Below are 115,343 nucleotides of genomic sequence, written 5' to 3'. Positions count from 1 at the left end.
CAGAATTGGTGGTGTGCTTATTGTAGAAGGAGTTCTTCTGTTCCTTTATTCGATCATTAAAAGAAAAGAAAGTATTAGTAAGATATGGATATGGCCGCTATTGCTACTTGGCTTGAAATCACTCATGCAGATCATTGCTGCCGTTATGCCGGCTGATCTATGGTTATCGGAACATGGTATTCGCATTTTGTATCTACATGTTCTCCTATTAGGCGGTTTTACATTAGGGGTAACAGCCTATATGACGCAGGAAGTAGATCTTAAGCCAAAGTATTTCTACGTGGTTCTCATTTCCGTATTTGTACTATTGATTAGCTTACTATGGATGACGAGCCTGTGGCCACTCTTTTTAAGCGGTGTGTGGATCTACACAGCTATTACCGTTATTGCAATGTTGCCGGTTATTGCTATGTTATGGTATTGGTTAGGGATTCGCAGAGCCATTCAAAAACTGTAGCACTTACTAAAGAATATCATATAAATGCCACTGATAACACGTTTATTTATTAAATCAGGTCTGCTATACTTCCTGATATCCTTAGGTTTCGGGGTTATGATGCAAATTGATTCTTTCCAATTTTCAGGAATGAGCCCCATGTTCTGGCATGCGTTAATGGTAGGATGGATCACACAGATCATCATGGGAGTATCCACCTGGATGTTTCCGGGACGGATCAGGGAAGAAAGTTTTAGAAACCAAAAATGGGAGTGGCTCGCCTTCGCCGGCTTGAATCTTGGCTTGCCAATCAGGTTTTTAGCTGAGCCGTTGGCCTCAGCATTTGAGCCCTCCATCTGGAGTTACCTTCTCATTATTTCTGCATTACTTCAGTTTCTGGGGATCCTGAGTTATGTGATCGGTATCTGGCCGAGAGTTCAATCCAAACAAGAGCGTCGCAGAAAGCGTGCAAAAGACTCATGACAAGATGCCATTTGTAAGCCGCATACTTATAAAATTTTCATTTTTATACCTGCTGTTAGGATTATTGATAGGTGTGTTAATGCTCATTAACAAGGCGATTTTTATATCACCAGTATTTTGGTTTTTGATACCTGCCCATATTGAATTCGTGATCTTCGGATGGATCATACAATTTACCTTAGGTGTGGCTTATTGGATGCTTCCGCGTGTTTTGGAAGACAAGGGAAGAGGTTCAGTGCATGTGGCCGGCTTAATTCCGCTTACGTTAAACCTGGGGATCATTCTTGTGGTGATTTCTGATCTTATATCTTGGGGCAATACTGCTTTAACAGGAAGGTTATTTGAATTGATTGCGGTGCTGGTTTTTGTGAGCCTGCATTGGAAGCGAGTGGTTACCTACAATAAATAAAAAAGCGGACCGACTATATCTCAGTCAGATCCGCTTATGTTGATACCTTTGAGGTCAATCAAAGACGATCAATAGCTTTTTTAAGCATGTCTCGGACGTTAGTGGCAACTTCTGTAAGCTCATCATTTTCAACAGCCTGCATGGATGCTACGGGATCAACAGCAGAGACTTCTACCTTGCCATCCTGATGTTCCTGAACGATCACATTACATGGCAGCATCAGCCCGATATGTCCCTCCGCCTGAAGTGCTTTGTAAGCGTTAGGTGGATTGCAAGCCCCTAAAATTCGGTATTTTCGGAAATCGACATCCAGCTTTTTTTTCAGAGTTTCTTTAATATCGATCTCAGTTAAAACTCCAAACCCTTCCTCCTTAAGTGCAGCGGTTGCTTTATCGATAGCTTCGTCAAAGCCGATATCCAATGTTTTGCTAAAATGGTACGACATAATTTTTCTCCTTATAAGTTGAAATTCTTGTAATGTAAGTGATCAATGCTTGTGAGCGTAAGATGAATACATCCAGACCAGTTTTTCTTGTTCCGTGATATAATCACTCATCATAGCGTTTGTCCCTTCATCGCCTGCGTCATCAGAAAGATCAAGGATCTCGCGCTGTAATGAAATCAACGCTTTAAATGCATCCAGAATTTCATCTACTGCTTTTTCTCCTTTAACCACTTTGTCACTTTCTTTGATCAGCGATTTTGATACGTATTCAGAATATCGATGTTCAGGGGTAAAGCCAAGGGTCAGTATTCTTTCAGCTACATCATCTATCTTGATGAAGAGATCGTTATATAATTCTTCAAATTTTACATGCAGTTCAAAAAAGCTTTTACCTTTAATGTTCCAGTGATATCCTCGCGTATTCTGGTAAAAGACGGTATAACTAGCTAACAATACACCAAGTTTTTCGGATAGTTTTCCTGATTTGTCTTTATCAAGACCAATATTATTTAGATTACTCATGATTTTCTCTCTGTTAATTTAATGCCGCTATGGCAATTGTAGGTTCCAGTTTTACTACAGTTTTAATAGACCGAGTGATCAGGCAGACTTCTTCCGCTTTCTGTAAAATTCTTAAAGCCTTATCTTTTTGGTTCTCATCAGAAATGATAAGTTTCGGACTCAAGGTAATTTCGGTAATTGTGAATTTACCTGTTTCGTTACTCATCACTCCCGTGGCAGGAACACTTAGCTTTTCAAATTTAAGTTTTGAATATTCTGCAATTGCTGTAAATGTAGTCATAAAACAGCTGCTTACAGAAGCCACATAAAGATGCTCAGGACTCCATATTCCTTCAACTCCGCCCGGGAATTCGGGTGGAGTGGCAACTTTAATAATATCGTTGAGCTTGTGGGACGTCATTTCGCCAATACGCCCCTCTTTCCATTCCAGATCTACATCATAAAGGTGTTCTTTCACTTCGCTCATGATTGCTCCAGTTTCTGCTCAATGATCTGTTGAAGTTGTGGCATTCGAACGACACCGGCTTGCTGCCATATCAGTTCTCCGTTTTTGAATAGGATCAGATTTGGTATACCACGAACCTGATACTTTATGGCAACATCAGGATTACGCTCTGTATCAATCTTGATGATGTTCAGTTTATCACCCATGGCACTTTTCAACTGCTGAAGTATGGGGGTCATCATTTTGCAGGGAGCACACCAGTCGGCATAAAAATCTACAAGCACCGGTGTGTCGCCATTGATAATTTCGTTGAATGATTTTGGTTTTGTTTCAGTGCTATCCATGATATTTATTTAACCTCAGTAAAATGAATTTCTGTTTCTTGTTCAGACCTGTTATTTGGGTTTTTATCTTGCGGAACACCACATGCCTGAGAAACCATACAACCTGTATTGGTCACGGCTTGAAAGATAAAAAATCCGCTAAAAAGTCCGGTTACGATATCCTGGTACCATACGGCCATTACAGCCAAGAATATCCCAACGGAGAGGGCTACCCACCGCATAGTATGCCATGTAGAAAAAATGGTTTCTTTATTCATCGATCTCATTGTATTAAATAGTCTTTTTATATGAAGGTTATATTAACCTTTGTTTAATAGAAACTCAGTGACATTTATCACACAGAAGATTCTACATTCAATAACCAACTAGATGAGGTGGATTCTCAAGATAGGGGGTTATGATCGGACTGTCAGAGTAATCCGGTTTCTCCCGAGCTTAACAAGTCCCTCGCTTTCCATTTGTTTTAGCAGTCTTGATATTACCTCCCTAGCAGTACCAAGTTCCTGGCCTAATTGTTCGTGGGTGATCTTAATGTCTGTTGAGCCGGATATTTCTGCTTTCTTTTCCAGAAATTGAAGCAGTCTTTCATCCATTTTTTTGAAAGCAATAGCGTTGACTACATCCAGTAACTCTTCGAAACGTTTATGATAGATCTGAAAAATATAATTAAGCCATTTAGGATCCTTACTCATTAAATCCCGAATTTTGCCAATAGGGATAAAGACAATCTCTGTTTCTTCTTCAGCCACAGCTTTAACCTTACTAGTGTCATTATATAGAGCTGCCAGGAATGACATGACGCAGGTTTCACCGGGTTGTAGATAGTACATCACCATTTCACGGAATTCGTCATCCGATTGCATCACTTTTAAACTTCCTTGCAATACAATTGGAATGGAATGGATCGGAGCGTCTTCACTGACGATCTCATCACCCGCTTTAAATGATTTGGTGATCCCATATTTTTTTAAGGAGGAAGAATCCGGAAGAATTTGGTTCATAGTGGTCTGTGTTTTTTGCTAAACCTACATAAACTTTTGCTATCTATCTCGCCTTAAATGAAGGCTCAATTCATTAACTAGAATCAGTCTAAATACGTGGGGTATGAATAATTATCCCAAAAATTAACATTTGCTTCATATATAAAAGTTAAGTTTGTCTTAAACAATAAAGATAAAAAAGTCTTTTAATTTAAAATCAGGTCAAATCATCATGAAGCTATCACGAATAATGATCGTTGTAAGTTTGTCTCTCGCTTTTATGCTGAGCGGTTGCGGAGGCAACGGAGGCGGCGATAATCAACAACAAACAGAAGCCAAACAAGAAACCGAAAGTGGCCTTTCTGCTTTTGAACAGGAACATGGTATTGGTCCCGTAACGGAGACTATCTCTTTAGGAGATGAAATTGATATGGAAATGGCACAAAAAGGTAAAGAGATCTTTGATCTGAAATGCACTGCCTGCCACAAATTGAACGAGCGCTATATTGGACCTGCTATGAATGGCGTACTTGAACGTCGTTCCCCGACCTATGTAATGAACATGATCTTGAATCCGGATGGCATGGTAAAAAATCATCCGGAAGCCCAAAAAATGCTTCAAGAATATAATATGAGCCCTATGCCAAATCAGGGGCTGACTCAGGAAGAGGCAAGAGCTATTGTTGAGTTCATTGCATCTGATCTTACCTTGAATAACGGATCTTAATAACCAACCCATCAATCAAAAAAACAGAAATACTATGAAAAAACGAAAGCACAGCCATCTGTTTTGGATGCTTCCTGCTGTTGTTCTGTTAAGCGTCACGCTTTTCGGATGTAATGGCAGTAACGGAAATTTCAGCTCCAACACAGATGCCGCACAAAAAGTATATGTAGCTCCGGGTGAGCTCGATGAATTCTACGGCTTTATGTCCGGCGGATACAACGGCCAAATGGGGGTATATGGAATTCCTTCGGGACGCCACATCTTTACCATTCCGGTATTTTCGCAAGCACCGGTAAATGGATATGGTTACAGTGATGAAACCAAAGCCATGCTTAACACAACCCACGGTTTCGTGCCTTGGGGAGATGCTCACCATCCCGAGCTTTCTCAAACCAATGGTGAAACGGACGGACGCTGGATCTTTATGAACGAAAATAATACCCCGCGTATCGCACGTATTGGTCTTGATGATTTCAAAACCCAGGAAATTATTGAGATCCCTAATTCTGCCGGTAATCACGCCTCATCCTTTGTTACGCCAAATACTGAGTATGTAACTGCAGCAACGCGATTCAGTATTCCTATGGATGAAAATATGCAGAATATGGATGTTCCCATCGATACCTATGCAGATACCTTTAAGGGAACCATTTCCTTTGTGGAAGTATCCGAGGAAGGTAAAATGGCTATTGATTTCCAGATCCTGATGCCAGGATTTGACTATGACTTGTCTCATTCCGGTAAAGGTCCTTCTGACGGTTGGGCATTCTTTACCAGTTATAATAGTGAGCAGGCTCATACTTTATTAGAGATCAACGCTTCGAAAAATGATAAAGACTTTATCGCTGCAATAAACTGGCGTAAAGCAGCTGAATATGCAGAAAATGGTGAAGGCAAAATGATGCCCGGAAAGCACGTGCGTAACTACATTGACCACGATGAGGGCGGTATTGCCAAGACTGAAACCATAGACGAGGTGCGTGTTCTTGACCCGCGGGAGCTTGAAGGCATTGTTTACTTCCTTCCTACTCCAAAATCACCTCACGGTGTAGATGTTGACCCAACCGGACAATACATTGCAGCCGGTGGTAAACTGTCTACTGTCATTCCGGTTCATTCCTTTGCCAAGATGATCGATGCAATTGATGCCGAAGATTATGCAGGTGAAGTGATGGGTATTCCGGTACTGAAGTACGACTCCATATTGCATGGTGAAGTAGAGAATCCGGGTTTGGGACCTCTTCATACCGAATTTGATGGTAAAGGCAATGCTTACACTACGGCCTTTATTTCGTCTGAAATTGTGAAATGGGATGTCGAAACTACTCAGGTTCTTGACAGAATTGACGTTTATTACTCTCCTGGTCACTTAATGATTCCCGGTGGAGACAGTCAAAATCCTGATGGTAAATATCTGGTGGCTTTGAATAAGATCACCAAAGATCGTTACCTGCCAACAGGTCCTGAAATGTTTCACTCAGCTCAGCTGATCGATATTTCCGGCGATAAGATGCAATTACTGCTTGACTTCCCTACTGAAGGGGAACCTCACTACGCACAGGGTATTGCAGCTGAAAAAGTTATGGAAAATCAGAAACGTTTCTATAAGCTTGAAGACAACACGCACCCTTATCGTGCAACAACTGAAGCTCAAACTAAAATTGAGCGTGATGGTAATGAAGTGCATGTTTATATGACGACCATCCGAAGCCACTTTACACCTGATAACATTGAAGGTATCAAGGTAGGCGATAAGGTGTACTTCCACGTAACTAATCTCGAGCAGGATTGGGATGTACCCCACGGCTTTGCGATCAAAGGAGCAAACACTGCTGAAATACTGGTTATGCCGGGAGAAACCCTGACCCTTATCTGGGAGCCAAAAGAAACGGGAGTTTTCCCATTCTACTGTACAGATTTCTGTTCAGCGCTTCACCAGGAGATGCAGGGATATGCGAGAGTTTCTCCGGAAAATTCAGATGTTGAATTACAATACGGAACTGGTCAATGATGATTTGACCTCCATCATGGTTGGGGAGCTGATACCTCCCCAGCCTTTTCACTTTTATTTGTATTTACAAACGAGGTAATTATGAAAACATCACACAAAATATGGATGGCATTTGCAGCACTTTTATTGATCGGTGTTTACTTCGTTCCAATCTGGGGCATCAGCATGGAAGCTCCCCAATATCCTGAGGGAATTGGGATGAACATCATGGTTGATAATATTGAAGGTAAACAACCCCATGATCTTAATAACATCAATGGGTTGAATCATTACATCGGTATGAAATCGATAGAACCTGCATCAATACCAGAACTTAAGATCATGCCTTATATATTCGGGTTCTTGATCATTACCGGGTTGATCATTGCCGCAACTGGAAAAAGAACACTGATATTATATTGGCTGGGATTTTTTATCCTTGTCGCTATTGCCGGCTTGGTCGATTTTTATCTATGGGGATATGACTATGGACATAATCTGAATCCGGACGCTCCGATCAAAGTTCCAGGCATGACCTACCAGCCACCATTGATAGGCAGTAAACAATTGTTGAATATTAATGCAACCTCATTGCCACATATTGGATTCTATTTATCTTTGGCTTCAATGAGTATTGCAGGATTGGTTTGGTGGAGAAGCAGAGATCAGTAACCCTTCAAATTGAAAAATGCAGATAATATAATAGAGGTCGGTTATGAGGTTATTTAGAAATATTAAATTTATGGTTAGCGCTGTTGTGCTATTGCTTTTTGCAACGGCCTGCAGTCAGGAGCCGGTTGAGATACATTATGCAAGTGACGAATGTGCACATTGTAAGATGATGATCACCGATGAACAGTTTGCAGCCCAGCTGGTAACGGAGAAAGGAAAAGCACTTAAATTTGATGCCATAGAATGTATGGCCGTTTATCATCGTGAAAATAAAGATGATCTAAGCGGCTCCAAATTATGGGTCAGTAACTACAACGATCCCGGTACCTGGCTGGATGCCTACGAGGCACAGTATGTAAAGAGCGAGGTCATTAATAGCCCTATGGGTGAATCACTTTTAGCTTTGCCTACTAAAGAGGCGGCAGAAGAACATATTGAAGAAAGACCGGGGCGATTGCTGCTCTGGGATGAGGTCTCCCAAATTGAAATGAATTTGGGAACGGGAATGCAAAAGTAGTATTTCCGATATAAAAATAAATGGAGGTCAAAATTGAAAGGTTTAAAATACATAACCATGGCGGGAGTGTTTCTGCTCGCCGGTTCTATCGTATCGGCTCAAACTGTTACCGTTTCTCCTGAAGGAGAGGTATCAACAATTGCTGAGGGGCTGAAGCTTACCCAGCCTTACGATACACTTGTTATAAAACAAGGAACCTACCTTGAGTACAACCTGAAAGTTGATAAACCTATCACTATTCTAGGGGAGGGGCGGCCGGTAATTGATGGTGAGAAAAAAGGGTTTATACTGGTAATAACCGGTGATGACGTGACGGTAAAAGGACTTGAAGTTCGTAACACCAGTACCAGCTTTATGGAAGATTACGCAGGGATCCTTGTTGAGAAAACCAAAAATACGGTCATTGAGGATAACAGGCTGATTGATAACTTTTTTGGGATCTATCTTGCGGAAACTGATAAGGCTGTGGTTCGAAACAACTATCTTACTGCATCGGGAGAAAGAGAAACTTCATCCGGCAACGGTATTCATTTATGGTATAGTAAAGACACCAAGATTGAGGATAATTATGTGCGGGGCCATCGTGATGGACTCTATTTTGAATTTGTGGATGGAGCATACATAACCAATAATCTAAGTGAAGAAAATATTCGCTACGGCATTCATTTCATGTATTCTGATAACTGCAGTTACCGTGAAAATACATTCAGGGACAATGGGGGAGGAGTAGCGGTAATGTACACCTCTAATGTTGAGATCATTGGAAACCGCTTTGAGGATAATTGGGGATCATCTGCTTATGGCATGCTTTTGAAAGAGATCAACCGCAGCCGGATCGAGAATAATCATTTTGAGAATAATTCAGTGGCACTTTACATTGAGGCAACAAGCCGTAATGAGGTAAAAGGAAATACATTCCGTCAAAACGGTTGGGCGGTAAAACTGATGGCAAACTCAACAGACAACGTGTTCAGTGAGAATAACTTCATTGCTAACTCATTTGAAGTTTCCACTAATAGCCGAAGAAATTTTAATGAATTTACTGGAAATTACTGGAGTCAATATGAAGGCTACGATCTTGACCGGGACGGTGTGGGAGATGTTCCGCATCATCCGGTGCGGTTGTTTACCATATTGGTTGAGAAGCAGCCACAGTCTTTGCTTTTACTGAGAAGTCTGTTGATCGATATACTAGATGCCGCTGAAAAAGTAATGCCTGCATTGACACCTGAAACCCTTATTGATACCAAACCACAAATGGACCAGCTACAATGATTGAACTAAGAGGATTAAAAAAGAATTTTGGTCAATTGACCGTACTTGATGATCTGGATCTGGAAATTCCTTCAGGTCAGGCCACTGGAATTGTAGGTCCAAATGGATCCGGAAAAACAACAACGATCAAAAGCATTCTTGGATTGGTGAAGCCAACCAAGGGGGAGATCTTGATCAATGGAAATATAGTAAATGACCGGTGGGAGTACCGCGATAAGATCGGTTACATGCCTCAGGTGGCTCGCTATCCGGAAAATATGACTGTAGAGGAATTATTTCGGTTCATAAAAAATATCCGGGGAGATCAGCCTTCATCTGAAGAAGAATTGATCAAACACTTTGGACTGCAAACGGAATTAAAAAAACGAATGCGAACTCTATCAGGAGGTAACCGTCAAAAAGTTGGAGCAGTCTTGTCTATGATGTTCAATCCGGAAATTCTCATCTTTGATGAGCCTACTGCCGGACTTGATCCCCGATCAAGTGTACAGTTCAAGAAAAAGGTGGTTGAGTTAAAAGGACAGGGTAAGACCATTATGCTAACCACTCATATTATGAGTGAAATCGAGGAACTGGCTGATCACCTGATCTTTATTGTAGAAGGTAAGATCAAGTATCACGGACCGATGGATGAATTACTGAGTAAACATAAAGAGCAGCGTCTTGAGGGCGCGGTTGCCAAAATGATGGAGGAAGAAGCGGCATGAAAACATTAACCATACTGAATTACCAATGGAAAGACCTTGTACGAGGCAAATGGATCTTCGGATATGCATTGATCTATTTGCTGATCACAGATGCCCTTATTCGTTTTGGAGGAGCGGGACCAAAAGCTTTGCTGAGCATCTCAAACGTGATGCTGCTCCTTATACCGCTTGTGGGAATGATCTATGGAGCATTGTACCTGTACCAATCCCGTGAATTTACTGAGCTCCTTCTTGCTCAACCTTTAAACCGTAAGACCCTGTTTTGGGGGCTCTATGGCGGGCTCGCTATACCATTATCTGCAGCTTTTATTCTGGGGACTCTTTTGCCAATGCTTTATAATGGTATGCTCTTTGGTGAGCAGATCATGTCCATTTTGTTGTTGCTTGGTTTAGGATTGATACTGACGCTTCTCTTTACGGGAATCGGATTTTGGCTGGGACTAGCATTTTTTGAAGATCGTATCAAAGGCCTGGGATTTGCCTTGGTCGGCTGGCTGTTTTTAGCTGTGTTGTATGATGGATTAGTTCTGTTGACAATCTTTGTTTTAGGCGATTATCCGATCGAAGAACCTATGCTTGCATTGACCATGCTTAATCCAATCGACTTGGCTCGTATAATTGTGCTGCTTGAGTTTGATATTTCCGCTCTGATGGGATACACCGGCGCTGTATTCAATCGATTTTTCGGGAGCTTTTACGGGATGATCACTGCCACTGCGTTTATGGTGGTATGGCTGATACTGCCACTTGCGGGTGCTACGAGAAGATTTCGGAAGATGGATTTCTGAGAAAGTTAAATGAAGAAGATCATGATTATCATTTAGCTAAAAGCTTGTTTTGTTATAACAAGTCATAGATCTGGCGAAAAATCATTTTCTTTTAGGAGGCATTAAATCTGGCGATATTATTTATATAGTGTCATCAATCGTATGTATTGTGCGTGTTTTATGGTCCTATCGCTTGAAGAGTAAAATATGAACGTTTTACGTATTTTTATTTTTATACTCTAAAGCTCACTCAAACCAAATAGCTAATGGATTTTGGTTCCGGAACAGTATCTATCTTTTCTATCTCAGTGCTAATGGTAATTACAGCATTGATAATATTGGTATTTACAATAAAAAAAGGCTTCATCAAAAACCTAAAGCAAGATGCCATGATACCTTTTGAGAAAGATGAACCTGTAGGGGAGCCCACCGATCAGCTCTTTAGGGATGATGCTGATGAATCTGACAAAGAAAAAGCATGAAGCTTAAGAAATTTGACAGCGTAGCTGAAAGGCGAAATTATATAGATCGGGATTCCAGCAAGGTACTTCTTTCCTTCTTTACATCCGGAATGATCTGGTTATTGGTTGGGTCTGTACTTGCCATTTTGGCTTCTTTTAAATTACACATGCCTAATTTTTTAGGTGACACATCCTGGTTGACATTTGGAAGGGTTCGTCCACTTCATCTTAACACGATGGTTTATGGATGGGCTTCTATGACTGGAGCCGGTGTGGCATTATGGTTGTTGACGAGAACACTTCGCATCGTAATACCTATTCAGAAGGTTATTCTTGGAGGACTGATCTTGTGGAATATAGGCCTTACAATAGGTTCTTTTCAGATCCTCGGTGGTTATTCAAGGGGCTTGGAGTGGTTGGAGATCCCGTTCTCCTCAGCCATACTCATGGTTATTGGTTTAGTGCCACTGCTCATTGCTTCTCTGACTATGTTGGCAAACAGAGCAACTAAACAACTCTATATTTCAGTGTATTATATCATTGCAGCTTTTATATGGATCTTTGCATTACTTCTAGTTGCTTACATACCTGAGTTTGATACTACAGTACAAGGTGGAATGAACTGGTGGTATGCACACAATGCGCTTGGGTTGTGGTTTACTCCAATTTGTCTCGCAGCAGCTTACTATCTTATTCCCAAAGTTACAGGCAGACCGATTTATAGCTACTCTCTTAGTCTGTTAGGTTTTTGGACCTTGGCACTGTTTTATAACTGGAATGGTTTTCATCACCTTATCGGTGGGCCAGTGCCAACATGGGCAACAACCATTTCAATTGCTGCAAGTGTCATGATGATCATTCCGGTCGTCACTGTGGCTGTTAACCATCATCTTACCGTTGTGGGTGTATTTAAGCGTGTTATTAATTCTCCAACACTGAGATTTGTTGTATTTGGAGCCATGAGTTATACATTCGTAAGTCTTCAGGGTAGCCTTCAAGCCTTGCGAAATGTAAATGAAGTGGTTCATTTTACTCATTATGTGATAGCGCATGCTCATATTGGAATGTATGCATTCGTGACGATGGTACTTTTTGGCTCTATGTACTACATAATGCCGAGAATTACAGGAAATGAATGGCAATCGAAGAGTAGAATTAAATGGCACTTCTGGCTTAGCGCAATTGGTATCATACTATATATAGTGGCCTTACAAATTGGTGGAATATGGCAGGGCTTTCTTATGAATGATCCGGACATGCCTTTTTTAGATATAGTTGATAAAATGAGGCCGTTTCTGGAATCTCGCTCTTTTGCTGCAATATTACTGACAACCGGTCACATAGTATTTGCTTACTCCTATTTTAAAATGCTGAAAAGAGACTCTAAAGACAGAACTGAAACTGTAACTCAAAACCGCGACGACTGAGATCATGGGCAATAATTTAATATTGATTTTTGGAGCCGTTGCTTTGTTCATTTCGTCCATGGTAGGCTTGGTATACATTCCACAAATATTGGCAGATAAAGAAATAACTACTGAGCAATACGTGGCACCGAATATCGAAAACGGACATAGAATATATGTCAGAGAAGGATGTGTTTATTGTCACACCCAACAGGTAAGGCCCAAGGGCTTTGGTGCAGATTTTGAACGTGGCTGGGGAGAAGCTTCACTTCCGGAGGATTACAAAGGCCTTACTCCACATGTTTTAGGTACAATGAGAACCGGCCCGGATCTTGCTAACATTGGAAGAAGGCAACCAAGCAGAGACTGGCATTATACTCATCTGTTTGCTCCCGAATCTGTATCGCCCGGTTCAATTATGCCACCTTTCCCATGGCTTTTTGAAGTAATTGATGAAGATGAAGCTACTAACAAAAGAGTGGTCAATTTACCCGGTGATTTTGCAATTGAGGGTAAAAAGGTAATTCCCACAGAAGAGGCCGAGCATTTGGTAGATTACCTTCTTTCACTAAATCAAGAGAGAACAGAAGAATAGGATTATGGCAAAAGAGGGCACAGAAAACCCAGATTCATTCGATGATAGCAAGCAAAATGATCGTGAGGATATTTATGATATTCATCAGGCTGCATTGCGAGAAAAGACATTACCTGAAGAGGGAAATGAAACAGGACCTTGGTGGTTATATGCAGTAATATTGATGACTTTTGCATTTGGATTTTTCTACACCGGATATTACTTCGGTGAGTTCAGTTACAAGCCACATCAGTTATATATTTCACAGGCTGAAGCTGAGGCACCTGTTGAAGAGGAAGAGTTGACTCAAATGGAGCTGGGAGAAAATATATATGGCAGAGTCTGTTCAACATGCCATCAGTCGAATGGGGAAGGCGTTGAAGGCGCATTTCCAACCCTGGCTGGTACTGATTATGTGACCGGAAATGTAGGACGTTTTGCAGGAATCATTATCCATGGATTATATGGAGAAATGGAGGTAAATGGAGTTAGTTATAATGGCAACATGCCGGCTTGGGGTGATCAGATTTCAGACGAGGAAGTGGCTGCTGTTATGACCTATGTAAGGAACTCATTTGGCAACAACAGCGCTGATGTTCCGGTTGACAGTATCAAAAGTTACCGTGAAACTTACGGAGATAGAACATCTCAGTGGGAAGTTGGCGAGCTTAATGATACATTTCTAAATTAGTATATTGAACGATTCAGTTTCAAAGATAACATCATGCGACCACTGTGGATTACCAGCGAGAAGATCATCTGAGAGAAAACTTACCTTTTGCTGCCACGGTTGTTCAATGGCACACCGGCTACAGATAGGAGAAGAGGGACAATTTCATTTGCCGGAAGAACTGCTAATAAGATGGGTGATTTCAGCGGTCTTTGGGATGTTATTGCTTTTTGTGAGTTTGACCCTTCATTTTGATTCTGATACCCCTGCGTTTTTTATCTGGTTTTCGCTTGTGCTCAATACATTGATCTTACTGTTATTGGGTAAAGAAGTGCTCATGGTAACCATGGAGGAATTCCAAACACAGCGATTCAGCTTAGGTACGCTGATCTTTTTTGGTGTTTTTTCCTCTTATTTTCTTTCTGTTATTAATGTATTTCGAGGGGTTGAATCTGTTACTTATTTTGAAACCTCCGGTATGATCTTGGTTTTCTACATTGGAAGTCTGTTGATCGATATTTACCTGAAAAATAAAATTAGAGCCTATAGTAAAAAATGGAAACCTGAAGCTCCCAGCCTGCTTGTAAAGAACAGAAATGGTGTATGGGAAAGGGTAAGTTCCGAAAATCTCAGTGAAGGTGATGAGATTAAAACTGAAGCAGAAAAGGTCATTCCGGCAGACGGGATTCTTAATTCTGAATGTGGCTATGTGAAAGAAGCCCACTTGACCGGGGAACCCACTGCAATTCTGAAAGAAAAGGATGATAGAATAATAGCCGGATCAATAGCTTTAGATGATGACTTAGAAATTCAACTAACATCTTCTTTTTCGCGATCATCCCTATCAAGTTATCTCGAACAATTTGAGTGGGAGAAAAAGAAACTTTCGACTTATGAGAACATCTCCAGTCGTGCCGCAAGTATATTGCTCGGTACAGTCGTATTTCTTTCAGCTATAACCCTGGCGTATTATCTCTGGATGGGAGAAACAGGTTCAGCTATCAATAATTTTTTGTCAGTATTGATAATTGGTTGCCCGTGTGCATTTGCCATAGCAACACCTGCGGCTATTTGGATCACTCATAAGAGTCTTCATGACCAGGGAATATTACTTAGAACTGGTTCTCAGGCAATTGAAGAACTGGCTCAGGTTACTCATATTATCTTTGATAAAACAGGTACCATCACGGGTCCGGCAGATGTGCAAAATGTAGAAATTTTAGGTAATTCTGAAGTGAATGATCAAACAATGTTGAAATTACTAGTCGGAATTGAAGCCATTGACGAACACCCTATAGCAGAAGCAGTAAGAGAGTATGGTAGAGACAATCAGATCGATCCACATCATTTATTAGAACTTAAGAAAATTACCGGGCTTGGGATCACAGGGTTATGGATAGACGAAGATAACCGAAAACATGAAATTGAACTTTTGAACCGTGCACACCCTGAAGCTGAATCACTGGATAAGAATAATTTTGGCTTGTTCGTGGACAAGGTGATGGTGTTAAAAATGGAGATCTATCATCCTTTAAAAAATGATGCCAGAGACCTACTTCAGGATCTTACAAAAAATAATTATGAAGTTTCAGTTTTATCGGGTGACCCGGAGCCACAGGATGAGATCTTATCTGATAAGTGGACATATAGAGGAAATATGAGTCCTCATGAAAAGGCTGAGTATGTTGAGAGAAAAAGGAAGGGAAAGGCTAAAGTTCTTTTTATTGGTGATGGTTTGAATGACCTTTTGGCCATGGCAAAGGCCGATAGCACCATTGCAATGTTTGAAGGATCCGACAAAAATAAAGTAGAAGCCGATATGGTATTTTATAATCCTGATATTAAGCAACTTCAAAATATATTATCTCAGGCAGAACGGACTAAAAAGACCATTTATCAAAACTTTTTCTGGGCCTTAATTTATAACGTAATTGGGTTACCGCTGGCTGCTACGGGATTTTTGACTCCGTTGATTTCAATTGCAGCTATGATCTTGTCTTCCATCTTTGTTACTACAAATTCTTTACGTTTGAGCACTTCTGAACAGATAATTTATGATTGACGAATAGCTGATCCCAGGGAATTTGTAGTTGCGTGTATCACTATGACCTTCTAAAAAAATAGGCATAATTGAGAGAGGTCTTGGCAATGTTAAAAATAATTTGCCTTATGCAATTATAAAAAAAGTAGAAAAGGAGACGAGTCCGTTATTTATCAACTCCTGCAGAAGTTATTGGTGATCATACCTTTTTGTAAAATTCTATTTAAAGCAGGAAGAAGTGATAATGTGAAAGCTGCTTCTCTTAGAATTTTATGCTAAACCACGCTCGCACTTTCATATCAAATATCCGATTGACCTGATAATATTGTGTTATCGGATTCGGATACCTTTTTAGTGATGGAATATATCGGCGCTGTATTGAATCGATTTCTATCAGTTTTTTAGAGTGATCAGAGCCATCTTGAGCCTGTTGGTGGGGCTCGCACTACCACTTTCGGGCGTTACACAAAGATTCAGGAGGATGGTTTATAGTGGTGATATTTAAAAAGCAAACTGCTCTATAATTTATTCTGATGATCAAACGCAATTATTGGAGTAAGAAATCAACTTATCAAAATAAAAACCCCTCTCCGCTTTTACACGAAGAAGGGTTTCCTCTTAACCAACCAACCATCAATCAACTCGTTCAGAATTGATAACTTAGGGATATCATTAAATTTCGCCCGGCTTCGGGAATATTCCCGATGCTGGTATGTGTGTGATAGTAGTGATCCAGAATGTTATTCAGGCTGACTATGCTAGTTAGGTCACCATCCATCCATCTGCGTTCAAATGTGAGATTGAATATTCCGTAGGCATCAGTTTGGTCTTCAATAGAAGAGATCTCTGCAATTCTGTTTTGCTCTGCAGCCCATTCAAGATCAGCCATGAACATGTTCTTTCCTCTGTGATAATGCAGGGTAGTATTTCCTTTCAGGGGTGGAATAAGCGGTAATGGTTCGTCCAGCGTTTGATTGTTAGCATAGAGATAGGATATCCGGTTTTCCATGGTGATCATCCTACCCAAGTCGTTTATGCTTCTGAACTCTGCTCCGGTTATTACGGCATCTCCAACATTGGCGTATTGCTTAAAACGAAAATCATTGTTACCTGAATCGTTTGCCAAAATCCCGTCGATATAATTGAAATACTGCTTGTGAAATAGAGTGAGAGATAAAGAATGGCGTGCAGTCTCCCAAGTCGCGTTGATATCTGAGTTTACACTGCGCTCAGTTTTGAGCCATGGATTCCCATCATAGAAATATCCATCGGTGTAGTTGTAGATGTAATGCCCAAACAGCTCCATATGGTTACCCATACGTTCGGAATAAACCAGACTTCCAGATAAGCTCCAGTTGTTATCGATCATCCATAGCAAACCTGCTGATCCGGAAAGCAAGAATTTGGATCGGGTTCCAGGTGTTTTACCATATAGTCCTTCAAAGAAAGAAGCGTGAGACTCACTGTCGGTACGAAGGCCTTTATATCGCATGCTTTCTTCAACTTTCAGTAGAACATCGTCAGAAAGCTCTATTCTGTGCCGTAAGCCAAAACTAACGTTGTTGGTCTTAACTTCATCCAGGTTGTATATCAACATGTCATCTATAGAAGGATCGAGGCTTTCCATAAGCATATCTCCAAAGGCGTCGGAAGTAAAGCTATCTATAAACCAGTCGAACTGATGGTTAATAAGCGTGGCGGCCCCGTTTAATTTTGCACCATAGGTTGAAGTTGTACCATACATAGGCATATACATACCTCTCATCACCGTTCTGTTGGCAACGTCACGGCTGTAATCATCCATAGAGTGACGAATACTATTTGCGTATATCTGAGCCGTGCTAAACCGAAAAGCTTGTTCTGAAGGAGCAAAGTTAAATTTGATCTGCCCGATGTCAGCCAATGCTTTTGTGGCATCCATGAGCAAGGCGGGGTAGCCAATGTCGTAGGCCTTATCTGTGATGTAGCTGGCTTCTAAAGAATGCCGTGAGGGAAACGCGTGGCGGTAGTTGACGCTTAGGTTTAATTTTTCGTACTGTGTATTCTGTATGGTTTGATCATTACCAGCCTTGAAGTCATCGGCCTTTTTATAACTGCCGGAGAAACGCACGGCATTTCTTCCTGAAGGATCAGCTGTGTTTCCGGTTAAGCTGAAGGTTCTGTATTGATCAGGTGCACGGTAGGAGGTGTTCATGTTGACCAAAGTTGTGTTTTGTTCTGCCTTTTGAGTAACAAGATTTACTGTACTTACCCCCGTTCCATTCTGGGCTACACCGGTTCCGCTTTTATCGATCTGCAGTTTAGACAGATTATTGGCTTCCACATAAGATGTGATCGGGTCCATTTTATCGACACAGGCTTTAAAGACCTGCATGCCGTCGATCACCAGATTCATTCGTTGATCACTTTGTCCACGAACAGCGGGTTCCCATCCGAATGCTCCCCGTTTGGTGGTTGAAACACCATCAATATTGTCAAGAAATTCATCCATACCCTGACTTGCTTTTCGGTTATGATATGCATGCACGTTCTGATCGCCCTCTTGATTGGCTATAACAAGTAATTCAGTTTGATCCCGAAATATTTCCGGCTTCAGATAGATCACCTCAGTATCGGTTTGAAGCCGGATATTCTTAGTAGCATATCCAACAGCGGTGATGGTCAGATGTGAGTGTTTATCAAGATCGATTGTGAAGATCCCGTTAACGTCTGTGACAGTAACTACAGAATTAGGTGCATCTTTAATATGAGCCTGAACAATGGCTTTTTTGGTACTTCTGTCAGCTACTTTGACAGAAATCTGTTGAGCCTGAATTGATTCAACTCCAAACAGAAACAGGCTGATAATTAGAATTATATGTTTCATGACCTCTGGATATTTTTTAAAAGTGAATGAGCTGTCAGTGTCTGATAACATCTGACAGCCATTCGGGTTGAAATGAGTTACTTGGCGATGACCGAGTATTCAAAAACGACTTCTGGCAGTGTGTCGTTAGCTACCACTAATTCTACGGTTGTAGTCCACAGACCGCTCATGCTATAGTTGATGTCACCTTCATAAAAGCCATTACCAGTGGCTACCGGTGGAGTGAAAGGGGTTGAATGCCCTGAGCCTCCACCCATATCCATGTATGGGTAGATTACCAACTCTGCATCAGAAACGGCCGGAAAGTACATCATGCTTTCACGGGTATGGATCAAAAAGGTCAGATCGTTGTTACCACTCATTGGTCGTTGTGGTTCGTACCAGGTGATAAAATATTTTTTACCCGTATCATCCTGAGTGTTCATGATCTTCCAGGAGGAATTGACATCTAAAGGCATTTCACCTGTAATGGTCGCATCGTTTTGTGTAGTAAACTCAAAGTTTATGGTCCAATTACCCATTTCACCACTTGGCATGATGAACACAGCAAGATTGCTTAGGTAGGAATCATCCAAAGGATCAGGTGCAGGCTGATCAAACGGAGTGGAATGTGACATGGTAGCCATTTCCATGATCGGAGTGATTGTAAAAGATTGAGGGGTGATGGTATTATCGCCTTGTTTTATCTTCCAGTATAAGTGATTGGCGCCTATTTCAATTTCTTTGGGAGATTCAAGTGATACGGTATAACCATCAACGGTAACTGAATTCACGGGAATGAGATCCAGATCCGGATTATTATTGTCTGTAGATTCGCAAGAAATGGCAATAAATAAGAGTGCTGCCACGGCCATTAAACGGCCAAGCATAGTTTGAATATTCATGATATAGAACGTTTAGTTTAATTGGGTAATTAAAAGGATATGGTGAGCCACGGTCTGAAACGGTTCAGAACAAAAGTTCACCGAAGTAAATAAGAAAGGGTGTATAAACTAAACGCGGGGAGGCCTTAGCAGGTCCTTATAAGCCCCGTTTAAAACGTGCTCTGTGGCGGGCATAAAAGAGATCTCATATTCATTGGGATAAATATGAATGAGATCCTGAGTATAAGTTGCATTGACCTTTGATGAAAAGATCAGTGCCTGAGTTGTGTCTGTATTATTATTGTGTGGCAGATCGAAATAGCAAAATTCGCCATGAGTATCTTCGCCATGATGATCATTATCAGTTGCCGGAGTATTATGGTGACAAGTGCATACTGTTTCACCTTCATCAACTTCACAACTGCAAAATGTAACTTCGCAATATGAGCCGCTATCATGACTATGAGTATGATTAAGTATAAATCCGAAACCTAACCAACCCACAATATTCCATAGCAACACCAATAGGGTCGCGTAACCGGTAATTTTGTGATATGTACTATTCAGACTCATGACTCTTAAATTTATATCATATATGTGAAGAATGATTGAAGATAAATTTAAATAAAAAACCAAAATGGACGACCTTGTTACAACATTTAAAAATTATAAGGATTTAGAATAGTTTGACCCACATCAAGAGTCTATTCTACTGACTGTCTGGCTTGAATGATCTCATTTCTAAAACTTGTGTGACAGCTTACGCATCCTTTCTGTATGATCTGATACTTTTCCAATATACTTTCCATGTTACCGTCTTTAGCCGCTACCTTGAGGGAATCAGCTGTGTCATGTACCAGTTTGTCGTACTGACCAAAAGCCTGCATCCTGTTGCCTAGCGTTTTCTTTAGAAACGATCTGGTTTCATCGGAAAGTGGAGGGTGTTCATTAATGGCAGCGGCGCCCTGCTCTATCAGTTCATAGTTCTCAGTGTAGATACCTTCATTTATGATCTGCATATCAGCAGAGATGAGGCGCATGATGGTTTGTAAGTCCAGTGAGTCATTGTTTTTTGGCTCATGCATAGTTATACCTGATAGAATAATTCCGGACATAAGCAGGATGGTAAAAATTGTGATCTGGTTTTTCATAACGGTTGCCTTTAAGAGGGTTATATAGTTAATTTATTTTTTGGTCATCTTCAGACTCAAGAAGATCAATAGCCAAATAGCAGTCCTGAACGACATTGCACCCAGACTATCTGTTGCAACACCTGTATTTATAAGGTAAATGATGCCAATTATCACCAATACTAAAAGATTGATAATGAATATGATTAAGGCGGTAGTTTTACCTTTTTCTTTATTTTTCCAAATCTGATAACCGGCTATTAGATAAACAAATCCCATAATATGATTGAATATCAACAATGGCAGAAAAACATAATATCCCGGGTCAGAGTCAAGGTACAGAATGCGAGAACTTGCAATCAGTGTAATAATTCCAAAGATTACTGCGACCACTGAAGCTATTTTTTGTATCAGACTGTGTTCTTTAAGTATCATTTAAAGGTGTTGGGGGTTATACTTTGTAAGACCTATCATGATCAGTTTTTGTAAAATATCTTGCCGCTGAGATAAAGTAAGGTTGTTTCTGTAAGTTTTACTTTATACTGAATTTCAGAAATTTTTAATTGTGCATTATGTAGAGATAATTGCGCACTTCTCAATTCCACCCCGGTGATCAAGCCCCGTTCAAATGAATCTTTAGCTCGTTCATAATTTCTTTCGTAAGTTTTAAGATTATACCTTTGAACATCTAACTGTTGCTTGTGGAATTGATATTGTTCCCATGTATTATCAAACTTTGCCTGAAGCTGCAGTTTTGTTTGGTCTGACTGGAGTTGATCTTGTCTGATATTTGCCTTTGCATTCTGAATGGCTTTTTTAGTTCTGCCTCCGCTAAAAATGGGAATATTTAAAGTCAGCCCACCTGTAACACCAAGCTGTTCTTGCATTTCAAACTGACCATCTGTAGCAGTTTGATGGGCATAACCATATTGGGCGTTTGCTTTAAGCGTTGGATATAGGTTGCCTTTGATGAGACTCTCTTCAAGTTCGGCTTGCTTAATTCTTTCCTTTCGTACACTCAGGATCGTGTTGTTATCTTCAAGCGACTGAGAAAGCTTTTGATAGTCGGGCTCAAAGTTCAGAGATAGTTCTTCTTCCAGGGGTATTTGACTTGACACGTCCCACCCGATCTCTAAATGAAGATTCCGGTAAGCAGTGCTGTAATTAAGTTGTAGTTCAAGGTATTCTGTACTGTCTGTTTTCAGATCTGCAAGCGCCTGCAAGTATTGCTGCTCGTTAACCTGACCGAATTCTCTTCTATTCTCTACGATCTTGAAACGGTTTGTACTTTGTTCTAGCATTTCTGCTTTCAGTTCTATGGCTTTTTGAAGGGATGCTACCTGAACGTAACGTTGTGTTACATTTAAAATGGTCTGTTCCATTTTGGCCCTATGATTCAGTGCTGCTACATCTTGTCCGGTTTTCAGTATTTTATATCGGTAGTACCCTTTCATACCATCAAATATCACAAACTCTGTACCAACCCCCGCCTGTAGCTGAGTTGAGTATACTCCGTCATATTCTATTGAGGATGGAGGTTGTGAACCTGCCTGAGGATTGATCAAGTTTTGAAAAAATGAGCCGGGCGTCAGCTCAACATCATTATAGGCCCAATTCATGCTACTGATGATTCCCAGTGTGGGAAGCTGACCAGCATTACCGCGAGTAGCAGAATTTGCAGCCTTTTCCGCCTCTATTTGGCTGATCTGAATGTCGTAATTATTTAGTAAGGCAGCGTCCAGAGCTCCGCTCAAAGTGAGTGTATCCTGTGCCAAGGTGATATCACACAAAAAAACCATAAATACCACAAGTATTAGTCGTTTCATATCTCTGTCTTTTTATGATGTTCTTTAAGTTGAACCGCGGGCTCAATACTTTCGGTTGTTACCTTATCTTTACCCATCAGTTTCAGGGATTTTAATTTGAGTTCATTCCAGATAACTATAAAAGCAGGGGCTAATGTCAGGGAAATAAAGAGTCCAAAAATCAGGCCGTAGGCAATGGAAATAGCAGGAGGGCGAAGGAATGCAGATGCAAGCCCACCCACAAAGATCATAGGTACAAGCCCCGCCACTGTGCTCAAGCTTGTGAGTAAAATGGGTCTGAAGCGAGATTGAACTGCATCTTTCAGGGACTCCTCAAAATCCATACCAGCAGTCAGGTTGTCATTGAATGCCGTGATCAGTACCAAAAGGTTGTTTATGAGAATGCCGACCAAAGCGATCATACCGATGAGTGAAAAAATATTCATTGTTGCCCCGTGGATCATATGTCCGGCAACGACCCCAACGAAAGCGAATGGCAGCGAGAGTAAAACCAAAAAGGTTTGGCTAAACGACTGAAAATTGATGATGATCAGCGCCAGCATGAATACCAAAATAAAAGGAGCTACAGATTTCATGGCTTCGGTAACCTTTGCGGATTCCCGATTCTGTCCTTCTATTGAAAATGTGATGTCCGGAAACTCCTTACTTAAATCAGAAAGAATATTGGTGTCAATATCTCCAAGAATAGCCGGGGCAGAAAGAGAGGGATCGGCGAGGTCAGCATCAACTCTAATGGTGCGGTTACCATTTATGCGGTTGATCTGGAGCAGTTCATCCGTAGGGTAAATTGTGGCAACTTCATTTAGAGGAAAAGATCCTGAAGGAGTACGGATCTTCATATTTTTTAGATCGCTAAAACTTGTGCGGCTATTTTCAGGAAATTTGACCCAAACCCGCACATCATTACTTCCACGCTGCAGGTTCTGAACCTCCATACCAAAAAAGGCGCTTCTAACCTGCATTATTAGATCCTGAAGGGTAAGCCCAAGTTGTTCTCCTGATTTACTCAGTTCCAGATGGAGTTCGGGATTTCCTCGCTGGTCAGTATCTGCCACATCCACCAGATCACGCCTTTGTTCCAGTGCTGTTTTAAGTTTGGTGGATGCCTCCTGTATTTGAGTCAGATTTTTTCCTGAAACAGAGATGTCAACCGGAAACCCACCGAACCTTTGTTTTGCTGTTGCACCCATGAAACGTAGGTATTTAGCCTCAGGTATTTCACCTACTTCCTTCCTAAACATATTGTTGATCTTGTAAGAAGGAATACCACGTTCTTCACCACCTAACATAACCACCCGAAGCATTCCTTCATGTGAGTTTGGCCCCAATACGATTTCAATATTGCGGACGACATCTTTTCCATCCTCACGTTCGGATGTTAACTGCTCACTGACGTTTAAAACGCTGTTTTCTATCTGTTCCAGTTGTAATTTAACTTGTTCTTCCGGTGTTCCAGGTGGTAATTCCATGGTGATCAACTGGATATCGTCATCAAGGTACGGAAAGAAAGTTACCGGCAGGATACCGATCCTGAGCATTAAAATAGAAACGAACATTAAAATCACAAACCCGCCCACATTGATCCATTTAAAGCGATGTGATACCAGGTCGGTAAATGGCATAAACCATTCATCCCTGAACTTTATCAGCATTTCAGTGAAAAAGATCTCGAACCGGGTTTGTTTATTTTCTTTGGTAAGCACCTTAGAACGGGTCATTTTAGCCGGTAAGAATAAAAATGTGATTATCAGCGCTGCTAACAGGGCGCTCGTAACCACAAATGAAACTTCTGAGAAAAAAGCACCTGGTTTTCCAGGAAGAAAAAAGAAAATGCTGAAAGCCACTGCTGTGGTGAGAAGCGATATAGTCATTGGAGCAGCGACCTCTGCAGCTCCATCACGCGCAGCCAGGACAGGATGCTTATCGAACTCGGCATAGTGGCGATATATATTCTCAGCTACCACAACTCCGGTATCAACCAACATACCAAGTACTAATATAAAACCAAATATGGATACAACATTTATAGTCAGGTCGTATCCAAGCAGAGCAAAAATAAAAGATCCCAGGAGTGCAAGAGGTATGGTCAAAGAAACCCAAAAGGCAATACGTTTATCAAGGAAGAGGGTTAGGATAATCAATACCAAAATCAAACCTGCTAACCCATTTTCCCAAAGCGCAGCCGCCCTTTCGTTCACAAATTCTGAAATATCTTCTATGATAATAAGTTCGACACCTTCATGCTTTTGATTGAAGGTGTCCATAAAGGTTTTTGCTTGTTGCGCTACCTCAATCAGGTTTTCATCATTTGTAGTTAAAACCTGTATAACTACAGATTGATTACCATTTAGATATCGTTCGTAAGATCTATCATTAAATTGTTCTTTTATGGTTGCGATGTCTTTAAGTAGAACTCTTTGTCCTTCAGACCCGGATCTAACCACGATTTCACCGATCTCGAGAGCGGTGTTCTCCTTATTTTTGGTACGTATCTGCCAGTTTGCCTGATCGAGTTTCAGTTCACCGCCGGTCATATCAATATTATTTGATCTTACGGCTTCTGCTACAAGCTTAAAGGTTAGTCCGTATCGATCCATTTGTGGATCATTGAGCTCGATCACGATCTCTTCTTCAGAAAACCCATACAAATTCACGTTCGAAAATTCTTTTTCGATCATAAATTCATCTCTTATCTGCTCAGCATAATCTTTTTTAAGCTGTAGCGGTATGTCACCAATTAATGCCAGGGTAATGGTTGGATTCAACATTTCCTGTTTGAATATAACCGGGCGATCCATTCCTGTAGGAAAATCACTTATCTGATTTACCGCATTCTCAACATCAGTCATCACGTGGTCAATATTGGCCCATTCAAATATTTCAACCGTGATTCTTCCAGTGTTCTCTTTGGAAAAGGAGGTGAACCTATCCATACCTGAGATACCCCTTAAGTTCTCTTCGATCCGTGAAATAGCTCTTTCCTCTATTTCCTGAGGTGATGCTCCGCGATAAATTACATTTATATAGATCTCCTTGGGAGCCTCGGATGGGTCCAGTGTATATCTGACCTGACTAAAGCTAATAATTCCAACCAGTAAGGTAAGGAGTAAGCCAAGGTTAACCATAGCCGGATATCGAACAAAAAAGTTAATTAGTTTTTTCATATTCTGGCCTATTGTAAAATGAGTCCGTTGTAAGCAAGGTCTGCGTTTTCGACAATACGATCGTGGTTTCTCAAGCCACTGACCCAAACGTGTTCATCTTCAATATCCATAACCTCAACTGGCGTTTGCTGGATCAGCGTATCATTGACCACATATACATCGCCCGTTCTTAATAGTGCTGATTTGGGAATACGTGAAAGAGACGCCTGCTTTGCAGAATGAATGGTACCTTCGAGGTACATGCCTTCCCTTAAACTATTTCCTTCAACCTGCAGGTAAATGGAAATCATCTGTGTTCTTGGATCTACGGAAGGATTAATGCGTTGAATACTGGCTACCCACGCCCTTTTTCTATCTTGATCAAATACTTTGATCTCATTTCCAATTTTGATAAGATCTATTTGCTGCTGATCTACGGAAGCTTCAAGGGTAAAGGATGTTGGATCTACCAAAGTGCCAAGGTTGAATTGTGGTCCTACAGTCTGTCCGGGTTCCGCGTTGGCTTTAGAAAGTGCGCCTGAAAACGGGGCTTTTATGGTAAATTTTTGAAGTTTGGATTCAGCGCTTCTGATCTGGTAGTATGTGTCAAAAACACCACGAGAGCTTAAAAACTGCTGAAGTTGAGGTTCCTCAATATGAGGCAAGGCCGGTAGTTTTTTTTGCGGATGTATGGATGAATACCAAGAGTCTATTTTCGGAAAAAATTCAGGGAAATCCATCTTGACGTCGGGTAAAACCGTTGCCACCAGTGTTATGAAACGGCTCTTTGACGCTTGAATTTGAAGCCGAAGCTCTTCACTGTCAAATTTCAAAATGGTTTCTCCCCGTTCATAAGTAATGCCTTCCCTGAAAGGTTTGTCAGGGGGCAGAATCTTTCCCTGAATTTCGGGAAAGATCATTAACCGATTATCTGCCTTCAGGCGTCCATTTAATGTTACAAATTGTGGGCGATCTTCAAGGTTGACGGTTATGAATTTTATATTGCTAGCCTCAGTTTTTTGAGCTGTTTGTTCAGGCGTTACTGCTGTTTCTTCTTGTTCCCCGGAGTTACAAGAAATCATAAGGGCCGGAAGCAGTAAAATTACTTTAAAAAATTTCATATACATAGATTTACGATGCAAGAGTGAAAAACAGTTTAAGGTTATTAATCACATGATTCAACCATATGGTTGGTCTAAAATTTAAAACTGATGGTTTTATTTTAAGGGTAATAATAACATATATATACAGTAATTTTAATCCTAAATCATTGGTCATAATCTAGTATGCCAATCAAATAATCCAACCAAATGGTTAGTTTTTGTGCGAGACTTTTGTATGTTTGTATAATTCAGTTGAAAATTAGATTAAGTAATCGATGAAAAAGGAAAATTCAGAGCTGTCATCCACAGAACTTAAAATATTTGAAGCGGCACGAGAAATATTTCAGGCAAAAGGCCTGGAAGGTGCCCGAATGCAGGAAATAGCTGATAAAGCTGACATCAACAAATCGATGCTTCATTATTACTATCGTTCTAAGGCCAAATTGTTTGAGAAAGTATATCAGCTGTCGGTAATAAAACTAATACCAAAGATCACTGAATTGTTGAATGAGGATCTGCCATTAGAGCAAAAAATCAGGAGTTTTGCAGATAAGTATATGCAGATCATTAAGGTAAATCCGGATATTCCTCTATTTGTACTACATGAGATGAACAAAGATCCAAACAGGCTTCAGAATTTTATGTTAGGTCAAATAGGAGAGAAAGTTCAGCCGTTTTTACAACAAATAAAAGAAGAGCGAAAAAAGGGAAATACAGTAGACATGCCTGCAGAACAGATCATGGTAAACATCATGTCGTTGATGATATTTCCATTTATTGGTCGGCCGGTTTTTAAAGCAATATTGGATAAAGATGATGAAAAATACAATGCCTTTATGGAAGAGCGGCATAGGATGCTTCCGGACTATATAGTCAGTATTGTGATGAAAAAAAGCTCATGACAGTCAATTTCACTACAAATTCATATTAGCTTCTTATATGAAGATACATGTTGTAAATAAACGGAGAAAATGTCATGGGAGTATTACAGGATAAGGTTGCCATTGTAACCGGTGGGGCGAAAGGAATTGGAGAGTCAACGGCGCTTCTTTTTGCGAAAGAAGGAGCCAAAGTAGTCGTGTCTGATATTGACGAAGAGAACGGCAAAAATGTAGTTGAAGCTATCAAGGAAAACGGGGGAGAAGCGATTTTTTTGAAATCAGATGCTTCTAAAGCCGAGGACCATGAAGAACTCGTAAAAAAAACAGTGGGTACTTATGGTAAACTTGATATAGCTATCAATAATGCAGGCATTGGTGGTCCTTTGTCTAAAACTGCCGAATACCCAATTGATGGATGGAATAACGTTATCAACCTGAATTTGAACGGGGTATTCTATGGAACCAGATATCAGATTGCTGAAATGCTAAAAAACGGTGGGGGCAGTATTGTGAATATTGCTTCTATTCTTGGACAGGTTGGAACCGCTAACTCACCGGCATACGTAGCGGCTAAGCATGGGGTTGTTGGTTTGACAAAAACCGCAGCCATTGAATATGCGAAGGAAGGCATTAGGGTTAACTCAGTGGGACCTGGCTATATTAAAACCCCATTATTGAATGCGCTGGATGATGATACTCTTGAAATGCTGAAAGGAATGCATCCCATTGGCAGATTGGGAAAGCCTGAAGAAGTGGCCGAGATCATTCTTTGGCTGGCATCAGATAAAGCTTCTTTTGTTACCGGTAATTACTACGCTGTAGACGGAGGATATTTGTCACAGTAAAGATCGGTTCAATTAAAGAGAATCAACCTTAAAAGCTCCTCAAACTATTATGTTCGGAAGCTTTTTTAGTGAGATCATACGAATTCAGTATACAATTCGCGGTATTTCATCTTATGCCATAGGGCCAGTAAAACACCCCAGAAGATTACAGCTACAGCCTGATGCAGTACACCAAGTGATATTGGTACGCTGTAGATCACTGTAAAGACCCCCAGTAGATACTGCAGTACAAGTATGGCTAATAATGAAGTGCCAAGTTTCATCAGATCAGTGGTGCGATCTGACTTAAATAATTTCCACCAAAAGGCTAGAACCACAACCAGTAAGATGGTACCGTTAAGTCTGTGAATCCATTGTACGGTTCCGGGATTTTCAACCAGATTCCGTATAAAAGGATCAAGCATAGAGTATGTTGGTGGTAACCATTCGCCACCCATTTTCGGAAAGTTGTTATATATATAACCGGCATCGAGGCCTGCAGTGAAGGCACCGTAAATGATCTGAAACCATAGTAATACACCGATAGAGTACATCCATTTTTTGAATGGTATGGTATCCGCTTCACCTTTTTTAAGGCTGCTGTGATACTTTACGTCCAATGCCAGCCACAGGCAGTAGGCAAACAAGATAAGTGCGAGGGAAAAATGAATAGCCAGCCTGTAATGACTTACATAGGGTACGTCCGTTAAGCCACTTTTAACCATGATCCAACCCATTGCCCCTTGTGAAGCACCCAGAAGAAGAAGCACCAATAATCGTTTCAATAATTTTTTGTCAAAATAACCCTTCACCCAGAACCAAATAAAAGGCACAATGAAAATGATACCAACCACGCGGCCTATTAGCCGGTGAAGATATTCCCAGAAGAAAATGGTCTTAAATTCATCAAGCTTCATTCCGGCATTTATTTTCTGATACTGAGGAAATTCCTTGTATCTCTCAAATGCCTCATTCCATTCAACTTCATTCATTGGCGGAACCGTGCCCATGATGAGATTCCAGTCGCTCATGGAAAGGCCGGAGTCGGTTAAACGGGTGATACCGCCTATAATAACCATAAGGGTGATTAAGATCACTCCTGACCACAGCCAGAGGTAAACAGGGCGCTTATAATTGGGTGTCATATAATTCAAATATTTAAATAGTTAGTCGTCTTCTCCATAGATGAGATCTAAGAATTCTTCTCGTTCAATGTTGCCGAAGTAATCTTCTATATCTACTTTTTTGATCGATGCTGCAATGTCTTCCGGTTCATATCGAACACCTTGCAATATATCTTCGACCTCATGAACTGCTTCCTGACCGAAGAAATCTCCGTAGATCTTTAGGTTCTTAATGTGCCCTTTTTGAATGTCCAATCGCAGGTCTATTTCACCAACAGGAAAACGCTTAGTACGCTGAATGTTGAATTTAGGGGATTTACCGTAATTCCAATCCCAGTTTCCGTATTTTTCTTCCTTTAAATCGTGAACCGATCTCCACTCGTTTTCAGTTAACCTGTAGGTTTCGAAATTCTCCCGGTCCTGATATAAGCCATCCAGAATTCGTTGTTTGAAGTCCGGCAATTCCATGTCGTTGGTGTCCAGAAATTCAATAATATTAGATACCCGGCTCCGTACTGATTTGTGACCCTTAGACTGGATCTTGCTCATTTTAACATTCAGTGCATTGGCTACCTCTCCCAGATCGCTGTTAAATAAAAGAGTTCCGTGACTGAACATTCTCTTACCCGTTGAAAACTGTGCATTACCGGAGATCTTTTTGCCGTTGGCTAAAATGTCATTTCGCCCACTCATTTGAGCCGGTACTCCCATTTCCTTTAAAATCCGGATCACGGGCTCGTTAAATTTAAGAAAGTTATTAAGGTTCTCTTGCTTGTATTTGGTTATGAAACTGAAATTCAAATTTCCATGATCATGATAGACTGCACCGCCACCTGACATTCTTCTTACAACATGAATATTGTTATTACGCACATAATCATCATTGATCTCCTCCAGTGTATTCTGATTTCTTCCGATAATGATGGAAGGTTCATTCACATAAAAGAGCAGATAATCTTCTGAATCACCAAAATTTCTCAATGCATATTCTTCGAGTGCAAGATTGATCTGGGGCTTGATGACTCCCTCATTATCTATAAAGACCATTGTTATCTGATATTATAATATTTAGAATAGAATTTTAGGTTACCAAATGTGGGGTACACAATTTATATAACCGCATTAGTCAGTTGATCTTCAGAACGGAAAAGGAAAGTTAACCATTCATTTCACCGACATCCGCAACTTTTAATGATTGGGTCAAAACAAGTCCGTAGGCTATATGCATTAACAAGCCGGCCAGGATGAATTTTCCCGGAGCCCATGTATTGATATAAAAAATTCCAAAAGGTTCACCGGCTGCTGCAGAGACAAACGGAGATACGATAAGGCCTGCCAACAGGGAAATCATAACGCCATAAATGAGTCCTTTAACAAACCAATTACCAGGAATATATTTTTGTAGATATACAACCCAAATGAGAGCGAGTAAAACGCCACCTATATTAAAAGCCAAATTGCCAAAAATAATGTGATAAGCTCTTGAACCATGAACCTCATTGAAACTTTCAGTCAGAATATGGCCAACGTCAATGATCGGTAATCCGATTGCGTTTTGTAGAAATGCAACCATTGCCATTGCAAAGGTTGCAATGAAACCACAAATAACGGTCCGGAAAAAGGTAGAGCTGCTCATGCTAAGATAGATGATTAATTTGGATTTTTTAATAGGCTCCAAAGTTACAAATTTTAGTGGTCACACTCCTTACAATTTAGAAAGGTACCAAGTCTTGACTCTCGTCCTTTTTCTGAAGTAACCCAGGCTCTAAGTTGCCAGGGAGGGTCGTGGCGAACATGCTGAGTGTGGCCACATTTCAGATCTGCTACCCAATCGTCTTCTTCATCTTTATGAAATCCAATGATGGGTTGTTTCATTTTAATCGATAATGTTATTGATTTATCCTGTCCTTGAAATTAGGCGTACGCTGTACGCTATTAACAGTATGTTTTCTGATTCTCTATCAAAAAACTTTCAAGTGAATCTTTATATAGTTATAAAATTTTCAAGTACTAATGGTCAAGATACTGAGAATCAGAGGCAGTATTTTCTGTTGATTGATTGATATATGTAGACAAATGTTGATTAAATTTGTTCGATGGCAAAACTTTTAGAGAAATTCTACCGATGCTTAACTAAAAAGCTTAACTTTGATTGTTTATAAAGAGCGCAACCATTTTTTGTGTAACTAAAACTCACTCAGTCATCAAAAAATTTAGTTCTGATCCGATTACGGCTGTTGCCCATTCAAACATTGCACTCATTAAATATTGGGGCAAACGTTCTGTGGATTATAATCTGCCGGCAGTCGGCTCAATTTCCCTAACCCTTGATGCTCTTTATACCAGAACCACTCTTCAATTCATGGAAAATCTAGACTCGGATCAACTTATGTTGAATAAGCGACAGTCAGAAGGAGAGCCTCTGAAGCGTGTGTCGGATTTCTTAGATATAGTCGCAGGAAGTGATGACAGACCCAATGCCCTGATCAAAAGTGACAATAATTTCCCAACCGGGGCAGGATTGGCCTCATCAGCTTCAGGCTTTGCGGCTTTAGCGCTTGCTGCAGCCAAAGGCTTTGAATTGGCTCTTTCAAAAGAAGAGCTGTCGCAATTGGCCCGAATAGGATCAGGTTCAGCCGCACGCTCTATTTGCGGTGGGTTCAGCCAAATGAAACTTGGTACCAAAGATGACGGCAGTGAAGACTTTGCAATCTCTTTATTTAACGAAAAATATTGGGATATCCGTTTACTTGTTGCTGTGACATCAGATGAAAAGAAAGAACTTGGCTCAACAGAGGGAATGATGCGGACAGCAAATACCGCTCCCTATTATGATAGCTGGGTGAAATCACATCCTAAGGATCTTGAGGATATGAAACAGGCACTTGCTGCAAAAGATTTTGAAAAAACAGGGAATCTGACAGAACATAGTTGCTTTAAAATGCACGGGCTAGTCATGGCTGCAAATCCTCCTATACTTTATTGGAATGCTGCGACCACAGAAACGATTCATAGAGTGTGGAATTTACGACGAAATGGAATACAAGCCTATGTTACCATTGATGCGGGACCTCAGGTAAAGATATTGTGTCTGCCTGAATCCGTGAAAGCGGTAAGAGATGCTTTAACTGACATTGAAGGCGTTAGATCTGTAATTGAAGCGAAACCGGGCCCGGGTGCATATATCACGGATACGGTGAATGAAATGACCATATGATGGACGAAACAACTATTAGTGCAAAATCTCCTGGAAAATTGATTCTTTTGGGTGAATACGCAGTGCTCGAAAAGGCTCCGGCACTTGTTGCTGCAGTGAATCGTCACTGCAAGGTGCAAATTGAATCACTGTATAACAGCACTTTTCAGGTTCGCACACCAAATCTGAATATTCCTGAGATACAGTTTATTCTCGACAAGGATGGAGATGCACATTTTAGAACTAATGTTGATTCCAAAACTCAGGAACAGCTGCATTTTGTGCTCGCCATCTTGAAGTATGTAAGCCAAAAAGCAGGTAAGATTCCGGGAGCCTCAATCAGCATTGATACTACCTCATTTTATCACCGTATTACAGGGAATAAGTTCGGTCTTGGCTCAAGTGCTGCATTAACAGTATCACTTGTATCAGCATTAATGAAATATATCGGCAAAAATATTACAGAAGAAGTCCTTTATCGGGAAGCTTTTCTTGCACACCGTTTTGCTCAGGGTAAAATGGGTAGCGGCGTTGACATTGCAGCCAGTACTACCGGAGGTATTATCAGTTATACAATGCCCGAAGATCCGGAGCAGCTGAATGGCAATATTCAAAGGATAAAACGACCCGATAATCTATATATGGCCTGTATTTGGGCAGGCTATGCTGTTTCCACGAGAAATTTTGTTCGTAATGTTCATACCTACAAGAATGAACAACAAAAAGCTTATGATAAGTTGCTTGGAACTATGAGCATGCTATCGAGAGAGGGTGTAAAAGCGTTCGCCGGTAATGATTCGGAGGCTTTTTTAGATATTATTTCTGACTTTCTCGAGTGTGAACGTCAGCTTGGAAAAAGCAGTGGAACTGAGATCGTATCTGATGTACATGAGGAGATATCTTCAATCGTGAAAGCACAAGGAGGTACCTATAAACCATCAGGTGCCGGCGGAGGAGACATTGGAATAGCATTTTGCAATAGTCATGAATGCATGGAGAAGATCACAAGTGCGATTGAAGGCAGCATGTTTGATCTGATGAAGCTTGAAATACAAAATAAGGGAGTCCAGATCTCCGAGCGAAAAGAAGTTGGTTGATCATTATCGGCTTGAATGAAAATCTTACCTTAGTTGAACATAAGAAGTACGAATTGTCTCGGTAAATTTATAAGCAGATGAGCAAAAACGACAAGTCCCGGATCCCAAAGTTTTATAAATACAGTGTTCAAAACAGGCTTGATATCCTAAGGGAGAAAGAAATCCTGAGTCAGGAAGATTATATAGTTCTTCGCGAACAAATGCATCTTCTTTCGCAGGATGATGCAGACAAGATGATTGAAAATGTGATCGGCATATTTGGCCTGCCAATGGGGTTGGGGCTCAACTTCTTGATCAATGGGAAACCTTACATTGTGCCTATGGTTGTTGAGGAGCCGTCTATTTTGGCTGCTGTCAGTTCTGCCGCAAAGGTTGTTCGTAATGCAGGAGGATTTGAAGTAGAATCAGATGACCCGATCCTGATCGGACAAATACAGTTGGTTGATGTGCGCCACCCAATGAAGGTGAGACACACTATTCTCCAGGAAAAGCAGGAGATCCTGAACCTGGCGAACAGTTTACATCCGAACATGGTGAAACGCGGTGGCGGTGCCATAGATCTGGAAGTGATGATTCACCAGCAGGATCGCCACCCCGGTAGCATGGTTGTAGTACATTTATTGGTTGATACCCGTGATGCAATGGGAGCTAACCTTGTTAATAGCATGTGTGAGGGTGTTGCTCCGCTTATTGAAAAGATATCGGGCTCCAAAGTGTATCTGCGTATCCTTTCTAACCTTACCGACAGAGCTATGGTTCGGGCCAAATGTGAGATACCAACAGAATATCTTAATTTCAACAACTCATCCGGAAAAGAGGTAAGAGACGGAATCATTCGCGCTGCTGAGTTTGCTGCAATTGACCCATACCGCGCTTCAACGCATAATAAAGGTATCATGAATGGGATCGACCCGCTTGCGATAGCTACCGGTAATGACTGGCGGGCTATTGAAGCAGCGGCTCATGCTTTTGCTGCCAGAAGCGGTAGGTATACCTCGTTGACCAACTGGTTCAAGAATGAAAATGGAGATCTCGTTGGTACTATCGATATTCCATTAAAGGTGGGAACCGTTGGCGGATCACTTAAATCAAACAAAGCGGTTGGTATCGCTCATCGAATATTAGGAATTGAATCTGCTACTGAACTTGCCGAGGTAATGGGAGCTGTTGGTTTGGCACAAAATTTCTCAGCACTGCGTTCACTTGGAACAGAAGGCATTCAACGTGGACACATGACCTTGCACGCCAGAAGCGTGGCAAGCACAGCCGGTGCTCCTGCTGACCTGTTTGAGGAAGTCCTTGAGAGATTGGTTGAAAGTGGTGAGATCAAAGTCTGGAAAGCCAAGGAGATCATAGAAGATCTTCAAAAAGAGAAAAAAATAGGAGCAGTTTCTGCACCAGTAAAAGATGAAGCCGAAGAAATGTCTTTTGGATATGGTAAGATTATTTTGACCGGTGAGCACTCTGTAGTTCACGGTACTCATGCTGTTGCGGCGCCTATCACCCTTAAGATGAAAGCTAAGGTGTGGGACTATGACAAAGGCGTTCGGTTACTGATCCCAAGATGGGGAGTAGAACAGATCATGGAATTTGGAGCTGACCATCAATATTCGATATATAAATCGCTTGAGATGATCCTGGATCATCTTGATCTTAGGGATCGAGGAATGAACATCGAAGTCTTTCCGGAAGTACCCCGAGCTATGGGGATGGGGGGCTCTGCTGCATTGGCAGTTGCTATCATTCGTGCGCTTAATAAGCATTTTAAACTGGGACTAGGGGATGATGATGTAAGGAGGCTTTCATTTGAATCCGAGGATATAGTGCATGGAGGAGCGTCAGGAATCGATAATACGGTATCTACCTACGGAAATCTGATCACCTATCGGAAAGGTACACCACCCGATATGCAGACTATCGATCTGAAAGATTCAATCCCAATTGTTATCGGATTGAGCGGGGTAGAAAGTATGACATCTAAAATGGTGAAGCAGGTGCGTGAGCAATCAGAAAAATATCCTAAATGGTACAAAAAGTTATTCAGGCAAATGGATGAATTGGCTATCGCTTCCAAGGAAGCTATTGAGCAGCGGGATCTTAATGAACTTGGAATGATCATGAATATGAATCATGGATTCCTAAACATTATAGGTGTATCCTGTCCGGAAGTGGAGGAATTGGTTGAGATCGCACGTCAAAACGGAGCTCTGGGTGCTAAGTTAACCGGTGGCGGGGGAGGAGGGGCAATGATCGCTCTTTGCGATTCTGAAAAATCTCAGAATAGAATTCAGAAAGAAATGCACAAGGCAGGCTACGATGCACTTGTTACTGAGATAAAGAGTAACAATTAATCATACTCTCTCTTACAATATGTGATTATATAAAACCGGGCTTGAAACTCCGGTTTATCTAGACTAGTGTTAATAGCTTCACATTAAGTACACATTATAACTGCAAATTCAGCTGAATGGAATGGTATACCATTTCGCCAATTTAGAATGAATTTGTAGTTTCCTATGAGTACAAGCATTCAGAAACAGGTACCTGAAGCAGATACAAAAAACAGAAAAACAGAAATAATGGCTCCAGCCGGGGATTGGGCCTCATTAAAGGCTGCCTTTCAGGGAGGAGCGGGGTCTGTGTATTTTGGAATTGAGCAGTTGAACATGAGGGCTCGTTCCACCAATAATTTCACAATGGAAGATCTGCCTGACATAGCCGAACTGGCTAAAAAGGAAAACATACGAACTTATCTTACCCTTAATACAGTTCTTTACGATCATGACCTACCGTTGATGAAGCGGATCATTGATGCCGTAAAGAATAATGGTATTACGGCCATAATAGCGGCAGATCAGGCGGCCATATCTTATGCATTCAAAAAAGGAGTGGAAGTACACATTTCAACTCAAGCCAATATTTCAAATATTGAAATGGTTGAATTCTATAGTCATTTTGCTGACGTAATGGTTTTGGCAAGGGAGCTCAGTCTTGGTCAGGTGAAAAAGATCGTCGAAGGAGTTAAAGAGCGGAATATTACAGGGCCTTCCGGTAAACTTATAAAGATCGAAGTATTTGCACACGGTGCGCTTTGTATGGCGGTTTCAGGAAAATGTTATTTGAGCCTTCACACCTATAACTCTTCTGCAAACAGAGGTGCCTGCAAACAGAATTGTCGTCATGCGTATCGGGTAACCAACGACGAAGGTGAAGAACTCATGGTCGATAATGAATATATCATGTCGCCAAAAGATCTTTGCACTATCGACTTTCTGGATCAATTATTAGATACCGGGGCAGAGGTACTAAAACTGGAAGGTCGCGGTCGATCACCGGAGTATGTTAAAACCGTAACCCGCTGTTACAAAGAAGCTTCTGACGCTGTAGCAGATAGAACTTATTCCAAGGAAAAAGTAGAAAACTGGAAAAATAACCTGGCTGAAGTATATAACCGTGGATTCTGGGGTGGATATTATCTTGGGAAAAGGCTTGGTGATTGGAGTAATGTTCATGGTTCGGCGGCTACCAAAGAAAAAAGATTTATAGGGAAGGTACTTCACTACTACCCTAAAGCAAAAGTGGCTCATGTTCGAATTAAAGCCGGAGGACTAAAAAAAGATGACAAGCTGCTTATAATCGGTAAGAAAACAGGTGTTGCCAAACCCTTGATATCCTCTGTCTGGGTAGAGGACACTCCTGTAGATGAAGTCAGAAAAGGGAACGATTGTACACTTAAGATAGACTGTGAGGTTGAAGAGGGAGATCAGATCTATGTTTGGGAGGATAAAAATTAATGCGAATTTCTTTTTACAAAGATCGATGTATAGGCTGTAATTACTGTGTAGAAGCCTGGCCTGAACGCTGGCAAATGTCAAAGCGTGATGGCAAATGTATGCTTATCGGTGGTAAAATGAAGGGCAAGGTATTTAGTCTAGAAGTTGGTGAGTTCGAACGGGAATTGAATGAAAGAGCTGAGGAAGCTTGTCCTGTTAATGCTATCAGAGTAAGTAAGCAGATAGATTAATTTCAGTTCCGATTTTGTTCGCTCAAACAGCTCCCTTTATTCTGTGATATATATCACAGAATAAAGGGCATAAGGTCGTAATCGGTCATATATAAACTCAACAATTACAATTAATTATGATTACTTATATTGAGTAAAATATCATTCAATAAATTTATTGAATGATGACTTGAGAGTGTGTATTCTTAATCGCATTAAAAAATGATGGTAAATGAAGACACGCGAGTTCAAAAAGAAATTATACAAGCAGTTGGCAGTGGTTACAAAAGCATTGTCTAATCCAACCCGGTTAGAGATCCTTGATCTGATCGCTCAGGGTTCTGTTCCTGTAGAATATATTGCAGAACATATTGATCAACCGGTGGCCAATGCATCTCAGCATCTTCAGGTACTAAAAAAATCAGGTTTGGTTGAAACTGAAAAAAGAGGAAAGTACAATTACTATCAATTGGCCGGAAAACAAGTCTATGATGTATGGAACTCTCTTAGAAATATTGGTTTCTCCAGAAATTCCGAGATTTCAAATTTACTTGATGATTACAGAAGCAAAAAACAAGGTCTTAAAATGATCTCAAGAGATGAGCTTCTTCATAAGATGGAGAAGAAGGAGGTTTATCTGATCGATGTTCGTCCAAAAGAAGAATATGACCTTGGGCATATAAAAGATGCAGTTTCATTACCAAAGATGGAATTGAGTAAGCGATTAGAGGAATTACCTGAGGAAAAAGAGATAGTAGCTTATTGCAGGGGTCCTTTGTGTCTGATGGCAGATGAGGCAGTCCGTTATTTGAATCAGGAAGGTTTTAATGCAGTAAGACTTGATGAAGGTTTCCCTGAATGGAAAGCGGTTAACCTTCCGGTAGACGAATGAACAAAGAAATTCAATAACAAAAAAAAGAAATGGATAAAGTAAAAAGTTTGGTGAGGTTGTACTTAGGGTTCAGGTAAGAAGCCTACTGAGATCATTCTGAAGAAATGCCGGAGACATCATTTGCTACTGTAACCGGTAAAGTAAAATTTATAAACAATTAAAAATCAATTACCAAGATGAATTCAAAAAATTCATACCTATCAAAGGTGTATTTGCTTATTGCGCTACTGATGTTGCCTTTTCATTCGTTTGCCCAGGAGAACAGCACTGCTGAAGGGCATTTGTCCCTTTCTCTTCAGGAAGCAATGGAACTTGCCGTAGAACAAAATTTCTCACTGGAACAGGCCAGCTACGATGTTGACAAAACACAGGCTCAATATCGCCAGACCAATGCAGTATTTCTGCCTCAGATTTCTTTTGAGTATAACGCGATATCAACGGATGATCCGCTAAATGTCTTTGGTTTTAAACTAAAACAGGAAGTGGTTTCTCAGCAGGACTTTAACCCTTTACTTTTAAATGACCCGGATGCCTATGAGAATTACAGCGCAAAATTTGAGGTCAGACAGCCACTGATAAATCCGGATATGTTCTTAAAACGAAGTGCTGTAAAAAGTAAACTTAACTCTGCTAACGAACAGCTTGCCGGAACAAAGAATTACGTGCGATTTCAGGTTCGTCAACAGTACTACAATTTGATACTGCATATAGAACAAATTGAGGTTCTGGATGCTGCTCTCAAAACAGCCGGGGAACACCGACGTCAGGCACAAAATTATTTTGAGGAGGGATTGATCAGCAAGGAAGATTATTTATCTGCAAAGGTCTATGAGCTTGATATGGAAAGTAGAAAATTGCAGACACAGAATGCAATGGACAAGGTCCAGGAAGAATTGGCTCTATTGCTAGGGCTGGATGGAGCAGTATCTATTAACCCTACAGATGAATTGAATTATGAATTAGTGTCTGAAACCTCAATTGTGACATCAGATTTTGAGGTAAACAATGCTCAGACAAGAGCTATAGAATATCGGGTACAGGCTGCTAAAAAGATGGTTAGAGCATCTGAGTTCAGCTTCATCCCAAAGATAAATCTGTTCGGAAGCTATGAATTCAACGATAACGATTTCGCTGGCTTTGATGCTTCCTCATACATGATCGGAGCTAACCTTAGATGGGATATCTTTTCAGGATTCAGCAAGGTAGGTAAAGTGATGGAAGCCAAGGCTGATTACCGAAAAGCCCAAAGTATGCAGGAAAGTCACCGACTCGATCAGGAAAACCAGGTACGTCAGGCTATTCGCTCTATTGACCATGCAACAAAGCAGATTACCTTAACAGAGCAAGCCATTGAACAATCAACTGAGGATGTAAAGATCAGGACAAACCGATATGTGGAAGGAATGGAACGAACAACTGACCTACTGGAGGCCGAAACCAAATTAGCTGAAGCCAAATTGAAAAAGGTTATGGCAATGTATCAATACAACATGAGTATCGCAGCCCTAGAAATGCTGCTCGAACAAGATCTTAAAAACTAACAGCCAAACAATAATAACAATGAATTATTTAATTAAAGACCGTATGAAATCCCTTTCGGCACTGCTTCTATTTACGTTCATGATCACAGTGGTTACCGGATGCGGTTCAGAAACTGAGACTATTGAATCAAGTCAGGCAGTCGATGTCAAAGTACAGACAGCATCAACATCGATGTCCGCCTCAACTCAAAGCTTTCCTGGTATGGTAGAAAGTGACAATCAGGCAAACCTGAGTACAATTGTGATGGGAACCGTTACCGAAGTACCTGTAGAAGTCGGAGAGAAAGTTAAAAAGGGAGATGTACTGATTCGCATCAAGGATGATCAGATTCTGGCACAGAAATCACAACTTGAAGCAAACATGGTTCAGGCCAAGGCCAATCTTGAGAACACAGAAAAAAACTATAATCGTATCAAAAATTTGTACGCTGAGGAAAGTGCGACCTCCAAAGAACTGGATGATATTTCAACCATGTACGAGATCGCTAAGGCAAACATGGATGCATTGAATGCACGCATGAATGAGGTCAACGAAATGCTGGCTTACACTACTATTCGTGCACCTTTTGACGGTATAGTAGCCAAAAGGTTTGTTTCTGAAGGCGATATGGCTGCACCGGGACATCCACTGGTAGCTGTTGCAGATCCCGGCGCTATTAAGATCACGGCCAACGTGCCGGCACAGTGGATCGGCAAGGTTTCTGAAGGAAGTGAAGTTAAGATTAATATAGAATCTGCCGGTATTTATAATGCATCAGCTAAACTGATAGCAGTGAGTGAAGCTGGTGATCCCATGAGCCGTCAATTCGCTCTGGAAGCAAAACTCAATGATGGTGAACTGGCATCTAAATTGAAAACGGGAATGTTTGCTCAGATCGCCATGAATCTCGGTTCCTATGAAGGTTTGTATGTGCCTAAAGCAGCGCTGCAAACAAGAGGACAGCTTACCGGAGTCTATACTTTCACTGATGATGAAAAAGCCGTTTTGAGATGGGTAAGGCTGGGTCAGAGTAAAGGAGATCAGATTGAGATCCTTTCGGGACTGACTTCAGGAGAGCGATATATTGTAGAAGCTGATGGAAAAATCAGTCAGGGAATAAAACTGAACATTCAGTAATACGATTCAGCAAAACAATCAAACAAGAATTTCCAAGGATATAGAATAAAATGAATACCGGATTAGCAGGTAAAATTGCGCAGGCTTTTATTGATTCAAAGCTGACGTTGCTTTTGATGATCGCCTTTTTAGCAATTGGAGTATATGGCGTTTGGCTGACCCCAAGTGAAGAAGAGCCACAAATTGACGTACCAATGGCCGATATCTATGTTGGCTATCCAGGTGCCTCTCCACAGGAAGTTGAGAATAAAATAGCCATACCACTGGAGAAAGTACTTTCAAACATCTCCGGTGTAGAATATGTTTATTCAACCTCCATGCCGGAAATGGCTATGGTCTCAGCCCGCTTTTATGTGGGGCAGGATATAGAGGAAAGCCTGGTGAGACTTTATAACGAGATCATGAAGTTCATGGAGAAAAAGCCGGAAGCGGTAACGATGCCCATGATCAAGACAAGGTCTATCAATGACGTGCCGATCGTGACCCTGACTTTATGGAGCGAAACACAAAATGATTATCAGTTACGAAGAATAGCGCAGGTCTTAGATAATGAGATCAAGTCTATTACAGATGTGGCCGAGACCAAGATCCACGGCGGACGGTCCCGAACAGTACAAGTTGTTTTAGATAAAGATAAAATGGCTGCCCTGTCGGTTGACCCACTCAGAATCGCACAAACTATTCAGGTGGCAAACAGTGAATTCAAATCCGGTTCCTTTATCTCAGCTGATGAAGAATTTTTGGTTCAGACCGGCAGTTTTCTTGAAACAGCAGAAGACGTAGGCGGGTTGGTGATCGACGTACGGGCTGGTGATCCCATTTTGTTACGTGATGTGGCTGAGATTAAAGATGGACCAGGCGAACCGGCAAGTTACGTATCATATTCACCGGGACCCGTTGCTGCAAAAGAGAAAGGGTTTTCTGCCGGGGGGGCTTATCCTGCGGTAACTATTTCTGTAGCTAAACGTCAGGGTGCTGATGCGATGACTATTGCCACCGATATTGACCGTATGGTTGAAGAACTTCAAGGCTCGGTCATTACGTCAGACATTCATGTAGAGAACACACGTAACTACGGTAAAACAGCCACAGAAAAAGTGAGCACACTGATGATACACTTGCTGGTTGCCGTATTATCCGTTTCGTTTGTGGTCTTTTTGGCTATGGGCTGGAGGGGCGCATTGGTTGTATTCATCTCAGTACCTATCACTTTTGCCCTTACCTTGTTCTTCTACTACATGTACGATTATACGCTGAACCGCATCACCCTCTTTGCCCTGGTTTTTGTAACTGGTATTGTGGTGGATAACTCTATCATTGTGGCGGAGAACATGCACAGGCATTTCAAGATGCGGAACCTGCCATTTAAACAAGCCGCTATATATGCCATCAACGAGGTTGGGAATCCGACCATTTTGGCAACGTTCACCGTAATTGCGGCTGTCATACCTATGGCGTTTGTATCCGGATTGATGGGACCCTATATGAGTCCGATCGCAATCGGTGCTACCGTAGCCATGATCTTTTCGTTGATCATTTCTTTAATTGTAACCCCCTGGCTCGGTTATCGTTTGCTAAGGGCATCACGAGTACAAGCTATTAACAGCTCCGGAAAGCGGTATAAGCTGGAAGACACAGTCATTTATAAAGTTTATGCTAAGACCATGCGTCCACTTATGGAAAGTTCAGCTAAGCGCTGGGGATTTTTGATCGGGACTACGCTGGTTTTATTCGGAACTTTATTCCTGTTCTACACCCGATCTGTTGAAGTGAAAATGCTTCCATTTGATAATAAGAATGAAATTCAACTTATCATTGATATGCCGGAGGGAGCAACCCTGGAGCGAACAGAAGCCGTGGCTCAGGAAGTAGGGCTCAGGTTGTTGGATGTACCGGAAGTATATGACTATCAGATCTATTCAGGAACCAATGCTCCGATCAATTTTAACGGATTGGTGAGAAGCTACGATCTCCGACAAAACTCTAACGTGGCAGATATACAAGTGAATTTGGTTGATAAGAGCCTGAGGTCCGACCAAAGTCATGATATTGCAAAGAGAATGCGTCCAATGGTTCAACAAGTTGGTGAGAAATACGGAGCTAAGGTTAAAGTTGTAGAAGTTCCGCCTGGCCCCCCTGTAATGTCTACGTTAGTTGCAGAAGTATACGGACCGGACCTTGAAATGCAGCGTAATATCGGTGAGGATATCAAAGCTATATTCTCTGAAACACCCGGTATTGTTGATACAGACTGGATGGTGGAAGCCGATCAAACCAAATATTATTTCAATGTTGATCGCCAAAAAGCAGGTATGAGTGGTGTCATGCCAAATCAGGTTACTGAAGCATTAGGAATGATCCTTGGTCAACACCAGGTCAGCAGTCTGTATGATGAGCGTGAATCATCACCTGTGCCAATTACTCTGAAACTTAATGAAAGTGACCGTGCCGGTGTTCAGGAACTAGGCGGACTACACGTTCAATCGCAGACCGGTGCCATGATCCCAATAATCGATCTCGTTGTAGAAGAAGAGAGAACACTTGAAAAGAGCATTCACCGTAAGAATCAGCGCCGTGTAGTATATGTGACTGCAGAAGTTGCCGGAGAGATAGAGAGTCCTGTATATGCTATAATTGATGCGGGTGAAGATATTGAAGGACTTGATGTGCCTGAAGGCTACACTCTGAGTCAACAATTTTCAGGACAACCGTTTAACAGTGAAGACTTAACAGTAAAATGGGATGGTGAATGGCAGATCACTCTGGAAGTATTCCGTGATCTGGGTATCGCCTTTGGAGTGGTATTACTGATCATTTACATTTTGATCGTAGGATGGTTTCAGGACTTTGGCGTACCGATCATTATGATGATCGCGATACCTCTTTCTCTGATCGGAATATTGCTCGGGCACTGGTTTACCGGAGCGTTCTTTACCGCAACTTCCATGATCGGATTGATCGCACTGGCAGGCATCATGGTCAGGAACTCGGTACTTCTGATCGATTTTATTCAGATAAGTCTGAGACAGGGTAACAGCTTGCAAGATGCTGTGGTTGAGGCCGGCGCGGTACGAACCATGCCAATTCTCTTGACGGCCGGCACCGTTGTTATCGGAGCCATCGTGATCTTGTTCGATCCGATCTTTCAGGGACTGGCTATTTCACTTATGGGTGGAGCCATCGCATCCACTGCCTTAACACTGATTACAGTTCCTCTCATATATTTTATGGTGAAGAACCGACTTAGCCGTGAAGAGATCATAAGATAGAATCTTATAACAGAAACAGGATGAAAGGGTTCTTTGAGGCAAAGCTCTTTCATTTGGTTTCTGACTTTTAAACACTACTTAAAACTCTATAACTATGAAACTACTCATAATACTAAGTATCGCCGAATATGCTGATGAAGTCAGAGAGCTGATGGTGCGAAACAATGTGCCGATTTACAGCGAAACAGAGATGTACGGCTTTAGAACAGAAAGTCATCAGCCTGATATAAGAAGCTGGTTTTCTCAAGCTGATCAGGGAATTTATTCCACCCTCTTCTTCTCGTTCCAGGATGAGAAAACTGTGAAAACGATCCTCAAGGAAGTTGAAGAATACAATAAGGTTAACGACCACAATGGTGATAATCCATTGCATGCCTATCAGGTAGCAGTAGAAGATTTTGCCTGATCTTTCGAACAGATCATGTGGATATTCAGTCCTTGAAAATTAAAGTTATCTGGCAGAACCGGTATCTTTACCATATTCTAGTTTAGAATAATCTAAAAATCACACAAAAACTTTATGCCTGATTTTGATGTAGCCGTATTTGGAGCCGGAATAGCCGGAACTGCTATTGCCAATGAATTAATGAAAAGGGGTCAACAGGTTTTGATGGTAGACCCAAATGTATCTGAAAATGCTCCGGGACCTCCTGGTGCTCTTGTTAACCCTGCAACCGGCAGGCGGGCAAAATTGAGTTGGCAGGCTGAAAAATGCTATGATACCTTAAAAAAGCAGATAGATGAGATAAGTGAATTGACCGGAAGAAATGATCTTATTTCAGAAACCGGAGTTATCAGGCCGGCAATAAGTGCGAAATTGGCAGAGAATTTTAGGGAAGCACTAACCAAATATGACTGGCCGGAAGGCTGGATCGAATGGCTAGAAGAGGATCAGATCCGGGAAATGAATCCACATGTCGCAGAAAATCAAGGTGGCATTCATGTGAAATGCGGTTATACCGTATATGTCGACAACTATCAGAATGCTTACCGTAAATACCTCAGGTTAAAAGGAGTTGAGTGCAGGTATGAACATGCAACTCACCAGCACGATCAGGAAAATGATCTTTTTACCATAAGTTTTAAGTCAGGTGAGCAGATCACAGCCGGTAAAGTGATCATGGCCATCGGTTATAAGATCAAGAACGAAGCCGACTGGTCGTTTCTGCCGCTGGATTTTGTGAAAGGACAAATCGTTCATTTTGAAACAATTAAACCACTGAACTGGGATCATGCCATTTCTGCAAGAGGATACAGTATTCGAAGAGGCGAACGCGAACTTACTGTTGGTTCAACATACGAGCATAATTTTGAGGGCCTGAGCATCAGTGAAAAAAGCTACGATCAGATCTTAAAAAAACTAGAGCTGATGCTTCCAAAATTGACCGATAAAGTAAAGAAAGTCGCCCAGATGGCTGGTGTGAGAGTTACTACTCAAAACAGACTTCCGGTAATCGGGGAGCATCCCGAGATCTCCAAACTGTATGTGTATACCGGGATGAACTCAAAGGGATTTTTATTCTCTCATTATGTGGGTGAATTACTGGCGGATCACATTCTAGACCAGACGGATATACCTGATGAACTTAACCTTGCCCGATTTCTGGAAAAGAACTGATAGATACCTATTTCTTCAGAATGGTCTCGTCAAGCACGTCATTTTCATTGAAAACGAACTGATTGCTCAGTCTGATCCCAAGGTAAACGGATAGAACCGTTCCTGAAAAGATAGCCAACATGATCATTATTTGATACTTGATGGCGATAAGGGGTGAACTCCCACTAAGTATCTGACCGGTCATCATACCCGGAAGAGAGACTAATCCTATGGTTGCCATGGAAGCCAGGGTAGGATTGGCAGATTTCTTCAGAGCATCCCTGAAAAACGGGAAGACAGCTTCGTTCCGGGTGGCACCACAACAAAGGTAAAAACGATATCGCTCTTTATGCTCATTCAGGCTGTGATAAAAAGCATTGATCCCGATCACATTACTTCTAAGACAATTACCCAATACCATCCCGGTGATAGGAATAGTGTATTGGGCAGATAAAAATTTGGGCAATTGGATCACCGCTTCCAGAAAGAACATATCTATCACAATAATGCCAAAGAATGTGGCGAGAAAAATAGGGATGATCAGAGATCGCTTACGATTCAGTTCACTGCGGTCGATTGTAGCAAAATCAGCAACAAGAACCATGACCATGATCCAGGCTGCATTCAGCCAGGCATTATCCAGTTCGAAGAGGTACTCCAGATAGTATCCTACAAACAGCAACTGCAGGGTCATTCGAACGGTCGCTATACCTAGTCTTTTATTAAGCCCGGTCTTGTACCTCCACAATATCCAGGCGGGAATAATGAGGATGAAAAAACCGATCCCAAGTTGCCACCAGCTAAGGTCAATTATATCCATGGTTTTGTTATTATGATCCGTTGTTTAATTCAATGACCCGTTCGCATCGTTCTACCCACCAAGGGTCGTGTGAGGTGGAAATGATGGTCCGATCATTTTTTAACAGCAATTCAGCTACCTTCTGCTTTGATTCAAGATCCAAAGCAGAAGTTGGTTCATCCAGAAGTATAACATCTCTTTTCAGAAGTAAGCATGTAGCAAGACCAACTCGCTGTCTTTGCCCTGTTGATAGATCACTAAAGGTGCTTTCCATTGTATCTCCGGAAAGCCCCATTTTCTCAAGCGTATCAATGATCTCAGTACTTTCAGGTTTGTTATCCATGTTTGCCTGAAATTCAAAAATGAATTCAATAAGGTCCGCTGTTTTGCCCGAGCCCAGGTTCAGGTCCTGAGGGAGCCATGTAACTTCCCGTCTAAGGCGGTGTGTGATATCCTTTGAATATTCGTTCTCTTTGTAAGTTATAGTTCCTTTATCGGGTGTTTCAAAACCAAGTAATATTCTGAATAAAGTTGTTTTACCGGAACCGGACTCTCCTTTGATCACTATTTTTTCTCCGGGGCGAACCGTTAGGCTAAAATTTTTAAATATACTTTCAGTTGGATAACTGAAATATAAATTGGACAGTGAAAAGATAGTGCTATTACTCATGATCGCTTTCTGTTAATGAATGGGTAGAGTATAAGAAATTTGCAGAATGATTAAAGTGATAGCGGTAATTGAACATATCGATCTGCTGCAAGATATAATTCTATGGAATTATCTTTACTTTAACATTAAAGAATTAAAGTAAAGATGCATCATGGAACTAGGTATTTACACTTTTGTTGAGAACACCCCGATTGAAAGTACAGAGAAAAGGATCAGCCCATCTGAAAGATTAGAAAACCTTATGGAAGAGGTTGAACTGGCGGATGAATTGGGTTTAGATGTTTATGCAATTGGGGAACATCATCGAGAGGAATATGTTTCATCCTCACCATCCACACTTTTAGCGGCAGCAGCAGCTCGCACAAAAAACATCAAACTGAGTTCTGCCGTAACGGTTTTAGGGTCAGAAGATCCCGTGAGAGTGTATCAACAGTTCTCAACGATCGATCAGCTGTCGAAGGGCAGGGCAGAGATCATGGTGGGAAGGGGATCGTTTGTCGAATCCTTTCCTCTGTTTGGGTATGACCTTCAAGATTATGAGGACCTTTTCCTTGAGAAACTTCAACTACTCATGAAATTGCGCGAAGATGAAGTTATTTCCTGGGAGGGAAAATATCGACCTGATATTAATAACAGAGGTGTGTATCCTCAGCCTTATCAAGAGAAACTGCCTGTTTGGCGAGCGGTGGGTGGAACCCCAAAATCAGCCTATGAAGCTGGCGCAATGGGTATGCCTATGGCGATAGCAATCATTGGTGGTATGCCAAAACAATTCAAGCAAATGGCAGATATTCATAAACAAGGAGCAGCCGATTACGATCAGCCTGAACAGCGGGTCAGTATAAACTCTCATGGCTTCATCGCAGAAACTACACAAAAGGCCGCCGATACGGCATTCCCTGCCTTCAAAACCACCATGGATAAGATCGGAAAGGAGAGGGGCTGGCCTCCGATGTCACGTCAACAGTTTGATGCCTCGATCACACTGGAAGGAGCGAATGTAGTTGGAAGTCCACAGGATATCATTGACAAGATCATGTATCAGCATGAGATCTTTGGACACGACCGCTTTTTACTTCAAATGAGTGTGGGGAGTGTTCCGCATGAAAAGCTTCTGAAGTCCATTCATTTGTTTGCGACAGAAGTAGCTCCGGTGATCAGAAAAAACTCTCATAAGAGGGACAGGGAAACAATGTGACCTCATCGTTAGAATTTAATTCCCTGAAATTTATCAAATATTCACAATGAAGGCGTATCATAAAATTAGTATGAATTATAAACATCTTATTTTAAGATAAAATACTCTTAATTCTTTAAAACCAACCAAACCATAGATCCTATGAAAAGCGCAATCACAAAAATCACCATTCTGACAGGAATGCTGATCTTCGGCATGACTTCCTTCTTGTCGGCACAAACAGAAGAATATAAAATTGACGGCATGACCTTTGGGATGCCTGAAGCTGAAGTTTATACGGAAGATTACAACGGGCCTCCTGTAGTAGGCGAGTATATAACTCAACTGCCAAACCTTGCAACCCTTGATTATGAAGGAAACAAACATCATGAAGTTCGCATCGATATCATTGTTCAGGAAATTGAAGTGGCTGAAGGTGTTCGCTATCAGGCATGGACCTTTGGTGGAACTGTTCCGGGGCCGGTACTCCATGTACGTGAAGGAGATCGAATTACATTTGTAATGAAAAACCGCTCGGATGAAGAAGTCACCATTACAGATCCTGCAAAGGGTGGTTCTCCATTTATGAACCAGGTAGCAAGTAATGATTATCAAAAAAATCAGCCAAGTATAATGCCGATGCCTCACTCAATGGATTTCCATGCAGGTACGGTAGCTAAAGACGATAAGTGGAGAACGATTGGCCCTGGCGAGACTATTAAATTTGATTGGATAGCGAACTATCCTGGTACTTACATCTATCACTGTGGAACTCCTAGTGTATTGATGCACACTGCGATGGGTCAGCACGGTGTAGTTGTTGTATCTCCCAAAGAAGGTTACACCGATGATTATGAAGTGGACCACGAGTATGTGATCGTACAGAGCGAATATTATCTAACTAAAGGTGAAGGTGATCTTTATCAGTTCGATTTTGATGGGGCATATAATAACAATCCTTCACACGTAGTATTTAATGGCCACCAAACCATTCTGCATGACCAACCACTTAAAGCCAATGCAGGCGACCGAGTTCGCTTTCACTTTAGTAATAATGGACCAAGCGGAACATCCAGTTTCCACGTGATCGGAGGGATCTTTGACAGAGTGTGGCTTGAAGGACACCCTTTCAACGAGATGCGAGGAATGCAGACTGTACTTTTAGGAGCATCCGGTTCAGCAACCATGGATATGATCGTACCTGAAGAAGGAAAATACATTCTGATAGACCATGAGTTTGTAGATGCAGAAAAAGGCGCAACAGGTACCCTTAAAGCAGGTCCTCGTAAGAAATAGTGAATAGACCAAGGGTACGATAATTTTGCGAATATCCAGCGGTTTAAAACCTGAAAAACATATCACCGGGCCGAATAGCATTCGCTCCGGTGGTTTATAAAAGAAAAACTAACATCATGAGATCCCAAAAGAATATACCCGTATTTACGGTCCTGTTAGTTTTTGTGTTAGCCACTTTCATACCCGAAATAGTGTTTTCACAAGCAACAAGAGTGTTTATTCCTGCGGGCTCATTCCATTCTGTTCTTCCGGAAGTAAAAGGTGAACCCATTCAGGTTGATTCTTTTTATATGGATGATACCGTTGTTACCAACGAGAAGTATGTTGAATTTCTGAGATTTAACCCGGATTGGAGACGTTCTGAGATTCCTCCAATTTTTACCTACGATGGTTATCTGAGAAATTGGATCTCTGACCTTAAGCCTGATTATGAATCAACTGGTGAAAACCGACCGGTTACCAGAGTGTCGTGGTATGCTGCAAATGCATATTGTTCAGCACAGGGTGGAAGGTTGCCTAGCTTGAATGAGTGGGAATATTCAGCCCAACTGCTTGGTATAGATGATGTAGCTGAGATGAATCGGTTCAGCAGTAAACTGGTAAGCTGGTATTCAGGAATAGATGTTAATAACCTGCCCGAAGTTGGTTCAACAGGAATAGAGACAACTGAGGGGGTCAAAGATCAATTTGGTCTTGTGATGGAATGGGTAGCTGATTTTAAGCCTATCATTGCAGATGAGCTCTCACTCGATTGTGGAACTGTTGGCAGAATGCAAACCCTAAACAGTATTTATAGTTATGCTGCCTCCATCAGATATATAACAAGAATGAGTTTCAATCCAAAGATAACCACCGGCATGTTAGGTTTCCGTTGCGCCTATGATGAACCGGTAAGATCCAAACAAACAAAAAATGAGGCTACCCTATGAGGTTACTTTTTGTCATACTATCATTTTTCTTGATTTATAGCTCAGGTAAGGTATTTGCACAGGATGTGCATCACCAACACAACCATAAACAGGAAGCACTGAAGGCAGGCGAGGTGCAATCCGGGCATTCGCTTTATCATCTTGATAATGAGTTCATTACCCACAGAAATGAAGAGGTACAACTCTTTGATTTTACAGGCGAACCTGTGATCGTGGTCATGTTTTACGGCAACTGTACCCAGGTGTGTCCGATCCTGATTCAGGATACCTGGAGACTCTTCAGTTCACTGAGTGAGCAATCCAAAGAAAGCGTTAACGTACTGGCTGTTTCTTTTGATACAGAAAATGACTCCCCGGAGGTTTTAGCTGAATATGCGAAAGATGAACAGTTGGATATTTCCGGATGGCATTTTGTGACCGGTAAGGATACGGATATCAGAATGCTGGCGATGATGTTGGGTGTGAAGTATCAAAAAGACAGCAATGGTAATTTTGCCCACTCAAATCTGATAACCGTTCTGGATGGAGAAGGGAACGTGGCTAAACGAGTAGAGGGTTTGAATCAACCTATGGATGAAGCTGCCTCAGTAATAGACGCCATATTGAAAAACATGTAGCTGCGAATCGAATTCTCCTTTTGTCTAAAGTGAAATAGAACACGGATAACGCAGATATTGCGGATCACTGATTTGGTTAATCATATAATGAATATTCGAATTTACATACCTCTTTTAATACTGTTGGCATTGGCCGGTTTTGCCAATGCTTCACCGTCCGATACGCTTACAGTTCGGGTTCTAGGAACCGCAGAGGATGCCCGATTTGAACCAAGGGTTCTTCAGGCTCAACCAGGTGATGTTATAAGATTTGAAGTGGTAGAGGGTTTGCACACGGTCACCGCCTATCATCCCCAAAACAGACGTCTATTACGTATACCAGATGAAGCAGTTCCATTTAATTCAGGCATGCTAACAGCTGGTGAAAGTTGGAATTTAAAGCTAGAGGTAGAGGGGGTTTACGATTACTTTTGCCTGCCACATGAACGAATGGGTCATGCAGGGCGAATTTTGATAGGAGAGGTAAACGAGATCCCAAATTATCCCGCTGGAAGAATACCCGGTTTTATTATCGAAAATTTAAACCGTGATACACAGCTATTACTTAACTGAAACTAAGATGTGTTAATAGGATCAAAGATCTGGGTTTTGATCTTTTTGAGAATCCAGTTTTTTTCTTCTCAATTTAAGGTCCTGAGAGGCTTTGGCATAACCGCCATTTGAACCATCCACGAAGTGAATATGGTTGCTTTGGTAATTCCGAACGTAGCAGGTAACCATAGCCGCGAATGAGGGGTGAATGCCATAAGCCAGTTTTTTCTGTTGGAACATGCTCTCCAAAAATTTGGTCATATTCATGCGCTGTTCTATAGTTCCGGAGGCTACAAAACGGAGTCCGTCTCCAAATTTCTTATAATCAGCATGACGTACAAGATCAGGTTTGTAATCACCCCAGTTCGTTTGGAATATTTTTTTTATGAATTTCATGAGGTAAAAACCGGTAACATGCTGGAAGATCATTTTGGTGATGTACTTGATCTTTCTGAAAAATGTGGGCGGCTGTGTTTGGAGTTTCCATTCAACTCCAAGTAGCGCAGGATTAAATGTCATGGTTAGAGACTCTTCCTTTAAAGGATTATAATCTTCCTCCTTTCCGTAGATCTCTTCGATCCTGCCAAAACATTCTTCATAGATCCTGACCTGTTCATTATCTGTTCCAACAGCCTGTATGAGATAGGCTGCCACCTCATCCTTATCGCTGGCTACTTGATTCCAACGGCACTCCAGTCCTGACAGATCCGCTTCAACGGGTGTGACGCTCTCAAGCCGGTTATTTTCTTTGACGAGATCTTCTGCGAAGGTCACACCGCTGCCCCAGAAAATGGATTGGTCTATGAACTCAGATAATTTTAGTCGTGCCACGCCAATATCGTGCCCGTGACGTCTGAGCTCTTTCATGGATACAACGCCAACGGACATTTCAAGATCATAAGCGTCTTTAACGGCTTTTCTACAGAATGCCAGAATACTCTTTACCTCTTCAATACCATGATCCGGCAAAACCAGCAGAGAGCCGTCGCCTCCGAAAAGGTAAGGCAGTAGGTCGTTTTCGAAATAGAAGTTATTCAGAGCTGCAATGATGGATGCTCCTGCCATGTTGACTTCCTTATACTTACCCAATCTTATGGCATCCGTAGAGCCGCGTACATCAGCTATCGCAAGGTAGGTATCGTCGGACAGAGGCGTATAGACATCAGGCTTGGAAACATCCCTGAAACTGGTAACCACATTAAGTGAGTTATAAAACTCTCTGCTTTGCATGATCTGAATTTAAATCTGTCTGTCAGTGGAGCCGAAAATAGATAAAATTATGTAACTCATGGTACATATCGGAAAGGAATAATATATAAAAGAAAAGCCCGTCTGCGTTAACAGGCGGGCTTTGGGTAAAAAATGATCTTAGTGGTTAGTTAGCGGCAGACTCAAGCTGAATGGTTTCTTCGAAGGCGTACTGTTCGCCGTCATCTAACTCAATGCCTTCAACAAGTGAATCGGCATAAGCTTCTGAGGTTGGTTCAATGAGAACATTATAGGTTCCTTCATTCAGTCCAACCAATTGGAAAAAACCTTCATCATCAGTTTGTGTTCCAACGGTATCTTCATCCATGATGGCATACACGAAAGGTTCAGCTTCCAGTGGAAGAACTGTACCTGAAATGCTGCCCTGTTCCTGTAGGTTAACGGTTCTAAGAACCGGTTTCAGGATATAGCCGCTATTACCGGTTTGTACAATGGATTGTGAAGCATCGAAGTCAATGACCAGATCGTAGACCTGACCTGCCTCAACATCAGCCTGAACGTTCAGCTTATAACCTGACTGTTGTGCACTTGGAGTTTTTAAAGGAATGGTTTCTCCACCTACAACTACATTGTTATCATTTCCAAGTAAGAGGCGGATCTGATTATATCTTCCTGCTTCCAGCTCGGCTTCTCCAAGTTCAAGAGTAGCGCCGTTTTGGTAATCAAGTAAATTAACAACAATGGAATCACTCATGATAGCTTCCCAACCGGTTCCTGTAGTGTCTTCAGAATCACCGTCTTTGTTGACGAGTACCTGAAGGACTTCTATGTTTACTTGCTCATAATTTACAGGGGCATCAGTCAGTGAAACTTTGAGGGTACCTGTGCCGGCTTCTTCATTAGTGCTGCAGGCAGCAAATACAAATACTGTTAATAAAAGGATTAATAAGGGTAATATTTTAGATCTCTTGAATAAACTGCTCATGTTAATATCATTTATTAGGTTTCATTTATTTAAACACAATCTAATAATAGATGTTCCATTTAAGAATGAATTAGAACTAAAAAACGAAAATCTATCAAGCGCCACCCGAAGCGCCTCCAACGGCGGTATTCGCTGTGGCTCCACCTCTGAAACTCTCACCAGATACGGTAGTTGATGCCATTGCAGCAAGTTTGCTGAATGAGCTTGCAACATCCGTCGGAGAAGAAGTATTCCCGGGTAGAATCACGATCCAATACAGGGTTGTGGCAACCTGAAGATTTTCTTCGAAGATCGTATCAATGTGTTTTTCCAACTCTGAAAGAATGGAAGATATAAAATGAAGAGCCCTAGATCTTCAGAATTAGATTGTAATTTCTCATTTTTCGGGCCTGCAAACAGGTTTTTGTTTATTTGATTTCGAGGATTGATTGTGATGAAAGGTTGGTTTCCAAAACTAAGTTTACGTAGAAATTTTCAGAAAGTTGCTATAAAAGCATATAAGCATTAATATGTAGCAATGAGAACATCAGTAGATTTACCAGACAATCTTATGAAAAGGGCCAAAATTAAGGCCGTAGAGGATGAGATCAGTTTAAAAGAATTAATCATCCGTGCTTTGGAAAATGAGATCGGAAAAGTCAAAGAAAAGAATGATGCTCCATGGGAAGATTTAAAAGGAAAGGGTACTACCGGTGCATTACGTCCTAATGATTCAGGTTTTAAAAACCAAAATAGTAAGTAATAGCAATGATATTACTAGATACACATGTTTGGATTTGGTGGTTACTAGGGGAAGGACCACTTTCAGATGAGGAGAGGCAAACATTGAATGAGAACGCTTCAAAACGTGAGATTGCAATTTCAGCTGCATCCATTTGGGAAGCTGACATGTTACACAGAAAAGGATTGATTGAGCTTAAGCCTGATTTTAAAACCTGGATAGATCTGGCAACTCAAAAAGGAATTTGTACTGTCATCCCAATTGATAAGGAAGTGATTATAGCTCAAGAAAAACTTCCACCAAACTTTCCTGTTGATCCTGCGGATCGGCTGATTGTAGCTACTGCTTTACTTAAGGAATATCCTCTTGCAACAAAAGATGGGGTATTGCAAGAACTTGGTTTTTAAATGTGAATTTATTTACCTAATGCGAAAAATTACACTTTCATAGTGGAGTTTCTTTCTAGGCAAAAATTTCTTATCCAAAATTCCAAGTAACACCACGACCGACCTCTGGATCCGGGAAATTCCAGTCCACGGCTCCCTGATCACAGGCATACATACAGGTACCACACTCAATGCAATCCTCAACCTGAAAATGCACTTGATTATTCTCGTCCATGGTATAACAATTGGCAGGGCATACCCATGTGGTACATTTATGCGGACAGGTTGAATTACAAATGTCAGTATCCACAATAATATGAGGTTTAATATCAGATTTGGACTGATTTCGGTAGCTTACAAGTCCGAGGCGTTCGGTTAGTTTGAGATTTTTCATGGTTTCTGAATTGAATAAGTATTCTTTCTTAAAAAGCTTTCAGCCGTCAGCTCTCAGTTTGGGTCCAAGCAGACACTTGAACCAGTTAGAGAAAAACTGAAAGCTGAAGTCTGACAGCTAACAGCTATAATGACTTCGCGGCCTTAAAGCCTAGTTTAGCCAATTCCCAATAGGAGGCATGTCTTTTCACCGCTCCCTTCAGCATATCTTTAGATTTCGGTGTAGGTTCATTCTTGATGGAGAAGAACTGTCGACCAAAATCGCAGATCAAATTCGGGACTTTTTGCTGCATAGTCTCGGTATGAAGGAGATGTACGGCATCCTGGAATCCATTGATATCCTTCATTACATAACTTTCATCCATTACTTTGCGATACTCTTTCAAGGTAGAAGAGCTGAAATCACCTTTTTCTTTGGCATTCACGATAGTCTCAGCAGCCAAAATTCCGGAACGCATTGCATAATCCATTCCCTGAATGGCCTTACCGGCGTTCATTAATAAATTAGCAGATTCACCGGCCAACAAGACCCCGTCTTTGTATAATTCTTTCGGCATGGCCCGTTTATCACCTGACGAAACAACATGGGCAGAATATTCTACCACTTCTCCATCTTTGATGATATCAGCAATGGCTGGATGTGTTTTAAAATGATTCAGTATGTCGTGTGGACTTTTTTTCTTCTCACGCATATCTTTAATGCCGAGCACCAGGCCTAAAGAAATTGTATCACGGTTTGTGTATAAAAATCCCCCGCCTTCTACACCATCGGTGGCCCAGCCAACAAACTCGTTGCTCATACCGCTAAGGCCATTCAGCTGGAATTTCTGTTCCAGCACATCCTGATCGAAACGTATAATTTCTTTGATACCGGTCAGCATATGGTCGGCCGGCACATAGTCATCCTGCAATCCTACCTGACGCGTAAGTAAATTATTCACACCTTCCGCTATGATCACTGAATCGGCATGAAACTCATCCTCGCCGGTGCGAATGCCCACGGCTTTATCATTTTCCATGATCACCTCATCCACCTTGATGTTGTTGGCAATAAAGGAATCCATGGCGAAGTCAGATGCATCGATAGCTTCCTGAACTTTTCCAGAAAGCCAGTTGTCGAATTTCGAGCGAAGTACAACTACTCCGTTATAAGGAGTCTCATTGAAGTGGGATGATTTGAAATCAAGGGTAAAAGCTGATTGCTCGTCCATGAGTGTAAGTCGGCGATGATTGATAAATCTCTCCCATCCACCGTCTTCTTCTTCCCAGTAATTCGGAACGAGTTTCGCGAGATCACTGCCCCACAAAACACCGCCGGACACATTTTTTGAACCGGCAAATTCGCCCCGCTCAATAAGAAGGAACTTCATGTTGTTTCGGGCAAGGGTCATGGCTGCTGCCAATCCTGCTACACCACCGCCTATTACAATACAATCAAACTTTTCGTCCATAAGGGAAATAGTTTTGAGTTTTGAGTCGTGAGTATTGAGTGAAAGAGTTTAATCTCCCGACTCAAAACTCATAGCTCACTACTAATTTTTGATTTTTTTGAGTTCCTCAATGAAAGGGGGCAGAACTTTATAGAGGTCTCCAACTATGCCATAATCTGCGATCTCAAAGATAGGGGCATCAGGATCTTTGTTGATAGCTACAATAACCTTGGAGTTGGTCATGCCAGCCACATGCTGAATAGCCCCGGAGATTCCCACGGCAATGTAAAGTTGGGGAGAAACTACTTTACCTGTTTGCCCGATTTGTAAACTTGGATCGTAAACACCGGCTTCTGTAAGTGCTCTTGAGGCACCAATACCGGCATTAAGAAGGTCAGCCAGTTCCGAGATCAGTTTTTGGCCTTCTTCATCCTTGACTCCGCGACCTGCAGCAACAACAGCCTCAGCCTCATTAAGGTCAATAGTATCTCCGGAAGCGGAAATGATTTCCTTTAGAGTGGCTTTCAGGTCATTATCATTCATACTGAAATCAATTTCCACTGTTTCAGCTGAGGTGTCATTTTCAGCGAGATCGTAAGATCCTGATCGAACAGAAACAAGAATGGTATCAGCCTTGGCCTCTGTACTTGCTATGATCTTGGCTGCCATTACAGGGCGTTTGGCCTTAATGCCGCCATCTATCAACTCAAATGAGGAAACATCAGGTAACACTGCTGCATTTTGGTTGGCTGCAAGAGCTCCGAGAATATCTTTTGTTCCCTCTGTTGAAGCAAAAGCAAACACTGTAGGATTAGCAGACTCCATAACTATAGAAAGAGCTTTCAGCAGCGGTGCATTCATATGATTTTTGAAGATAGGATCCTCCACAACATATACTTTTGATGCTCCGTATTTCTGCACGCCCTCTACGAATGATGATGCATTGGCATCAACAACAACGGCCTCAACGGTGTGTCCGTTTTGATCCGCAAGCTTCTTGCAGTGTGAAAGTACTTCCAGTGATGAACGTTTGATCTTGCCATCTGCAATGGCGATGTGGGTAAGTATAGTGCTCATGATTGTCTTATTTCGAACTTAATTTCTAATTGTGGTGAAAGCTTTCAGTTTTTTGAATTAAGTGAAAGCTAACGGCTGAAGCCTAAATTACGTTTGCTTCGGTATCCAGCAGTTGTGCTACTTCGCGGGCGACCTCTTCCGGTTCACCTTCGTATTTTTTGCCGGCTTCACGTTCAGGCTTTTCTTCGTAACCAAGAACTTGTGTTTTTGCCTTAAGCTCATCTTCACTTATGCTGAGAGAGGAAATTTCAACTTGCTCCATGGGCTTGCGTTTAGAAGCCATGATTCCTTTTAGATTTGGAATGCGTGGCTCGTTCATGTCATTCGAACAGGTAACGAGACATGGGGTTGGGAGTTCGATCATTTCCTGACCTGTGTCACCCTGACGTTTCACAGTCAACTTACCGCCTTCAGCATTAAGGCCCACTGCGTTAGTTGTATATGGAAGGTCCAGTAATTCTGCCAGCATACTCCCGGTTAAACCGGCATCTGTATCCTGAGATTGTTTTCCAAGTGAAAGTACATCGTATTCTTTGTCTTCAAAGAATTTTGCAAGCACACGAGCATATGAACCTGAGTCAAAGTTTTCATCTCCTGAGGTTACAATATGAGTAGCCTTATCGGCTCCCATTGCCAAAGCTTTTCTGATGGTTTCGGAAGCTTTGGAAGCCCCTATACATACAACTTCAACTTCACCACCTTGCTTTTCCTTTAAAACAAGGGCTTCTTCAACGGCAGAAGCATCGTAGGCATTCAAAACCATCCGGTCTGCATCCTGAATTAATTGTCCGTCTTTGATCTGTAGTGGTGCATACACGTCGGGCACCATCTTTATACACACATAAAATTTCATTCTATTCTGATTTCAGCTTGAAAATTTCAGTTATGGAACCGCTTTTTTAGGCGCCCAATATACAAAACCGAGAGACAAATTTCTTAGTTCTGAAGGCTTTCATATTCACTTAAGTGTCCCTGATCGGTTTGTCGTAAAATGTTGTAGGCTTCCAGACGAATATCACGGGCTGCAGATTGAAAGACTCCTGCGATTTCCCTGGCTTTTGCATCAAAAAAGATATCATATAGCCAGTTACTTGTAGATCGGCGTTTAGCAGTTTGAATGTTCCTGAGAGTTGTTAAAATTTCTTGTCTCGCCTGTTCAGGTGTGTCAATAAACTTATCCAAACCGAGCCTGTGATAGCTGTAGTAAGCTCTTCGTAATTCATTATAACTGCCTGAGCTGAGATCACTGACCAGCGTATTTCTGTTTCGCTGATTATTAGAGTTTCTGCTCCAGCCAGCGGTATTAGTCGTTTGCGCCAGATTCAGAATATTCTGTGCTCTTACAAAATATTCTGTTCCACCCAATTCAGAAAAGGTATCAAAGTCATAGCCAAGAATGATGTAGCTGTAGAAATCCAGAAAGCCGGTGAGGTCATCAAATTGTAATTCATCATGTATCATGCTTCGACCTTCCGGGTAACTGAATTGCCAGCCATTATCACTCAGCAGTAAAGTATTAGTCTTGGTGGTAGTATTATAGATAGGACGTTGGATCTGAATAACCGTTTCGGCACTAAAAAGATAATTGGAGGTGCCGCTTAAGATCACGATCTGCATCAGACATTCTATACGCTCGTGTTCCCGAAAATCTGTTTCAGTCCAGTTGTACTCATTCAAATAGTTTTCAATATCCGGTTTTAGGTTGTCAAGATATTGATATGAGGAGCCTTCCAAACGATCCGTATTGACCTCAACGGTACAATTCAGTTCTTGAGAATTTGCTTTAAATGTGAAAAAAAAGAAAAATACTCCGCAAAAAAGGATCGACTTTATTACATTATTCAAAAAGAGAGGGGTATTCATAATGAAGTATTTATTGTTACTCAATGATACGAATACAAGATATACTATATAAAATAACTTTCGGGATAATTCTAGTGCTGTTCTCGGTTCCTGTTCATGGTCAAATTATCATGGGGGCTAAAGGATTGGGTATGGGGCAAGCAACCATGGGCGTTCATGATTATCAATGGGCGATTTTTGCCAACCCTGCTATGATGAGTAAGAGGCAAACAACTGTAGGGTTTTATGGTTTGAGAAACTATGGCTTCACGGAACTTACCGATATGGCAGCGGCTGCAACAGTTCCTACAAAATTCGGTGTAGCCGGATTTGGATTCCATAGGTATGGTGACGATCTGTATAACGAAATGAGAGTTCGTGTAGCTTATAAAAATGAGTGGCAATTGCTTCACTTTGCTATTACCGGAAACTACAATCACATTTCATTTGGGGGAAATTACGGCTCCGGCGGTGCTCTTGGTGTGGATGTGGGTATAGCGGCTGAATTGACGGAAGACCTTTGGATTGGAGCCCGTTCAACGAATGTAAATAAACCCAAGTACCCGGATATAAACGAGGAGCTACCAAGAGATATCATAATTGGGTTTACCTATAGTTTCAATGAGATAGCGCTGTTTGCCTTTGATGTTGCAAAAGACGTGCGGTTCCCGGTCTCATACCGGGGTGGAATTGAGGTCCATATCTTTGAAGGACTATTAGGGAGAGTTGGGGTAACTACCGAACCGCTAAGTTATTCCGGCGGTTTCGGCTACGGCCAGGAAATGTGGGGGATCAATTTTGCGGTACAAAAACATGAGTTACTGGGTTTTAGTCCCGGACTTGATATTACACTCAAGTTTTAGATGAGATTTTCTTTAGTATTCATATCTCTTGGACTAGTCGCGATATGCGGACTTATACCTTTTTCAATTTATGGGCAGGATTCTACCGGCGTGGAAGAGCAGCTCGAGAAAGCCTTTGAAGAGCTGGATCCTGAGGAAACCGATCTGACCGGAGAGCAACTCACTCAGTTTCTGGAAGACCTTGCAGCAAATCCTGTAAATATAAACAGGGGGAAGCTGGATGATCTGCTTCAGATCCCGGGAATAAATCTAAAGATCGCACGTGCTATTCTCGAATACAGGGATACAAAACCATTCGAAAGCAAAGAAGAGTTACTTGAAGTGTCAGGAATAGGTCCCGCCACATATAGAAGAATGCGGCCGTATGTTACAATAGGGAGATCGGGTGAACGATTCCGGGACATGTATTTGAGACCGGAGTACTGGCTGTCGAACAGGCGGGTGGAAGTCTTTTCAAGGTATCAGCGTGACCTACAGGAAAGAGAAGGATACATTCGGCCGGACAGTTTGGGAGGGTATCTTGGTTCACCCATGAAATATTACCACCGCATTCGCATGAATTCAAACCATCTTTCTATGAATCTGACGCAGGAAAAGGATGCGGGGGAGCCACTGAATGGTGTGACAGATTTTGATTTTACTTCCGGGCATATTGCTCTTTTGGATAATGGAAAACTCAATGAACTGGTAGTGGGGGATTACAGCCTCAGTTTTGGTCAGGGTTTAGTGCTTTGGAGTGGCGGGGCTTTTGGTAAAGGCCGAGAAGTAGTGGGTACGATATCAAAGAATGAACGGGGAATAAAACCGTACACTTCCGCTCAGGAAACCGATTTCTTTCGTGGTGTAGCTGCTTCCTACGGTAATAAAATTGAGCTGACCGGATTTTATTCAGAGCGACCACGAACAGCCTCTGTAACCGGGGTAGATACCACTCGATTCCCTACTTCCACAGGGTTTCACAGAACAAATAATGAGCTTAGCCGAAAAAATAATATTTACCAAATGACGACGGGTGGGAGGCTAAGGGTAGATTCACCCATCGGGCTTGTCGGTGTAACAGGATACTATAACAGGTTCAGCAGTTACATTACTAAAGGTACGTTATTAAGTAGTGCGTATGACTATGAGGGGAGAGAGCATTCAGTGGTAGGCATCGATTACAGGGGTTTGATCAGAAACAGTTTTCTTTTCAGTGAATTTGCACGTAGTGAAAATGGGGGCTACGGTGGCATTAGTGGAATAGAAACCCCACTTGGAGACAACACAGAGTTGGCCCTGGCATACCGGAATTATCAAAAGGATTTTCAGTCTTTCATTGCCAGTGGATTTGGTGAGCAGTCATCCGGCCCTCAGAACGAAGAAGGTTTTTATATTGGGCTAAGACATATTATAAATCAAAAGGTCATCCTTAGTGGATATTTTGATCAGTATCAGTTTGCTGCTCCACGTTTTGGAACTTCACAATCAACAGGTGGATTTGACGTATTGGCTCTTGGTGAGATCGATTTTAAAAGAGACTTAAATGTGTACGTTTTAGTGAGGAGTGAAATAAAGGATGAGGAATATATCGTACTCAATCAGATAGGGAATGAAGAGATCAGACTAGGGCAGGAGAAGCGTTCCAGTATCCGAACCAATTTTGAGTATCAGGTCAGCCCTTCAGTTAGAATGCGATCCAGGGTGGAAGTCGTTAGAAACAAAGCGGCCGGTGAGGATTGGGAAACAGGCTTTCTTATTTATCAGGATCTTAGAATTGAGCCGATCCGGAAATTACGCATTGATGGCAGGGTTACCCTGTTTGATACTGATAGTTTCAACACCCGGGTATATCAGTTTGAAAGTGATCTTTTGTACGTGATGTCTAACACTGTACTTTACGACCAGGGGCAGCGGGCCTATGTTTCTCTGAAATACGATGCCACATCATTTATGGATATCTGGTTCAAATATGGAATCACTATTTTTGAAGACCGGCAATTGATAAGCAGTGGGTTGAATGAGATACAGGGAAATATCAGAAATTCATTGGGTTTTCAAGTCAGGCTTTCGTTTTAAAATAAAAAAGGAAACACGAGCTAACGCATTTCCTTTCAATAGTCAGATATAGATCTGAAGAATTACATAGAAGTCTCTTCACTATTTTCAGGGATCCAATCTTCAATAACATCTTCATTTTCAGTTAACCAGTTTCTGGCAACTGTTTCAGCATTTTCATCAGAGGTTTCAATAGCTACCATCAGGTCGGCTAACTCTGCGTCAGTTAAGTACATATTGGATAAAAACTGAGCCAGCTCAGGCTTGTCATTTTCCAGATCCTGTCGACCCATTATATGTATCTTTCCCGTTCCCCAAATCTCCTTGTCAGGATCCTGTTTGAGAAACTTGAGGTCAAATCGACCGAACATCCAGTGAGGTTTCCAACCGGTTACCACGATCCATTCTTCATCATTATAGGCGCTTTGCAGGGCCGAGGTCATAGCCGGTCCACTGGATTGTACCAGTTCAAGATCCAGATTGTATTCTTCGATCACATTTTTAGTGGTACTCATAATACCGGCTCCGGCATCAATACCTGTGATCTCACCGTTAAAACGATCTGCAACATCGTTTAATTGAGATATACTATCAATTTCAACATATGTTGGTACAACCAAACCACTTTGAGTGCCATCATATACCGTTCCAAGGTCAGTTATCTGGTCTTTGAACTGTTCGTAATAGTCGGCATGAAGAACAGGTAGCCATGTTTCCATGAAAGCATCAGCATCACCTTGAGCAACGGCTGTATAAGCGGGACCAACACCGGCGGATGTGATCTCAACTTCGTAACCCATTTTGTCTTCAAGTATGGCTTTTGCAAGATTTGTGTAAGCTATTCCTTCAGCCCAGTTGACATATACTAAGTCAGCCGATTTTTGATTGTTTTGATTTTGTGCGCATCCACTCAGAAAGCCAATGGCGAGTATAAAAACGCCTAGCTTCGAAAGCAGGTTCAAGTATTTATTGTTAGTTATCATAATTCTTTATTTGTTTGATTTGTGATTTACAATTTATTCGTAAAAAGTTAAGTATCAATTCGACCTGGTTCCTAAAGACTGTGTCACACGATCCAGAAATACGGCGAGAATTACGATGGCCAGACCGCCTTCAAAACCTAAACCGATATCAAGGCGTTGTAATCCTTCTACCACCGGTTGACCAAGCCCGCCGGCTCCAATCAGGGCAGCAATTACTACCATAGAAAGTGCCAGCATAATGGTTTGGTTAACCCCGGCAAGTATGGTTGGCATGGCAACCGGGAGTTCTACTTTAAAAAGCATTTGTTTGTTATCGGAACCAAAAGCTAAGGCTGCCTCGCGGATCTCTTCAGGCACTTGTCTAATGCCCAGGTTTGTGAGCCGTACAGCCGGCGGCATCGCAAAGATCAAAGTTGCTATAATGCCGGGTACTTGTCCCAGACCAAAAAATAATACAGCGGGAATAAGGTAGACGAATGCCGGCATGGTTTGCATGAAGTCCAATATAGGCCTTACGACGCTTTCGACGGTATCATTTTTAGATGACCAGATACCTACTGGAACTCCGATTAACAATGCAATGAATACGGCAGTGATGATGAGAGCCAATGTTTCCATGGTACCATCCCACATATTCATGCCTTCCACTAATATCAAACCCAATATCGTGAAAATACCAACACCCTTTCCTGAGATATACCAGGCAAGTGCTGCCAGCAAAATGATCATTATAACAGGATGTGGGTATAACAGAATGTTCTCAATGCCTGTTAAAAAGGTTTTAACAGTAACAGTGATCACATCAAAGAAGCCACCCAGGTTGTCAGTAAGCCAGTTAATAAGGAATTCAAAGAATTCTCCTACGGGAATATCAATCATAATTATGTGCTGGATATTTTGAATTTCTCTTTATCTGATTCAGATTCACCGGAACCATTTTCATTTAGCTCGGCCAGGATAGTTGCCCTGTCTACGATTCCGAGTAATTTACTGTCTTCATCAACAACAGCAATCGGATATTTGGATTGGATTGATTTGGAAAGCAAGGCATTTATCGGAGTATCCGGTCCTGCAACTTCTATGTCTTTAATCAGAATTTCTTGCAGATCTTTGCTATCTCTGTCTTTAAGTTCTATGGCATCATCAATTGTAACGATGCCTTTGAGATGTCGGTTTTCGTTCACCACATAGGTTGTGGATACCCCAACTTTTTCCATATTACGAATAGCTACTGAAGGTCCGTCTTTTGGTATTTGAACCGTCGGTGCTTTTCTCATGATAGCTTGCGCAGTGATCACTTTTGTGCGATCCACATTTTGCACGAAGGCCTTTACATAATCGTTGGCGGGGTTAGTCAGAATTTCTTCCGGTGTGCCAACTTGTACTACATAACCGTCTTTCATGATTGCGATCCTGTCACCGATCTTAAGTGCCTCATCCAGATCATGAGTGATAAATACAACAGTTTTATGAACTTCTGCCTGAAGTTCAAGAAGCTCGTCTTGCATGTCAGCCCTTATAAGTGGATCAAGTGCACTGAAGGCTTCATCCATCAGCAGTATTTCAGGGTCGTTAGCAAGGGCTCTGGCCAATCCAACTCTCTGTTGCATACCTCCACTCAGCTCGCTTGGCTTTTGTTCTTCATATCCTTTGAGTCCAACGATCTCAAGTGCCTCATAGGCTTTTTCTTTCCTTTTATCTTTATCCATTCCACTAATTTCGAGCCCGTATTCAACATTGTTGGCTACGGTTCGGTGTGGGAAAAGACCAAAATTTTGGAATACCATAGACATGTGTTTTCGCCTCAACTCAAGCAACCGATCTTTGTCCATTTTAGTGATATCCTCATCGCCGATCATGATGGTTCCGCTAGTGGGTTCAATAAGGCGGTTGAGACAGCGTAATACAGTTGACTTTCCACTTCCTGAAAGCCCCATAATTACAAACATTTCCTTTTCTTTGACCTCGAAACTGGCATCATTGATCGCAATGGTATTGCCCGTTTCATTCAGGATCTCATCTTTTGATTTACCTTCTTCAATTAATGGGAGTGCCTTTTCGGGTTTCTTCCCAAAAATTTTAAATAAGTTCTTAACAGTAATTGCGGCCATATTAGATGTTATATTCAAATTTCAGTTGCAACTTCTTTTGGCGTTGTAAGGCTATTATTTTTTATTTGAAAAGCCTTAAAATAAAAGGTCCGTTTCTTTCACGGACCCTTAAATATTTAGAAGTAGTACCCAATATTTATGTTGAAGCGTGTGTTCCAGCGTGCATCGTTTACACCCTGTCCAAGACCCTGACCAAAGTTTTCAGTTAACCAGGGATGGTTACTTCCGCGGGCTATATCAAAATAGGTGTATACATTTCCGGCAGAAAGTAAGAATCCGATCACATTTTGATGGGCATCATTGTAACCATCAATGTTTTTCTGAAAATACGTGTAGTCATTATAAAAATTCAGATTAGTGATAGGTCCCCAATCAACATCATGGCTGTAACTGAGTCCGGCAGAATACATGCTCATCTCGGTTGCAACAGCATAAGGTGATCCATATGCGCCCATTTGTACAGCATCAATAGATTGCCCGCTGTCATCTATTGCATCCATTCCAAAATTGGTAAATTGCCCTTTGAAATTCCAGTTTCCATAATTGATATCAGTATGGGCAGCAATGGCATAACGGCCACTTGTTTCATCCTGGACTTGATTCCAGATCTGACCAATTTGACCACTTACACCAAGCTGAATGTTACCCTCGGTGATCTCAAAAGTTCTTGTGGTTCGCAGGTTGAGTTGATTCCGTTCATAATTGGTCTGATTCCCGGCCGGTACAATATCATAGGAGTAACGTCCGGAGCCTCCGAATCCAAATGATGCCGATCCGCCTGCAGGTCCTGCAGGTTCCGGCTGAAAGAAATAAGCAGCCATAACGTCCCATTTTTCGGCTGTATGTGTATATTTGATACCCATATCATGATCATCTTCGAGACCTACGTAGTAAGGCCCTTGGAACCACCAATTATGTGAGTTGTACTGAAGGTTGCCAAAAGGTACTTGAGTAACACCGATCTGAATATTATTCTTTTCATCGAAGTCATATCCTAACCAACCCTGTTTCACAAAGTGTGTATTGAATGTTGGGTAGAACCGATACTCAAAATTCAGTTTGACACCATTTTTTTCAGCATTAACGTTTATTCTCCACGTGTCCCATGTAAACTGTCCGTCATTGTTATCTATTGAGCCGTCTTCATAATCGGTCAAAATAACATTATAACGAACAGCACCACCAATGCTTAGCGATGATTCATCATCCTGTGCAAATAAGTATGCAGGAATAAGCATGAATATTGAAGTAATGAAGAGTGTAAGTTTTTTCATTGTAATTCTGTGACTTTGATTGTTACAGTTTATGTTAATTAAACTAGAAAACTCTCCGTGAAAGCAGATGGAGGAGAACACGGTGAAATGCAGCAGTTATTGCACTTTCAGTTATGTGTTTTAAGTAATTCTCTTAAATTTTACTTCGCTTCAAATATAACGAAGTAGTGCAGGCTTAAAAAGTTTATCTTTTATATAAATAATTAACTAAAACAACTTATGCAGATGTTTAGATATATCAATTATATGTCGTTTTGTAATGTTTTTACTATGTTCAGCAACCTAATAAAAATTACCACCATTAAGTTCAAAATGAGCTTAGTTATTCTATTGACTTTGCCGATGTGGTGGGTAGGTGAAGTCTATGGGCAGAATAATTTTAGTCGGCAAGACACGCTGAGGGGCAGCATTACCGAAGAAAGAGCATGGTGGGATCTTAATTATTACCATTTGGAAGTTGAAGTTCAAATTGCAGATAGTGCCATTACCGGAAAAAATCTCATCCAGTATACAGTCCTTGAGCCGGGTAAAACCATGCAAATTGATCTTCAGAAACCGCTTAAGATCACCGGCATTAGTCAAGATGGAGAAAACCTGGATTTTATAAGGGAGGGGAGTGCTTTCTTTGTGAAGCTGAATAAAAGACAGGTAACAGGAGATGTGAATAAGGTAGTGGTAGAATATTTCGGTAGACCGGTGGTGGCTGATAATCCACCCTGGGATGGTGGCTTCACATGGACAACAGACAGTAACGGAAAACCTTTTGTAGCTACCTCAAATCAGGGTATCGGTTCAAGTGTATGGTGGCCAAATAAGGACCATCCCTATGATGAACCTGACAGTATGAGAATTAGCATTACAACACCGGGTGACCTGATGGATGTTTCTAATGGCAGGTTAGAACGGGTGGATGAACACAGAGATGGGACCAAAACCTGGAACTGGTTTGTAAATAATCCCATCAACAATTACGGGGTCAACATCAACATCGGGGATTATGTGCACTTTGGTGAAACCTATGATGGTGAAAATGGTGCCTTGACCCTGGATTATTATGTGCTGCGTGAGAATGAAGAAAAAGCCAGGGAGCAGTTCAAGCAGGTTAAACCCATGATGGAAGCTTTCGAATATTGGTTTGGCCCCTATCCGTTTTATGAGGATGGTTATAAATTGGTGGAAGCGCCTTATCTGGGAATGGAACACCAGAGTTCGGTGACCTACGGCAATGGGTATGAGAATGGATATCGCGGAAGGGATCTGAGTGGCTCGGGATGGGGATTGAAATTTGATTTCATCATTATTCATGAAACCGGCCACGAATGGTTCGCCAATAACATCACTTATGCTGATGTGGCAGATATGTGGGTACATGAAGGCTTTACCAATTATTCCGAAAGCCTGTATCTGGATTATCACTTTGGGACTCAAGCGGCCAATGAATATGTGCAGGGATTAAGGCTTGGGATCTTGAATGACCGACCTTTAATGGGGACACATGGGGTTTATCATCGAGGTTCAGGAGATATGTATAACAAAGGTGGGAACCTGCTTCATACGCTTCGTCAGGTTGCTGATGACGATTCCCTTTGGAGAGCAACACTGCGGGGGTTGAACCGTGAGTTCTATCATAAAACCGTGCACTCAACGCAGGTAGAGGAGTTTATCAGCAACAGTTTTGGAAGGGATCTGTCCAGGGTTTTTGATCAATACCTGCGTGACACACGGATACCAACTTTAGAATATGCATTTCGTAATGGAAGATTCACTTATCGATGGGGTAACGCAGTTAGAGGCTTTGATCTGCCAGTTGATGTTACGCTGAATGGAAAGGAGACAAGGCTTTATCCAACTACATCATGGCAGCGATTAGGGATTGAATCTTTGGATAACAACAACCTGACTGTAGATCCAAACTATTATGTGGGCAGTTTTGATCTTTTAGGCAGATAGTGAAATATGTCGACCATCAATTTCTAAAGAGTTAAAGCTAAATTCATTTTTTATCCATTTAAATGTATATGGGTGATAAAAGAACACATGGGTCTCATCACTCTTGTAATACCAGGCGTGGAAATCTCTGTCTTCGGTATAAACATCCGTTTTGAGGAATAATGCGCCACCGGGTTTCAGCATTTTTCTGAGTCTTTCAAATTCTGTGTAAGGTTCATGGAAGTGTTCGATCACTTCACAACTAACGATGTAATCAAATCTTTGATCAAATACGGTTTTATCATTATCAAAGTAAGGATCGTATGTAATGATATCATATCCTTCGTCTGTTAGCATCTTAGTGATCACCGGACCGGTGCCGGCTCCGAAATCAAGTCCTTTGTGATCTTGGCTAAAATTGGCCAGGATCTTATTGACTAGAGGTGATACAAATTTTTGATAACGGGGGTCCTCTACGTCATTGTTATGGCTCTCATATCTTATGATCTCCTCATCAGTGGTAGGGTAATCTTTTTTGTCCATCAGTACTGCTTTACAATTTGGACAACGAAGATAGTTGCGACTTTCCTTTTCGTAATAGTAAAACGGTTCGAGTTCTGCTGAACAAAGAGTACAATCCATACCTTGTATTTTTTGTTTTGAAGGTATGATTTAATACCAATAGATGTGAAATTTACCGCTCCGGATACCAATTCTTAAGGCGGACATCAATATCCTTACCTTCCCAGTCTACCACTTCTTTGAACCGCTCGATATCCTGACCCCGGTGGTGATATGGATACATCACCTTTGGCTCAAAATCCAGAACTCCACTGGCAGCCTGATATATATCCATTGTATAGGGAAGGTTCATACACACAAAAGCGATGTCAATTTTCTCAAGCTGACGCATTTCAGGAATGTCTTCAGTATCTCCAGATACATAAAGTCTTTGTCCGGCCATTGTGATAACATATCCATTACCCCAGTTTTTAGTATGGCGGGCACCTTCGTTTGGTAGATTATACATTGGAATAGCTTTTATTTTGATGCCATTTTGCGAATAAGTTTCCCCGTTTTTAAGAATGACAACTTGTTCGGAATATTTTTCAGGCATCTGTTCGGCTACAACCTGTGGCACAATGAAGGTTGCATTTTCAGTATTGAGGGCAGCCAGGGTTTCATTGCTCAGATGATCACCATGAGGGTGTGTGATAAGGATCAGTTCTGGCTCTGATTTTCCCTCATAAAGATCGGCCGACCCCCATGGATCCACATAAACATCAACATCATTCCATTCAAAGATCACAGTTCCGTGAAGGATTGGATGCACTTTCAGGTCCCCATTTTCAGTCTCGAAGGTATCAGGATTATTATTGAGCTGGGCAAAGACAGATGAGGCCGTAAGTAAACAGGTAATGATCAGAATAGCAGCAGATCTTAACATAGCATGGTTTTTTAATGAAGTTTGATAAACTAACCGCATCCCTTTTTGAAACATTCGAAGGGATAAAGCAAAACACCGGAATTTACTATAACCATGATAAAGGTTCTTTTACTTTACATTTTCTCTGTTTCCCCTATATTAGAGGTATAATTAATTGTTTTATCACCACAAAGGAGAAAGTATGAGACGTCATTTAGGGAGATATTTTTTAGCTTGTTTAGTTTTACTTACGGGAGTTTTGGGTGCCTGTGGAAACATGGGTGAGGAAGAAGAAAAAAAAGAGATCAGATTAGTTTATGCTGATTGGTCAGAGGGAGTGGCTATGACATATCTGGCTGCGGAAATACTGCAAACGGAGCTGGGATACGAAGTGGAAACTAAGATGACCGATATCGAGTCAGTATTTAGGGAAATCGAAAGTGGAGATTACGATCTTTTTGTAGATGCCTGGTTACCGGAAACTCACAAAACTTACATGAATAATTATGGAGCTGATCTTGAAAATTTGGGCGTAAATGTTGAGACCGTACGAACCGGGTTAATGGTACCCAACTATGTAGAAGCTCAAACGATAGGGGAATTGGACAGTGTAGTAGATCAGATCATAGGTATTGGAAGCGGAGCCGGGGTAATGGAAGCTACTAAGACTGCTATTGAGAGCTATGGTTTGTCTGCAGAGCTTATGGAGGGGAGTGAACAGATGATGACCGATACTTTGAGTAATGCAATAAAAAGAAGAGAGCCTATTGTTGTTACAGGATGGACTCCACATTGGATCATGAATCGGTATGAACTCAGGTTTCTTGATGATCCTGAAAATGTATTTGGTGAGACCGAACAAATATATACCCTGGCCAGAGAGGGTTTTTCAGAAGAGAACTCAAGAGCAGCAACATTTTTTGAGCGATATAAGCTTACAAATGAACAGTTGGGAACCCTAATGGATGAGTTACAAACTTTCCCTAATAATGAACAAAGAGCGGTTCAGAACTGGATCAAAGATAACGAGTTCATTGTTAATCAATGGGTAAAAGAGCTGCATCCAATACGTGAGAAACTCATGTAGCATCTTGGTATTCTTATGGAAAGACAGCTAATCTTTATCGCGGTCTTTGTATAAAAATGTTTTTCAAAGCGTATACTGATATCACTCTGCGGTCTCGTGGTTTGTATTCTCAAGCCACTCAAAGGTTTTGCAGAAAGCCTGATCCCGGACTTCTTTCTGAGATAAAAATACATCATGAATGGCGTTGTCGATGGCTAACAAAGAAACGTCCGGCCCCAATTTTATCCCGTATTTCCGGATATGCTTAACATCCAGCACCATATCAGATCGTTTTAAGATATCTTTCCATTTATCGGGCCTGGATGATCTCTCTGAGTGAAGAATTAGGATAGGTATTTTGATGTATGATTGTTTTCGGAGTTTTTTCTGAGCACGGTTCACAGCATAGATCCACTTAAAATATGCCGGAAAACCATTCATGGGTTTCCAGTCTTTGTTGTAAACCCATTCACCGTGTTTTGACTCTGAAATACTTGCACCGTATAAATGGGAAAAAGGCTTTTTCCGGGCAGCATATGGAAATAAAGCTGATACAGGACCGGCCAGAGGGAGCAAAAAGATCCTTTGAAACAAGCTGATGTTGAAATCCAAAAAAGGTGAGTTTAATACGAGTCGGTCAAATTCATCCTTGTATCTCCCGATGTTGAGATACAGAGAGGCTATGAGCCCACCTGTGGAGTGACCGATCATTATGATCTTCTGATCATCCTTATCCTGAATGATCTCAACTGACCGATTTATCTCCTCAAAATATTCTGTGATCGATCTACAGTAGTTTGGGTGTTGATGAGAAAGCAAAGATCGCCCATATTTTCTGAGATCCAGAGCATAGAAATTGTAACCATTTTCATTGAACTGTTCTGCCACATGGGTCTGAAAAAAGTAATCGTTGAAACCATGCAAATACAGTACAGGTTTGTTACCCGGTTTATTCTTGGGTGAACGAATCAGTGTGGCTATCACACGGCCCTCGTAGTCATCTTCAAGTTCGAGGGTGGTTGTATTGAAATCAGTTATCGTCATACGATCTCTTTCACCCGGCCAATTTGTCCATCTTCAAGTCGTACCTTGATGCCGTGCGGATGAGTAGCACTGTTGGTTAAAATATCCTTGACGGTTCCGTACGTGATCTTTCCGGACCTTTGATCTCTTTTCAGAACGATTCCCACTTTTAGTCCGGATTTTATTTGGTCTCTCTCTGTTCCTTGTGCCATTATTCTCTAATTATAATTTTTATTTATGAATTCCACAGAGGCCCGGATCGAAGTCTTTCAAAGCGTCCAGATCTGTGTCACTCAGCCTTTAAATATACGAACAAGATTTCACGGGTTTATGTTTTAAAACTGATTTATGAGCTCCTTATACCATTTGAATCCTGACATAATATACACGAGTTCTGACGTTTAGGTATCGAAATTCCGCAAAGAACCACCTGCCTTCTCGACTGCTTTCATATTTAAAGTGATAACTTCCGAATTTGACAGAGCTATTTGCCACATGTTTTCTTTTTATCCAGTCATCTCTGATACCAGATCGTGTACTGTTTTTGCGATCAGAGCTATTCGATCAGGATATTCAATGGTAAATTACGCTGTCATCATATTTTTAAAGTTTTTGCAATTAATGTGTTTGGGATTTTAGCTGTTACATACTATATACTCAAGCATGAATAATCCATTAAAAAAATACTTTGGTCCCAGTACCTTAGTGGCAGCAGCATTCATTGGCCCCGGAACTGTAACTGTTTGTACTTTGGCCGGAGTAAGGTCGGGATATATGTTACTCTGGGCATTGGTTTTTTCGATCATTGCCACTATAACGCTACAGGAAATGACAGGTCGTCTGGGTATTGTTACCCGGAAAGGATTCGGGGAGGCGATACGTGAGCAACTTGGGCACCCCTTATTAAGGATCGCCGGTGTTCTGCTGGTGATGAGTGCCATAGTGATCGGGAACATTGCCTATGAGGGAGGAAATATCTCGGGAGCGGTTCTTGGTTGGGAAGAATTCTTTGTAGGATTGGACGTCACGATTAATGGCTTCACACTTAAACTGACATCGGTTCTGATAGGCGCTGTTGCATTTCTGCTGCTGTTTTCAGGAAATTTTAAACGTATTGTGAAGGTAATGACCATTCTGGTTGGCATCATGAGCATTGTTTTTGTGACCACAGCGGTAGTTATCGATCCGGATATAACGGCTATTTTGAAAGGCATGTTCATTCCACAGGCATCAGCCGATGAATTTCTTACGGTCATAGCCCTGATCGGTACCACGGTGGTTCCCTATAATCTGTTTCTGCATGCTTCTACAGTTCAAGAACGATATTCCAGCTTTACACAGCTATCTGACATGCGTATAGAAAATGCGGTGGGGATCGTATTGGGCGGGCTGATCTCTATTTGCGTTGTAATAACGAGTGCAGCAGCTGCAAATGGAAGTTTAGATGAGGTAAAAAGTGCGGCGGACATGGCTCGCCAACTGGAGCCATTACTAGGTAGTTGGGCGAAGACCTTTATGGGTATCGGGTTATTTGCAGCAGGTATTACTTCTGCCGTAACGGCACCGCTTGCAGCCGCCTATGCCACCAAGGGATTATTAGGATGGAAAGGTGATCTGAAGGAAACCAAATTCCGAATCGTTTGGATGGTGGTACTTTTTACTGGAGTAGTATTTTCCGCAGTCAGCTATAATCCTGTAAAGCTCATTGAATTTGCCCAGGTGGCAAATGGAATAACTCTGCCAGTCATAGCGATCTTCCTGCTTTACATTATGAATAAACCTCTGCTTTTGGGAAGCAATCGTAATAATTTGCATCAGAATGTTTTGGGAGTATTTGTGATTCTGGTAGCATTACTTGTAGGTTTCAGAAGCTTGAATTCCGTACTAAATATATTGTGATCATGATTACGAAGTTAGATATCAATTGCGACCTTGGTGAATTCTACGGAATGTATAACGAGGAGAGAGATGCGGCCATCATGCCATACATAAGCAGCTGTAATATTGCCTGTGGGTTTCATTCGGGTGATCCGATTGCTATATCGAAGACCATTCAACTGGCACAGAAGCATGATGTAGCCATTGGAGCCCATCCGTCGTATCCGGATCTGCAGGGCTTTGGACGCAGAGTGATGAATCTGACCGTGGAAGAACTGAAAGCCTGCGTGCTATACCAAATATCTGCTCTTAAGGGTATGACGGAAGCCCTCGGGTCTGAAATGCATCATGTAAAACCCCATGGGGCACTGTATAATTTTGCAACCAAGGATGAAGAAACGGCTGTTGGTGTTGTAAAAGCAGTGGTTCAGCTAAAAAATGATATGATCTTATATGCCCCTGAAGGTTCAGTACTTAAAGAAGTAGCTGAGGACGCAGGGCTTATTGTAAAGAATGAGGTATTTGCAGATCGCAGCTATGAGGATGACCTTTCGCTTAGATCCAGAAAATTAGATGGCGCGGTTCTGATAGATACGGAGTTGGTTATAAATCAGCTTAAAGGTTTTCTTGAAGGAACTGTAACTACCCATGAAGGACTTGAACTGCCTATCTCTGCCGACACTCTATGCCTGCATAGCGATACCGAAGGCGCCGCCAAACTAGCTAAAGATATTCACGATTTCTTGACAGATCATGGTATTGAGATCACTGCAAATTGATAAAATCGATTGGAACCTGAGTACTTTAGGGGAAAATGCGCTTGTATTGGAACCTGCAGTCGATGGCACTGAGCTTTCAGTGATTCACAAAGTTTGCAGTCTTATAGAAAAAAATGGTTTGAATCGTCTTACGGACGTTATTCCTACCTATGGAAGCATAGGTTTACTTTTTGATGAACCGGTATACGATACAAAGCCATTCATTGATCAGCTGAGTGGGATCTTTGAGAACCCCGGAGATCATAAAGTTAGTCACAAGAAGATCCACGTTCCGGTTTGTTATGAAATTGGTCTGGACTGGGATGACCTTGAAGCCCATACCGGCTTAAAAAGGGAGGGCATCATTCAGCTCCATTCGGAACAACATTATACGGTTGCTATGATGGGTTTTATTCCCGGATTTCTTTACCTGCATGGATTAGATCAAAGAATAAGCTGTCCCCGAAAGAATGAACCGCGAACCAGAGTGCCCGAGGGGGCCGTTGGGATTGGTGGAGATCAAACGGGTGTTTATTCACTTGAAAGTCCTGGTGGCTGGCAGATCTTAGGCCGAACACCTCTCAGTTTCTTCAACAGCGATAACGATCCGCCGGTTATGGTTGATCTGGGAGATACGGTTATTTTTGAACCGATAAGTGAACAAGAATTTAAAAGGTTGAAAATGGATTTGAATTCATGATCACCGCTTTTGAAGTCATTGATCCGGGATTACTAACGACGGTTCAGGATATACCGGGGAGAAAAGGATTACGGAAAATAGGCGTGCCGCTCAGTGGTACAATGGATACGCACTGCGCTGAACTGGCTAACTGGTTGGTTGGGAATGATGTTGAAAGTCCACTGCTGGAAATAACATTTGGGAAATGTGAATTTGAGTTCTCCAAAGAGGTGGCAATTGGGGTCACAGGCGGTGTAGCCAAAATCATGGTCGGTGACCGATTGGTTCAACAAAATGAAACTGTGAAAGTTGCTGAGGGAGAGCGCCTTAAAATTGGCAGCGTAGTCAGGGGAGCACGGATATATCTGGCCGTTGCAGGTGAGTTGAAGATAAAAAAATATTGTGGCAGTTATTCGACGTATCGGGATGCAGGATTAGGGGGATTTAAAGGAAGGGAACTCAAAAGCGGGGATCAGATAGAAGCGGATATTACTGATGTTCAGCATACTGAAAAGAGAGTTCCTGAAAAATTAATCCCACACTTTAGTAAGCATCAACAGATCAGGGTAATAGTCGGCCCTGAGTGGCATTGGCTTAGCAAAGAAAAGCAAAGGTTTATACTCGAAAACAGATTCGGTCTCTCAAGTTCAAGCAATCGAATGGGCATCCGTTTGCAAAGCAAAAAGGCGTTGAATATTGCAGAATCAAATTTTAGCTCCGCACCGGTGGTGCCGGGAATTGTGCAATTACCACCCGATGGGCAGCCAGTTATTCTAATGAACGATGCACAATCAGTAGGAGGGTATCCGCGTATTTTAAAGGTAGCAGATGCCGACCTCTGGAGATTAGGACAAGTGTGGCAGGGAAACGAAATAAGTTTTAGTTTAATTGACAGGAGAGATGCCCTTGAGTTGTTAGTATATTACAGAAAATTGAGGGAATCACACTTAACATAATTTTTACTCAAAATGATTATCCCGTATCCTGTTCTTGCAGGTGGCAGGATATTTTATCTTTTACATTATGCAAAGAGCTATATTTATATTTTTGATGAATCTAATGCTGATCCTACTGGCTTTTATGCCTGCTCAGGCTCAAAATAATATTCCGACCACTGATCCCGGTGTTCTTGCCAGACTTGCTCCTGAGCAGGAGCAGATCTGTACGTTTGAGCCAACCTATCGTGATGTTTTTTATTATAAAGGGGTCGAGGAATTTCGTGAAAAAGGAGATTACCGCGCAAAGACGGCTTCAATTCAGGTTGATTATGTGGGCGGGTGGACTCAGGAGGCCCGCAATGCCTTTGAGTATGCAATGACTATCTGGGAGTCACACATTGATTCTGAGATACCGATCAAAATTGAAGCCAATTGGAAAGACCTCGGAGACAGGGTCCTTGGCAGCGCAGGACCGACACTCGTGTATCCAATCAATGGTGATTGGTATCCTATAGCACAAGCGAGCGCCATGGAAGGCGTAGACCTGCTAGCTGGAAATCCTTATGATGTAGAGTATGATATCCGGGTGAATATGAACTCCTCTTACGGCTCATGGCACTATGAAACAGATGCCAATCCTCCGGGAGGGTTCATAGATTTTGTAACTGTAGTTCTCCATGAGATAGGGCACGGACTGGGTTTTACAGGTTCTATGAAAGGCGACTCGGATGCACAGGAAGCCTCTTGGGGGCAGGGTGACCCAATACGCCCTTATATATATGATACTTTTATTGAAGATGGATTCAGTCAATCTGTGATTAATACAGATATTTATCCCAATCCATCTACTTCCCTTTATAATGCTGTAACAGGTAACAGTGGAGGTTTATTCTTTATCGGTGATCAGGCTAATGGAGCCTATGAGAATCTGCCGGTGCCAATCTATGCCCCCCCCTCTTGGAATGGTGGCTCAAGTTACTCACATGTCGACCTGACTACTTTCGAAAAAACTGATGATGCCCTGATGCGTCCTCAGATCGATAACGCCTTTGCCATTCACTCACCGGGCCCTGTGATGTGTGGGATCTTTGCAGATATGGGTTGGCCACTTGGTGGTGGTTGTTTTGCATTGTTGGGTGCTACCTCAATTGTTGAGGTGGACGATTCTGAGGTCGATTTTGGTGTGACCAACGTCAACAACCGGCTTGATACCACTATCGTGATCAGTAACAACATAAATTCAGAAAATACGCTCGTGGGAAGGGTTGAATTATCTTCCGGAACCAGTGTCTATTCTTTGGATAACAGCAAAGGCTCAATATTTCTTAATGTTGAACCTGGTGAAAGTCAGGAGATCCTGGTTACATATCGGCCTCAGCTCCCTGGTAATAATTCAGGTGAGATCCGCATTACTCATAATGGAGTAAACACTTCTAGTCCTATTCTTATCCCTTTGAACGGCGATGCATTAGAAGAGAATAGGACCGTTGAACTGCAAAACAACTACCCAAATCCATTCAATCCCTCAACGAATATTCCGTATAAGCTACCTCAAGATTCCTATGTAAAACTCGAGATCTTTGACATGCTTGGAAAACTGGTTGAAACCGTTGTTGATGGTGAACAAAGCCGGGGACGGTATGTGCAGCGTGTACAGGCCGGTGATTGGTCAAGCGGTGTTTATATTTATCGTATAATAGTAGAAGGAAGAGTTGAAACGGGTAAATTAATGTTGGTAAAATAGATTGCATAGTGCTATTGTAGAGCATCACCAATTGGCAAGTATGCTTTGGCACTTTCAGATCTAAAATACAGATTACTTCTCTCAATAATGGTTGGTGCGCTGTTCAGTGCAGGCGTTATACTTTTGTGGTATACAAACGAGCAGGAACAGCGTAATTCCCGTGCAAAGACCGTTCAGGACACCGGCCAGCTGATAAAGCAGCAATTTCAGAACAGAGTACTGGAATCTGTCAAAACCTTGCAAAATCTAAAAAGCAGGATCGAAGTCACAGATGGCGGATATTTTGATTACTGGGAATTTGATGCATCACTGACAATAGAACAGGATCCTGCTTTTCTACTGGTAGAGTGGATAGACAGTGATATGGTGGTCCGTAGGATAGAACCGGTAAAAGGAAATGAAAATGCTATTGGACTGGATATTTCTGAACTGGATTACCGTCGCTCGGACTGGGAGTCTGCAAGAGATGATTCAGTGATAAACCTTACCCACTGGCTGAAGTTGGTTCAGGGACCCAATGCTTTTCTGGTTGATGCACCTGTCTACTATGAGGATGAGTTCAAAGGGAGTATTACAGCGGCGCTTAATTTCAAGGAGCGTTTTGATACGATTATGCAGGGTTTGGATCAGTATTATGTGAAGCTTCAGGACGAATTTGGAAAGATATTCTACGAGTTTGATCGTCAACAGCAATATTCTGAGAATGGATCCTTTCAGAGTACTATCGATTTTGATCCAGCTCAGATCAAGACCGGTAACTGGTCTATAACAGTGATATCCAGCCATTCATCGGCGAGTAATAATGCGCAGAGTGGTCTGATCATGAATTTAATACTCGGGTTGATCCTTAGCCTTGTAGCCGGATTTTTGATGTTTTATGTGCTCACCGCTAATGAAGCACGTATCAATGCAAAATCCGCAAATCAAAAGATCAGGGCACTGATCGAGAATTCTCCAATGGCTATTTATTCTATTAATCGAAACGGAGTTATTACTGACTTTTGGAATGAGGCTGCCGAGAAATTATTGGGTTGGAAAAAAGAGGAGGTTTTAGGCCGGTTCCTGCCTCACATATCTAAAGAGACCAAGGCGGAGTTCGATAAATTAATGGAGCAGCGGGAGGTTGAAGGAAACATTAAGAACAAAGAAGTTGTGAGGACTCGTAAGGATGGAAAAAAGATGTATCTGCGATTGAATGTTGGACAAATGGTTACCGATTCGGATAATGAAAAGCAGATGCTGGTTACTCTTGAAGATATTACTCGCGAAAAAGAATATCAGCAAAGACTAGAAAATTCCCTGAATGAGAAAGAAGTGTTGTTATCCGAGGTTCACCACAGGGTCAAAAATAATCTTGCGATCATAACTGGACTTATAGAGCTTCAGAAAGCTGGTATTCGAGACAAAGGCTTGAATGAAATTCTTAAAGAAACTCAGAATAGAATACATTCTATTGCTTCCGTCCACGAATTGTTATACAACTCCGATAGTTTTACAGAGGTGTCATTTGAGGAATACGGGGAAAAGCTGATAGGACGTATCAGGGATATGTTCACTTCCTCGGATCAGAAAGTACAGATCATTCACCAATTTGATACTAAAGAGGTTAATATAAATCAGGCAATACCGCTAGGATTGCTGTTAAACGAGCTTATCACGAATTCGTTCAAGCATGCTTTTGTCGGTAGAGAAGAAGGAATCATCCATATTAATGTGACTGAAAAAGATGGAGTAGTCGAAGTGAAATATAAGGATGATGGGGTAGGATTTGATGCCCCAAAATTCGAAGAATCAAATACACTTGGTGTAACGCTGATCAAAACATTGATAGGACAGTTAGATGCTGAATTTGAAATTGATGCTATTGACAAATTTCAACTAAAGCTCCGGTTTCGAAAAAATGAAAAGGGAGCTCATTCGGGTTTGTGATCTACAGCATGTTTTTTCTTAATTAGATGGATTTAAAAAAATTACTGTAGGGGTCTTCATTACATTCAAAAGAACTTATCGATTATAGGGTAAGGGGTAAGATTCCATTATTTTAAAGTAAAGATGTTTATTGCTTAGTATCTGATTTTGAAAGAAAACCCGAGTAGTGTAACAAGTGAACCGTTTTGATCAAGCTACCCAAACTGATGTGGAAATGGCTTTGTTACTGTGGGTTTTCTTTTATTGGTAATGCCATATTCCTGTTATCTTTTATGAATATGGTCTGAAACAATAAATATTATGAATGATCCTAAGGAATCGGAGTAGAAAATGAGGAGTGTTGGTATGATCAGGAAGGTCACTATTTATGTTGTGCCTTACAGAGGATGGTCAGATCGAGGTGTAGTTGCTTTATTTTAGCTAAAACAAAATAACCCTGTAAAAACAGTGCTTTACAGGGCTAATTGTACCCGAGAGAGGACTTGAACCTCCACGCCCGTGAGGGCATACGCACCTGAAGCGCACGCGTCTACCAATTCCGCCACTCGGGCATTGAAATTATAATTTCAAACTTAAGAAGATTTTAGAGCTAAATCATCATTTAAATTGAGATCTCTCAAAGATTTTCCAGCAGTTTAACCAGTCGCTCCCATGAGGCATTTCGCGCCTTTACATTTGGGTCATCTGATGCGGCACTAGGATCATCACCGCGGCGCATATAGGCATGTCCGGCGCCTTCATAGATCTCGTACTGGAAAGTTTTGTCGTACTTATCCATAGCTTCTTTGGAGTCTTCGATCGTGGAATTCACTCTCTCATCGTTCCCACCGTAGAAGCCATATACCGGAACCTGAATAGAACTATAGGCTTCAGCTTTATCCGGACCGGTACCGTAAAAGACGAAGGCGGCGTCTATCATGTCTCCGGCATTGGTAGCAAAGCGAAATGACTGTGATCCACCCCAGCAAAAGCCTGTTACCGCAATTTGTCCGTTTCCGGCTGAAATGCTTTTAGCATACTCAAGTACATTCATGAGGTCGGTCGTCACGTGATCGGGATCAAGGTCATAAATAGCCTGCCGGGCTGCATCTGAGTTGGTGAAGTCACTTGTTTTTTCAATGCCATCCACGGTGTTGGAAATGAGATCAGGGGCTATGGCAATAAACCCTTTTTCAGCCAGCTGATCAGTGAAACTTCTTGCCCAGGCATTTAAGCCTCTATTTTCATGGATCACAATAACGACAGGAGCCGGTTCTGATGATTCAGGATAAGCCACAAAATTGTGCAGTGTTCTGTCATTAGACTCGATGGTTACCCACTCATTATGACGGGGTGAGTTTTCAAGCTGATTGATAGCATAGCTTTGAGAGAACGCTGAGGTAACAGAAAATAGCAATAAGATAAAGGTGGCTAAATATTTCATAAGATAGAATTAGTGTGGAAAGTTAATTTTAAAAACCCATAAACTGACACAATCATTTCTTTACAGGCTTTATCCAATAGCGAACGGCATGGGGGATCAATTTTTCTCAGTTATTTTAAACGGGTCATTTAGCTTAAGAAACATTCCAAACTGTCACACAACTTTAATATCTTCCATGATCAGTAAATCTTGACCGAAACAGTTCTGAATGAGTACGATTGATCACGAAAAATATGAGGCTGTGATTGGCCTTGAAGTTCATGCACAACTTCTTACCGAAAGCAAGGCTTTTGCACCTGTAAGACCTGAATATGGGGCAGCACCTAACACGCAGGTTACACCCCTTTGTCTGGGTCACCCCGGCACGCTTCCTGTGGTGAATGAAAACCTGGTTCGGTATATCATTAAAATGGGATTGGCTACCAAATGTGATGTAGCTGAAAAGTCAATTTTTGCCCGAAAAAACTATTTCTACCCGGATCTTCCTAAGGGATATCAGATCTCACAGTTCGATACACCGATCTGCTTCGGTGGATTTGTTGATATTCAGCTGGAGGATTATGACAAACGAATCGGTATAACCCGTATTCATATGGAAGAGGATGCGGGTAAATCCATACACGATCAGGATCCGTACAATACACTAGTGGATCTGAACCGTGCAGGCACACCACTTATTGAGATCGTTTCGGAACCGGACTTGCGAACGCCACAAGAGGCTTATGCTTATTTATCCAAGATCAAACAAATCGTTCAATATCTTGAGATATGTGATGGTAATATGGAAGAGGGAAGCTTGCGATGCGATGCAAACGTGTCTGTACGTCCGCGCGGGCGAGAGAAATTTGGTACACGAACTGAGCTGAAGAACATGAACTCATTTCGAAATGTGGAGCGAGCCATTCACTATGAGATCTACCGTCAGATAGAGTTGATAGAGGATGGTGGTGAAGTTGTGCAACAGACCCGACTGTGGGATACTTCAAAAATGCAGAGCCGGCCGATGCGCTCAAAAGAAGAGGCTCACGATTACCGCTACTTTCCTGAGCCGGATCTTCCTCCGATCAGGGTAACTGAAAAAATGCTGAATGATATCAGGGAAGAATTACCGGAACTTGCGGATGTACGCCGTAAACGGTTTATTGATGATTACGATATGAGTATTGATGATGCAGTCACTATTACAGACAGCAGATATCTGGCAGATTATTATGAAGACGTTGTAGAATTTTTGGGTAATCCGAAATCAGCATCTAATATTGTTCTCAGTGAAGTGTTAAGGGTATTAAACGAAAGGAGCATTGATATACGGGAATTTCCAGTATCAGCCGAAAGAGTATCGAAGCTGGTAATGTTAAAAGAGGACGATAAGATAAACTCTTCGGCTATGCAGGATATTTTCAATGAAATGCTGATTAAGGATAATGACCCGGAAGAATTGGCAAAAGAGATGAATCTAATTCAGGTTTCTGATTCTGGATTTCTCGAGCCTATCGTAGATGAAATTATCGAAAACAACCCGGATGAAGTACAGCGCTTTAAGGAAGGAAAAAAACAACTAATCGGATTTTTTATTGGACAGGCTATGAAAGCCTCACAAGGTAAAGCAAATCCGAAATTGGTTAAAGATCTAATCACTAAAAAGCTAAACGACTGATAACTCGGTCTTTCTACTCTTATGAAAAAAATTACGCTATTAGCTGCATTAACTCTATTGCTACTAACTGTTGCGTGTTCAAACAGATCTGAGGTTAAAAAAACTTTGGTTACAGGTACCATTACGGTTGCTGATTCTATCGACAGCAGCGGAGATTTCTCAGGAATCGGTGTGACCATCGTAAAAAGAGATTCCTCTAATGCTCCCATCGATACTTTGTTCCATACACTAACAGATCAATCCGGCGCATTTGAAGGAGAAGTGAGTTTCCCAAACCGGAACTATTATCCAATGATCATTAGCCGGAATAATAATGACCTGGCATCTTTTCGTGTGATATTGGCTGAAAATGATACCTTAAGGGTGAACGCTCAACTACCCAATATCCGTGAAACTCTGACTCTTGATTCTAACGAGCATGAAGCAATGCAAACACTGAACCGAGTGGATCGTAGTTTCCAAAGGGTCGGGGCTTTTATCATGAGCGGAGCCGTACCTGATTCTCAGATCCTTGACGAAACCAAGAAATGGTCTGAGTTATATTGGCAGGTCTATGAGGCTCACGAAAATACTATGGCCTCTTACCTGGCAGCCGAAAAATCTGCGGAGTTGCTGGGCAATTGGGATTCTGATGCTATGATGGCACGAATCGATGAAGTGTTACCGGCGGATTATATGTTTTCTGTTGCCTTGCAGTTAGGCAAACCCTACATCGCACAAAGTGAAGGATTTGATGAGGCTTCCGATTACCTCGATTCACTTATCAGGATCTCAGAAAATGAGGAAGTGACGGAATTTATAGTTAGAGATAAAATTCAGATGTATTTTGACAGCTCACGGATAAAAGAAGCCAAAGATCTTTTGGACAATTATGAGCAGGATTATTCTGATAGTCCATCCTCTAAAAAATGGATAAGGCGTATTCGTTATGACCTTAACTATCTGGCTCCCGGTGTTACAGCTCCCGATTTTTCTTTTGTCACAATGGAAGGGGATACCGTAAGCAACGAAAAGCTTAAGGGCAGCACATACATTATTGAGATCACACCTCTTGCAAATTTTGAATATCAGAACGACTACGACCGAACAATGGTCATAAGTGAGATCTACAAGAATTACGGACTAAACATATTTACGATTCCATTGGATCAGAGTGAAGTAACGGTCAATGCCTTTTTTGATGAACGACGCAAGGCCTGGCCGGTTGCAAAACTTGGTTCATTTGATGTTCAGGACGTTATACAGAAATTCAATGTGGTTCAGGTTCCTACCCGAATTCTTATCGATAAGGATGGCGTCGTGATCCGGAAATATGAGAGAAATGAATTTTCCGAGGTCATCCAGGGATTGAACCGCACATTCAATGATTCTAACTCACCTAGTTAATTATAAAACAACTCACATCATGCGAAGATTACTTATAGCCGGTAACTGGAAAATGAATTGCGGTCCATATGATGCCGCTGAATTATTGGAAGGTCTTATAGAGAAAAAGTCAGAGATCGATGAAAATGTGGATGTTTTAGTTTGTCCTCCTTTCGTTTCCATCGGTATGGCTGTAAAATACCTGTACGACACTGACATCCAGGTAGGAGCCCAGAATCTGCACTTTGAAGAGAACGGAGCTTATACCGGAGAGATCAGCGGAAGCATGCTGGCAGAAAGTGGCTGCAATTATGTGATCGTTGGTCATTCAGAGCGCCGTCAGTACTTCGGAGAAACCGATAAAACCGTTAACAAACGTGTTCATAAAGCATTAGAGCATAAGCTGGCACCGATCGTTTGTGTTGGTGAAAGCCTGGAACAGCGCAAATCTGATAAGCATTTTGGGCTTGTTAAAAACCAGATCACAGCAGCCCTTCATGAGGTTTCTGAAAAAGATATATTAGATGTTGTGATCGCTTATGAACCGATCTGGGCGATAGGTACAGGTGAAACAGCCTCTCCTGAACAAGCGCAGGAAATGCACGAGCACATTCGTTCTGTACTTACTGAACTTTATGATGAGGATAGCGCAGAGCAGATCAACATTCTGTATGGTGGAAGCATGAAGCCTGGAAATGCCAATGAGCTGTTAGGTCAGAAAGATGTCGATGGCGGATTGATCGGCGGTGCGTCTCTGGATGCCGAAAGTTTTTCAGAGATCATAACTATAGCTGAAGACTTGGCCTGAGTTATGAAACACACTGTACTCCTGATCGGCAGTGGTGGACGTGAGCATGCATTGGCCCGCGCCATATCTGAATCTCCTCAATTGGACAAATTATACGTGGCTCCGGGAAATCCGGGTACCGCAAAAACCGGAGAAAATGTTACTCTAGATGTCTCTGACCTGGATTTGGTGTGGGAATTTATTCAGAAAAAAGAAATTGATATCACCGTGGTTGGTCCCGAGCAACCCCTTGTGGATGGCATGGCCAATTTCCTGCAAGCCAAAGGCCACGCTGTATTTGGTCCCAAACTGCAGGCAGCTATGCTTGAGGGAAGTAAGGAATTTGCCAAGGAATTCATGGAGCGGCACAATATCCCGACTGCTGGATATCGTGTATTCGATCAGGAAAATTTTGACGAGGCTGCTGAATACATCAAAGAACAGGGAAAATATCCTGTGGTTCTAAAAGCAGACGGACTGGCCGGAGGTAAAGGGGTATTCATTCCCGAAACAGAAGAAGACGCCCTTGCCGTGTTGGATGAACTCAAACACAGCGACTCCCTTAAAAAAGCCGCCAGTAGATTAGTGATAGAGGAGTTCATGGTGGGTGAGGAAGCTTCCGTTTTCGCTATTTCTGACGGGACATCATGGAAGGTGATCGGTAATGCTCAGGATCACAAACGTATTGGTGAGGGAGATACGGGGCTGAATACCGGGGGAATGGGAGCCTATTCGCCGGCGCCTGTCGTAACTGATGAGATTCTCAAACGCGTTGAGAATGAGATCATCGAGCCCACCATCTCCGGAATGAAAGAAGAAGGTAATCCCTACTCGGGTATTCTTTACTGCGGATTGATGATAACGGATGCAGGCCCTAAGGTAGTGGAATACAACTGCCGTTTTGGGGATCCCGAATGCCAAGTGATACTTCCACGAATGCAGTCTGATCTGCTCGAGATCATTGTAGCCACTACGGAAGGGAGATTAGGAGAGACCGACATTCAGTTTGATGATGATGTGAGATGTTGCGTAGTGCTTGCCTCAGGTGGCTATCCTGAGTCCTACGAAAAAGGAAAGGAGATCACCGGACTCGATGAGGTTAAAAATGCCATTGTCTTTCATGCCGGAACCAAGGAAGAGAGTGACAAGCTTTACACCAACGGAGGACGAGTACTGAACATCGTTGGCTCGGGCGCAGATCTCGAAACAGCTATCAAGAATACCTATTTTGATGTGGAAAAAATTCATTTTGATAAAGTATATTATCGCTCCGATATCGGTGCTAAGGGGTTGAAATACTGAATTTTAAACTCAAATGTAGAATGGCAGGCAAAAATCTTAATAAATTCGAATTATTTTTAAATTTAGTGTTCTTTGTTCGATATACAAGCTCCTAAAGCTAGCAAAATGTTTTCCCCTGATGACTTAATTGGCGAAGATAGGAGCTTTGAAGAAAAAGCCATGCAGGTTTTTAAATTTCAAAGCCAAAACAATCCGGTCTACAAACGCTTCTGCCAAGCCCTGAATATCAAAAAACCAACAGGCATATCTGACATCCCATTACTGCCAATTCAAGGATTCAAAGATACAGAAGTAATAACAACCCCGAACAACTCAAAACTCAACACTCAAAACTCAACACTATCTTTCCAAAGCAGTGGAACATCGGGCATGGATCGAAGCAGGCACTTTGTATCAGTTCCCGAGATCTACCGCCAATCCATCATTCAGGGAATGCAGCAATTCTATAATCTGGATGAATATGTGATCTGGGCCTACACACCTGGCTACAACTCCAATCCAAATTCTTCTTTGATCTGGATGTTGAATACGTTGATCGAAAGAGAAGAGTCCGGACTGAGTAAGTTCCTGGAGCTGGGGAAACCTTTGGAGGATTTAGAAATCAAGGAAATACAAGCAGCAGATAAGAAACTGATGCTCTTTGGGGCCGCGTTTGGATTGATGGATATCATCGAAAAATATCCGGTTCAGTTGCATGACGACACAGTCATACTTGAGACTGGTGGTATGAAAACTCACCGCAGGGAAATCAACAAGGAGCAATTGCACAAACAATTGGCTGAAGGATTTGGCCTCCCTATATCCCAGATCCATTCCGAGTATGGGATGACAGAGTTACTCTCACAAGCTTATGCTCAGGGCAGTTTGTGGTTCCAATGTGTGCCTTGGATGAAAGTAAGTATCCGCAATCCCAGAGACCCTATGAATGAAATGCCGGTAGGTGAAGAAGGGCTGATCGGGGTTATAGATCTTGCGAATCTCTATTCATGCTCGTTTATTTTGACCGGTGATAAAGGGATTCAAAGCAAAGCCGGAGTATTTCAAGTGCTTGGTCGTTGGAATCCGCAGAATTTAAGAGGCTGTAACTTTTTGATTGAACAGGATTGAGCTGGGAGAAAGTACATATCGACCAAATTATAGCGGCTACGAAAAACTGGCTTGATCCACAGGACATATACCTGCAGAAAGCCGTAGAAAAAACCGTTTCAGAGGTTTTATTCAGTGAAGAGGATATTCTCCATCAGCTGGCGGTACTGCGGAATGGTGTAGCTAACGGAGAAATTCCAGAGTGGATTAAACGATCTGGTTTAAGTGATCAAAAAAATGCCAAAGGAAATAAGCTGCTCTGTCTGCATGCCGGTAATTTGCCATTAGTGGGATTTCAAACTGCTATTGGTGTAGTCCTTTCCGGCGCCGATTATTATGGTAAGCTCTCTCGCAAAGATCCTTATCTGCTGGCTTCATTCCTGGATGAGATCCAACGAACAGTAACAGATCAGGAAGTTCACTATTCCACTGATCTTATGTCATTCAAAGACCTGAAAGCAGATAAAGTCGTATTTGCCGGATCCGAACAGTCGGTTCCCGATGTAAAAAACGAGATCCAGAAACTGAAAGCAGCCAAGACCGATGCGAACTATATCATCCGAACGGCCAAGTTTTCGATCGCTTATCTGAGTGAGTGGAGTGAAGAGATAAAAGCAGACTTAGTTGAAGCCATACTTAGGTATGGAGGAAAAGGATGCCGCTCGGTGGCGGTGGTGGTAGTGCCTCTTGGTTTGGATGAAGTAAAAGAGGAACTGAAACAGGCGATCAATTTCTACTGGAAACAAAACCCACAGCACCAAAAGCCGACTCCCAATCTCAAGTATCAGTATGCATATAACGAGGGGATTCAACGGAATCAGCTTTGGTTGAAGGATTTCCTAATTCAGGAATCCGAGGATCTGCCGGAAACAGATTTTACGGTGAATTGGGTGAAGGGAGATGTGAGTAAAGTCAGGGACCTGAGGATCATGTTTGGGCAAAAAGTACAGACGGTCTATACCTGTGGGGAGGACATTGTGGGAATGGATACTGAACCATTGAGATCGGCTCAAAGTCCCCGGCTATACTGGAAGCCGGATGGCGTGGATGTGATAGAGGCTGTAATTGAGTAGGCTTTAACAACCACAAAAAACCGATAAAACCGTTTTGCAATCTGATATTAATTTTCCCAAGGATAAATCCGTTGGTTATGGTGAGCGATTTTAAAATCCTAAACCACGGTTTCAAACATAGATGCCATCAGATAAATCATCCGGAAAAACCATTTCAATGGTTTCAATAATGGCTTATCTTTGGGGTTCGCAATAGAAGAAACATTCAAATATTCATTAATGCATTCCTACAAGCCGGAAAAGATCGAGTCCAAATGGCAAAAGTACTGGCTCGAGAACAAGACCTTTAAAACCCCAACTGATACCTCCAAGCCAAAGTACTACGTGTTGGATATGTTTCCGTATCCAAGTGGGGCAGGACTGCATGTTGGTCACCCTGAAGGTTATACCGCAACGGATATCATTTCCCGCTATAAGCGGATGAATGGTTTCAATGTGTTGCATCCGATAGGGTGGGATGCCTTTGGATTGCCGGCTGAACAGTATGCGGTGAAAACCGGAACACATCCCCGGATCACCACAGAAAAGAATATCAACAAATTCCGCGAACAGCTTCAGGCTATCGGTTTCAGTTATGACTGGGATCGTGAGGTAAATACAACTGATCCGGATTACTACAAATGGACGCAGTGGATCTTCCTTCAGCTATATAAAAAAGGGCTGGCTTATGAAGATGAGGTAGCTGTGAACTGGTGTCCCGAGCTGGGAACCGTTTTGGCGAATGAGGAGGTTGTAGATGGAAAAAGTGAGGTGGGCGGATATCCTGTAGTCCGTAAACCCATGAGACAGTGGGTACTTAAGATCACTGAATATGCTGAAGAGCTTTTGGAAGGACTTGAAGACCTGGATTGGTCAGAGTCATTAAAAGACATGCAGCGTAACTGGATCGGAAAATCCATTGGTGCAGAGATCGACTTTGAAGTTGATGGGTATGATGAAAAACTAAGAGTGTTTACCACGCGACCTGATACTATTTTTGGAGCCACCTATATGGTTCTGGCACCTGAGCATCACCTGGTGGAGAAGATCACGACAGATGAGCAACAAGATGCGGTCGAAAATTATAAAGAGGAAGCCGCCAAGAAGTCGGATCTGGAGCGACAAGAGTTGAATAAAGATAAAACCGGAGCATTTACCGGTGCCTATGCTATTAATCCGGCCAATGATAGGAAGATACCGATATGGATCGCGGATTATGTATTGGCAAGTTACGGAACCGGAGCCATCATGGCTGTACCGGGACAGGATGAGCGTGATTGGGAATTTGCCGATAAATTCGGTCTGGAGATCATTCGAACCGTTCAAACTCCGGAAGATTTTGAAGGGAAGGCATTCACCGGTGAAGGTAAGGCCATCAATAGTGAATTCTTGAATGGTTTGGAAATTGAAGAAGCCAAGAAAAAGATCATAGACTGGCTGGAAGAGAAAGGAGCCGGCAAGAAGTCCGTGAATTATAAACTGAGAGACTGGCTGTTCTCACGCCAGCGCTATTGGGGCGAGCCGTTCCCGATCATCCACGTGGATGGCGAACATAAGGCATTGCCGGAGTCAGAGCTGCCTGTAACCCTTCCTGAAGTGGATAAATATCAGCCTACCGGAGACGGCGAACCGCCACTGGCAAATGCTGAGGAATGGGTGAACACTACCGATCCTGAAACCGGTAAACCGGCCAAACGAGAGACCAATACCATGCCTCAATGGGCAGGCTCCTGTTGGTACTACCTGCGTTACATAAGTCCCGAGTTTGATGGCGGACCTGTAGACCCTGATTATGAAAAATACTGGATGCCCGTAGATCTGTATGTGGGTGGGGCTGAACATGCTGTACTTCACCTGTTATATGCCCGATTCTGGCATAAGGTGCTGTATGATATCGGAGTGGTTTCAACTAAAGAGCCATTTCAGAAGTTGGTCAATCAAGGTATGATACTGGGTGAGATGGAATTCACCGGTCCTGACGGTAAAAAGCTAACCAATGAACAGGTTGAGAAAAAAGGTGAGCGGTTTGTACTCAAAGGCACCGATACGAACATAGAAGCTCGGGCCCACAAGATGTCCAAGAGTCGCGGCAATGTGATCAACCCGGATCATATCATAGATCAGTATGGGGCGGATTCCTTGCGACTTTATGAGATGTTTATGGGACCATTAGAGCAGGTCAAGCCATGGAGCACCAAGGGTGTGGAAGGAGTGAACCGGTTCCTCAACCGTGTTTGGCGATTATTGGTGGACGAAGGTTCCGGAGAAATTTCTGAGAAGGTAAAAGATATGGAGGCAACCAAAGAGCATTTAAAGCCTCTGCATGAAGCCATCAAGAAAGTTAGCGAGGATATTGAAAGCTTGAGGCTAAATACAGCCATTTCGGCACTGATGATTTTTATTAATGAAGCTAATAACTGGAAAGAGATCCCACTCTGTGTAGCTAAAGAATTTATTCAAATCCTGAATCCGTTTGCACCCCATATCACAGAAGAACTGTGGACCATGCTGGGTGAAGAAGAAACTATTGCCTATTCAGAGTGGCCGGAATTCAATGAGGAATACCTCAAAGATGATACGATCACTTATCCTGTACAGGTGAATGGTAAAGTCCGCGCTGATATTGAAGTGGACGCCGCCAAAGCCAAAGACAAAGACTACGTGCTTGGTCTTGCCAAAGAAGAAGAAAACGTAGCCAAATACCTTGAAGAAGGGAACCTGGTGAAGGAAATTTTCGTACCGGGCCGCATTGTGAACCTAGTGGTCAAGTAAATAAAATAAGTAAGTTCTTAGTGAAACCTGCAGTTCAAGTAGGTATCCATTCCGAACGAGAATGAAATAATTAAAGCTTTTTAGCGATGTAAAACCCGTGACTGATATAATCTTTCTATTTCTTGTACATCTGAATTTCTGCTTTTTCTAGTTAAACAAGGTTTCGGGCTGATTCTGAGTGGTTATTTTTTTCGAGAAATGACTCAAAACTTGATTCCATTGGATCGTAAGAGTTATCATGCCAACAGGACTCCGGCAAAACGAAATATCCAATAGGGGAGCAGCAATTTGATCTTTTTCTTGGCTTCTACAATCTCCGGATATTCACAATTTCAATGATTCTCAATCTCAGCAGGTCGCGAGTCAGTGATCAAGGTTATATCATTCACCGCCAAATAGCCTCCGGCCTTCAGAATCTTTTTCTTTGTTTGAGGCCTTTTGTAAATCCCATCATATAAATTGAGCCTTCTGTCCATATCACATCGAATTCTTCTTCGGGCATGAATTTACTCGTGAATCAGGTTAAGGTGTTCATAATATAAAAGCCTGTCCGAAAATCGGAACAGGCTTTATAAAATGGAGTAAATGTCAGTAGTTCCTATCGATCTTCGACAGGCACCCAGTCCAGATGCTTCTCACCAACGTAAAGGGCACGTGGACGGATCAGACGATTGTTGGCAGCCTGTTCCATGTAATGCCCTGTCCAGCCGGATACGCGGCTCATGGTAAAGATACAAGTGAAAAGATCAGGTTGAATACCTATTGAATAGTAAACTGTAGCTGAGAAGAAATCCACGTTAGGGTCGATATCCTTTTCGCTCTTCATGGTATTCAGCATATCCATAGACCATTCATATAATTCTTCATGTCCTGTTTCTTCAGAAAGGTCTTTGGACATTTTTTGGAGTAATCTTGCCCGTGGATCAAAGGTTTTATAAACACGGTGACCGAATCCGGAGATTTTCTCTTTATTAGCTAATTTTTTCTTAGTGAACTCAACAGCATCAGCAGTATCAGGATCTTTATCCAGTTCAAGCAGTGTGTTCATAACAGCAGTGTTGGCACCACCGTGAAGTGGACCCTTGAGTGCACCGATCGCTCCTGTGATCGCTGAATACATGTCAGATTCTGTAGCACCAATTGTACGTGCCGTAAAAGTGGATGCATTCATACCGTGTTCAGCATGCAAGATCAAACAAAGATCCATGGTTTTTTCAGCTTGGTCGCCGGGCTTTTCGCCGTTCAACATATATAGAAAGTTAAAAGCTGTGCTCCCTTCTTTAAGAGGTGCTACAACCTCTTTATCGTGTCGTACGCGATCAAATGCTGCGATGATACTAGGTATCTTCGCTGTAATTGCAATTGCCTGACCTTCAAATAATTTTGAGTCATATTTTCCTTTTGTATCATCAAAATCAGCCAGCATGGAAACAGCAGTTCTGAGAACAGCCATAGGCTCAGCTTTTTTATCTGTAGCATTGATGTAATCAAGGATCGGCTTTGGCAGCTCACGATTTTCTATCAATAATTTCTTAAGACTTTCAAGCTCTTCAGCATTTGGGAGGCGGTCATGCCATAATAAAAAACAAACTTCCTCAAAAGTTGCATTCTCAGCCAGTGTATCTATGAGATAACCGGAATAGATCAATTCACCTTTCTGTCCATCGATGAAACTTTTGGTTGTAGAAAATGCTACGATTCCATCAAGTCCTCTGTTAATATGCGGATATTCTTGCTCGTCAAAGCCCGTGTGAATGCCTTCTGACATTGTAACTCCAAATTTTATTGTTAAAGGTATAGTACTCGATAAGAGCCAACTTAACGCTGTTAACGAATTTCACTTCCAAAACGTTTAAGCCGGTACGAATTTTTCCTGTTCTCTTTTTGAGAAGGGCATCGAATATAGTAAATGCGATGCACAATTTTAAGTCAAAAAGTTTTAAACTACTTTAATGATACAGGATTATTTGAAGAATATATGAAGTACGGCCTAATTACTTGTCACAGCTTTAGTTCTCTTTTGCTTCGTTCCAAAAATGATCCATTTCCTCAAGGCTGGCATCTTTCAAAGCTTTTTCTTCTTGTTTTAGCTTTTCTTCAATATATCTGAAGCGATGTTCAAACTTATTATTGGTTTTTCTGAGACTATCCTCAGCATTCAATTCGAAGTATCGGCTTACGTTTACCAAAGAAAAGAGTACGTCGCCAAATTCATCAGAAAGTTCCTCTTTATCTCCATTTTCAAGTGCTTCCCGAAATTCCTGCAGTTCTTCATCCAGTTTTTCCCAAGCCAGTTTCCATTTGGGCCAGTCGAAACCCACGTTAGCTGCCTTTTCCTGCATACGCTGAGCACGGATCAATGCCGGGAGATGTGGCGGCAATCCATCTAAAGTCGATTTTTTTCCTTCTTTCAGTTTAATATTTTCCCAATTTTCCGAAACCTGTTCTTCACTATCGACATCAGTATCTCCAAAAACATGAGGATGGCGACGGATGAGCTTCTCCATAAGGGTGTAGATAACGTCTCCGATATCAAAGATCCGAGTTTCACTGGCAATCTTCGAATGAAAGACCACATGCAATAGGAGATCGCCAATTTCCTTCTTGAACTCATCAAAGTCTTTATTGTCGAGTGCTTCAATGGCTTCGTAGGTTTCCTCAATGAGATTATCCTTGATGGAGTCATGGGTCTGCTTTCGATCCCATGGGCACTTTTTTCTGAGAATAGCAACGAGTTCAACTAGGTCTTCAAACTTCCGGCTGGGCTTCATTTTAATTATTAATTGTCTAAGTTTTTTTCTTCTTTTTCTGAGCGGCGGGGAACAAGATATTATTCAGGATCAATCGGTAACCTGGACTGTTGGGATGAAGAGCCAGGTCTGTTGGAGGGTCATTTACCCGATGGGTGTAATCTTCGGGGTCATGACCGGCATAGAAGGTGAAAGTGCCGTTACCATAATTCCCGTGAAGATATTTGACCTGATCTCGTCCGGGGGCCTCTCCAAGTGTGACAACGGAAGATTTAACCTTGTCTTTTTGGAAGGCTGTGGTCTGTCCATAAAACCCCCGTACACTGCTTACATGATTTTGTGTGAGCATAGTTGGAACGGGATCCCACTTGGCAGAAAACTCAAAGAGTGTAAAGAAATCAAGGGATTGATCAACGCGATTGATCGAGACAGGAACATCAATATCGGCATGCTCGTATTCAGCAGGATTGGTTTTAAGCTGAAAATTTTCAAAGGCAAAGGTCTTGCTGAAGTCTAGTTTCTCTTGGGCATCCGGATCTGCCGGGTCTCCGTCAAATTGTTCAGGGGCAATGTCTACTCCCTCTGCTGCCAGGGCTATATCGAAAGTATCAGTACCGGAGCACATTGCAAATAGAAACCCACCGTTGCCTACATACCTTTTGATAGTTCGGGCAACCTCCTTCTTTTGCTCGCTGACTGATGAAAAGCCTAACTGGGCTGCCATGGCTTCCATTTGCTTCACCTGGGCAATGTACCATGGCATATTTTTATAGCTTGCCCAGAATTTCCCATACTGACCAGTAAAATCTTCGTGATGGAGATGCAGCCAGTCGTACTCATCAAGCTTTCCCTCCAATACTTCAGCGTCATAGATCTTATCGTACTCCACTTCGGCGTAGGTCAAGGCAAGGGTTACAGCGTCATCCCAGGGCAGGGCTTGGTCAGGAGTGTAAACAGCGATCTTAGGCGCTTTTTCTAAGGGTACAACCGCAGTGTTACTGCTGTTACTCTCAACTTCTGTGATGATACGGTTGGCTTCAGAAGAACTGATGGTTTCAACCGAGACATTACGCAGGCGACTTTTACGAATAATGTCATTTTCAGCCTGAACCAAAAAACTTCCACCACGATAGTTGAGTAACCATTGTGCAGTGTATCCCTGAGTAATATGATTAAAAACAACACCATAAGCCTTTAGGTGATTGGATTGAGAAGCATCCATTGAGATGAGAATTTGTTGTTGCGCCTGAACAAATATAAAAGGTGCAATGCAAAATATAAAAAGAGAAACGAGTTTTATTTTCATGGAAAGTCAGGAATTATTGAAATTCGAAATTTCGGACAGCCTTTCACGAGCATATGGAGCGTAAAATCCGTTTGGATAAGTCAGGATCAATTCTTCATAAACTTCGTCAGCAGACTGAACCGAAGTATCTGAATTCACAGACATTTTTTCAGCAAGAACAGCTTTTTCCCATAACAGTTTTTCTTTTATGGGTGAATCGTAACCGGCATTTAAATATCTATCCAAAGTCACATACTTTTCTTCGACTGAGATGTGAGACGATTGAACATAGAAAAGAATGGCATCATCTTTCAAAGAAAAAAAATCAGGATCATCGATTATCCTGGAAAAGATCGCATCTCCTTTTTTAGGCTGCCCATTATTTTCTAAAAAAACAGCTTCAGCAAACGTTTTGAGGTTTGAACCGGTGGTGTCGTTAGAGAGACCATCCTGCAGCCAAAGACGTAATTCCAGGGCATCATTGGCATAATATGAGGTGTTATTTCTCCCAAGAGACTTCAATTGAATAGTGGCAAATTCGAAATCACCTGCATAAAAGTCTGTTAGTGCTAGAAAATAACGCGTTTTTTCAGCAACCTCACCGATCTCTGCCATCTTGTTTGAGCGCGTTAATTGAATTCTGGCTTGTGGAAATTCACGGTTAATGATGTGAATTCTGCCCTCTAAATAGGGGATCTCAGGTTTATCTCCGGCCCCGGATGTAGATTTAAGCTTTTGTAGAGAACTTTCAGCAACAGACAGATCGAAAATATGATCTAAAGCCAACTCGGCTTTTTTTAGGTAAACGTTATTCATTCTGCTGTAACTGCTCGTTTCGGTCTCAATGGACTGAAGCATGGTCATTGACAGGCTATAGAGACTATCGCTGCTGGTTTGAAGATTCAGGTTGAAATCATCAAGATACTTTGCCCACTTTGAATAAGTTACAGAAAGTTCTTCCAGGTTTCGCCATTTTAATTCCCCAAACGTATTTTCAGTGTAAAACTTAAAGGCCTCGATCGCGAGCTCGAATTCATTATTCTCTACCAACTGACGACCAAGATTAAAGACCGAATAATTATAACTGTTAGAACGATTTTCATACTCTTTTGCGGCAGCCAGTGCTCTTCTGTAGAGTTTATTTTCTTGAAGCAGCCAGATTTGCAGTTCGTAATAGGTTCGGTAAATGGGATTGGTGGTAGTGATATCTGAAAGCCTATCGTTCAGTTCAACGATCGTGATGTCATAAAGAATGGGGTCATTGTACCGCAACAAACTTCGTTGAATGAAAGAGATCTGATTGGGAGAGTCTTCCAGCAAAGCCAGCCATTCGTTGATCGCTAACTCATATTCGCCTGCCTGCATGTAGGCATTGGCTATATCACTAAAAAAAATACGGTCGTTCTGAAATTGAGTTCGGGCATTTTTATAGATCTTTATAGCCTCGAGATATTCCCTTCGGTCCACCATCTTTCTTGCAGTGTTTATATAAAGCTGCAGCTGGTTTTTATTATTTGAGATGTTACTCTTCCAAATATCAAGGGCTTTTTCTTCGTTTCCTAAATAGTGGTTGAGTTCACCAATCTTTACTTTTATTTGGGCATCAAAATTTGGTTTGCCTTCAAATTTCTGAGCGATTTGGAGTCCACGTTCATATTCCTTGACCTGAATCAGGCAATCGATTAGTCGCTCAGCATACACGAAGGTCTCCGGGGCTGAGGCATGCAGTTTTTCCAAAACAGGCAGAGCCTCGGAATATTCCTGCTGTTGGATGAGTCTTACAGCAAGTTGGTAATCACTGTTGTTCTGTGCTTGTAAGTTTGTACCAAACAGAATAAATATCAGTGCTATTATGTAAAACCTGAAGGTTTTCATCTATTGGCCGTAGAATTTTATATCGGGTGAGAACTGCTTCAATTCTCTGTAGAATCGGTTCAATGGAAATCCAACAACATTATAGTAGTCTCCTTCGATCTTCTCTACAAAAAGAGCTCCCATATCATCTTGAATGCCGTAAGCTCCCGCTTTATCCATAGGACTTCCACCATTAACATACGCTAAAATGTCGGATTCATCCAACGAACTGAAGGTTACTTTGGTCTGCTCATAAAATACATGCTGAGCTATGATCATACCATTCTTGTCAGTTCTAATGAAACCTACACCCGTATAGACTATATGTGTACTTCCGCTTAGGTTCTTTAACATCTCGATGGCATCTTGTTCAATTTTAGGTTTTCCGAGTATCTGATCGTTGTGAACAACGATAGTATCTGAACCTATAACTAGTGAATCGCTATGTAGTTCTGCTACATCAAGAGCTTTTTTTTGTGCCAAATCTTCAACTAGTTGGATCGGATCACTTTGATCGGTTTCTTCAGAAATACTGCTGGGTAAAACCTGGAATTTTAAGCCAATCTGTTCCAGTAATTTTTTTCGTCGGGGACTTTGAGAGGCAAGAATTACCTGCATTTGCTTTTTTTGGGCTTTTGGGTTTATCAGATTATTAAATAACTTTGTCGGGCATACACTGAAGCAATTCAAATTAAATTAAGCAAAAGAATATGGCAAAACGAAAAGGTAAAAAAACAGACGAACAACCAATGTTTTTTTCTGCCTACAATTACAAAATGATAGGTTTTGCAATATTCCTTATAGTTGGAGGTTTCACAGCTATGTACTTAGAGAATGAAGTGAATGGCTTCATATCCTTATTCATTTCTCCAATTGTGATCATGGCCGGTTTTGTTTTGGTGATCTTTGCGATCATGAAACATGATAGAGACGAAGATACGTCAACAAACACCGGTTGATCTTGTGTTAGACCGCTGGGTAAATATCTTTTTTTCCCTCTCCATTATCGTGATTTTTATTGTATTTAGCGGAGCCGCTACTCACAGGCAGATACTAATAGGTTTTTTTCTTTCTTTCCTGCTCGCATTTACAGCTTTTCTGATAAACTGGTTAACCATTGACGGTACAGCCTCGGCAACAATATTTGGCACAATATCCTATGGACTAGGCGGCTTTTTGGGGGCAGGCGTCGTACTCGCCTTCTTTATTTCCGGTTCTATTCTTTCAAAGGATCAGGTAACAGAAGAAGGGGCGCATCAAAAAAAATTTCGAAGAGATGGTAAACAAGTATGGGCTAACGGATTCTGGTTTTGTTTGGGTTTGGTGCTCTGGTTTTTATTTGAGCAATCTGCATTTTTAGTTGCAGCCTCAGCATCTTTGGCAGCTACAACTTCCGATACCTGGGCTACTGAGATCGGGTATCGCAGGTTCAGATCTAAAACAAGACTTATAACTAACTGGAAAAAAGTTGAGCCGGGAACCGATGGTGCAATTAGTTTTTATGGTACTTTTGGGGCACTTCTAGGTGCTGTATTTATTGGTTTGGTTTATTGGTTGTTGAATGGAAAAGCAAATTTACCTGAAGTGATAATTATATCTTCTTTGGGATTTTTAGGTTGTCTCGTTGATTCTTACATTGGCGCCCGCTATCAATATCAACAAATTGATCTGTTCGGATTCCCATTATTTGGGATCGAAAAGTTTTACGTAAGCAATAACGTTGTTAACTGGCTCTCAGCCGGGATCGCAGCTATCATAAGTTTCCTCATAATTATAATTACTGGCATATGAAATGGTATAAAAAATTACACTGGCAAATCATTATTGGTTTAGTTCTTGGTTTAATCTGGGGACTGGTAGCTAATCTTGTCGGTTTGAATGAGTTTACGCAGGATTTCATAAAACCTATAGGTACCATATTCATCAAACTGCTGGTACTGATTGCTGTACCATTGGTACTGGTATCTTTAGTTACAGGCATTACCAGTTTGAACGATACAGCTAAATTGTCAAGGATGGGACTTAAGACCGTGAGTATTTATGCCATTACCACGGTTTTTGCCATCAGTATCGGTTTAGCAACCGTTAATATAATGAAGCCCGGGAAGTCTTTGCCCTTAGATACCCGTGAACAATTACAGGCAACTTACAGCGAGACCATTGACGAAAGAAGTGAAACAGCCATGCAGGTCATGGAACGTGGACCACTGGATTTCTTTGTAGATATTGTTCCTGAAAACTTTTTCAGTGCTGCGTCCGATAACTCCAATATGCTGCAGGTTGTATTTGTGGCCATATTGCTTGGTATTGGCATCATCCATATCGGTGGCAGAAAAGCCGAAACACTTGTTAACTTTTTTGATGCCTTCAATGATGTGATCATTAAAATCGTGGAGCTTATCATGCTCACTGCTCCCTATGGTGTATTTGCTTTGATGGCTTCACTGTTGATAGATCTTGCTGGTGATGATCTTGGTAAAGCCATGGAATTGCTATATGCTTTGGGATGGTACTGCCTTGCTGTTGTGATCGGATTGACTATTCATGTCTTTATCGTGTATGCAACTCTTTTCAAAGCTACCAGCAATATGAAACTGAGTACCTTTTTTCGTGCTATTCAACCAGCTATGCTATTGGGTTTCAGTACAAGTTCAAGTGCCGCTACTCTGCCCGTAACTATGGAACGTGTGGAAAAAAACCTTGGAGTTGAGGAGGAAGTGGCCAGTTTTGTACTGCCGATAGGTGCTACAGTCAATATGGATGGAACTAGCCTGTATCAAGCCGTTGCAGCTGTATTTATTGCACAAGCTTTGGGTATGGATCTTACCATTGTTCAACAGTTAACGATTGTTTTGACAGCTACAGCTGCCTCAATTGGTGCAGCCGGGGTGCCGGGTGCCGGTATCATTATGTTGGTGATAGTTCTTGAGTCGGTTCAGGTTCCAACCGCCGGAATTGCTCTTATTTTAGGGGTAGACCGAATTTTAGATATGTTCAGAACCATGGTCAACATCACTGGGGATGCTGCCGTATCGGTTGCAGTGGCCTCAACGGAGGGTCTTTTGGGTGAAGCTCATCTAGATGATTAGAATCTGAAATTTCAGGAAATTTTACATGAGTTTATGCCTTAAAATACGTTAATTACGAAGACATACCATAAAGTAACCACAGTGCCTATGGCCACAAAGTTACTATCTGAATACTTAATTAAAACCTTACATATCGCCCTTTTGATATTGATCTCCCAATGGGGATTTCAAGTTGAAGCCCAGTCTGTACTCTTACCGGGCGATGTGGCTGTGGTATCTGTGAATGCAACCAACAACTCTGCTGATCTGATCCCGCTTATCGATATAGAGGAAGGCACGGTTCTTAATCTGTCAGCAGGTAAATGGGATTCTTCTGCCGGGTTACTGACAGGGACAGAGGCAACACTATACTTCAAACAGCCTGTTCCTGCAGGATCAAATATTTACGTTGACGGAAGGAGCAGTGACCTATTTGATTTTAAAGGAAGATTACCATTCGTGCGTTCTGAAAATCAATTTTATGTGTTTCAGAAAGAAGAAAGTGTTTATCGATTTATTTATGGTATAAGTTTTGGCGCTGATAATATTGACTCAGTAGCCTTGGCTGCTGAAATACCACCTGTTTTAAGTGAAACAGAAAATACATTTGTACAGTTAGGGGAGAAACAGAATTTTCAGTATTTCATCAGAAATGGAGCGAGTGGCACACAAGATATGCTTTTAGGTTTTCTTGGAGATTCAGAAAACTGGAATAGCAATGAGAAACCATTTTCACCATTTGGGACTTCATTTAATGTGCTTACGCCACCTGTTGTAATGTTCCAAGGCACGACGTCATCATTTTCAGAGGCAGATACTACAGCTGCACTACAGGTAACGATATTTGAGCATGACGGCTCCCGTGTATCTGTTGACGTTGAATTTGAAGCTTCCCAAAGTTCTGCAGATTCAATGGACTTCAATGAATTTAATTCCCAAACCCTGAATTTTACAGGATTGGTTGGCACCTATACTACTGAGGTCAATTTACCTATTGTCAAAGATGAAAATTTTGAAGGACGTGAAGGCGCTATTTTTTATCTAAAGAATCTCACCGGAGGTTCACTTGGTGATTTTATTTCTCACAGTGTCGCAATTCATGATTATCGGGTTCCAAATCTTGTGATCACAGATGTTTCATATAGAACTGATAAGGGGAGTTTTGTTGAGATCAGCAATCTTGAGAATTCAGATGTTTCTTTAAAAGGCTGGACCCTTACAACTGAGAAATCAGAACTGAGGATTGATAGTTCTCTTGTACTTGGCCCATACAAAAAGATGCGATTCTTTGATGGAAGCCATGAAAAGATCACAGATTCTGATGCTAAGACTCATATTTTAAATGGCCTAAGTAAATACTTATTTAAAGGTGATGAAGGTCTGTTAAGCCTGAAAAGTTACACCGATAAGATCGTGCATCAAGTTGGTTTTACACGATCAAGGTCATTACAAAAAAGTGCTATCACAGCTGACAGATCTCAAAGATCTACCGGAAACGAGCAAGCTGATGATATGAGCAGGATATCTGAAGGTAGCTCAGTACAAAGTGCTGCTGAAGGTTGGACCATGTATACAATAAGCTATGAAGCCGCTTCATCTTTATCGAATCAAAAGAAATTGTATGTATGGAATGATCGATCTAAAGCTTTTGAAACAATGCAAAGCATCGATTACAAACCGGAGGAAGTGACAATACTAGGTTTCTTCGAAGCTGATGAAATTGAGAATTTGAACAAGATTGAAAATCAGAACAGAAATAAGGAAGATATAAAAACTATCACTCTAAGTGCCACGGACTTTGATAAAGATGGATCGATTGAAGGCACAGAAGGCTTAAATTTGATAAAAAATCCACTAAATGAAGAGCTGTTGGCCGGAGTATTGATTAATGTGATCCGCGAAAAGCTTAAGTCTGCTAAATCTATAGAAGTTTTTAGGATCAAAGATGACTCTGAAGGTTCTTTCAGTTTCGAGGTTCTGAATGAATCTAACGTTATTACCGGCGGTTCATACTTCTTGGTTAAATTGAATAAAGAAATGGAATCAGTTACGATAGATTTGGTTGAGGATGAACTTGCAGCAGTGAACAGAGAATTCGGTAGTGAAGCTGGCGGGCAACTTTCTGGTGATATCGGATCTTTAGAGATTAGCTTAGAATCAGGTTCAAAGCAACAAAAGATTGAGCTTTTTATTGACCCTGAAAATGAACTGGATGATAAAACCGATCTTAATGCATATCTTGAATTCTTGCCTGAAGAACACTCTTCATTTATATTTTCAGTTAAGCAGAGCGAAGATTTTTATAAGTCTGTTTCAATTCCTGAAAGTATAGAACAAATAGTTGAACTACCGCTGAATTTTGGTAGCTCCACTAACGATTCTTATACTTTATCTGTCGATAAATGGGAAAGTATTCCATCAGGATGGAATGTTAAATTGATCGATACACACACTGATAAAGAATATGATCTGAGAGCGGAATTTTCAGTAACTTTTGATCATTCATTCAATAACTCTAACGAAAAACAAAATTCAGAACGTTTTGTGATCCAATTCGTACCGGAAGCTGCCAGGCAACAGGCAAAAGAATTCTTATCCGATGTACCTAAAGAGATAGAATTGAATCAGAACTATCCAAATCCTTTTAATCCTGTAACAACTATTTCATTCTATCTTCCCGAATCGCAGGAAGTCAAATTATCGATATTTAATATTGTTGGACAACCGGTGGCAGTTTTAGCTGAGGGAAGACTTTCATCCGGTCGACAACAATTCGAATGGGATGCTACCGATAAGCCAAGCGGTATGTACATATATCAGTTAGAAGTGGGTGATAAAGTTATGACTCGAAAAATGACATTAGTTAAATAATGAACATATTTGGAGTTATAACAGTTACTTTAATAACTACAACAAATAATAAACAATAGAGGTTACTACTCAATATTTATCATGCATTTTAAAACAATTCAGGGTGTGGAAGTACCGGAGATCGGATTAGGAACACATCGATTAATTGGCAGAGAGGGTGAGAACACAATTAAATTGGCTCTCAATCTAGGCTATAGGCATATTGATACCGCACAAAGCTATAAAAATGAAAGAGAAGTTGGCGAGGCGATAAAGAGGTCACATGTTGACCGGGAAGAGATCTTTCTTACTACAAAGATCTGGCATACACATCTTGATAAAAAAGATGTATTGAAGGTAGCAGAAAACTCACTGAGAGAATTAGATACTCCCTATGTTGATTTACTGTTGGTTCACTGGCCAAATCCAGAAGTTGATATTGAAAAAACAATGGAAGCTTTTCTTTCTCTTAGAGATCAGGGTAAAGCCTTAAATATTGGTGTAGCCAACTTTCCGTTGTCAAAACTTAAAGAGCTTAATGAAGAATTGGCAGCGCCTGTTTTTTGTAATCAGGTCGAATATCATCCTTTCTTAGACCAATTAGATCTTCTCGATTATGCAGCAGAGAAGGACTTATTGTTCACAGCCTATTCACCACTGGCACAAGGTAAGGTTATGGATGATCCGCTGTTAAAAAAATTAGGTGAAAAATACGGGAAATCACAGGCTCAGATAGCACTGAGATGGCTGATTGAGCAGGAGCAGGTGGTTGCCATTCCAAAAGCATCAACCGAAGAGCATCTTAAGGAGAACATCGATATCTACGACTTTGTACTCGAAGATGATGATTTCTATGCAATTGACGATCTTGATAAATCAACTCGATTGGTCGATCCGGATTTTGCACCGAAATGGGAAAACTGATCATACTTTGCTTTTGCATCTAGCTAAAACCAGGACCTCATCGTCCTGGTTCTTTAATTGGTGGAGGTAAGTATCATTATCTTTTTCTAAATAATCTGAGGTGATCTCATCACCGGACACACTTTCTCTTAAAAATTGTATATCAATAGCCTTCACGGATAATGGGTTACTATTTGAGTAATGTTCCATGACCCATTCTACATAGCGGGCATTGTTTACATGATCATTCATATCAAGATCTGAATTGCGAACTTCAAAATATCTAGGATGATTAGATTCGTTAAAGGGTCTCAAGCGGTTATTATTAGGTTCTAAAACATGATCAATGTCCGTCAATCGCATATTTAGGACTTCTTTTGGCATACGTGAGGGGCGTCTGGTTTTTATGTTGATCATCATCCAATAACTTAAACAGACCCCAATTGTATTTCCGCCATTATCCAATATTTTGTAATCACGATAAGCTCTCAAAGCATCACCGGCAGCCGGCCAAGTTTCAATTAGGATCTTCTCTCTCCATTCTGGAAATCGATAGATTTCAATATCCATTCGATGTAATACCCATGTCAGATCTTGTTCTTGCAACTGTGTGATATCAAAATTGAGTTTCAGGGCGTGATTTCCTGCTACTTCCTGAAACAGCGAGCACAAAGCAGAAAAGGTAGCTTTACCGTGAGTGTCAACTTCATTGGCTCGAATTTTAAAAGATTCTGTGTATTTGGTAATATTTTCATTCATAAATTCGCAGTGAAAAGAGATTTACCGACAAAAAAATAAAAAGGAGAAGCTCAATAGCTTCTCCTTTTAAATTCTCAAATTAAGAATTTAGGATTATTCTTTTATTGGCGGAGCACCAATTGTTTCAAGTGCTCGTTCAATTTGTTGCATTTCAGAATTAATGAATGCATTCAGATCTCGTTTGATAACCTGAAGTTCAGCTTTTCCGGCTTCAACAGCTTTTTCGTGGTTAGCTGTAGGACCATAAGTCGTATTCAGTGCTCTGAAGCCGACGTACATTCGGCTGCTTGGAGTAGGAGGCCCGCTTTCGCCGACTTTATCTTTAGCTTCACTGCCACTCATTTCTTTATCGAGTTCAAGAAGTCTCATTTTGGCATCATGAATGTGTTCCAGCAACGCTGAATCCTCTTCTTTAGCTCTGTTATAGGCAGTCTTCATGGCATTTACTCTGTCTATTTGCTCAACTAGAAGATCTGAAGTAGCAGTCAGATCTTTTTGGAAAGCGATTAGGTTATCCATAAATGCCTGTCGGCGAGAATCGGCTTTTCTTTCAAGGGCTCCTTCCTGAAGTGGAACTACATTGAAAGAAATTGGTTCAGATAGTTTTGTTACCTCACCGTTATCCACTACTGACATTTCAGCGGTGTAATTTCCCGGTACAACAGGGAAGGAGTCGCTAAACCAACCTCCGCCACCGGAAGAAGGATCTACCCAGTTTTTAGACGTATGACGTAATTCCCAATTCACCCGATGGATTCCTTTACTTGCGGATCCGTTTACTCGATTTATGATCTCACCACTTTCATCTTTAATGGTAATTTGCACGTAAGGATCTTCAGAGGCAATCTCTTCATCCAGTGCATCCCATCCCGGGAATGCCACATCTTCATCTTCGTCTAATTCTCGTTCTCGCTGGCGACGTTCAGCTTCTTTAGATAAATAGCTTTCTTTGAGATAGTAGGTGAAAACGGCACCAAAAGGTGGATTTTCAGCAACGTACTCATTATCACCCTGAGAATCGACTACATTGACCGGTGAATACCAAAATGCATCTTGTGTTGGAAACAGTTTGGCATCCTGATTGAGTGTCTTCTCATTAATGTGGCGTAGTGGTGTATAGTCATCGAGAATGAAAAATCCACGGCCAAAGGAAGCAGCTACTACATCTTCATGTTCTCTTTGGATTGTGACATCCCGGAAGGAGATGGTAGGCGCTCCGCCGTTGAGTTCAACCCATTCATTTCCACCATCAACCGTAAAGAATAGCCCGAATTCGGTAGCAGCAAACATAAGGTCAGGATCAACATGATCTTGTACCATTCTCCAAACCAAGTGGCGATCTGGAAGGTCTCCGGAAATAAGTTCCCAGGAATTACCTTTATCTGTACTCTTAATGATATAGGGGCTGAAATCACCGTACTTGTGATTATCCATGGTTACATACACAATGTTAGGATCATGAAGGTCGGCCATGATATCATTCACAAATGGCAGTGATGGAAGGCCTTCTATATCGTCAAGCTCAATACGTCGCCAGTTCTCGCCACCATCTTCAGTTACATGCAGCAGACCGTCATCGGTACCGGCATAAATCACACCTTCTTCGTGTGGCGATTCTTCCAGCGAAGTAATGGTATTATACTCCGACATGGCACTGATATCCCAAGGATTATCCCAGCTTTGCTGTTTACCCATGATATCAAGTTCCATGCGCTCCTGACTGCGTGTTAGATCACCAGAGACGGTAGTCCAGCTATCACCACGATCATCAGATCTCCAAACGCGATACGAGGCAAAATATAAGCGAGTAGGTTCATGAGGACTGACTTCGATAGGAGCATCCCAGTTGAATCTTTCATGCCCCTCACCTTCACCGGGCTGAGGCTGAATGAATATAGGTTCACCGGTTTTGCGATCAATTCTGTGAAGAGCACCGCGCTGAAATTCACCATAAAGGATATCAGGATTACCGGGTTCTGTGGCAGAATCATGGCCATCCGCTCCAAGGGTTTTAAAGAAATCTCTGTTTCTGATTCCATCATTTGTAGTTTGAGATGGTCCGCCATTGGAACCGTTATCCTGAGTTCCACCATACACATGATAAAAAGGCTTGGCGTTATCTACAGAAAGCTTATAATACTGCATGATGGGCATGTTATCGATAAAGCGCCAGGTTTCCATGAAGTCATTGCTTTCATACAATCCGCCATCAGATCCAAACATTATGTAGTTTGGATCACTTTCTTTAAAAGCAATAGCGTGGTCATCAACGTGTTTATTATTGTTATTGATCCTGTTGAAATTTTTACCATGATCATTGGATACAAGGCTATAATTACTTACCAAGAAAATTTGGCCAAAGTTATGAGGAGAAGCATAAAGTTCCTGATAATAATGTGGTCCCGTTCCACCTGATACTGCATCAGACATTTTCCGCCAGGATTCACCTCTGTCATCAGACATAAATACACCACCGGTTCTTCGATCCAACTCAATGGCTGCATACACGATATCCGGATCTTGTGGGGAAATAGCTAGGCCAATTTTACCCATGTTGGAAGATGGAAGTCCTCGTTGTAACTCCGTCCATGTTTCCCCGCCATCAGTACTTTTGTGAATTCCTGTGTCGGGTCCGCCACCCATATAGGCTGCTACTGTTCTGTGTCGTTGCCAGGTTGCGGCATAAAGGATATTTGGATTTCTTGGATCAATAACGATGTCAGTAACCCCGGTCCATTCATTTTCACTAAGAACATTATTCCATGTTTCCCCACCGTTCGTCGTTTTATATAATCCTCGGTCTCCACCGCTGCTCCATAACGGACCTTCGGCTGCAACCCAAACAATGTCGGAATTTTCCGGATGAACTAATATGGTTGAGATGTGCTGGGAATTGTCAAGCCCCATATGTTTCCAGCTTCCGCCGCCATCGGTACTTTTGTAAATACCATCTCCAAAACCTACATGTCGGCCACCGACATCTTCACCGGTTCCAACCCAAACGATGTTGGGATTACTTGGATCTATGGTTACGTTTCCAATTGAGTAAGAGTCCTGGTTATCAAAAACAGGATCCCAGGTAATACCGGCATTGGTTGTTTTCCAAACGTTACCGGATCCAACAGCCACATACCATGTGTTTTCATCCTCAGGATGAATATCTATATCTGCAATACGTCCGCCATTAAAAGCCGGTCCGATATTCCGGAGTTTTAATTCGTTGTAATTTGTCTCTGATACTGATGATTGACTTTGTGCTATTTCCGGAAACCCGATAAACAAGACCATCAAAATCAGCAGTGGTAAATGTTTTAGCTTCATCATGGAGAGAATTTGTTGTGATTATTTGTGATGCACAATAGAAATATTGAATTTAATTTCTTCTATATACTACAAAAAATAATTGAGCACTGAAATGCTTATAGAAATAGGCTTTTATGTTTAAATCATTAAAAAAGCCATAAATTATATTTCAAATTTATGGCTTGGGTAATCTAAAAAGGGATTATATCAACTTAAAAAGTTTTCTCCTTTTTCAGGGATCAAGACTTCTGTATCTGTTAAGTCTTCAAGGATCTTCTTGAATTCATTTGGATCACTTTCGATAGGTGGCCATGTTCCGTAATGTATTGGTACTGCGATTTCACATCCGATCAATTCAACGGCGTAAGCAGCTTCTTCAGGACCCATCGTGAAGTGATCACCTGTAGGAGCCAATACAACATGTGGTCGATATAATTCACCGTACAGTTCAAGGTCTGCGAATATGTTGGTATCACCCATGTGGTAAACACAAATATCGTCTTCAAACGATATCACAAGTCCGCCAGGGTCACCTGCATATTTCCCTTTAAATGATGAACTGTGATTAGCGGAAACCAATGTTACCGAAAAATCATCAAAGTGAACGGTTCCGCCTTTATTGAAACCTACAGCCTGTTCCTCAGGGAGACCCTCATCTTTCAAAATTTCAACAAGTTCAAGAATACCTACCACCTTAGCTCCGGTATTCTTTGCTATGTCAATGGTGTCGCCTACGTGATCTTCATGCCCGTGGGTAAGCAAAATGTAATCCGCTTTTTCTACTTTTTTAAGCTCCTCAGGGGTAGAAGGATTGTCTTTCAAAAATGGATCGATATAAATGATCTTACCGCTTTGGCTTTCCAGCTTAAAAGCTGAGTGACCAAGCCAATGAGCTTTAATTTGCGTATTCATAAACTCCTTAATTTTAATTTGGTTGTTGACTTCATTCATATAATTAAATGAAAATCACGTTAAAATGATTCGTAAAATTGGAAATAAAAATTGAAGTATGAAATGTAACTGCTACAGGATTTAAACAGATATAAAAAGACGATTCAAAATGAGCGGTTTTGATACCATCAAAGGTATTTTCAGCAACAGTACAGGTGATCCTGAAAATCGGAGTGTAAGAGATTGTCTGATACAACCAACCTTAAAGATCTTGATAAGGCATCAAATAGTAAATTCAATCGATGTATAAACAAAGTACTCGTTTGGCAAGCAGTTGTTTTTCTTTTCAAAGCCTACAGTACTTTCCGAAAAGAAAAAATTACAAGATATCGATATCTATATACTGGGTATTATAACCCAAAGAGTAATTTTAGATAAACTTTTAGAATTTAATAGAGTAAAGCAAGAATCACCTCAAGTGATTCTTATTTGAATGGGCAGAGAGTGTAGCGGCCGTTATATGGTGATGTAGAACAAACGATATAATGAAATATTCTAAGAAATGTTAAATAACTGAAACCTTGTAAAAATAAATTCATGTAGCACATCAATAAATATGTGTTTGACCTTTGATAATTGTATATTTTTCTTTTCTTAAAGTAAAAGCATTTTAAATGCTTATGTATGATGTAGTTAACGCTTATTAATTTGGAGTGCTAATGGAGGTCAATGATCAAAAAGGCGTAACCGCTAGACACGCATATCAACCACTTACCATGGATTATATTCTCGGTGAGCAGGGGATAACCAGTTTAAAAATTCTAGGGTTATTGGGATTATGGATCGTTTTGATCACTGTCAGTATCTCTTCAGTGTTTGTAGTTGAAAATTATTTTGGCTTTTCAGATATCCTTAACCAGGATAAGATCGGACAGGTTTTTTTGATACAGATTCCAATGCTAATCGGTATGTTGCTAATGTTTTGGGTTGGATTTGAATGGGGTTTTATTCCTGTTTTTGTATCTACCTTTGTACTTGCTTTTACTGCTTCTATGACCTGGTACTGGTCCCTGCTTTACTCTTTTTCATTCACTCTTGGCCTTTCTATTTTTGCTCTTTCATACTATTGTGTATCGTTTGATCTTAGCCTAAGAGATCTGAAAAGTTTTACTTTTTACATCGTGGTATCCTTGTTTGCTGCTCTCGCATGTTCGTTAGGCGCTTTTGTCTGGAGCCGCTTTTATAATCTTCCGCTTTTTGAGACTCTTATTATCTGGAAAAGCTGGTGGGTGAGTCTTTTCCTTCAATCCGTTATCATTGGCGCACCCATTCTCTATCTATTCACACCGGCTGTTTACAGGTTCAGGCAAAAGATATTCAATGTGCCTGAAAAGACTGATGTATCCCTGACGTGGATCTATTCTACAATTACGACGATCGTTTTAGTGCTTGCAATGTTTATCATTTCAGCAAAGTTACTTGGATCCCAATCAATCGAAAATGAGATAGCAAACTCAGGAATTCCTATTAGTTCTGATGTCTATTCCAGTGTAATAAGTGTGAATGAGTCTTTCGAGATCGTTACTTGGATTTCCCTGCTATTGGTATTTTTTACCGGAATGGGCAGTATCTATTTAGTGGGCAGCTGGAATAAAAACCTGGAGTCGGAAGTTGATGCTCAGACACAAGAAATCCGCAAGAATGAAATTAAACTGAATGCTGCATTGAATCAGAGGGATGAATTGTTAAATGAAATTCACAGCAGAGTCAGAACAAATCTGACTATGGTTTTGGCGGTATTAGAGCTTCAGCTTAAGAGTGATACTTATAAAACTAACGAACAGATTCTTAAAGATTCTCATTCTCTAATAAGATCCCTGACTATTGTTCACGAATCTATGTCTCAAACAAAAAGTGCGAGTCAGGTTGACCTTAAGAACTATGCGATCAAATTAAGCAATAGAATTGATCAATCTCTCAGAAAAGACAAAAAGGATATTCAGTTTACCGTAAATGCACAAGAGGGTATCATGCTTGAGATGGACCGTGCGATACCATTCTCCTTGATTACAAATGAATTAGTAATGAATGCCTGCAATCACGGTTTTAAGTCGGGTGAGAAAGGGAGTGTGGTAATTGAGATAACCGGTGATAAGGAGGATATTACTCTCAAAGTAACCAATAATGGTACTGGTTTGCCCTCTGACTTTGAAAAGAAAGCATCAAGTGGAATTGGAATGCGTATAATCCGCGCGTTCAGTAAACAATTGAATGCGGAATTGGATTACTTCTCAACCAACATAACCACTTTTATTTTAAAAATTCCGATTGAGATAAATAAGTAAGATGAAAAGCTTTTTGATCTGGCTTTTAGCTACATTCATCGGCGCAGCGTTAGGATTTGGGATTAGCTGGCTAACCGGGATAAATCTTTATCTTAGTCTTGGGATTGGAATCATATTGGGAAGTTCTGCCGGGGTGACCGCTAACATGGATCGGGTTAGAGAAATTGGATATGGACTGAAAATCGATACCCCCATCCCAGATCCATTAAAAACTGAAGAAAAGGTAAAGAGCTCCGTTAAAACTAATCAAAAAGCGAACTGATATTTTTCTTGAAATCAGGTTTAATGATCCCATTCTCCGTAATAAAGCCGGTAATATACTTATGCGGGGTTACATCGAAAGCCGGATTGTAGGCATCGGTTTTTTTGGGAGTAATAGGAGTGGTGCCAAATTGTGTTATCTCTTCAGCATCGCGTTCTTCGATCTTAATTTTTACACCCGATTCTATGTTAAGATCAAAGGATGAAAGAGGCAGAGCAACATAAAATGGAATATCATTTTCATTGGCTAAAACAGCAAGGGAATAAGTACCAATTTTATTTGCTGTATCCCCGTTTGCAGCAACCCTATCCGCACCTACTATAACCATATCAACCTGTCCGGTATTCATCAATGCCCCTGCTGCTGAGTCAGTTATCAACTTGAAGGGAATCTCGGTTTTTTGAAGCTCCCATGCAGTAAGTCTTGCTCCTTGCAAGAGAGGACGGGTTTCATCAACCCAAACGTTAATCTCTTTATTGTCGTCATGGGCATGTAGTATAACAGAAAAAGCTGTTCCATAAGCACCGGTAGCCAGTGCCCCGGTATTACAGTGGGTTAAAATTTTGGCTCCATTTTTCACCAATTTGGACCCAATTTCACCAATTTTCTTACAGGTTCGTTTGTCTTCTGCGTGAATAGTTTTAGCCGTGTCAAGAATGATCTCTTTGATCTTGTCCAGATCTTTATCTTTGTTTGCAAAGATCGTTTGTTTGATCCGTTTCATGGCCCAGCTAAGATTGACAGCAGTGGGACGAGAGGATTCCAGATATTCGATCCAGCGATCTATCTCTACACTGAAACTGGTGAAATTTCTGGATTCAAGATCTTTGACCCCCAGGTATATACCATATGCGGCTGCGATACCAATGGCGGGTGCTCCACGGATCTTAAGTTTTTTTATGGCTTCCCAAACTTGACCAATGGTATTTACATCTGAATAGATCTCACGTAAAGGAAGTTGTGTTTGATCCAGAATTACAAGGTGATCATCTTGCCAGGAAATAGCTTCGTAAGTTGGTTTCATAGATCGTGAATTTTATTTAAACAATTGATAATAAAGCCATCTTGAGCTCACATAACAAGTGTAAATTCAAATCGATATAGCAGATCAGTGGCCAGCTGCATATCCGTCCCCACGAGGGTCAACCCCACTTGAAAGGGATCCGTCGGTTTCAATATAAATATTGTGTGCGCGACCAATTCCAGGCATTGGAAATATAAAATGCCCTTTTTCTTCAAGTAGTTTTTGAGTATCGGGGCTCAGTCCAAAGTCATCTATGAAGATCGTATCAGGTAACCATTGATGGTGAAATCGCGGAAATGTTGTAGCCTGTTGTGCGCGCATATCAAACAGAGCACGATTCAGAAAACTTTGGAGGGTGGCAGTGATGATTCTTGGACCACCGGCTGCTCCTATTACCATATCCACTTTTCCATTTTTGGTAACGATAGCGGGAGACATACTGCTAAGCATTCGTTTTCCGGGCTCAATGGCGTTGGCTTCAGCTCCTATCAATCCATAAGTGTTAGGTTCACCGGGCTGAGCGGAAAAGTCATCCATTTCATTGTTTAGTAAAAATCCTGCACCACTAACCGATACGTGACTTCCAAAAGAACCATTCAGTGTAGTAGTTACGGCAACGGCATTGCCTTCATTGTCAACAATTGAAAAGTGTGTAGTTTCATCAGATTCGGGGTGCCCGGCAATTTCTCCATGTGAAAGGGAAGAGGATGCTGTAGCTTTATCAGGTGAGAAACTCGCCATTCTTTCAGTATTGTATTCCTGGCTTAGTAACCGTTGAAGGGGAATATCCACAAAGTCAGGATCACCCAAATAGAATGAACGGTCTGCAAAAGCCCGGCGCATAGCTTCACTTAACAAATGAACATACTCAGCAGAATTATGCCCCATTTCCTTAATAGGATAATCTTGGATCATTTTTAGGATCTGAGCTATCGCAATGCTTCCACTGCTTGGGGGTGGCATGATATGGAGTTTGTAATCTCTGAAGTCAACCTCAACAAGATCTCTCCATTTGCTTTCGTAATTATAAAGATCTTTGTAACTGATAAGTCCTTTGTATCGCTCCATTTCGTTGATAATAGCATCAGCAACTGGCCCGGCATAGAAGCCTTCACGGCCAAAACGTGCAATTCTCTCGAGAGTGCCTGCAAGGTCTTTCTGCACAAAAAGGTCTCCCTCACTAAATAAAGTAGTATCACCGGTCGTAAAATACCGGGCTGAGGCCTGATATTTTCTAAAGGTGTCGCGGTGATCATTGAGTGATTCAGCGTGAGAATAAGAAAGCACATAGCCTTCTCGTGCCAACTTAATGGCAGGTTGAATAACCATATCGAGTGGCATTTTACCATATCGCTCTAGGGCTTTAATCATACCATCTACTGTGCCCGGAACACCAACCGCTAAAATGCCTTCCCAGCTGAGCTCAGATTTAAATTCACCGTTTCTCAAATACATATCCCGTGTTGCTTTTGTTGGAGCCTTTTCCCTGAAATCCAATGCAGCAGTTTCTCCATTTGCAAGGTGAATAACCATAAATCCACCACCTCCGATATTACCAGCTCTTG

General features: G+C 41.5%; 106 protein-coding genes and 1 tRNA gene (2 of these 107 cut by a window edge). 59 read left to right on the top strand and 48 right to left on the bottom strand.

The window, feature by feature from the left end; translation table 11 throughout:
* The 3 genes from ACKGJO_RS08460 to ACKGJO_RS08450 form a co-directional block, all read left to right on the top strand.
* On the top strand, nt 1-457 hold the 3' end of the coding sequence (locus tag ACKGJO_RS08460) for a hypothetical protein (RefSeq protein ID WP_411322982.1). It extends 764 nt beyond the left edge of the window; only the last 457 of its 1,221 coding nucleotides appear in the window; the start codon falls outside the window, past its left edge; it ends in the stop codon at nt 455-457.
* A gap of 24 nt (nt 458-481) precedes the next feature.
* Nucleotides 482-919 carry a hypothetical protein gene (locus tag ACKGJO_RS08455; protein WP_411322981.1) on the top strand — a complete coding sequence of 146 codons (438 nt, stop codon included), beginning with the start codon at nt 482-484 and terminating at the stop codon, nt 917-919.
* Between the two features lie 79 nt (nt 920-998).
* Nucleotides 999-1,328, top strand: a complete 330-nt coding sequence (locus tag ACKGJO_RS08450) for a hypothetical protein (RefSeq protein ID WP_411322980.1) — start codon at nt 999-1,001, stop codon at nt 1,326-1,328.
* Between the two features lie 58 nt (nt 1,329-1,386).
* Here ACKGJO_RS08450 and ACKGJO_RS08445 read toward each other — a convergent pair whose 3' ends face one another.
* The 6 genes from ACKGJO_RS08445 to ACKGJO_RS08420 all read right to left on the bottom strand — a co-directional run bounded on the left by ACKGJO_RS08445 (nt 1,387) and on the right by ACKGJO_RS08420 (nt 4,085).
* Nucleotides 1,387-1,773: a DUF302 domain-containing protein gene (locus ACKGJO_RS08445; RefSeq protein WP_411322979.1), complete on the bottom strand. Its 387-nt coding sequence runs from the start codon at nt 1,771-1,773 to the stop codon at nt 1,387-1,389.
* 42 nt (nt 1,774-1,815) lie between these two features.
* Entirely contained in the window at nt 1,816-2,295 is a 480-nt protein-coding gene (locus tag ACKGJO_RS08440) for a Dps family protein (RefSeq protein ID WP_411322978.1), read from the bottom strand.
* Nucleotides 2,296-2,308: 13 nt separating this feature from the next.
* Nucleotides 2,309-2,761, bottom strand: a complete 453-nt coding sequence (locus ACKGJO_RS08435) for an OsmC family protein (protein WP_411322977.1) — start codon at nt 2,759-2,761, stop codon at nt 2,309-2,311.
* Complete coding sequence (gene trxA, locus ACKGJO_RS08430) at nt 2,758-3,084, bottom strand: thioredoxin (protein WP_411322976.1); 327 nt, start codon at nt 3,082-3,084, stop codon at nt 2,758-2,760. Before trxA ends, ACKGJO_RS08435 begins: the two co-directional genes overlap by 4 nt.
* Nucleotides 3,085-3,089: 5 nt before the next feature.
* Nucleotides 3,090-3,341 carry a hypothetical protein gene (locus tag ACKGJO_RS08425; RefSeq protein ID WP_411322975.1) on the bottom strand — a complete coding sequence of 84 codons (252 nt, stop codon included), beginning with the start codon at nt 3,339-3,341 and terminating at the stop codon, nt 3,090-3,092.
* A gap of 138 nt (nt 3,342-3,479) precedes the next feature.
* On the bottom strand, nt 3,480-4,085 hold the full coding sequence (locus tag ACKGJO_RS08420; protein WP_411322974.1) for a Crp/Fnr family transcriptional regulator: 606 nt from the start codon (nt 4,083-4,085) through the stop codon (nt 3,480-3,482).
* 211 nt (nt 4,086-4,296) lie between these two features.
* On the opposite strand from ACKGJO_RS08420, the gene ACKGJO_RS08415 reads away from it, so the two are divergent.
* The 12 genes from ACKGJO_RS08415 (at nt 4,297) to ACKGJO_RS08360 (ending at nt 15,892) form a co-directional block, all read left to right on the top strand.
* Nucleotides 4,297-4,791, top strand: coding sequence for a c-type cytochrome (locus ACKGJO_RS08415; protein WP_411322973.1), 495 nt, complete (start codon nt 4,297-4,299; stop codon nt 4,789-4,791).
* A gap of 34 nt (nt 4,792-4,825) precedes the next feature.
* Complete coding sequence (gene nosZ, locus ACKGJO_RS08410) at nt 4,826-6,802, top strand: Sec-dependent nitrous-oxide reductase (protein WP_411322972.1); 1,977 nt, start codon at nt 4,826-4,828, stop codon at nt 6,800-6,802.
* An 81-nt stretch (nt 6,803-6,883) separates the two neighbouring features.
* Nucleotides 6,884-7,453, top strand: a complete 570-nt coding sequence (locus ACKGJO_RS08405; RefSeq protein ID WP_411322971.1) for a hypothetical protein — start codon at nt 6,884-6,886, stop codon at nt 7,451-7,453.
* Between the two features lie 43 nt (nt 7,454-7,496).
* Nucleotides 7,497-7,970, top strand: a complete 474-nt coding sequence (locus tag ACKGJO_RS08400) for a nitrous oxide reductase accessory protein NosL (protein ID WP_411322970.1) — start codon at nt 7,497-7,499, stop codon at nt 7,968-7,970.
* 33 nt (nt 7,971-8,003) lie between these two features.
* Nucleotides 8,004-9,245, top strand: a complete 1,242-nt coding sequence (locus tag ACKGJO_RS08395; RefSeq protein WP_411322969.1) for a nitrous oxide reductase family maturation protein NosD — start codon at nt 8,004-8,006, stop codon at nt 9,243-9,245.
* A complete protein-coding gene (locus tag ACKGJO_RS08390) occupies nt 9,242-9,952 on the top strand; it encodes an ABC transporter ATP-binding protein (protein WP_411322968.1) in 711 nt (236 codons plus the stop codon). Before ACKGJO_RS08395 ends, ACKGJO_RS08390 begins: the two co-directional genes overlap by 4 nt.
* The gene (locus ACKGJO_RS08385; RefSeq protein ID WP_411322967.1) at nt 9,949-10,740 is read left to right on the top strand and encodes an ABC transporter permease subunit; all 792 of its coding nucleotides are present in this window, start codon (nt 9,949-9,951) and stop codon (nt 10,738-10,740) included. Before ACKGJO_RS08390 ends, ACKGJO_RS08385 begins: the two co-directional genes overlap by 4 nt.
* Nucleotides 10,741-10,985: 245 nt before the next feature.
* The gene (locus tag ACKGJO_RS08380) at nt 10,986-11,201 is read left to right on the top strand and encodes a hypothetical protein (RefSeq protein ID WP_411322966.1); all 216 of its coding nucleotides are present in this window, start codon (nt 10,986-10,988) and stop codon (nt 11,199-11,201) included.
* The gene (locus tag ACKGJO_RS08375; RefSeq protein ID WP_411322965.1) at nt 11,198-12,607 is read left to right on the top strand and encodes a cbb3-type cytochrome c oxidase subunit I; all 1,410 of its coding nucleotides are present in this window, start codon (nt 11,198-11,200) and stop codon (nt 12,605-12,607) included. Before ACKGJO_RS08380 ends, ACKGJO_RS08375 begins: the two co-directional genes overlap by 4 nt.
* Nucleotides 12,608-12,611: 4 nt before the next feature.
* Complete coding sequence (locus tag ACKGJO_RS08370) at nt 12,612-13,181, top strand: cbb3-type cytochrome c oxidase subunit II (protein WP_411322964.1); 570 nt, start codon at nt 12,612-12,614, stop codon at nt 13,179-13,181.
* Nucleotides 13,182-13,185: 4 nt separating this feature from the next.
* A complete protein-coding gene (locus ACKGJO_RS08365; protein ID WP_411322963.1) occupies nt 13,186-13,851 on the top strand; it encodes a c-type cytochrome in 666 nt (221 codons plus the stop codon).
* A 106-nt stretch (nt 13,852-13,957) separates the two neighbouring features.
* Nucleotides 13,958-15,892, top strand: coding sequence for a heavy metal translocating P-type ATPase (locus ACKGJO_RS08360; protein WP_411322962.1), 1,935 nt, complete (start codon nt 13,958-13,960; stop codon nt 15,890-15,892).
* Nucleotides 15,893-16,517: 625 nt separating this feature from the next.
* Here ACKGJO_RS08360 and ACKGJO_RS08355 read toward each other — a convergent pair.
* The 8 genes from ACKGJO_RS08355 to ACKGJO_RS08320 all read right to left on the bottom strand — a co-directional run bounded on the left by ACKGJO_RS08355 (nt 16,518) and on the right by ACKGJO_RS08320 (nt 26,820).
* A complete protein-coding gene (locus ACKGJO_RS08355; protein ID WP_411322961.1) occupies nt 16,518-18,737 on the bottom strand; it encodes a TonB-dependent receptor in 2,220 nt (739 codons plus the stop codon).
* A gap of 77 nt (nt 18,738-18,814) precedes the next feature.
* On the bottom strand, nt 18,815-19,621 hold the full coding sequence (locus ACKGJO_RS08350; RefSeq protein ID WP_411322960.1) for a FixH family protein: 807 nt from the start codon (nt 19,619-19,621) through the stop codon (nt 18,815-18,817).
* A gap of 108 nt (nt 19,622-19,729) precedes the next feature.
* Nucleotides 19,730-20,173 carry a hypothetical protein gene (locus ACKGJO_RS08345; RefSeq protein ID WP_411322959.1) on the bottom strand — a complete coding sequence of 148 codons (444 nt, stop codon included), beginning with the start codon at nt 20,171-20,173 and terminating at the stop codon, nt 19,730-19,732.
* Between the two features lie 131 nt (nt 20,174-20,304).
* Nucleotides 20,305-20,751, bottom strand: coding sequence for a cytochrome c (locus ACKGJO_RS08340; RefSeq protein ID WP_411322958.1), 447 nt, complete (start codon nt 20,749-20,751; stop codon nt 20,305-20,307).
* A 33-nt stretch (nt 20,752-20,784) separates the two neighbouring features.
* The gene (locus ACKGJO_RS08335; protein ID WP_411322957.1) at nt 20,785-21,165 is read right to left on the bottom strand and encodes a hypothetical protein; all 381 of its coding nucleotides are present in this window, start codon (nt 21,163-21,165) and stop codon (nt 20,785-20,787) included.
* Between the two features lie 41 nt (nt 21,166-21,206).
* On the bottom strand, nt 21,207-22,556 hold the full coding sequence (locus tag ACKGJO_RS08330) for a TolC family protein (protein ID WP_411322956.1): 1,350 nt from the start codon (nt 22,554-22,556) through the stop codon (nt 21,207-21,209).
* A complete protein-coding gene (locus tag ACKGJO_RS08325) occupies nt 22,553-25,720 on the bottom strand; it encodes an efflux RND transporter permease subunit (protein WP_411322955.1) in 3,168 nt (1,055 codons plus the stop codon). Before ACKGJO_RS08325 ends, ACKGJO_RS08330 begins: the two co-directional genes overlap by 4 nt.
* 8 nt (nt 25,721-25,728) lie before the next feature.
* Nucleotides 25,729-26,820 (bottom strand): efflux RND transporter periplasmic adaptor subunit, encoded by a 1,092-nt coding sequence (locus ACKGJO_RS08320; protein WP_411322954.1) that lies wholly within the window; start codon nt 26,818-26,820, stop codon nt 25,729-25,731.
* 257 nt (nt 26,821-27,077) lie between these two features.
* On the opposite strand from ACKGJO_RS08320, the gene ACKGJO_RS08315 reads away from it, so the two are divergent.
* Together ACKGJO_RS08315 and ACKGJO_RS08310 are read left to right on the top strand one after the other, a co-directional pair.
* A complete protein-coding gene (locus tag ACKGJO_RS08315; RefSeq protein ID WP_411322953.1) occupies nt 27,078-27,704 on the top strand; it encodes a TetR/AcrR family transcriptional regulator in 627 nt (208 codons plus the stop codon).
* Between the two features lie 74 nt (nt 27,705-27,778).
* Nucleotides 27,779-28,528 (top strand): SDR family NAD(P)-dependent oxidoreductase, encoded by a 750-nt coding sequence (locus ACKGJO_RS08310; protein WP_411322952.1) that lies wholly within the window; start codon nt 27,779-27,781, stop codon nt 28,526-28,528.
* 74 nt (nt 28,529-28,602) lie between these two features.
* Here the strand turns inward: ACKGJO_RS08310 and ACKGJO_RS08305 are convergent, their stop codons facing one another.
* The 4 genes from ACKGJO_RS08305 to ACKGJO_RS08290 form a co-directional block, all read right to left on the bottom strand.
* Nucleotides 28,603-29,652, bottom strand: coding sequence for a COX15/CtaA family protein (locus ACKGJO_RS08305; protein WP_411322951.1), 1,050 nt, complete (start codon nt 29,650-29,652; stop codon nt 28,603-28,605).
* 21 nt (nt 29,653-29,673) lie between these two features.
* Nucleotides 29,674-30,678: a lipoate--protein ligase gene (locus tag ACKGJO_RS08300; RefSeq protein ID WP_411322950.1), complete on the bottom strand. Its 1,005-nt coding sequence runs from the start codon at nt 30,676-30,678 to the stop codon at nt 29,674-29,676.
* A 109-nt stretch (nt 30,679-30,787) separates the two neighbouring features.
* Nucleotides 30,788-31,267, bottom strand: coding sequence for a hypothetical protein (locus ACKGJO_RS08295; RefSeq protein WP_411322949.1), 480 nt, complete (start codon nt 31,265-31,267; stop codon nt 30,788-30,790).
* Between the two features lie 53 nt (nt 31,268-31,320).
* Entirely contained in the window at nt 31,321-31,506 is a 186-nt protein-coding gene (locus ACKGJO_RS08290) for a DUF3565 domain-containing protein (protein WP_411322948.1), read from the bottom strand.
* A 277-nt stretch (nt 31,507-31,783) separates the two neighbouring features.
* Here ACKGJO_RS08290 and mvaD point away from each other — a divergent pair, with 277 nt between their 5' ends.
* From mvaD to ACKGJO_RS08235, 11 genes are all read left to right on the top strand, one after another.
* Entirely contained in the window at nt 31,784-32,848 is a 1,065-nt protein-coding gene (gene mvaD / locus ACKGJO_RS08285; protein ID WP_411322947.1) for a diphosphomevalonate decarboxylase, read from the top strand.
* Nucleotides 32,845-33,924, top strand: coding sequence for a mevalonate kinase family protein (locus ACKGJO_RS08280; protein ID WP_411322946.1), 1,080 nt, complete (start codon nt 32,845-32,847; stop codon nt 33,922-33,924). Before mvaD ends, ACKGJO_RS08280 begins: the two co-directional genes overlap by 4 nt.
* A 77-nt stretch (nt 33,925-34,001) precedes the next feature.
* Nucleotides 34,002-36,275 carry a hydroxymethylglutaryl-CoA reductase, degradative gene (locus tag ACKGJO_RS08275; protein WP_411322945.1) on the top strand — a complete coding sequence of 758 codons (2,274 nt, stop codon included), beginning with the start codon at nt 34,002-34,004 and terminating at the stop codon, nt 36,273-36,275.
* Between the two features lie 165 nt (nt 36,276-36,440).
* Nucleotides 36,441-37,718 (top strand): U32 family peptidase, encoded by a 1,278-nt coding sequence (locus ACKGJO_RS08270; protein ID WP_411322944.1) that lies wholly within the window; start codon nt 36,441-36,443, stop codon nt 37,716-37,718.
* The gene (locus tag ACKGJO_RS08265; RefSeq protein ID WP_411322943.1) at nt 37,718-37,948 is read left to right on the top strand and encodes a ferredoxin; all 231 of its coding nucleotides are present in this window, start codon (nt 37,718-37,720) and stop codon (nt 37,946-37,948) included. Before ACKGJO_RS08270 ends, ACKGJO_RS08265 begins: the two co-directional genes overlap by 1 nt.
* A 211-nt stretch (nt 37,949-38,159) precedes the next feature.
* Nucleotides 38,160-38,819: an ArsR/SmtB family transcription factor gene (locus ACKGJO_RS08260; protein WP_411322942.1), complete on the top strand. Its 660-nt coding sequence runs from the start codon at nt 38,160-38,162 to the stop codon at nt 38,817-38,819.
* Between the two features lie 176 nt (nt 38,820-38,995).
* Nucleotides 38,996-40,360 (top strand): TolC family protein, encoded by a 1,365-nt coding sequence (locus ACKGJO_RS08255; RefSeq protein ID WP_411322941.1) that lies wholly within the window; start codon nt 38,996-38,998, stop codon nt 40,358-40,360.
* Between the two features lie 19 nt (nt 40,361-40,379).
* Complete coding sequence (locus ACKGJO_RS08250) at nt 40,380-41,477, top strand: efflux RND transporter periplasmic adaptor subunit (protein WP_411322940.1); 1,098 nt, start codon at nt 40,380-40,382, stop codon at nt 41,475-41,477.
* A 50-nt stretch (nt 41,478-41,527) separates the two neighbouring features.
* The gene (locus ACKGJO_RS08245) at nt 41,528-44,746 is read left to right on the top strand and encodes an efflux RND transporter permease subunit (protein ID WP_411322939.1); all 3,219 of its coding nucleotides are present in this window, start codon (nt 41,528-41,530) and stop codon (nt 44,744-44,746) included.
* A 94-nt stretch (nt 44,747-44,840) separates the two neighbouring features.
* Complete coding sequence (locus tag ACKGJO_RS08240; protein ID WP_411322938.1) at nt 44,841-45,152, top strand: hypothetical protein; 312 nt, start codon at nt 44,841-44,843, stop codon at nt 45,150-45,152.
* A 114-nt stretch (nt 45,153-45,266) separates the two neighbouring features.
* Nucleotides 45,267-46,364, top strand: a complete 1,098-nt coding sequence (locus tag ACKGJO_RS08235) for an NAD(P)/FAD-dependent oxidoreductase (RefSeq protein ID WP_411322937.1) — start codon at nt 45,267-45,269, stop codon at nt 46,362-46,364.
* A 7-nt stretch (nt 46,365-46,371) separates the two neighbouring features.
* On the opposite strand, the gene ACKGJO_RS08230 is transcribed toward ACKGJO_RS08235, so the two are convergent.
* Together ACKGJO_RS08230 and ACKGJO_RS08225 are read right to left on the bottom strand one after the other, a co-directional pair.
* Nucleotides 46,372-47,163 (bottom strand): ABC transporter permease, encoded by a 792-nt coding sequence (locus ACKGJO_RS08230; protein WP_411322936.1) that lies wholly within the window; start codon nt 47,161-47,163, stop codon nt 46,372-46,374.
* A gap of 10 nt (nt 47,164-47,173) precedes the next feature.
* Nucleotides 47,174-47,812, bottom strand: a complete 639-nt coding sequence (locus tag ACKGJO_RS08225) for an ABC transporter ATP-binding protein (RefSeq protein ID WP_411322935.1) — start codon at nt 47,810-47,812, stop codon at nt 47,174-47,176.
* 151 nt (nt 47,813-47,963) lie between these two features.
* Here ACKGJO_RS08225 and ACKGJO_RS08220 point away from each other — a divergent pair, with 151 nt between their 5' ends.
* From ACKGJO_RS08220 to ACKGJO_RS08200, 5 genes are all read left to right on the top strand, one after another.
* Nucleotides 47,964-49,010, top strand: a complete 1,047-nt coding sequence (locus tag ACKGJO_RS08220; protein ID WP_411322934.1) for an LLM class flavin-dependent oxidoreductase — start codon at nt 47,964-47,966, stop codon at nt 49,008-49,010.
* Between the two features lie 141 nt (nt 49,011-49,151).
* A complete protein-coding gene (locus tag ACKGJO_RS08215) occupies nt 49,152-50,285 on the top strand; it encodes a multicopper oxidase domain-containing protein (protein WP_411322933.1) in 1,134 nt (377 codons plus the stop codon).
* 116 nt (nt 50,286-50,401) lie between these two features.
* Nucleotides 50,402-51,214: a formylglycine-generating enzyme family protein gene (locus ACKGJO_RS08210; protein ID WP_411322932.1), complete on the top strand. Its 813-nt coding sequence runs from the start codon at nt 50,402-50,404 to the stop codon at nt 51,212-51,214.
* A complete protein-coding gene (locus ACKGJO_RS08205) occupies nt 51,211-51,831 on the top strand; it encodes an SCO family protein (RefSeq protein WP_411322931.1) in 621 nt (206 codons plus the stop codon). Before ACKGJO_RS08210 ends, ACKGJO_RS08205 begins: the two co-directional genes overlap by 4 nt.
* Nucleotides 51,832-51,918: 87 nt before the next feature.
* Complete coding sequence (locus tag ACKGJO_RS08200; protein WP_411322930.1) at nt 51,919-52,383, top strand: cupredoxin domain-containing protein; 465 nt, start codon at nt 51,919-51,921, stop codon at nt 52,381-52,383.
* Nucleotides 52,384-52,404: 21 nt separating this feature from the next.
* Here ACKGJO_RS08200 and ACKGJO_RS08195 read toward each other — a convergent pair whose 3' ends face one another.
* The 3 genes from ACKGJO_RS08195 to ACKGJO_RS08185 form a co-directional block, all read right to left on the bottom strand.
* Complete coding sequence (locus tag ACKGJO_RS08195) at nt 52,405-53,592, bottom strand: DUF3095 family protein (protein ID WP_411322929.1); 1,188 nt, start codon at nt 53,590-53,592, stop codon at nt 52,405-52,407.
* 145 nt (nt 53,593-53,737) lie between these two features.
* A complete protein-coding gene (locus ACKGJO_RS08190) occupies nt 53,738-54,556 on the bottom strand; it encodes a DUF4382 domain-containing protein (protein ID WP_411322928.1) in 819 nt (272 codons plus the stop codon).
* 94 nt (nt 54,557-54,650) lie between these two features.
* Nucleotides 54,651-54,869 (bottom strand): hypothetical protein, encoded by a 219-nt coding sequence (locus tag ACKGJO_RS08185; RefSeq protein ID WP_411322927.1) that lies wholly within the window; start codon nt 54,867-54,869, stop codon nt 54,651-54,653.
* Between the two features lie 237 nt (nt 54,870-55,106).
* Here ACKGJO_RS08185 and ACKGJO_RS08180 point away from each other — a divergent pair, with 237 nt between their 5' ends.
* Nucleotides 55,107-55,298 (top strand): hypothetical protein, encoded by a 192-nt coding sequence (locus ACKGJO_RS08180; protein WP_411322926.1) that lies wholly within the window; start codon nt 55,107-55,109, stop codon nt 55,296-55,298.
* A gap of 5 nt (nt 55,299-55,303) precedes the next feature.
* On the top strand, nt 55,304-55,684 hold the full coding sequence (locus ACKGJO_RS08175) for a type II toxin-antitoxin system VapC family toxin (protein WP_411322925.1): 381 nt from the start codon (nt 55,304-55,306) through the stop codon (nt 55,682-55,684).
* A 70-nt stretch (nt 55,685-55,754) separates the two neighbouring features.
* Here ACKGJO_RS08175 and ACKGJO_RS08170 read toward each other — a convergent pair whose 3' ends face one another.
* The 5 genes from ACKGJO_RS08170 to porD form a co-directional block, all read right to left on the bottom strand.
* Nucleotides 55,755-56,057, bottom strand: coding sequence for a ferredoxin family protein (locus ACKGJO_RS08170; RefSeq protein WP_411322924.1), 303 nt, complete (start codon nt 56,055-56,057; stop codon nt 55,755-55,757).
* 124 nt (nt 56,058-56,181) lie between these two features.
* Entirely contained in the window at nt 56,182-57,507 is a 1,326-nt protein-coding gene (locus ACKGJO_RS08165; RefSeq protein ID WP_411322923.1) for an FAD-dependent oxidoreductase, read from the bottom strand.
* Nucleotides 57,508-57,588: 81 nt separating this feature from the next.
* A complete protein-coding gene (locus ACKGJO_RS08160) occupies nt 57,589-58,563 on the bottom strand; it encodes an electron transfer flavoprotein subunit alpha/FixB family protein (protein WP_411322922.1) in 975 nt (324 codons plus the stop codon).
* A gap of 82 nt (nt 58,564-58,645) precedes the next feature.
* On the bottom strand, nt 58,646-59,416 hold the full coding sequence (locus tag ACKGJO_RS08155) for an electron transfer flavoprotein subunit beta/FixA family protein (protein ID WP_411322921.1): 771 nt from the start codon (nt 59,414-59,416) through the stop codon (nt 58,646-58,648).
* Between the two features lie 83 nt (nt 59,417-59,499).
* Complete coding sequence (porD, locus tag ACKGJO_RS08150) at nt 59,500-60,426, bottom strand: type IX secretion system protein PorD (RefSeq protein ID WP_411322920.1); 927 nt, start codon at nt 60,424-60,426, stop codon at nt 59,500-59,502.
* Between the two features lie 23 nt (nt 60,427-60,449).
* Here porD and ACKGJO_RS08145 point away from each other — a divergent pair, with 23 nt between their 5' ends.
* Nucleotides 60,450-61,268, top strand: coding sequence for a hypothetical protein (locus tag ACKGJO_RS08145; RefSeq protein ID WP_411322919.1), 819 nt, complete (start codon nt 60,450-60,452; stop codon nt 61,266-61,268).
* A complete protein-coding gene (locus tag ACKGJO_RS08140; RefSeq protein ID WP_411322918.1) occupies nt 61,269-63,323 on the top strand; it encodes a ComEA family DNA-binding protein in 2,055 nt (684 codons plus the stop codon).
* A 62-nt stretch (nt 63,324-63,385) separates the two neighbouring features.
* On the opposite strand, the gene ACKGJO_RS08135 is transcribed toward ACKGJO_RS08140, so the two are convergent.
* From ACKGJO_RS08135 to ACKGJO_RS08120, 4 genes are all read right to left on the bottom strand, one after another.
* On the bottom strand, nt 63,386-64,285 hold the full coding sequence (locus tag ACKGJO_RS08135; protein ID WP_411322917.1) for a glycine betaine ABC transporter substrate-binding protein: 900 nt from the start codon (nt 64,283-64,285) through the stop codon (nt 63,386-63,388).
* Between the two features lie 54 nt (nt 64,286-64,339).
* Nucleotides 64,340-65,164, bottom strand: coding sequence for an ABC transporter permease (locus ACKGJO_RS08130; RefSeq protein WP_411322916.1), 825 nt, complete (start codon nt 65,162-65,164; stop codon nt 64,340-64,342).
* A gap of 2 nt (nt 65,165-65,166) precedes the next feature.
* Nucleotides 65,167-66,396: a quaternary amine ABC transporter ATP-binding protein gene (locus tag ACKGJO_RS08125; protein ID WP_411322915.1), complete on the bottom strand. Its 1,230-nt coding sequence runs from the start codon at nt 66,394-66,396 to the stop codon at nt 65,167-65,169.
* A 116-nt stretch (nt 66,397-66,512) separates the two neighbouring features.
* On the bottom strand, nt 66,513-67,670 hold the full coding sequence (locus ACKGJO_RS08120) for a hypothetical protein (protein ID WP_411322914.1): 1,158 nt from the start codon (nt 67,668-67,670) through the stop codon (nt 66,513-66,515).
* Between the two features lie 312 nt (nt 67,671-67,982).
* Between ACKGJO_RS08120 and ACKGJO_RS08115 the strand changes: the two genes are divergently transcribed.
* Nucleotides 67,983-69,620, top strand: a complete 1,638-nt coding sequence (locus ACKGJO_RS08115; RefSeq protein WP_411322913.1) for a M1 family metallopeptidase — start codon at nt 67,983-67,985, stop codon at nt 69,618-69,620.
* Here the strand turns inward: ACKGJO_RS08115 and ACKGJO_RS08110 are convergent.
* Nucleotides 69,609-70,142: a class I SAM-dependent methyltransferase gene (locus tag ACKGJO_RS08110; protein ID WP_411322912.1), complete on the bottom strand. Its 534-nt coding sequence runs from the start codon at nt 70,140-70,142 to the stop codon at nt 69,609-69,611. The genes ACKGJO_RS08115 and ACKGJO_RS08110 overlap by 12 nt on opposite strands.
* A gap of 151 nt (nt 70,143-70,293) precedes the next feature.
* Nucleotides 70,294-71,046 carry an MBL fold metallo-hydrolase gene (locus ACKGJO_RS08105; protein ID WP_411322911.1) on the bottom strand — a complete coding sequence of 251 codons (753 nt, stop codon included), beginning with the start codon at nt 71,044-71,046 and terminating at the stop codon, nt 70,294-70,296.
* A 181-nt stretch (nt 71,047-71,227) separates the two neighbouring features.
* Between ACKGJO_RS08105 and ACKGJO_RS08100 the strand changes: the two genes are divergently transcribed.
* Entirely contained in the window at nt 71,228-72,112 is an 885-nt protein-coding gene (locus ACKGJO_RS08100) for a glycine betaine ABC transporter substrate-binding protein (RefSeq protein ID WP_411322910.1), read from the top strand.
* Between the two features lie 81 nt (nt 72,113-72,193).
* Here the strand turns inward: ACKGJO_RS08100 and ACKGJO_RS08095 are convergent, their stop codons facing one another.
* Both ACKGJO_RS08095 and ACKGJO_RS08090 read right to left on the bottom strand, forming a co-directional pair.
* Nucleotides 72,194-73,135 carry an alpha/beta hydrolase gene (locus tag ACKGJO_RS08095; protein WP_411322909.1) on the bottom strand — a complete coding sequence of 314 codons (942 nt, stop codon included), beginning with the start codon at nt 73,133-73,135 and terminating at the stop codon, nt 72,194-72,196.
* Entirely contained in the window at nt 73,132-73,326 is a 195-nt protein-coding gene (locus tag ACKGJO_RS08090) for a YwbE family protein (protein ID WP_411322908.1), read from the bottom strand. The genes ACKGJO_RS08095 and ACKGJO_RS08090 overlap by 4 nt, the downstream gene beginning before the upstream one ends.
* A 451-nt stretch (nt 73,327-73,777) precedes the next feature.
* Here ACKGJO_RS08090 and ACKGJO_RS08085 point away from each other — a divergent pair, with 451 nt between their 5' ends.
* The 6 genes from ACKGJO_RS08085 to ACKGJO_RS08060 all read left to right on the top strand — a co-directional run bounded on the left by ACKGJO_RS08085 (nt 73,778) and on the right by ACKGJO_RS08060 (nt 81,040).
* Nucleotides 73,778-75,013 (top strand): Nramp family divalent metal transporter, encoded by a 1,236-nt coding sequence (locus ACKGJO_RS08085; RefSeq protein ID WP_411322907.1) that lies wholly within the window; start codon nt 73,778-73,780, stop codon nt 75,011-75,013.
* 2 nt (nt 75,014-75,015) lie between these two features.
* Nucleotides 75,016-75,771, top strand: a complete 756-nt coding sequence (locus ACKGJO_RS08080; protein WP_411322906.1) for a 5-oxoprolinase subunit PxpA — start codon at nt 75,016-75,018, stop codon at nt 75,769-75,771.
* On the top strand, nt 75,752-76,450 hold the full coding sequence (gene pxpB, locus ACKGJO_RS08075) for a 5-oxoprolinase subunit PxpB (protein ID WP_411322905.1): 699 nt from the start codon (nt 75,752-75,754) through the stop codon (nt 76,448-76,450). The genes ACKGJO_RS08080 and pxpB overlap by 20 nt, the downstream gene beginning before the upstream one ends.
* On the top strand, nt 76,447-77,385 hold the full coding sequence (locus ACKGJO_RS08070) for a 5-oxoprolinase subunit C family protein (RefSeq protein ID WP_411322904.1): 939 nt from the start codon (nt 76,447-76,449) through the stop codon (nt 77,383-77,385). The genes pxpB and ACKGJO_RS08070 overlap by 4 nt, the downstream gene beginning before the upstream one ends.
* Before the next feature lie 67 nt (nt 77,386-77,452).
* Nucleotides 77,453-79,111, top strand: a complete 1,659-nt coding sequence (locus ACKGJO_RS08065; protein WP_411322903.1) for a T9SS type A sorting domain-containing protein — start codon at nt 77,453-77,455, stop codon at nt 79,109-79,111.
* A gap of 45 nt (nt 79,112-79,156) precedes the next feature.
* Nucleotides 79,157-81,040 (top strand): histidine kinase dimerization/phosphoacceptor domain -containing protein, encoded by a 1,884-nt coding sequence (locus ACKGJO_RS08060; RefSeq protein ID WP_411322902.1) that lies wholly within the window; start codon nt 79,157-79,159, stop codon nt 81,038-81,040.
* A 467-nt stretch (nt 81,041-81,507) separates the two neighbouring features.
* On the opposite strand, the gene ACKGJO_RS08055 is transcribed toward ACKGJO_RS08060, so the two are convergent.
* Nucleotides 81,508-81,591, bottom strand: a tRNA-Leu gene (locus ACKGJO_RS08055).
* A gap of 65 nt (nt 81,592-81,656) precedes the next feature.
* Nucleotides 81,657-82,463, bottom strand: coding sequence for a dienelactone hydrolase family protein (locus ACKGJO_RS08050; RefSeq protein WP_411322901.1), 807 nt, complete (start codon nt 82,461-82,463; stop codon nt 81,657-81,659).
* 208 nt (nt 82,464-82,671) lie between these two features.
* On the opposite strand from ACKGJO_RS08050, the gene gatB reads away from it, so the two are divergent.
* The 7 genes from gatB to leuS all read left to right on the top strand — a co-directional run bounded on the left by gatB (nt 82,672) and on the right by leuS (nt 92,484).
* The gene (gatB, locus tag ACKGJO_RS08045) at nt 82,672-84,120 is read left to right on the top strand and encodes an Asp-tRNA(Asn)/Glu-tRNA(Gln) amidotransferase subunit GatB (RefSeq protein ID WP_411322900.1); all 1,449 of its coding nucleotides are present in this window, start codon (nt 82,672-82,674) and stop codon (nt 84,118-84,120) included.
* Nucleotides 84,121-84,141: 21 nt separating this feature from the next.
* Nucleotides 84,142-85,506 (top strand): peroxiredoxin family protein, encoded by a 1,365-nt coding sequence (locus ACKGJO_RS08040; RefSeq protein WP_411322899.1) that lies wholly within the window; start codon nt 84,142-84,144, stop codon nt 85,504-85,506.
* 19 nt (nt 85,507-85,525) lie between these two features.
* Nucleotides 85,526-86,293, top strand: a complete 768-nt coding sequence (gene tpiA / locus ACKGJO_RS08035; RefSeq protein ID WP_411322898.1) for a triose-phosphate isomerase — start codon at nt 85,526-85,528, stop codon at nt 86,291-86,293.
* 3 nt (nt 86,294-86,296) lie between these two features.
* A complete protein-coding gene (purD, locus tag ACKGJO_RS08030) occupies nt 86,297-87,574 on the top strand; it encodes a phosphoribosylamine--glycine ligase (protein WP_411322897.1) in 1,278 nt (425 codons plus the stop codon).
* A gap of 105 nt (nt 87,575-87,679) precedes the next feature.
* On the top strand, nt 87,680-88,681 hold the full coding sequence (locus tag ACKGJO_RS08025) for a LuxE/PaaK family acyltransferase (protein WP_411322896.1): 1,002 nt from the start codon (nt 87,680-87,682) through the stop codon (nt 88,679-88,681).
* Nucleotides 88,678-89,733 (top strand): acyl-CoA reductase, encoded by a 1,056-nt coding sequence (locus ACKGJO_RS08020; RefSeq protein ID WP_411322895.1) that lies wholly within the window; start codon nt 88,678-88,680, stop codon nt 89,731-89,733. Before ACKGJO_RS08025 ends, ACKGJO_RS08020 begins: the two co-directional genes overlap by 4 nt.
* A gap of 219 nt (nt 89,734-89,952) precedes the next feature.
* On the top strand, nt 89,953-92,484 hold the full coding sequence (gene leuS, locus ACKGJO_RS08015) for a leucine--tRNA ligase (RefSeq protein WP_411322894.1): 2,532 nt from the start codon (nt 89,953-89,955) through the stop codon (nt 92,482-92,484).
* A 598-nt stretch (nt 92,485-93,082) separates the two neighbouring features.
* Here leuS and ACKGJO_RS08010 read toward each other — a convergent pair.
* The 5 genes from ACKGJO_RS08010 to ACKGJO_RS07990 all read right to left on the bottom strand — a co-directional run bounded on the left by ACKGJO_RS08010 (nt 93,083) and on the right by ACKGJO_RS07990 (nt 98,991).
* On the bottom strand, nt 93,083-94,252 hold the full coding sequence (locus ACKGJO_RS08010; RefSeq protein ID WP_411322893.1) for a citrate/2-methylcitrate synthase: 1,170 nt from the start codon (nt 94,250-94,252) through the stop codon (nt 93,083-93,085).
* Between the two features lie 241 nt (nt 94,253-94,493).
* Nucleotides 94,494-95,255, bottom strand: coding sequence for a nucleoside triphosphate pyrophosphohydrolase (mazG, locus tag ACKGJO_RS08005; RefSeq protein ID WP_411322892.1), 762 nt, complete (start codon nt 95,253-95,255; stop codon nt 94,494-94,496).
* Between the two features lie 16 nt (nt 95,256-95,271).
* The gene (locus ACKGJO_RS08000) at nt 95,272-96,540 is read right to left on the bottom strand and encodes an asparagine synthetase B (protein WP_411322891.1); all 1,269 of its coding nucleotides are present in this window, start codon (nt 96,538-96,540) and stop codon (nt 95,272-95,274) included.
* 6 nt (nt 96,541-96,546) lie between these two features.
* Nucleotides 96,547-98,394, bottom strand: coding sequence for a tetratricopeptide repeat protein (locus ACKGJO_RS07995; protein WP_411322890.1), 1,848 nt, complete (start codon nt 98,392-98,394; stop codon nt 96,547-96,549).
* Nucleotides 98,395-98,991: a Maf family protein gene (locus tag ACKGJO_RS07990; protein WP_411322889.1), complete on the bottom strand. Its 597-nt coding sequence runs from the start codon at nt 98,989-98,991 to the stop codon at nt 98,395-98,397.
* Between the two features lie 92 nt (nt 98,992-99,083).
* On the opposite strand from ACKGJO_RS07990, the gene ACKGJO_RS07985 reads away from it, so the two are divergent.
* The 5 genes from ACKGJO_RS07985 to ACKGJO_RS07965 all read left to right on the top strand — a co-directional run bounded on the left by ACKGJO_RS07985 (nt 99,084) and on the right by ACKGJO_RS07965 (nt 105,215).
* A complete protein-coding gene (locus ACKGJO_RS07985) occupies nt 99,084-99,332 on the top strand; it encodes a hypothetical protein (protein ID WP_411322888.1) in 249 nt (82 codons plus the stop codon).
* Nucleotides 99,295-100,164, top strand: a complete 870-nt coding sequence (locus tag ACKGJO_RS07980; protein ID WP_411322887.1) for a DUF92 domain-containing protein — start codon at nt 99,295-99,297, stop codon at nt 100,162-100,164. The genes ACKGJO_RS07985 and ACKGJO_RS07980 overlap by 38 nt, the downstream gene beginning before the upstream one ends.
* Nucleotides 100,161-101,462, top strand: a complete 1,302-nt coding sequence (locus tag ACKGJO_RS07975) for a dicarboxylate/amino acid:cation symporter (protein ID WP_411322886.1) — start codon at nt 100,161-100,163, stop codon at nt 101,460-101,462. Before ACKGJO_RS07980 ends, ACKGJO_RS07975 begins: the two co-directional genes overlap by 4 nt.
* A gap of 87 nt (nt 101,463-101,549) precedes the next feature.
* A complete protein-coding gene (locus ACKGJO_RS07970; protein ID WP_411322885.1) occupies nt 101,550-104,312 on the top strand; it encodes a T9SS type A sorting domain-containing protein in 2,763 nt (920 codons plus the stop codon).
* Between the two features lie 81 nt (nt 104,313-104,393).
* Nucleotides 104,394-105,215, top strand: a complete 822-nt coding sequence (locus ACKGJO_RS07965; RefSeq protein WP_411322884.1) for an aldo/keto reductase — start codon at nt 104,394-104,396, stop codon at nt 105,213-105,215.
* Here ACKGJO_RS07965 and ACKGJO_RS07960 read toward each other — a convergent pair whose 3' ends face one another.
* The 3 genes from ACKGJO_RS07960 to ACKGJO_RS07950 form a co-directional block, all read right to left on the bottom strand.
* Nucleotides 105,216-105,953, bottom strand: a complete 738-nt coding sequence (locus tag ACKGJO_RS07960) for an acyl-[acyl-carrier-protein] thioesterase (RefSeq protein ID WP_411322883.1) — start codon at nt 105,951-105,953, stop codon at nt 105,216-105,218.
* Between the two features lie 93 nt (nt 105,954-106,046).
* Nucleotides 106,047-109,277, bottom strand: coding sequence for a WD40/YVTN/BNR-like repeat-containing protein (locus ACKGJO_RS07955; protein ID WP_411322882.1), 3,231 nt, complete (start codon nt 109,275-109,277; stop codon nt 106,047-106,049).
* Nucleotides 109,278-109,463: 186 nt separating this feature from the next.
* A complete protein-coding gene (locus ACKGJO_RS07950) occupies nt 109,464-110,168 on the bottom strand; it encodes a metal-dependent hydrolase (protein ID WP_411322881.1) in 705 nt (234 codons plus the stop codon).
* Between the two features lie 755 nt (nt 110,169-110,923).
* Between ACKGJO_RS07950 and ACKGJO_RS07945 the strand changes: the two genes are divergently transcribed.
* On the top strand, nt 110,924-112,492 hold the full coding sequence (locus ACKGJO_RS07945; RefSeq protein ID WP_411322880.1) for a sensor histidine kinase: 1,569 nt from the start codon (nt 110,924-110,926) through the stop codon (nt 112,490-112,492).
* A 1-nt stretch (nt 112,493) separates the two neighbouring features.
* Nucleotides 112,494-112,754, top strand: a complete 261-nt coding sequence (locus ACKGJO_RS07940; RefSeq protein WP_411322879.1) for a hypothetical protein — start codon at nt 112,494-112,496, stop codon at nt 112,752-112,754.
* Here the strand turns inward: ACKGJO_RS07940 and mtnA are convergent.
* Both mtnA and ggt read right to left on the bottom strand, forming a co-directional pair.
* On the bottom strand, nt 112,735-113,778 hold the full coding sequence (mtnA, locus tag ACKGJO_RS07935) for an S-methyl-5-thioribose-1-phosphate isomerase (RefSeq protein ID WP_411322878.1): 1,044 nt from the start codon (nt 113,776-113,778) through the stop codon (nt 112,735-112,737). The genes ACKGJO_RS07940 and mtnA overlap by 20 nt on opposite strands.
* Before the next feature lie 84 nt (nt 113,779-113,862).
* Nucleotides 113,863-115,343: the 3' portion of a gamma-glutamyltransferase gene (gene ggt, locus ACKGJO_RS07930; protein ID WP_411322877.1), read on the bottom strand. It continues 214 nt past the right edge of the window; the window shows 1,481 of its 1,695 coding nt (coding positions 215-1,695); its start codon lies off the right edge, out of view; its stop codon occupies nt 113,863-113,865.

The sequence above is a fragment of the Gracilimonas qinghaiensis genome, from assembly GCF_046602855.1.
Lineage (GTDB): Bacteria > Bacteroidota > Rhodothermia > Balneolales > Balneolaceae > Gracilimonas.
The sequence above is the reverse complement of the archived record's forward strand: the minus strand, read 5'-3'. Positions and strand labels throughout refer to the sequence as shown.

Excerpts from the sequence above, each read along its gene's own strand:
- ACKGJO_RS08455 (WP_411322981.1), top strand. The coding sequence starts at position 482 with ATGCCACTGATAACACGTTTATTTATTAAATCAGGTCTGCTATACTTC.
- ACKGJO_RS08450 (WP_411322980.1), top strand. The coding sequence starts at position 999 with ATGCTCATTAACAAGGCGATTTTTATATCACCAGTATTTTGGTTTTTG.
- ACKGJO_RS08445 (WP_411322979.1), bottom strand. The coding sequence starts at position 1,773 with ATGTCGTACCATTTTAGCAAAACATTGGATATCGGCTTTGACGAAGCT.
- ACKGJO_RS08440 (WP_411322978.1), bottom strand. The coding sequence starts at position 2,295 with ATGAGTAATCTAAATAATATTGGTCTTGATAAAGACAAATCAGGAAAA.
- ACKGJO_RS08435 (WP_411322977.1), bottom strand. The coding sequence starts at position 2,761 with ATGAGCGAAGTGAAAGAACACCTTTATGATGTAGATCTGGAATGGAAA.
- trxA (WP_411322976.1), bottom strand. The coding sequence starts at position 3,084 with ATGGATAGCACTGAAACAAAACCAAAATCATTCAACGAAATTATCAAT.
- ACKGJO_RS08425 (WP_411322975.1), bottom strand. The coding sequence starts at position 3,341 with ATGAATAAAGAAACCATTTTTTCTACATGGCATACTATGCGGTGGGTA.
- ACKGJO_RS08420 (WP_411322974.1), bottom strand. The coding sequence starts at position 4,085 with ATGAACCAAATTCTTCCGGATTCTTCCTCCTTAAAAAAATATGGGATC.
- ACKGJO_RS08415 (WP_411322973.1), top strand. The coding sequence starts at position 4,297 with ATGAAGCTATCACGAATAATGATCGTTGTAAGTTTGTCTCTCGCTTTT.
- nosZ (WP_411322972.1), top strand. The coding sequence starts at position 4,826 with ATGAAAAAACGAAAGCACAGCCATCTGTTTTGGATGCTTCCTGCTGTT.
- ACKGJO_RS08405 (WP_411322971.1), top strand. The coding sequence starts at position 6,884 with ATGAAAACATCACACAAAATATGGATGGCATTTGCAGCACTTTTATTG.
- ACKGJO_RS08400 (WP_411322970.1), top strand. The coding sequence starts at position 7,497 with ATGAGGTTATTTAGAAATATTAAATTTATGGTTAGCGCTGTTGTGCTA.
- ACKGJO_RS08390 (WP_411322968.1), top strand. The coding sequence starts at position 9,242 with ATGATTGAACTAAGAGGATTAAAAAAGAATTTTGGTCAATTGACCGTA.
- ACKGJO_RS08385 (WP_411322967.1), top strand. The coding sequence starts at position 9,949 with ATGAAAACATTAACCATACTGAATTACCAATGGAAAGACCTTGTACGA.
- ACKGJO_RS08380 (WP_411322966.1), top strand. The coding sequence starts at position 10,986 with ATGGATTTTGGTTCCGGAACAGTATCTATCTTTTCTATCTCAGTGCTA.
- ACKGJO_RS08375 (WP_411322965.1), top strand. The coding sequence starts at position 11,198 with ATGAAGCTTAAGAAATTTGACAGCGTAGCTGAAAGGCGAAATTATATA.
- ACKGJO_RS08370 (WP_411322964.1), top strand. The coding sequence starts at position 12,612 with ATGGGCAATAATTTAATATTGATTTTTGGAGCCGTTGCTTTGTTCATT.
- ACKGJO_RS08365 (WP_411322963.1), top strand. The coding sequence starts at position 13,186 with ATGGCAAAAGAGGGCACAGAAAACCCAGATTCATTCGATGATAGCAAG.
- ACKGJO_RS08360 (WP_411322962.1), top strand. The coding sequence starts at position 13,958 with ATGGCACACCGGCTACAGATAGGAGAAGAGGGACAATTTCATTTGCCG.
- ACKGJO_RS08355 (WP_411322961.1), bottom strand. The coding sequence starts at position 18,737 with ATGAAACATATAATTCTAATTATCAGCCTGTTTCTGTTTGGAGTTGAA.
- ACKGJO_RS08350 (WP_411322960.1), bottom strand. The coding sequence starts at position 19,621 with ATGAATATTCAAACTATGCTTGGCCGTTTAATGGCCGTGGCAGCACTC.
- ACKGJO_RS08345 (WP_411322959.1), bottom strand. The coding sequence starts at position 20,173 with ATGAGTCTGAATAGTACATATCACAAAATTACCGGTTACGCGACCCTA.
- ACKGJO_RS08340 (WP_411322958.1), bottom strand. The coding sequence starts at position 20,751 with ATGAAAAACCAGATCACAATTTTTACCATCCTGCTTATGTCCGGAATT.
- ACKGJO_RS08335 (WP_411322957.1), bottom strand. The coding sequence starts at position 21,165 with ATGATACTTAAAGAACACAGTCTGATACAAAAAATAGCTTCAGTGGTC.
- ACKGJO_RS08330 (WP_411322956.1), bottom strand. The coding sequence starts at position 22,556 with ATGAAACGACTAATACTTGTGGTATTTATGGTTTTTTTGTGTGATATC.
- ACKGJO_RS08325 (WP_411322955.1), bottom strand. The coding sequence starts at position 25,720 with ATGAAAAAACTAATTAACTTTTTTGTTCGATATCCGGCTATGGTTAAC.
- ACKGJO_RS08320 (WP_411322954.1), bottom strand. The coding sequence starts at position 26,820 with ATGAAATTTTTTAAAGTAATTTTACTGCTTCCGGCCCTTATGATTTCT.
- ACKGJO_RS08315 (WP_411322953.1), top strand. The coding sequence starts at position 27,078 with ATGAAAAAGGAAAATTCAGAGCTGTCATCCACAGAACTTAAAATATTT.
- ACKGJO_RS08310 (WP_411322952.1), top strand. The coding sequence starts at position 27,779 with ATGGGAGTATTACAGGATAAGGTTGCCATTGTAACCGGTGGGGCGAAA.
- ACKGJO_RS08305 (WP_411322951.1), bottom strand. The coding sequence starts at position 29,652 with ATGACACCCAATTATAAGCGCCCTGTTTACCTCTGGCTGTGGTCAGGA.
- ACKGJO_RS08300 (WP_411322950.1), bottom strand. The coding sequence starts at position 30,678 with ATGGTCTTTATAGATAATGAGGGAGTCATCAAGCCCCAGATCAATCTT.
- ACKGJO_RS08295 (WP_411322949.1), bottom strand. The coding sequence starts at position 31,267 with ATGAGCAGCTCTACCTTTTTCCGGACCGTTATTTGTGGTTTCATTGCA.
- ACKGJO_RS08290 (WP_411322948.1), bottom strand. The coding sequence starts at position 31,506 with ATGAAACAACCCATCATTGGATTTCATAAAGATGAAGAAGACGATTGG.
- ACKGJO_RS08280 (WP_411322946.1), top strand. The coding sequence starts at position 32,845 with ATGATGGACGAAACAACTATTAGTGCAAAATCTCCTGGAAAATTGATT.
- ACKGJO_RS08275 (WP_411322945.1), top strand. The coding sequence starts at position 34,002 with ATGAGCAAAAACGACAAGTCCCGGATCCCAAAGTTTTATAAATACAGT.
- ACKGJO_RS08270 (WP_411322944.1), top strand. The coding sequence starts at position 36,441 with ATGAGTACAAGCATTCAGAAACAGGTACCTGAAGCAGATACAAAAAAC.
- ACKGJO_RS08265 (WP_411322943.1), top strand. The coding sequence starts at position 37,718 with ATGCGAATTTCTTTTTACAAAGATCGATGTATAGGCTGTAATTACTGT.
- ACKGJO_RS08260 (WP_411322942.1), top strand. The coding sequence starts at position 38,160 with ATGAAGACACGCGAGTTCAAAAAGAAATTATACAAGCAGTTGGCAGTG.
- ACKGJO_RS08255 (WP_411322941.1), top strand. The coding sequence starts at position 38,996 with ATGAATTCAAAAAATTCATACCTATCAAAGGTGTATTTGCTTATTGCG.
- ACKGJO_RS08250 (WP_411322940.1), top strand. The coding sequence starts at position 40,380 with ATGAATTATTTAATTAAAGACCGTATGAAATCCCTTTCGGCACTGCTT.
- ACKGJO_RS08245 (WP_411322939.1), top strand. The coding sequence starts at position 41,528 with ATGAATACCGGATTAGCAGGTAAAATTGCGCAGGCTTTTATTGATTCA.
- ACKGJO_RS08240 (WP_411322938.1), top strand. The coding sequence starts at position 44,841 with ATGAAACTACTCATAATACTAAGTATCGCCGAATATGCTGATGAAGTC.
- ACKGJO_RS08235 (WP_411322937.1), top strand. The coding sequence starts at position 45,267 with ATGCCTGATTTTGATGTAGCCGTATTTGGAGCCGGAATAGCCGGAACT.
- ACKGJO_RS08230 (WP_411322936.1), bottom strand. The coding sequence starts at position 47,163 with ATGGATATAATTGACCTTAGCTGGTGGCAACTTGGGATCGGTTTTTTC.
- ACKGJO_RS08225 (WP_411322935.1), bottom strand. The coding sequence starts at position 47,812 with ATGAGTAATAGCACTATCTTTTCACTGTCCAATTTATATTTCAGTTAT.
- ACKGJO_RS08220 (WP_411322934.1), top strand. The coding sequence starts at position 47,964 with ATGGAACTAGGTATTTACACTTTTGTTGAGAACACCCCGATTGAAAGT.
- ACKGJO_RS08215 (WP_411322933.1), top strand. The coding sequence starts at position 49,152 with ATGAAAAGCGCAATCACAAAAATCACCATTCTGACAGGAATGCTGATC.
- ACKGJO_RS08210 (WP_411322932.1), top strand. The coding sequence starts at position 50,402 with ATGAGATCCCAAAAGAATATACCCGTATTTACGGTCCTGTTAGTTTTT.
- ACKGJO_RS08205 (WP_411322931.1), top strand. The coding sequence starts at position 51,211 with ATGAGGTTACTTTTTGTCATACTATCATTTTTCTTGATTTATAGCTCA.
- ACKGJO_RS08200 (WP_411322930.1), top strand. The coding sequence starts at position 51,919 with ATGAATATTCGAATTTACATACCTCTTTTAATACTGTTGGCATTGGCC.
- ACKGJO_RS08195 (WP_411322929.1), bottom strand. The coding sequence starts at position 53,592 with ATGCAAAGCAGAGAGTTTTATAACTCACTTAATGTGGTTACCAGTTTC.
- ACKGJO_RS08190 (WP_411322928.1), bottom strand. The coding sequence starts at position 54,556 with ATGAGCAGTTTATTCAAGAGATCTAAAATATTACCCTTATTAATCCTT.
- ACKGJO_RS08180 (WP_411322926.1), top strand. The coding sequence starts at position 55,107 with ATGAAAAGGGCCAAAATTAAGGCCGTAGAGGATGAGATCAGTTTAAAA.
- ACKGJO_RS08175 (WP_411322925.1), top strand. The coding sequence starts at position 55,304 with ATGATATTACTAGATACACATGTTTGGATTTGGTGGTTACTAGGGGAA.
- ACKGJO_RS08170 (WP_411322924.1), bottom strand. The coding sequence starts at position 56,057 with ATGAAAAATCTCAAACTAACCGAACGCCTCGGACTTGTAAGCTACCGA.
- ACKGJO_RS08165 (WP_411322923.1), bottom strand. The coding sequence starts at position 57,507 with ATGGACGAAAAGTTTGATTGTATTGTAATAGGCGGTGGTGTAGCAGGA.
- ACKGJO_RS08160 (WP_411322922.1), bottom strand. The coding sequence starts at position 58,563 with ATGAGCACTATACTTACCCACATCGCCATTGCAGATGGCAAGATCAAA.
- ACKGJO_RS08155 (WP_411322921.1), bottom strand. The coding sequence starts at position 59,416 with ATGAAATTTTATGTGTGTATAAAGATGGTGCCCGACGTGTATGCACCA.
- porD (WP_411322920.1), bottom strand. The coding sequence starts at position 60,426 with ATGAATACCCCTCTCTTTTTGAATAATGTAATAAAGTCGATCCTTTTT.
- ACKGJO_RS08145 (WP_411322919.1), top strand. The coding sequence starts at position 60,450 with ATGATACGAATACAAGATATACTATATAAAATAACTTTCGGGATAATT.
- ACKGJO_RS08140 (WP_411322918.1), top strand. The coding sequence starts at position 61,269 with ATGAGATTTTCTTTAGTATTCATATCTCTTGGACTAGTCGCGATATGC.
- ACKGJO_RS08135 (WP_411322917.1), bottom strand. The coding sequence starts at position 64,285 with ATGATAACTAACAATAAATACTTGAACCTGCTTTCGAAGCTAGGCGTT.
- ACKGJO_RS08130 (WP_411322916.1), bottom strand. The coding sequence starts at position 65,164 with ATGATTGATATTCCCGTAGGAGAATTCTTTGAATTCCTTATTAACTGG.
- ACKGJO_RS08125 (WP_411322915.1), bottom strand. The coding sequence starts at position 66,396 with ATGGCCGCAATTACTGTTAAGAACTTATTTAAAATTTTTGGGAAGAAA.
- ACKGJO_RS08120 (WP_411322914.1), bottom strand. The coding sequence starts at position 67,670 with ATGAAAAAACTTACACTCTTCATTACTTCAATATTCATGCTTATTCCT.
- ACKGJO_RS08115 (WP_411322913.1), top strand. The coding sequence starts at position 67,983 with ATGAGCTTAGTTATTCTATTGACTTTGCCGATGTGGTGGGTAGGTGAA.
- ACKGJO_RS08110 (WP_411322912.1), bottom strand. The coding sequence starts at position 70,142 with ATGGACAAAAAAGATTACCCTACCACTGATGAGGAGATCATAAGATAT.
- ACKGJO_RS08105 (WP_411322911.1), bottom strand. The coding sequence starts at position 71,046 with ATGTTAAGATCTGCTGCTATTCTGATCATTACCTGTTTACTTACGGCC.
- ACKGJO_RS08100 (WP_411322910.1), top strand. The coding sequence starts at position 71,228 with ATGAGACGTCATTTAGGGAGATATTTTTTAGCTTGTTTAGTTTTACTT.
- ACKGJO_RS08095 (WP_411322909.1), bottom strand. The coding sequence starts at position 73,135 with ATGACGATAACTGATTTCAATACAACCACCCTCGAACTTGAAGATGAC.
- ACKGJO_RS08090 (WP_411322908.1), bottom strand. The coding sequence starts at position 73,326 with ATGGCACAAGGAACAGAGAGAGACCAAATAAAATCCGGACTAAAAGTG.
- ACKGJO_RS08085 (WP_411322907.1), top strand. The coding sequence starts at position 73,778 with ATGAATAATCCATTAAAAAAATACTTTGGTCCCAGTACCTTAGTGGCA.
- ACKGJO_RS08080 (WP_411322906.1), top strand. The coding sequence starts at position 75,016 with ATGATTACGAAGTTAGATATCAATTGCGACCTTGGTGAATTCTACGGA.
- ACKGJO_RS08070 (WP_411322904.1), top strand. The coding sequence starts at position 76,447 with ATGATCACCGCTTTTGAAGTCATTGATCCGGGATTACTAACGACGGTT.
- ACKGJO_RS08065 (WP_411322903.1), top strand. The coding sequence starts at position 77,453 with ATGCAAAGAGCTATATTTATATTTTTGATGAATCTAATGCTGATCCTA.
- ACKGJO_RS08050 (WP_411322901.1), bottom strand. The coding sequence starts at position 82,463 with ATGAAATATTTAGCCACCTTTATCTTATTGCTATTTTCTGTTACCTCA.
- gatB (WP_411322900.1), top strand. The coding sequence starts at position 82,672 with ATGAGTACGATTGATCACGAAAAATATGAGGCTGTGATTGGCCTTGAA.
- ACKGJO_RS08040 (WP_411322899.1), top strand. The coding sequence starts at position 84,142 with ATGAAAAAAATTACGCTATTAGCTGCATTAACTCTATTGCTACTAACT.
- tpiA (WP_411322898.1), top strand. The coding sequence starts at position 85,526 with ATGCGAAGATTACTTATAGCCGGTAACTGGAAAATGAATTGCGGTCCA.
- purD (WP_411322897.1), top strand. The coding sequence starts at position 86,297 with ATGAAACACACTGTACTCCTGATCGGCAGTGGTGGACGTGAGCATGCA.
- ACKGJO_RS08025 (WP_411322896.1), top strand. The coding sequence starts at position 87,680 with ATGTTTTCCCCTGATGACTTAATTGGCGAAGATAGGAGCTTTGAAGAA.
- leuS (WP_411322894.1), top strand. The coding sequence starts at position 89,953 with ATGCATTCCTACAAGCCGGAAAAGATCGAGTCCAAATGGCAAAAGTAC.
- ACKGJO_RS08010 (WP_411322893.1), bottom strand. The coding sequence starts at position 94,252 with ATGTCAGAAGGCATTCACACGGGCTTTGACGAGCAAGAATATCCGCAT.
- mazG (WP_411322892.1), bottom strand. The coding sequence starts at position 95,255 with ATGAAGCCCAGCCGGAAGTTTGAAGACCTAGTTGAACTCGTTGCTATT.
- ACKGJO_RS08000 (WP_411322891.1), bottom strand. The coding sequence starts at position 96,540 with ATGAAAATAAAACTCGTTTCTCTTTTTATATTTTGCATTGCACCTTTT.
- ACKGJO_RS07995 (WP_411322890.1), bottom strand. The coding sequence starts at position 98,394 with ATGAAAACCTTCAGGTTTTACATAATAGCACTGATATTTATTCTGTTT.
- ACKGJO_RS07990 (WP_411322889.1), bottom strand. The coding sequence starts at position 98,991 with ATGCAGGTAATTCTTGCCTCTCAAAGTCCCCGACGAAAAAAATTACTG.
- ACKGJO_RS07985 (WP_411322888.1), top strand. The coding sequence starts at position 99,084 with ATGGCAAAACGAAAAGGTAAAAAAACAGACGAACAACCAATGTTTTTT.
- ACKGJO_RS07980 (WP_411322887.1), top strand. The coding sequence starts at position 99,295 with ATGATAGAGACGAAGATACGTCAACAAACACCGGTTGATCTTGTGTTA.
- ACKGJO_RS07975 (WP_411322886.1), top strand. The coding sequence starts at position 100,161 with ATGAAATGGTATAAAAAATTACACTGGCAAATCATTATTGGTTTAGTT.
- ACKGJO_RS07970 (WP_411322885.1), top strand. The coding sequence starts at position 101,550 with ATGGCCACAAAGTTACTATCTGAATACTTAATTAAAACCTTACATATC.
- ACKGJO_RS07965 (WP_411322884.1), top strand. The coding sequence starts at position 104,394 with ATGCATTTTAAAACAATTCAGGGTGTGGAAGTACCGGAGATCGGATTA.
- ACKGJO_RS07960 (WP_411322883.1), bottom strand. The coding sequence starts at position 105,953 with ATGAATGAAAATATTACCAAATACACAGAATCTTTTAAAATTCGAGCC.
- ACKGJO_RS07955 (WP_411322882.1), bottom strand. The coding sequence starts at position 109,277 with ATGATGAAGCTAAAACATTTACCACTGCTGATTTTGATGGTCTTGTTT.
- ACKGJO_RS07950 (WP_411322881.1), bottom strand. The coding sequence starts at position 110,168 with ATGAATACGCAAATTAAAGCTCATTGGCTTGGTCACTCAGCTTTTAAG.
- ACKGJO_RS07945 (WP_411322880.1), top strand. The coding sequence starts at position 110,924 with ATGGATTATATTCTCGGTGAGCAGGGGATAACCAGTTTAAAAATTCTA.
- ACKGJO_RS07940 (WP_411322879.1), top strand. The coding sequence starts at position 112,494 with ATGAAAAGCTTTTTGATCTGGCTTTTAGCTACATTCATCGGCGCAGCG.
- mtnA (WP_411322878.1), bottom strand. The coding sequence starts at position 113,778 with ATGAAACCAACTTACGAAGCTATTTCCTGGCAAGATGATCACCTTGTA.